Below are 115,343 nucleotides of genomic sequence, written 5' to 3'. Positions count from 1 at the left end.
TCGATATCCTGGATCACGCCGATCTCGTTGTTCACGTGCATCACGGAAACGAGGATCGTGTCGGGGCGAATCGCGCCCTTGAACGCTTCGAGGTCGATCAGACCGTCGTCCTTGACCGACAGATACGTGACTTCGTAGCCTTCGCGCTCAAGCTCGCGGCAGGTGTCGAGCACGGCCTTGTGCTCGGTCTTCACCGTGATGATGTGCTTGCCCTTGCTCTTGTAGAAGTGCGCAGCACCCTTGATCGCCAGGTTGTCCGATTCGGTTGCGCCGGAGGTCCAGATGATTTCGCGCGGGTCGGCGTTGACGAGCGCAGCGACCTGCTCGCGCGCTTCCTCGACCGCACGTTCCGCGTCCCAGCCGTAGGCGTGGCTGCGCGACGCCGGATTGCCGAACTGCTCGCGCAGGTACGGAATCATCTTGTCCACCACACGCGGATCGACCGGCGTCGTCGCGCTGTAGTCCATGTAGATGGGCAGGTGGGGAATATCGTTGTTCATCTATCGCTCCGGGGAATCTGGGTGCTGCGCGTGTACTGTGCTGTGTATTGCGTTCGTGCGGCGTTCGTGCGGTGGCGGGGTGCGGCGCGCTATGCGCTCATGAACTCGCCATGTTGAAGATCGAGTTCGGCCCGAGCGGCACCGCCCTCACCGGCTCCACCGCGGGCGACTCGGTGCGGCGGTCGCGCAGGACGGCGGGCGCTGCGCCTTCGCGGGCGCGCTGCTTGTCCACCAGATCCTTGAGCGACACCGAATCGAGGTACTCGACCATCTTCTGGTTCAGCGTCGACCAGAGTTCGTGCGTCATGCAGTGGCCGTCGTGCTGCTTGGTGCCTTCGCAGGCGCCCTTGCCGCCACACTGGGTGGCGTCGAGCGGCTCATCCACGGCAATGATGATGTCCGCAACCGTGACTTCCTCCGCGCGGCGCGCGAGGTTGTAGCCGCCGCCCGGCCCGCGGACCGATTCGACGATTTCATGACGGCGCAGCTTGCCGAACAGCTGTTCGAGGTACGACAGCGAAATGTGCTGGCGCTGGCTGATACCCGCAAGCGTCACCGGGCCCTGCTCCTGGCGCAGAGCCAGGTCGATCATCGCCGTGACGGCGAAACGGCCTTTAGTGGTGAGTCTCATGATGTAGGGGAACCGCAATTCTCGACAATTTTCGTCAAGTATAAATACATGACTAGTTTAGTCAAGTATCCGCGCCGCGATGGGGGTTATTACGCGCCTGACGAAAAGGGAAAACGACGCAAGAGAATCATCATGGTGCGCCGTCACGTTCACTTCAGACTTCACTTTGCTTCGCCCGCCTCAATCCACAAGCTGCGGGCGCAAGGCCGCCAGCAAACCGCTGCAGGCAGCTTCGCACTGATCCAGTACGGCTTCGAAACCCGCCTCGCCGCCGAAATAAGGGTCGGTAACCACGCGTTGCTGGGCATTCGGCGCGAATTCCATCAGCAGGCGGATCTTGTCGCGCGCAGACGCCGGCGCGACCTGCTGCAGTGCCGTGACGTTGGCGTCGTCCATTGCGACGATCAGATCGAACGCGTCGAAATCCCGAGCGGCGATCTGGCGCGCGCGCAGCACCGCGAGATCGTAACCACGCTTGCCGCCTGCGCGCTGGGAGCGCTCATCGGGCGCCTCGCCGACGTGCCAGTTGCCTGTGCCCGCCGAATCGACCGTCACGCGGTCCGTCAGCCCGGCGGCGTCGACAAGCTGCCGCATCACGGCCTCGGCCGTCGGCGAGCGGCAGATGTTGCCAAGACACACGAAACAGACGGAAACCTTTGTCATCACCAAAAACCTGGGATTGGGGCGAGCCTTCAAACGACCGGGCCAGGCCAGCGCGCTGGCTAGTCCGCAATTATACAAAGCGCACGATTTGCGCGCTTGGCGTGACTCGACGCCCGGGCGCGATTAAATCGCGCTCGTCTGCGGCAGCGGCGTTGCACTGCGCAACGTCTTCACCGGGGCTTTCATGTCCACGCCATCGTCAACCAGACCATATGACACGGCGCGCGCCAATTCCGCGCTCACCTGATCGGCGGCGAGGGGAAACTGCTGCTCGGCGGTATTCCACGCATGCATCCATGCGATTGCGGCCAGGGGCACGATCAGTGCCAACGGCCAATACACCACTATTTTCTTTTTCATGATGCGACTCTCTATCGACTGTGGGGCGATGAGTTTGGAACGCACTATCGCCAGTCGAAATGATATAGACAATCGCAATCAGGAAAAACCCGGGAAAGTCGAACACACTGTTGTCACAGATTAAACAGTGGCTCCATTGGGCTTGACGCCGCCACCGCAGAGGCGGCGCTTCAGGACGGCTTGCGCTTTTCCACGTTGGCATCCAGATGGGTATGCCGGGCAGCGTAAAGCTCGCGGAAGGTCCGGCCAACGGGTGCGGGCATATCGCGCCCATCGGTCCAGCCGCGCGCGAAGGGCATCTTGCGGATCAGCCGCCCCGAGCCGCCCATGCGCTCCAGCACGCGCACGCCGAGTTTGGTGAGCAGCGCATACGCCGTGGGATGCAGCACGAGCCAGCCCCACGCAGCGAGCGCCGCGCGTTCACGCCAGGGGCGCAGGCGTCGCTCCGTCTGCTTTTCACGCAGCTTGCGCAGCAGGTCGGAAAGCGGAATTCCCACCGGGCACACGCTATTGCACTCGCCGCAGAGGGTGGCCGCCTGCGGCAGGTCGAGCGCCATGTCGATGCCGACGTAGCTGGGTGTGAGCACGGAGCCCATCGGCCCGGGATAGACCCAGCCATACGCGTGACCGCCCACCTTCTGATAGACCGGGCAGTGGTTCATGCACGCGCCGCACCGTATACAGCGCAGCATCTCCTGGAACTCGCCGCCAATCAGACCGGTGCGGCCGCCATCGACGAGCACGACATACATATGCTCGGGACCGTCCTGGTCGCCTGCGCCGCGCGCGCCCGTGAGCAACGAGAAATAGTTCGACGTCGCCTGGCCGGTGGCTGAACGCGGCAGCAAGCGCATGGCTGTAGCGAGGTCTTCGAGTGTCGGCAGGACTTTTTCGATGCCGGTGACGGCCACATGCACGCGCGGCATCACCGTGCACATGCCTTCGTTGCCCTCGTTCGTGACCAGCACGACCGAGCCGGTTTCCGCAACGAGGAAGTTACCGCCCGTCACCCCCATATCGGCCGACAAAAAATGGGGCCGCAATACTTCACGCGCCTCGCGCGTCATGTCGGGAATTTCGGTCAGGCGCGGCTTGTCATGGGTGCGCGCGAAGAGATCGGCGATCTCGTCCTTATCCTTGTGGACCACCGGCGCGATGATGTGGCTGGGCGGCTCGTGGTTGTTGATCTGCAGGATGTACTCGCCCAGATCCGTTTCGATGGACTGCACGCCCATCTCCGCGAGCACGCTGTTGAGCTGCATCTCCTCCGTCACCATCGACTTGGTCTTGATGACCTTGCGGACCTCGTGCCGGCGGGCGATGTCGGCCACCAGCTTCGCCGCGTCGCGCGCCGTTTCTGCGAACAGCACGGTGACGCCGCGCCGGGTCGCCTCGGCCTCGAACTGCTCGATCCACACGTCGAGATTCTCGATCGCGCGATTGCGGCGCTCCTTGAGCGCGGCGCGCGTGGCCTCGAAGTCGATCGCCGTGATCGCCTCGGCCCGCGCGCTAACGAACTTGGTCGAGAGCTTCTTGAGATTGTGCTGAAGGCGCTGATCGGCCAGCTTCTGGCCGGCGCGCGCCTTGAACTGCATCGAGGTGACTTGCATGGCGTGTGGGAGCCCGGGTTTTCGAGTTTTCGCGAGGTTTTCGCGAGTTTTGCGAGGTCTTTGTGTCGGTCGAAGTCTTTAAATGTCGCCAGCCAGCACCTGGGCGATGTGCAGCACGCGCGTGCTGTGGTCGCCGGTGCGGCGCAAGCGCCCTTCGATGTTCAGCATGCAGCCCAGATCGCCAAGCACCACCGTGCCCGCCCCGCTCGCCTGCACGTTCATGCATTTCTCGTCGGCGATGGCCGTCGAGATCGCGCCGTACTTGACTGCGAACGTGCCGCCAAAGCCGCAGCAGTGCTCGCAGTCCTTCATCTCCTGCACCTGCACGCCGCGCTGCGCCAGAAGCTCGCGAGGCTGGGCCTTGACGCCCAGCTCTCGCAGGCCCGAACAGGAATCGTGATACGTGACCGGCCCGCGAAATTCGCCTTCAGGCAACGTTACGCGCGCGACGTTGACGAGGAAATCCGTCAGTTCGTACACGCGCCCGCGCAGCTTGCCGTAGCGCGCCATGAGTTCGGGATCGTCCCGGAACAGATCGCCGAAATGCACCCGGATCATGCCGCCGCACGACCCCGACGGCACCACCACATAGTCGAACTGTTCGAATTCGCGCAGCGTCTTTTCCGCGAGATCACGCGCCAGTGCGCGCTCGCCGGAGTTGTAGGCCGGCTGACCACAGCAGGTTTGCGCGGGCGGCACGATCACTTCGTAGCCAGCATTTTCGAGCAGCTTGAGCGTGGAAAAGCCGATTTCCGGACGCATCGTATCGATGAGACAGGTGACGAACAGACCGACTCGCATGGGAAATCCTCCTGAAAACCGTCCCCGATTATCCGATGTTTCGCCTTCTCCACCAACGCCGGACTCCCCCCGGCGGGTTCTGCCGCAATGCAGCAGCCGCTTTCCGCCAGACGCTTACTTTTTTCACAATACGAGATACAATGAATTTCTGCTTTCCGCGCCCATCCCGCGTCACACGAATCAGTATCCGGAATACGCCCCCATGACCGACACCAATCCAGATCCGAAGACCTCGATTCAGGTGATCGAGCGCATGATGCGCCTTCTCGATGCGCTCGCCGCACATACCGATCCGGTCAGCCTGAAAGAACTCGCGCAGCGCACGGAACTTCACCCGTCCACCGCGCACCGCATTCTCAACGACATGGTGAGCTGCCGCCTGGTGGATCGCTCGGACCCCGGCACCTATCGCCTGGGCATGCGGCTGCTGGAACTAGGCAACCTCGTCAAAGCGCGCCTTTCGGTGCGCGACGCGGCGCTTTCGCCCATGCGTGAACTCCACCGGCTCACGGGTCAGACAGTGAATCTTTCTGTACGCCAGGGCGATGAGATCGTTTATATCGAGCGCGCGTATTCGGAACGCTCGGGCATGCAGGTGGTGCGCGCCATTGGCGGCCGCGCGCCGCTGCATCTGACCTCCGTTGGCAAGCTCTTCCTGGCCGCCGACGAAGCGACGCGCGTGCGTGCTTACGCCACGCGTACCGGCCTGTCCGGTCATACGCGCAATAGCATTACCGATTTGAGCCGCCTTGAGCGCGAACTCGCACACGTGCGCCAGGAGTCCTGCGCGCGCGATAACGAAGAACTCGAACTGGGCGTGCGCTGTATCGCGGCGGGTATCTATGACGATACCGGCAAGCTGGTGGCAGGCCTGTCACTCTCTGCTCCCGCAGACCGCCTGCAGGATTCGTGGCTGGGGCAACTGAGCAAGACCGCGCTCACGATTTCCGAATCGCTCGGCTATCACGCCGAACCGGCCGAAGGCCACGTGCAGCCTGCCTGAAGCGTTTCGCGCCAGCCTCGCGTCACTTCGCCATCAACCTCAGGAAAGAAGTTCGGCCAACTGACGCTTGATGCGCGCATCGACCTCGCGCGCACTCAGCCACCTCAGAATATCGCCGAGATGCCAGAGCGACGGGCTACCCTCGTGCACCGGCTGCGGGAAGCCGGCACAATGAGCAAGCATCAGCTTGCGCATGTTTTGCCGCGACATGCCGGTCAGATCCGCTAAATCGGTCAAGCCGACGAAATCCGGAGCGGCTTCGACGAGGCGCGCGGACGGCAGTGCGTTACGCACCGGCAATCAGCCTGATTCGCTGGACAGGACATTCGTCCCCACGCATGACCGCTACCCTTTGCCTGGGCGTACTAACCAAGCTTTTGATTCGGCGTAGATCAGCGCGGCCTCGATCGCTTTGCTTGAATGCGAAAGCAACTGAAAACTCTGCCGATACGATCAGGCTTCAAACAGCCAGCCGAACGGCGGGACAGAGCGACATGCCGGCCCCGGAAAAACAAACGCCCCGCAGGCGCGGGGCGTTCGAAAACCAGATAAGTACAGCTCGCGTGGCCTGGCGGATCAGGTGCCCGCGCCGCCCGCGTCCGCGCTCGTAATGTGCGGTTGCTGGTCTGCGCCGCCGTTGTCGAGCCACGTGCGCACACGGGTCGCATCCGCGAAGCGCGAGTATTTGCCGCTCGAATCGAGCAGAACCATGATGACCGGACGGCCATGGATGGTCGACTGCATGACGAGGCATTCGCCTGCTTCGTTGATGAAACCGGTCTTCTGCAGGCCGATGTCCCACGACGAATTGCGCACCAGCGCATTCGTGCTGTTGTAGGCGAGCGTGCGCTTGCCGGTGTAGACGTCGTAGCTGTGATCGGTCGAGAACTGACGGATCATCGGGTACTGGTACGCCGCGTTCACCATCTTCACGAGATCGCGCGCGGTCGACACGTTATGACTCGTCAGCCCCGTCGAATTCTCGAAGTGCGTATCCGTCATGCCCAGCTGTTTGGCCTTCGCGTTCATCGCCGCGATGAAGGCCGGCCGCCCGCCCGGGTAGTAGCGCGAGAGCGCGGCGGCGGCACGGTTTTCCGATGCCATCAGCGCGATGTGCAGCATGTCTTCACGCGAAAGCACCGAGCCGACCGACAGGCGCGAGCCCGTGTTCTTCTCGTAGTCGCGATCTTCGTCGGTGACTTCGATCTGCTCGGTGAGCGGCGCCTTCGAGTCGAGCACGACCATCGCGGTCATGAGCTTCGAGATCGAGGCGATCGGCACCACGGCGCGCGAGTTTTTATCGAAGAGCGGTTCGAGCGAGTTCTGGTCGACCACGTAGGCCACGCCCGAGCGCAGCATCAGCGAATCCGGCGTCTCGTGCAGGCCGAAGGCCTGACCGACGGTCGGCTGACGCGGCTCGAACGCGACACGGCGCACGGCCGTGTGGTGGCGGCCATTCATCGTGTAGCTGACGCGGCGCTTTTTCGCCGTCGGACGCGCATCGTCGTCCTTTGCAGCAACGGTACGGGTTGCGCCCGCCTTCTTCGCGACCTTCGCGGATGCCGCGTCGGCCTTGGCAATCTTCTTGGTGGCCTTATTGGCCTTCGCCGTTTTAGCGGCGGCACTGTTCTGCGACGCAGCAAAAGCGCCCTCGGGCGCTAGCAGCGTCGCACTGATGGCCACGGAAACAGCCACCGACAGCGCGGTGCTGACAACCGATGAGGGCACCAGTTTGAACGACAGGATCTTGTCGGATTTCATTGGTGTTCTGGATGAAGCGGCGGGATCGTTCGCCAAGTGTAGTAAAACCACGAAAAATTCGCAAATTGAAGCACTTATGGCTACTCGTTAAACCGAAATCTGGTTTCTGATTGAGCAGACCAATGTACTTCACCCATTCGATGGAGTCAGACAATCGATCAGACGGCCCTACCCTGCCGCGCCTTGTGCAAACCCTTGTGCAAACAACTGGCAGACAACGTTTGCTGCCTGCGCTGCTGTCGCCTACACATTAACGGCGCGCGTCGTGGATAACTTTATGTGGGATAAATACCGAGGCCTTGCTCTGACATCCGTGCCGCCGAACTACGCGACGCGCGATTCGACTGCAATAAAGGCTTAACGTTCCATGTAGGAATCCGGTGGACGCACCTCAGTGCATTCCCTGATAGACCTGCATGGGAACCGCCCGCGCATGCAAAACGCCACATTGCGCCGTCAGACTCAATCTTGCCAGAACCAGCGCGCATATGCGCATCCTTATCAGGCAAGGGATCGCGCGAAACCACCGAAGGACGCTATGACGCAGCTCAGCGAAAAAAGCGTTCGCACCCTCATGCCGCTCGCATAAGTGTTTGTTTAACAATACTTTAATGAGATTGTGCGCCGCATCAAAAGTCCTTGACATTCGTTTCAACCGACCTAAAATCAGGATCAATGTTGCGACGCACAAAGCGTTGAGCAGATCACCAGCGTCTTGCCACTTACTCCAGGCGACCCACCCTACGAGGCCGCCAACCATCCAGGAGCGTAAACATGAGTCTGCTGACCCCTGAGCAATTCGTCGCCGCACACAAGGCCAACCTCGAAACCCTGTTCGGTCTGACCGGCAAGGCATTCGAAGGCGTGGAAAAGCTGGTCGAATTGAACCTTCAGGCCGTTCGCTCGAATCTGGCGGAATCGCAGGAACAGGCGCAGCGTGCATTGTCGGCGAAGGATGCGCAGGAATTCTTCGCGCTGCAGTCGAGCTACGCCCAGCCGCTCGCCGAAAAGGTCCTCTCGTACGGCCGCCACGTTTATGAAATCGCCTCGGCTACGCAAGCCGAATTCGCGAAGGTTGCCGAAGCGCACTACCAGGAACAGAACCTCAAGGTGCAATCGCTCGTCGACAATGTCGCCAAGAACGCACCGGCCGGTTCGGAAACCGCTGTCGCCGTGATCAAGTCGGCCATCAACGCCGCCAACACCACGTACGAAACGGTTCACAAGGCCACCAAGCAAGCCGTTGAAATTGCCGAAAGCAACTTCAACGCCGCTACGGCTGCTGCCAGCAAGGCTGCTGCCCAGGCATCGCGTTCGGCATCGGCTGCCGCTGCTGCCGCCAAGAAGCCGGCCTGAGTCACTGGCGCTGGCCTGACTTCGGTCGGGATGCCAGCCTGAAACTCGCCCGCGCCTCGCGCCGGATCTGACGCTCCGACATGCCGCCCGGCATGTCGCTTGGCCCGGTCGCCGGCGACCGGGAATCTTTTTTACGCTCCGGCGCCTCTCGCACTCTCCCGGTCCGCGCGGCAAGTCTGCACGGCCCCAAAGAAAACGGCGCACTCCTCGCGGAGTGCGCCGTTTTTACTTTCGCACGCGCCGCCGAAGCGGCGCGCAGCGAAATTACTTCTTCTTTTGCGGCGGCAGGTCGGTACACACGCCTTCGTACAGCTCGGCGGCCATGCCGACTGATTCGCCCAGCGTCGGGTGCGGGTGAATCGTCTTGCCGATGTCGGTCGCATCCGCGCCCATTTCCACGGCCAGGCACACTTCGCTGATCAGATCGCCTGCGTTCAGACCGACGATTCCTCCGCCGATCACGCGATGCGTCTCTTCGTCGAAGATCAGCTTGGTGAAGCCTTCGTCGCGGCCATTGGCGATCGCGCGGCCCGAAGCGGCCCACGGGAATACTGCCTTGCCGTACTTGATGCCTTCGGCCTTGCACTGCTCTTCGGTCTTGCCGGCCCAGGCCACTTCCGGATCGGTGTAGGCCACCGACGGGATCTGCAGCGCATCGAAGTACGCCTTCTCGCCGTGCGCCGCTTCTGCTGCCACATGGCCTTCATGCACGGCCTTGTGCGCGAGCATCGGCTGACCGACCACATCGCCGATGGCGAAGATGTGCGGCACATTGGTGCGCAACTGCTTGTCGACTTCGATGAAGCCGCGATCCGTCACCGCCACGCCGGCCTTGTCCGCGCCAATCTTCTTGCCATTGGGCGAGCGGCCCACGGCGACCAGCACGAGGTCGTAGCGCTGCGCTTCGGCCGGAGCCTTTTCGCCTTCGAACGTAACGTAGATGCCGTCTTCCTTCGCTTCGGCCTTCGTCGTCTTCGTCTTGAGCATGACGTTCGCGAAACGCTTCGCGTTGTACTTCTCCCAGACCTTGACCAGATCGCGGTCGGCGCCGGCCATCAGGCCGTCGAGCATTTCCACCACATCGATCTGTGCACCAAGCGTCGAGTACACCGTGGCCATTTCCAGACCGATAATGCCGCCGCCGATCACCAGCATCTTCTGCGGAATCTGGCGCAGTTCGAGCGCGCCGGTCGAATCGACCACGCGCGGATCTTCCGGCATGAAGGGCAGCTTCACGGCCTGCGAACCGGCCGCAATGATCGCCTGCTTGAACTTGACGATCTTCTTGCCGTTTTCGCCCACCACTTCCATGTGGTGCGGATCGATGAACGAACCGAGGCCCGTCACGACTTCGACCTTGCGCGCCTTGGCCATGCCGGCGAGACCGCCGGTGAGCTTCTTGACGACGCCCGACTTGAAGTCGCGCAGCTTGTCGAGATCGATCTGCGGCTTGCCAAACGAGATGCCGTGCGATTCGAGCGCAGCGGCTTCGTCGATCACGAGCGCCGTGTGCAGCAGCGCCTTCGACGGGATGCAGCCGACGTTCAGGCACACGCCGCCAAGCGTCGCGTAACGCTCGACCAGCACGGTCTTCATGCCGAGGTCGGCGGAGCGGAACGCCGCCGAGTAGCCGCCCGGACCCGCGCCGAGCACGAGCATGTCGCATTCGACGTCGGCGCTGCCGCTGAAGCTGCCGGCTTGCGGTGCGGGTGCAGCCGCCTTCGGTGCTTCGGCGGCCTTCGGTGCTTGCGCAGCCTTGGGCGCTTCAGCCTTCGGAGCCGGCGCAGCCGCGCCTTCCGACACTTCGACGATTGCGACCACGGTGCCTTGCGACGCCTTGTCGCCGGCCTTGATCTTCACTTCCTTCACGGTGCCCGCGACTTCGCTGGGCACTTCCATCGTGGCCTTGTCCGATTCGAGCGAGAGCAGCGACTGCTCCTTCTCGATCACGTCGCCCGGCTTGATGTTGACTTCGATGACGTCGATGTCCTTGAAGTCGCCGATATCCGGCACTTTCACTTCGACGAGACTCATGGTGTCCCCTTCAGGAACGACCGCCCGCACCCGTCGCGTCGCGCACCTGCATGAACCCAGGCAGGCGCGGCGCGGCGGTGCGAACCGGTCGAAGCGGTTTTACAGGATCACGCGGCGGAAGTCGCCGAGGATCGAGCCGAGGTACGCGTTGAAGCGCGCGGCAGCGGCGCCGTCGATCACGCGGTGGTCGTACGAGAGCGAAAGCGGCAGCGTGAGGCGCGGCACGAACTGCTTGCCGTCCCACACCGGCTTCATGGCGCTCTTCGACAGGCCGAGGATCGCGACTTCCGGCGCGTTGATGATCGGCGTGAAATGCGTGCCGCCGATGCCGCCGAGCGACGAAATCGAGAAGCAGCCGCCTTGCATCTGGTCCGGCTTGAGCTTGCCGTCGCGGGCGAGCTTCGAGAGTTCGGCCATTTCCTTGGCGATATCGACGAGACCCTTCTTGTCGGCGTCGCGGATCACCGGAACGACGAGACCGTTGGGCGTGTCGGCAGCAAAACCGATGTGGTAGTACTGCTTGAAGACGAGGTTGTCGCCGTCCAGGCTCGCGTTGAACGCCGGAAACTTCTTGAGCGCGGCGACGCAGGCCTTGATGACGAAAGCGAGCATCGTGAACTTGACGCCGGCCTTCTCGTTTTCCTTGTTCAGCTGCACGCGCAGCGCTTCGAGGTCGGTGATATCCGCTTCGTCGTTGTTCGTGACGTGCGGGATCATGACCCAGTTGCGATGCAGGTTCGCGCCGGAGATCTTCTTGATGCGCGACAGCGGTTGCGTGTCGATCGGGCCGAACTTCGTGAAGTCGACCTTCGGCCACGGCAGCAGATTCAGACCCGCGCCGCCGCCAGCGGCCGGTGCGGCCGCAGCAGCGGGAGCCGCCAGCGCGCCGGTCATCACGCCCTTCACGAACGCGGTGACGTCGTCTTGCGTGATGCGGCCCTTGGGACCCGTGCCCGTGACGCGCCCTACATCGACGCCCAGGTCGCGCGCGAACTTGCGCACCGACGGCGAAGCGTGGCTCGGACGGCGCGAACCGCCTTCGCCTGCCGGGATGATCGGTGCTTGCGCGAGTGCCGAGGGCGCCGCCGGTGCGGCCTTGGCGGGCGCGGCCTGCGGTGCGTCGGACGGCTGTTCTGCCGGTGCCTTCGCAGCCGGTGCGGGCGCGGCAGCAGCAGCGCCTTCGGCTTCCACGACGATGATTTCCGCGCCTTCCGACACGTTGTCACCGACCTTGACCTTGATTTCCTTGACGATGCCGGCGACCGGGCTCGGCACATCCATGGTGGCCTTGTCCGATTCGAGCGTGACGAGCGACTGCTCCTTCTCGACACGGTCGCCCACCTTCACACCGATTTCGATAACCGGAACGTCCTTGTAGTCGCCGATATCCGGGACCTTGACGGTCTGCACGCCACCTGCTGCAGATGCGGCAGCGGGCGCAGCAGCAGCAGCCGGTGCGGGCGCCGCCGCTTGTGCGGGCGCGGCAGCCGGAGCGGCCGACTCTTGCTTCGCGGCCGGTGCGGCAGCGGGAGCCGCAGCAGCACCGCCTTCCAGCACGAGGACCAGCACGCCTTCCGAGACGTTGTCGCCGACCTTGACCTTCACTTCCTTGACCGTACCCGCAGCCGGGCTCGGCACGTCCATCGTCGCCTTGTCCGACTCCAGCGTGATGAGCGACTGCTCTTTCTCGACGGTGTCACCCGCCTTCACCAGCACCTCGATCACAGGGATGTCCTTGTAATCGCCGATGTCCGGCACCTTGACTTCGATCGCTTGACTCATTGTTAGTGTCTCCGGGGCCGCATAAGAACGCCTCCCCGCTTCGGGGAGGCGCGCTTGCGATGCACAGGGGTGATGCGTTAGACGGTCATCGGGTTGGGTTTCGACGGATCGAGGTTGTACTTGGCGAGTGCTTCGCCGACAACCTTGCGATCGATCTTGCCTTCGTCAGCCAGCGCGTTGAGCGCTGCAACCGTCGTCCAGTAACGATCGACTTCGAAGAAGTGACGCAGCTTCTCACGCGTATCCGAACGGCCGAAACCGTCGGTGCCGAGCACCACGAACTTGCGCGGCACCAGACCGCGGATCTGGTCGACCAGCGCGCGGATGTAGTCGGTCGAAGCAATGATCGGACCTTCCGTGCCCTTGAGCAGCTTCTCGACGTGCGATTCGCGGCGCGGCTCGCTCGGGTGCAGCAGGTTCCAGCGCTCGACTTCGTGGCCTTCGCGGGCCAGTTCCGTGAAGCTCGGCACGCTCCAGAGGTCGGACTCGACGCCCCAGTCGTTCTTGAGCAGGTCGGCGGCAGCGATGACTTCATTGAAGATCGTGCCTGCGCCCAGCAGCTGAACGCGCGGGCCCTTGGCCTTGGCGTCGCCCTTACGGAACGCGTACATGCCCTTGATGATGTCGGAGGCTACAGACTCGCCCTGCGGAATCGCCGGGTGCTCGTAGTTCTCGTTCATCACGGTGATGTAATAGAACACGTCTTCCTGGTCCTGCACCATGCGGCGCAGACCGTCCTGCATGATGACGGCGAGTTCGTAACCGAACGTCGGGTCATAGCTCACGCAGTTCGGCACCGAAGCGGCCCACAGGAGCGAGTGGCCGTCTTCGTGCTGCAGGCCTTCGCCGTTGAGCGTCGTACGACCGGCCGTGCCGCCCAGCAGGAAGCCGCGCGAACGCATGTCGCCAGCGGCCCACACCAGGTCGCCGATACGCTGCATGCCGAACATCGAATAGAAGATGTAGAACGGGATCATCGTCTCGCCGTGCGTCGAGTACGACGTCGCGGCCGCGATCCAGTCCGACATGCCGCCGGCTTCGTTGATGCCTTCCTGCAGGATCTGACCGCTTTCCGATTCCTTGTAGAACATCAGCTGGTCCGAATCTTCCGGCACGTACTTCTGGCCTTGCTGATTCCAGATACCGATCTGGCGGAACAGACCTTCCATGCCGAAGGTACGCGACTCGTCCGGCACGATCGGCACGACGCGCTTGCCGATCGCCTTGTCCTTCAACAGGATGTTGAGGATACGCACGAACGCCATCGTCGTGGAGATCTCACGGCCTTCGCCCGTGCCCTTGAGCAGCGGCTCGAAGGCGTCGAGCGCCGGCACCGGCAGCGACTCGGCCTTCTGGCGGCGAGCCGGCAGGTAACCGCCGAGGTCCATGCGCTTCTGGCGCATGTATTCGAGCTCCTTCGAACCTTCCTCGAACTTGAGGTATGGCACGTCGACGATCTGCTCGTCGGTGATCGGCAGGCGGAACTGGTCGCGGAACTTCTTGAGCTGATCCACCTGCATCTTCTTCTGCTGGTGGGTGATGTTCATGGCCTGGCCGGCTTCGCCCATGCCATAGCCCTTGATCGTCTTCGCGAGGATGACGGTCGGCTGGCCCTTGGAATTCGATGCCTCGTGGAACGCCGCGTAGATCTTGTGCGGATCGTGACCGCCGCGGTTCAGGTTCCAGATGTCGTCGTCGGACCAGTCGGCGACCAGCGCCTTGAGTTCGGGCGTGTTGAAGAAGTGTTCGCGAACATACGCGCCCGACTCCGATTTGTACGTCTGGTATTCGCCGTCGACGACTTCCATCATGCGGCGCATCAGCGCGCCGGTCTTGTCGCGGGCGAACAGCGCATCCCAGCGCGAACCCCAGATGACCTTGATGACGTTCCAGCCGGCACCACGGAACTCGCTTTCGAGTTCCTGGATGATCTTGCCGTTGCCGCGCACCGGGCCGTCGAGACGCTGCAGGTTGCAGTTGATGACGAACACGAGGTTGTCCAGACGCTCGCGGCCGGCCATGCCGATCGCGCCGAGCGATTCCGGCTCATCCGTTTCGCCGTCGCCGAGGAAGGCCCAGACCTTGCGGCCCTCGGTCTTCACGATGCCGCGCGCCTGCATGTACTTCATGAAGCGGGCCTGGTAGATCGCCATGATCGGGCCGAGGCCCATCGAGACGGTCGGGAACTGCCAGAAGTCGGGCATCAGCCACGGGTGCGGGTACGACGAGATGCCCTCGCCGCCCACTTCCTGACGGAAGTTGTCGAGCTGTTTTTCGCTCAGACGGCCGAGCAGGAACGCGCGCGAGTAGACGCCCGGCGACGAGTGGCCCTGCACGAAGATCAGGTCGCCACCGTGTTCCGGCGACGGCGCGTGCCAGAAGTGGTTGTAGCCGACGTCATAGAGCGTGGCCGCCGACGCGAACGAGGCGATGTGGCCGCCCACGTTGGTGTGCTTGCCGGCGCGCAGGACCATCGCCATGGCGTTCCAGCGCGTGTACGAACGGATGCGGTGCTCGATATCCTGGTCGCCCGGGTTCTTCGCCTGGGCCGCGACCGGAATCGTGTTGATGTACGGGGTATTGGCCGAGAACGGCAGATGTTCGCCATGCACGCGGGCGAATTCGATCTGCTTCTCGATCAGGTAGTGAGCGCGGTCGGGGCCGACGGTCGAGATGACGCCATCGAGCGCCTCCAGCCATTCGGCGGTTTCCTGAGGATCTTCGTCCTTTTCAGCGGCAACGTACTTCAGGACTTCGTCGGGTACAGCGGACATGCTCGTCTCCTCGATGTAGGGGAACGCTGTTGATCGGACCATGCGGGCAGCGACGCTTGTAGACGTGACCAGGCCGACCGCAGCAGCTTTGCGGGCGATTGTAATGACGGCCTCCGCCATCGCGCAAGGAAATTTTCGAATCGCGGGATGACATTTTATAATGCGAAAAATTGTTGCAGCGCACGCTGAATCGTTCGCGCCCTTGTGCCGATGTCGGCCAGTTTGAACCCGTTTATCGGCGATTTATCGCTTTTTTCGCGGCATTTCCGTGTCTTACGCTGAGCTACAATCCTTGCCATGTTGACCGAACGGCTTTTCGCACGCTCGGCGCGGCCGCCCGGTTCGCCCGGCGACACGTCGCCGTCCCGCTGGCACCACGGACCGTGGTGGTCGAATTCCTATTTGCTGACGCCTCTCCTGTCGATCCTGGTGTTCCTGATCGTCATGAGCCTGATCTTGTGGAGCCTGAACCGCCGCGAGCAGCAACAGCAGGAAGACACGCTCTACCGCAATGTCGCGTGGGCCCAGCAACAGATCCGCCTCTCCATGACAGGCGCGCAGGAGCAATTGCAGGCGCTCTCGCGCGATCTGGCCACCGGCCATTCCGACCCGCAGTATTTCCAGACGTCCACCACGGACATCATGCAGGGTCATCCGGAAATCCTTTACCTGAACTGGTACACGAGCCAGCAGGAGCCGCGCTGGCCCAATACCGCCATGCCGGTGTTCGGCCAGCGTCTGGCCAAGCCCAACGATTCGCAGATGGACGAGGCCGTGAAAGCCGCCTTCGCCGAAGCCCGCTCGTCGCGCCGCCAGGTGTATTCGCCGCTCATTTACGACGACGTCGGCAACGGCTACATCACGCTCCAGACGCCGGTATACCGCGATCGGGAATTTCTTGGCACGATCGCGGCCGTGTTCTCGGTCGAAGGCATACTGAAGCACGACATCCCGCCCGAGCTGTCGGCCAAGTACAAGATTTCGATCCTCGACGCCAACAACCGCGAACTCGCCACCACCTCGACGCGCCCGCGCCTGCCGCGCGACGTCTACTACGACCTGCCGCTCGATCCGCCGGGCCAGGGCGTGTCGGTGCGCGTGTACTCGTATCCGCAGATGACCAACTTCACGAACAACACGCTCGTGTGGCTGGTCGCGGGGCTGTCGTGCTTCGTGTTGTGGAGCCTCTGGAGCCTGTGGAAACACACGCGCCAGCGCTTCGAGGCGCAGCAGGCGCTGTATGCGGAAGCGTTTTTCCGCCGCGCGATGGAGAACTCGGTTTTGATCGGCATGCGCGTGCTTGACATGCATGGCCGGATTACGCACGTCAACCCGGCGTTTTGCCGCATGACGGGCTGGGATGAAAGCGATCTGGTGGGCAAGAACGCGCCGTTCCCTTACTGGCCGCGCGACGCCTATCCGGAAATGCAGCGCCAGCTCGACATGACGCTGCGCGGCAAGGCGCCCTCGTCCGGGTTCGAGTTGCGCGTGCGCCGCAAGGACGGCTCGCAGTTCCATGCACGCCTGTATGTTTCGCCGCTGATCGACAGTTCGGGCCGCCAGACCGGCTGGATGTCGTCGATGACCGACATCACCGAACCCAAGCGCGCGCGCGAAGAGCTCGCCGCCGCGCACGAGCGCTTCACCACCGTGCTGGAAAGCCTCGACGCCGCCGTGTCCGTGCTGGCCGCCGACGAAGCCGAGCTGCTGTTCGCCAACCGCTACTATCGCCACCTGTTCGGCATCCGTCCGGACGGCCATCTGGAACTGGCGGGCGGAGGCGGCTTCGATTCGGCCAGCGCCTCGTCGGATTCGATCGACATGGTGGACGCCTTCGCCGGGCTGCCCGCCACCGCACTGACGGAAAGCACGGCCGACGCGCAGGAAATCTACGTCGAAAGCATCCAGAAGTGGTTCGAAGTGCGTCGTCAGTACATCCAGTGGGTGGACGGCCATCTCGCGCAGATGCAGATCGCCACCGACATCACCACGCGCAAGCAGGCCCAGGAACTGGCCCGCCAGCAGGACGAAAAGCTGCAGTTCACCAGCCGCCTGATGACGATGGGCGAAATGGCCTCGTCGCTCGCGCACGAACTGAACCAGCCGCTCGCCGCGATCAACAATTACGCTTCGGGAACGGTCGCCCTGGTGAAATCGGGCCGCGGCGCGCCTGAGAATCTGCTGCCCGCGCTCGAAAAAACCGCGCAGCAGGCCGTGCGCGCTGGCATGATCATCAAGCGCATCCGCGAATTCGTGAAGCGCTCCGAACCCAAGCGCCAGGCCGCGCGTGTGGCCGACATCGTCGCCGACGCCGTGGGTCTGGCCGAAATCGAAGCGCGCAAGCGCCGTATCCGCATCGTGACCGACATGCGCTCGCGCATGCCCGTGATCTACGTCGATCCGGTGCTGATCGAGCAGGTGCTGGTCAACCTGCTGAAAAACGGCGCCGAAGCCATGGCCGAAGCCCGCCCGAATGCGGTCGACCCGGTCATTCGCGTGATCGTGAAGCGCGAAGGCGGCAACGTCTGCATCAGCGTGGTGGACCAGGGCCCGGGCGTGGACGAAGCCACGGCCGAGCGCCTGTTCGAACCGTTCTACAGCACCAAGTCCGACGGCATGGGCATGGGGCTGAATATTTGCCGCTCGATCATCGAATCGCATCGCGGGCGTCTCTGGGTGGTCAATAACATTGAAGCTGACGGCCACATCAGCGGCGCCACGTTCCATTGCAGTCTGCCAATCGGACAATCGGATAATCCTTCGAGGGATGGAACCGATGAACCGACTCCACAAACCGTTACGGGAGAGCCATGAACAGCCCAGTCACCACCCAGGAAACTGTCTTTGTCGTCGACGACGATGAGGCCGTACGAGACTCCCTGCGCTGGCTGCTCGAAGCGAACGGCTACCGCGTTCAGTGCTTCACGAGCGCCGAGGAATTCCTCGACGCTTACCAGCCTGCGCAGCAAGCCGGCCAGATCGCCTGTCTGATTCTGGACGTGCGTATGCAGGGCATGAGCGGGCTCGAACTGCAGGAGCGCCTGATCGCCGAAAATGCCTCGCTGCCGATCATCTTCGTGACGGGCCACGGCGACGTGCCGATGGCCGTGTCCACCATGAAGAAGGGCGCGATGGACTTCATCGAGAAGCCGTTCGACGAAGCCGAACTGCGCAAGCTGGTCGAGCGCATGCTGGAAAAGGCGCGCAGCGAAAGCACCAACGTGCAGCAGCAGCGTGCCGCCGCCGAGCGTCTGGGCAAGCTCACGGCGCGCGAGCATCAGGTGCTGGAGCGCATCATCGCCGGCCGCCTGAACAAGCAGATCGCCGACGACCTGGGCATCAGCATCAAGACCGTGGAAGCGCACCGCGCCAACATCATGGAAAAGCTCAACGTGAACACGGTCGCCGACCTGCTCCGTCTGGCGCTGTCCAACAAACCGCAGCAGGCGCAACAGCCGCAGCAGCAGTGAGGTCCGCATAAGGTCCGCAGTCAGTTTCGCGACCAGGTTCGCGGCGGCTTCCGTCAGGCCGCGAACGCTTCCCCCGCATCGCGGCGCGCTCCGTTTCAACCGGGGCAGCCGCGCTAGCGCATTCCTGCATCGCTTTCCTGCCCGGTACGGCCGCCAATCGCTCCTGCCGCGACAAGTCACGCCCGTCTGACAGGTATAATATCGGCCTTCGCAGCGGCGCCCGCTGCGCGCAACGCCCGGCTCCTTGGGTCTTCGGGCCCACGACCCGCCGCCGCGTGCGCGTAACCGCCCTCCCGTCGGGCGCGCTCCCCGTGCTTTTGTCACCCGCCACACTCGATTCTCGACCGACCATGACTGCCACCCTCATCGACGGCCTCGCCCTCTCCAAGAAACTGCGCGCCGATGTCGCCACGCGCGCCGCCGCCCTCACCGCTCGCGGCCATCAGCCGGGCCTCGCGGTCGTGCTGGTCGGCGACAATCCGGCCAGCGAAGTCTACGTGCGCAACAAGATCAAGGCGTGCGAGGACAATGACCTGCATTCGTCGTACGACCGCTATCCGGCCGAGCTGTCGGAAGCCGATCTGCTCAAGCGCATCGACGAACTGAACAACGATCCGAAGATCAACGGCATCCTCGTGCAGTTGCCGCTGCCGAAGCACATCGACAGCCACAAGGTGATCGAAGCCATTGCGCCCGAGAAGGACGTGGACGGCTTCCACGTCGCCAACGCCGGTGCGCTGATGACGGGCCAGGCGCTGTTCCGCCCCTGCACGCCTTACGGCGTGATGAAGATGTTCGAGGAGTACAACATTCCCCTCGAAGGCGCGAACGCCGTGGTGATCGGCCGCTCGAACATCGTCGGCAAGCCGATGGCGCTGCTGCTGCTCGAAAAGGGCGCCACCGTCACGATCTGCCACAGCAAGACGCGCGATCTGGCGAAGCACACGCTCGACGCCGATATCGTCGTGGCGGCCGTTGGCAAGCGCAACGTCCTGACCGCCGACATGATCAAGCCGGGCGCAACCGTGATCGACGTGGGCATGAACCGCGACGACAACGGCAAGCTGTGCGGCGACGTCGATTTCGCGGGCCTGAAGGACAAGGCCGGCTTCATCACGCCGGTGCCGGGCGGCGTCGGCCCGATGACGATCACCATGCTGCTCGTCAACACGATCGAAGCGGCGGAGCGTGCGGCAGGCGTGTAAGCGCAACGCCTCGCCCTCCCCATCCGTAGTCACGAAGCGGCCCTGAACGGGCCGCTTTGCTTTTTGGGGCGCAGACCCGGAGCCCGGGTGAGCGACGATTGCGCCGCCCCACCCCGACTTCTGTTAATTTGCTCGGATGACCCGGTTGGAAAGTGCGCACCGCGCCCCAATAACCGATCTATCGGGGCGCAGCCCGGCGCAACAGTCATGGCGCCAGCCCCGGCCCCACGAGTGCGACAACCGCATGCGAATCAACCGCGACAGAAGGAACAGGACGCATCATGGCAATTACTTCCTCCGATAATCCGCTGCTCGATTTTTCCGGCCTGCCGCGCTTTGGCGAGATCCGTCCCGAACACGTGACGCCCGCGCTCGACGTGCTGCTCGCCAACGCCAGCGCCGCCGTCGAACGCGCCGCGCAACCCATGACGCCCGCGCAATGGAGCGACGTGGTCGAACCGGTCGAGCGCGTTACCGAACCGCTCTCGCGCGCCTGGGGCGTGATTGGCCACCTGAACGCCGTCGCCGATACCCCTGAACTGCGCGCCGTTTATGGCGAGAATCTGCCGCGCGTGACCGAGTTCTGGTCGAGCGTCGGCCAGAATCTCGCCTTGTACGAAAAGTACAAGGCCATTACGAATCACAACTCTTTCCAGCTGCTCACGAACGAGCGCAAGAAGATTCTCAATAACGCGCTGCGCGACTTCCGCCTCTCGGGTGCAGAACTGCCCGAAGACCAGAAGCCGCGTTTCGCCGAACTGCAGGAGCGCCAGGCCGCGCTCTCAAAGGCGTTCTCGGATCACGTGCTGGACGCCACCAACGCCTACGCGTTCTACGCGAAAGACGAAAGCGAACTGGCGGGCCTGCCCGAAGACGTGATCGCCGCCGCGCGCGAAGCCGCTGAGCGCGAGAACAAGGAAGGCTACAAGTTCACGCTGCACTTCCCGTCGTATTTCCCGGTCCTGCAGTATTCGGAAAACCGCGCGATGCGCGAGACGATGTACCGCGCCTATGTGACACGCGCATCGGAACTCGGCCCGGTCTACGGCGGCGGCAAGCCCGAATGGGACAACACCACGATCGTCGACGAGCAACTGAAGCTGCGCGCCGAAGAAGCGAAGATGCTCGGCTACAACAACTTCGCCGAAGTCTCGCTCACACCGAAGATGGCGGAGACGCCAGCGCAGGTCATGAGCTTCCTCGAAGACCTCGCCACGCGCGCGCGGCCGCATGCGGAAAAGGACTGGCAGGAACTGAAGGACTTTGCCGCCAGCGAACTGGGCCTCACCCAGCTCGAACCGTGGGACATGGCCTTCGCGGCTGAGCGTCTGCGCCAGAAGCGCTACTCGTTCTCGGAAAACGAGGTCAAGCAATACTTCCCCGAAGACTTCGTGCTCAAGGGCCTCTTCAAGGTCACCGAAACGCTTTTCGGCGTGCGGATCCGCGACGACAGCGCGCCGGTCTGGAACGACGACGTGCGCTTCTTCCGCGTCGAGAACGCAGACGGCACGCTGGTCGCCCAGTTCTATCTCGACCTCTACGCACGTGAAGGCAAGCGCGGCGGCGCCTGGATGGACGATGCGCGCTCGCGCCGCAAGCTCGACGCAAACGGCGTGCAGACGCCGGTCGCCTACCTCACCTGCAACTTCTCCGCGCCGGTGGGCGGCCGTCCGGCCTGCTTCACGCACGACGAAGTCATCACGCTGTTCCATGAGTTCGGCCATGGCCTGCATCACATGCTCACGCGTGTCGATGAACTGTCGGTGTCGGGCATCAACGGCGTGGAGTGGGACGCGGTGGAACTGCCCTCGCAGTTCATGGAGAACTTCTGCTGGGAATGGGACGTTCTCACCGAAATGACCTCGCACGTCGAAACGGCCAAACCGCTGCCGCGCGAACTGTTCGACAAGATGATCGCCGCGAAGAACTTCCAGAGCGGTCTGGGCACGCTGCGCCAGATCGTGTTCTCGATGTTCGACATGGCGCTGCACGTCGACTTCGACGCGTCGAAGGGCAAGAGCGTCAATGACCTCGCACGCGAGATCAACGAGCGCTATCACGTGATCGCGCAGGCGCCGTTCTCGCGCTGGCCGAATACGTTCAGTCATATCTTCGCGGGCGGCTACGCGGCGGGCTACTACAGCTACAAGTGGGCCGAAGTGCTGTCCGCCGACGCTTACGCGGCGTTCGAGGAAGCCGCGCAGGCCGCGCAGTCGAGCGTGCTCGACCCGGCCACCGGCACGCGTTATCGCCAGGAAATTCTGGAAGTGGGCGGCAGCCGCCCGGCGATGGAATCGTTCAAGGCGTTCCGCGGCCGCGAGCCGAATATCGACGCGCTGCTGCGTCATAACGGCATGGAGCAGCCGCCGGCGCAGTAAGCGCGCTGGGCTTTGTCGCCGTGAATGAGACCGCGCACCGCACCGTGCGCGGTTTTTTTATGGCCCGGCGCTTTAGCGATGCAGCTTGAAATCGACGTTATCGGGCCGCCCGTCGAGCGTAAGCGATGCGCGTTGCGCGGGTTGGCGGCTCACGATCTTGCCGCGGCTCACCACGGCCAGGCGCGCCGCACGCAGCCGGATCGCTTCGATCGGATCGCGCGCGTCGAGGACCACCAGGTTCGCTGCGCAGCCCGGCGCAACACCATAACCCTCCAGGCCGAGAATCCTCGCGGGATTCACGGTGACGGCATCGAAGCACGCGCGCGATGCGTCGACGCCCGTCATCTGCGCAACGTGCAGTCCCATCTGCGCAACTTCGAGCATATCGCCCGAGCCGAAGCTGTACCACGGGTCCATCACGCAATCGTGGCCAAACGCGACCGTCACGCCCGCCGCCATCAACTCGGGCACCCGCGTCATGCCGCGACGTTTCGGATAGGTATCGGCGCGCCCTTGCAGCGTGATGTTGATGAGCGGATTGGCAATCGCAGCCACGCCCGATTCGCGCATCAGCGGAATCAGCTTGCTCACGTAGTAGTTGTCCATCGAATGCATCGAGGTGAGGTGCGAGCCTGTCACGCGCCCCTGCAAACCGAGCCGATGCGTTTGAGCCGCCAGCGTTTCGATATGGCGCGAGAGCGGGTCATCGGATTCGTCGCAATGCATGTCGACGCGCAGGCCCTTTTCCGCCGCGAATTCGCAGAGCAGCCGCACGGATTCCGCGCCGTCGGCCATGGTGCGCTCGAAGTGCGGAATGCCGCCCACCACGTCCACGCCCATCGCGATCGCACGCTTGAGATTGTCGAACGCGCCCGCGCTGCGCAGCACGCCGTCCTGCGGAAACGCCACCAGCTGCAGATCGAGATACGGCGCGACACGGCGCTTCACTTCCAGCAGCGCTTCCACCGCCAGCAGACGCGGATCGCAGACATCGACGTGCGAGCGAATCGCCAGCAGCCCGCGCGCGACCGCCCAGTCGCAGTACTGGAGCGCGCGTTCGACCAGCGCTTCCTGCGTGAGATGCGGCTTGAGTTCGCCCCAAAGCGCTATGCCCTCCAGCAGCGTGCCGGAAGCATTCACGCGCGGCAGACCGTAGGACAGTGTGGCGTCCATATGGAAATGCGCATCGATAAAGGGCGCGCTCACGAGCGAACCGGCCGCGTCGATCTCCTCGCGCGCCTGCGCATCCAGACGCGCCTCGACAGCGGTGATGCACCCCGCCTCGATGCCGATATCGACCGCGGCATGGCCGGTGGGATGGCCATGCGCGAGCACGGCGCGGCGAATGATCAGGTCCATGGGGGGCTCCTTGCTGGCGCGTTGTTCTGGCGGCGTAGTTTTGACGGCGTAGTTTTGACGGCGTTCTTCCGACGTGCCGTGCTGGCACGGCGTACCGATTCTATCGGTGACAGAAATCGGCGGCCAGATCGATTGTCCGCGCAGGCGGCCTTCGCTGTATCGTGACACCCCGGCGAAACCGTACCTGTACAGTCGAAACGGCACGCCTATACTCGTGCGGACACTTCGACCATTCTCGGTGCGGACAATGAAGACAATCGGCGTGATTGGCGGGATGAGCTGGCAATCGTCCGCGGAGTATTACCGGCTGCTCAACAGCGGGATGAAGGCGCGTCTGGGCGGCCATCACAACGCGCGCAGCCTGATGGTGACAGTCGATTTCGCGCAGATCGAAGCCCTGCAGCGCAGCGGCGACTGGGACGCGCTAGGCCAACTGATGGCGCAAGCCGCGCTGCAACTGGAGCGCGGCGGCGCCGGCATCGTGCTGCTCGCGACCAACACGATGCATCGCGCGTGTGCATCGATCGAGGCGGCGATCACGATCCCCTTCCTGCATATCGCCGATCCGACGGGTGCGGCCTTGCGTACGGCGGGCGTCACGCGCGTGGGACTGCTGGGCACGCGCTATACGATGGAGCAGGATTTTTACGTGGGCCGCCTGCGCGAGGTGCACGGCATCGAAGCGATCGTGCCCACGGCGACCGAGCGTGACGACGTGCATCGCATCATCTACGACGAGCTGTGTCACGGCGTGGTGAAGGATGAATCACGCGCGGTCTATCAGCGTGTAATCGACGCGCTGGCTGCGCGCGGTGCGCAAGGCGTGATCCTCGGTTGCACGGAAATCACGTTGCTGATCGGCGCGCGGGATTGCGCGCTGCCCGTGTTCGACACGACCGCCCTGCATGCGCAAGCGGCCGTGGAGTGGGCTTTGCAGGACTGAGCGCGGCGAGTCTAGTGGTTCGACACGTCGATCGAGGCCCGCAGATTGAAACGCTTGCCGTCGAAGGCGTAGTAGTAAGTGCCGTGTTCCGCGCTCTCGTTGCGGCTGCCGCGAATCACGAGCAGGCAACTGTCGGCTTGATACTTCAGCGGCTGCGTCACATCGAGCGGCCAGTCCGACACGCTGAACGGCAACGACGTCACGCGCCCTGAGGTCGTATCGATCGCGGCAGCCATAACGCAGCCGCCGCCGCAGCCCCATTGCGCAAGGATGTAGTGGCCCGCGAAATCCACGGGCTGCTTCGACGCCTCCCGAATCGCACTACGATATTGACGCGCACGCGCATCGGAAAAGACCAGATGCGGGACGGCGTGCTTCGCCTTGACGGCGGCTGGGCAATCGGAAAATCGTGGTTTCCGAAGCGGAGTTTGTGCGCAAACGATGCCTGACATCGTGCCGGCTGCCAGCAAAGTCAAAATGCCGAATGTTCGGTTCATGATGATCAGTCACCGTACAGCACCGTACAGTTTTGGGCCGGACAAGCTGACGCGCAAAAACAAAAAAGGGTTACACGCCGATGCGTTGTAACCCTTGATTGCTTCTGACAGAACAGCTTTGGTTGCGGGGGTAGGATTTGAACCTACGACCTTCGGGTTATGAGCCCGACGAGCTGCCAGACTGCTCCACCCCGCGTCCGTCAGAAAAAAGAATTATAGGGTGAGACTGTCATAACGTCAACACCTATTTTTGATAAGTACTCTGGGTCGGCAAGACGAGTCTGGACGAGTTCACGCTGAGTTCAGACACGCCGATCCCAATTACTTCGGAATCCAGATGATTATCGCGAGTCGTCGTTCAGCAGTGCAGGCAACCCGTCGGCCCATTCGAGCCACGTCTCCTGGGTGCGAATCCCCGCCTTCAGAATTGCATACTGCAACTGCTGCCCACGCGTGAGCGATGGCGCGCCAAAGTCGCGTTGCTCGATGGCGCGATAGGTGTCGAGCCGTTCGCGCGCCTGCGCGATCATCTGCTGCAACTGATCGCCCAGGCCCAGCGGCCCGATCACCGCATCGGCGCGCAGCTTGAGCAGCAGCAGATTGCGATCATCCACGCCCAGACGCGTTTCGCGCGCCCAGCGCACCACCTCCTCGCGCCCGACCGGCAGTACGCGATAGACCTTTTTGCGCGTAGCCGCCGCGTCCTCCTCGACCACAGCGACCCAGCCCGCCTCCACCATGCGGCCGAGTTCGCGATAGATCTGCTGATGGGTGGCCTGCCAGAAGTAAGCAATCGCACGGTCGAAGCGCCGCGCGAGGTCGTAACCGGAAGACGGCTTTTCCAGCAGGGCGATGAGGATGGCGTGTGGCGTGGACATGCGCCGATTCTAAACCACCGGTTCCGCGATACCGCCCCGGTTAATCCCCGAGCGCGGATACTATGCAACCAGTTGCATGGTATCCACTGCTTTGCTATGTTTGCCGACACCAACAACACGACGGCGCCCCGCCAATCCGACCGGGCCGCCGGTTCCGTCCAGGAGATACGCATGTCCTTGCCCGCCGTTCTGCGCCGCGGTCTGTCGATTCCCGTCGTCGGCTCGCCGCTGTTCATCATCTCGAATCCCGATCTCGTGATCGCGCAGTGCAAGGCGGGCGTGGTCGGCTCGTTCCCCGCGCTCAACGCTCGCCCCGAGCACGTACTCGGCGAATGGCTCGACCGCATCACCACCGAACTCGCCGAATACAACGCGAAACATCCCGACGCCCCGGCCGCGCCGTTCGCCGTTAACCAGATCGTCCACAAGTCCAACGACCGGCTGGAGCACGATCTGGGCATCTGCGCGCAGTACAAGGTGCCCATCGTCATTACGTCGCTGGGCGCGCGCGCCGAAGTCAACGACGCGATTCACGCATGGGGCGGCATCGTGCTGCATGACGTGATCAACAATACGTTCGCGAAGAAGGCGATCGAGAAAGGCGCGGACGGCCTGATTGCCGTCGCCGCCGGGGCAGGCGGCCACGCAGGCACGCTCTCGCCGTTCGCGCTGATTCACGAGATCCGCGAGTGGTTCGACGGCCCGCTGCTGCTCTCGGGCGCGATCGGCAACGGCAATGCGATTCTCGCCGCCCAGGCAGCGGGCGCGGACCTCGCGTATATCGGCTCGGCGTTCATTGCCACGCAGGAAGCCAATGCGGTCGAGGCCTACAAGCAGATGATCGTCGAGAGCAGCGCCGCCGATATCGTCTATTCGAATCTCTTCACCGGCGTGCACGGCAACTATCTGCGTCCGAGCATCGTGGCGAGCGGCCTCGATCCGGACGCCCTGCCGGAATCGGATCCGTCGAAGATGAGCTTCGCGTCGAGCGGCGCGAAGGCGTGGAAGCACATCTGGGGTTCGGGCCAGGGCATCGGCGCGGTGAAGAGCGTGACGCCGGCCGCCGATCTGGTCGCGCGGCTCAAGCGCGAATACGATGCGGCGCGCGCGCGGCTGGGCGTGGTTGCCGATACGCAGGCTGCCGTTGCCTGATCGTCGATAGCGCGCGCGCAGCGCCGCGTTTGCGGCTTCCCGGCGGCGAAACACGCGGCGAACGCCGCCTGGCCGGGCGCTCACCAAGCGGCTATAGTGCGGTATCCGCATCTCTAGCCGCTTGGCTTGTCCAACTTATCAATTCATGAAAATCGCCACCTGGAACGTCAATTCCCTCAAGGTCCGTCTGCAGCACGTCATCGACTGGCTTGGCGAAAGCAAGGTAGACGCGCTCTGCCTGCAGGAGCTCAAGCTCACCGACGACAAATTCCCGCGCGCCGAACTCGAAGCGCAAGGCTATCGCAGCTGGTTCGCGGGCCAGAAGACCTATAACGGCGTGGCCATTCTCGTGCGCGACGACCTCGCTGTCGACGACGCGACGATCGTGCGCAACATTCCCGGCTTCGAAGATCCGCAGCAGCGCGTGATCGCAGCGACGGTGGACGGCGTGCGTCTCGTGAGCGCCTATTTCCCGAACGGTCAGGCGCCGGGCACGGAAAAGTTCGCCTACAAGCTCGCGTGGCTCGACGCGATGCACGACTGGCTCGCGCAGGAAATGCAGGCGTATCCGAAGCTCGCGCTGCTCGGCGATTACAACATCGCGCCCGAAGATCGCGACGTGCATGATCCCAAGGCGTGGGAGGGCCAGAATCTGGTTTCGCCCGAAGAACGCGCGCAGTTCGAGCGGCTGATCGCGCTGGGCTTTGTCGATTCGTATCGACAGTTCGAGCAGCCCGAGAAGATGTTCACGTGGTGGGATTACCGCATGTTCGCGTTCCGCCGCAACGCGGGCCTGCGCATCGATCACATCCTGCTCTCGCCCGCGCTTGCACCGGCGCTCGTGTCGTGCGAGATCGACAAGGTGCCGCGCAAATGGGAGCAACCGTCCGATCACACGCCGGTCGTCGCGACGCTCAATCTCGCGGGCTGAGCGCGCAAGCAAACCGGGCGGCTTGAAGCAGGCCGCCCACGCGCATCAGATTGCAATCACCACGTTCCGCCGAGCGTGGTCCACAAGAAGCGGAACACCAGCGCATCGTACTGCGCGCGTTCCAGCGCATCGCTGCCCGGCCCGTGGCCGCCATCCGTGTTCTCCAGATACCAGACGTTCGCGTGCCCCTGCGCCTGCATGCGCGCGACCATCTTGCGCGCATGCGCGGGATGCACGCGATCGTCGCTCGTCGAGGTCGTAAACAGCACATCCGGATACGCGACGCCCGCCTTCACGCGCTGATAGGGCGAGTACGCAGCCAGCGCGCGGGCTTCTTCGGGATCCTCGGGATCGCCGTATTCGTCGATCCACGATGCGCCCGCGTGCAGCAGCGCATAGCGCTGCATGTCGAGCAAAGGCACTTCGCAGAGCACCGCGCCAAATAGCTCCGGCCGCTGCACCATGCACGCGCCAACCAGCAAGCCGCCATTGCTGCCGCCACGGATGCCCAGTTGCGGCGCGCTCGTGAAGCCTTGCGTGACCAGTTCCTGCGCAACCGCGATGAAATCGTCGAACGAACGCTGCCGGTTCTCGCACTGCGCCTGCACGTGCCACGACGAACCGTACTCGCCGCCGCCGCGAATGTGCGCAATCGCGACAATGCCGCCCTGCTCCAGCCAGCCGATGCCCGAACCCACAAGGTACTGCGGCGTGAGCGAAATCGCGAAACCGCCATAACCCTCCAGCAGGCAGGGCAGCGGCTTGCGCGCTCCGCCTTCGAGCGCATCGCGCGGGCCAATCACGGTGAACGGCACCTGCGTGCCGTCGGCGGAGCGCGCGTGCGAACGGATCACGGTGAGCGACGCGGAGTCGAATTGCGTGGGCCAGCGATCGAGCAGTTCCCACGTTTGCAGATCCTCGTTCGCGAGGTCCGCGAGCCAGTATTCGGGCGGCTGCAGATAATCGTCGACATCGACGAAAACTTCGTCGTTGAGCGTGTCTTCGATAGGCGAAACATCCACCTGCGAGCTTGCGCGCCCAGGGAACAGGCGCGATTGCCAGCGCCACGCACCCTGCGCTTGAACGGGCTGCCACAGCATCGTGCGGCTTTGCACATCGTCGAGCCAAGACACGATCAAGACGTTCTTCGTATAAGTCCAGTCGCATGCCGACGTGACCGGCGTGGGCGTGAAGAGCGCCGTCACATCGCGATTGCCCGCTACGAACGCGTCTTCGCGGATGGCGAGCAGCGAGCCGCCCGCATACGTGCGCCCGTCCAGCGTCCAGTCAAGACGCGGTTCGAGCAGCAGCCAGCCATGCCACGCTCCCACGGCCACGTGCGAGGGCACGTCGTACAGCCGCCACTGTCCCTGCGCATCGAGACGATACGAATAGGAGTCGAAGAAGTCGACGCTGCGCACCACATCGTGCCGCTGCTCGATCGGATCGTAATCGCCTTCCACGCTGATATCGTCGAACTCGCCGCGGAATACCACGGTCGCGTCCGCCAGACGCTCGCCGCGGCTCCAGCGGCGCACTTCGCGCGGATAGCCCGAACGCGTGAGCGTCTTCTTGCCGTGATCCCAACCCACGTACACGGTGTCGCGGTCGATCCACGAGATCGTATGCTTGCCCTCCTTCCCGATGGCAAAACCACCGTCGACAAACACGCGCCGTTCGAGATCGAATTCACGTACGGTCACGGCATCGGCGCCGCCATCGGAAAGCTGGATGAGCGCGCGGTCGCCATCGGGATAGAGAATGTCGATGCCGGCGCACACCCACGGCACGCCCTCCTCCTCACCAAGCGCATCGAAGTCGATCAGGCTTTCCCACTGCGGACGATGTGCGCGCCAGTCGGCCCATTTCGCGCGCCGCCACAGCCCCTTGGGATTGTCTTCGTCTTCCCAGAGATCGTAGGCCCAGTCCTGCCAGCGGGTGGGGATCACGGGGCGTTCGCGCGGCAGATAGGCCTGCGCCAGACGCTTCTCCAGCGCCTCGAAGCGCGGGCCGCCCTGCCACGCAGCGCGCGTGCGCGCGTTCTGCTGCTCGACCCACGCCATCGCGGCGGGATCGTCGAGCTCTTCGAGGGACAGGAAGGGATCGGCCTCGGCGGGCCAGGGAGAAGTCACGGGCATATTCAGTTATCGACGGGAAAACAGCGTCGATTATGCCCCAGCGCGTTGGTGCGCAGCGGTCTCACGGTTTGAAGGACCGTAGGACCGTGGGACCGCTGCGACCGGCGCGCCTACTCCAGGTTGAGTTCCTGGATCTTGCGCGTGATGGTGTTGCGGCCGATGCCCAGGCGTTCGGCGGCTTCGACCTTGCGACCGCGCGTGAAATCGAGCGCTTCGCGGATCACGGCAGCTTCGAAGCGCCGCGACAGTTCGTCCATGACGTCGGCGCTATTCTCGCGCAACAGCCGCGCGACTTCGGTACGCAGCCCGCTTTCCCAGATGCTGACCGGCGCCGAAGCCACGCCGTTGACGCCCGCAAAGCCGCCAGCCAGCGCGCCGCCGGCAACGCCGCCAGCACCCGCACCAGGCAGACCCAGCCCGCTGGTCGCGCCCGTCGACAGAACGCCTGATCCACCGGCCAGCACGCCGTTGGACGACACCCCGCCGCTCACGACATCGCCCGCCATGGCATGCGCGCCATCGGTTGCCGCAACATGCGCGGGCACCAGATCTGGCGGCAGGTCCTTGATCTCGATGGTCTGCGCAGGCGCCATCACCGTGAGCCAGTTGGCCAGATTCTCCAGTTGGCGCACGTTGCCCTGAAACGGCAACGACGACATATACGCGAGCGCTTCGTCAGACACGCGCTTGGGCTCGACGCCCAGTTCGCGCGCGCTCTTCTGCAGAAAGTGGCGCGTGAGCAGCGGAATGTCTTCGCTGCGTTCGCGCAGCGCGGGCAAACGCAGGCGGATCACGTTGAGGCGGTGATACAGGTCCTCACGGAACAAGCCCTGGCGCACCCGCGTTTCCAGATTCTGGTGCGTGGCCGCGATCACGCGCACATTGGCGCGCAGCGGATTGTGGCCGCCCACGCGATAAAACTGCCCATCGGACAGCACGCGCAACAGACGCGTCTGCAGATCGAACGGCATATCGCCGATTTCGTCGAGAAACAATGTGCCGTTCTCGGCCTGCTCGAAGCGGCCCTGGCGCATCGCCTGCGCGCCCGTGAACGCACCGCGCTCATGGCCGAAAAGTTCGGATTCCAGAAGATCTTTCGGAATGGCCGCGGTGTTCAAGGCGATGAACGGGCCATTGGCGCGTGGGCTATGTCGGTGCAAGGCGCGCGCGACAAGCTCCTTTCCGGTGCCCGACTCGCCGGTGATGAGCACCGTCGCCGCCGAATGCGACAGCCGGCCGATGGCGCGGAACATGTCCTGCATTGCGGGCGCCTGGCCCAGCATCTCGGGCGCTTCGGCGGGACGGTCATCCCAGTGCTGCTCGCCGCGCATGCTCTCGTCCACGGCGCGGCGGATCAGCTCAACCGCTTTGTCGACGTCGAAGGGCTTGGCGAGATATTCGAACGCGCCGCCCTGAAATGCGGCCACCGCGCTGTCGAGGTCGGAGAACGCCGTCATGATGATGACGGGCAGTCCCGGCAGACGTTCGCGCACGGTCTGCAGCAGCTCAAGCCCCGAGCCGCCCGGCATGCGAATGTCGGAGACGAGCACCTGCGGGCTGTCGTGGTCGAGCGCGGCTGCGGCGTCGCGCACGTTCGAAAAGCTGCGGGTCGCGAAATTTTCGCGGGCGAGTGCTTTTTCAAGCACCCAGCGAATCGATTGGTCGTCGTCAACTATCCAGATCGGCTTCATAAGGTCGGTCAGAAGTCCTGGTGGCGTGCGGTAGCGGTGAATCGGGAGACAGGTACATCTAATGTTCTAACGGGTCATGCTGCTTCAGGCATCGAGTCAGGCATCGAGCGGCAGCAAAATCTGAAACTCGGTATGCCCCGGCCGGCTTTCCACTTCGATCAGGCCGTCGTGCTGCTGCACGAACGTCTGCGCGAGTGTGAGGCCGAGACCGCTGCCATCCTCTCGCCCCGAAACAAGCGGATAGAAGATGCGATCGCGAATGTCCTCGGGAATGCCGGGGCCGTTGTCGATGATATGCAAGTCCAATGCCAGCTTGCACAGGCGTTTTGAAACCGTGATCTTGCGTGCGACGCGTGTGCGCAATTCGATGCGCGCATCGCCCTGCGAAATACGTTCGCGCAGCGCCTGCGCCGCATTGCGCACGATGTTCAGCAGCGCCTGGATGAGTTGCTCCTTGTCGCCGCGCAGATCGGGCACGCTTACGTCGTAGTCGCGCTCGATCGTGAGGCCGCGCGGGAATTCCGCGAGGATCAAGGCGCGAACGCGCTCGCAGACTTCGTGAATATTCACGTCCCCCACGATATGCGGATGACGATGCGGCTCCAGCAGCCGGTCCACCAGCGTCTGCAGGCGGTCCGACTCCTTGATCACCACCTGGGTGTACTCGCGCAACTCGCCGCGTTCGAGCGTGCCCAGCTCGAATTCGAGCAACTGGGCAGCACCGCGAATGCCGCCGAGCGGATTCTTGATCTCATGCGCGAGGTTGCGGATCAGGTGTTTGTTGACGGTCGCGAGGTCGTGAATACGCTCCTCGCGATCGCTCTTGAGGTGCCGCTCGTTCTCGAAGAGTTCGAGCAGCACGTAATCGGGTGCGCTCTCCAGGAAGCCAACGATCGCGTGCACATGCAACGATTCGCGGCCCGGGCGCTCAAGCGTCGCGTCGAGGCGCGTGGCGTGAAACCGATGCGCGGCGATCGAGGCGATCGTCTCCAGCAACTCGTCGGCGTTGGAGAACAGATCGGACCAGGCCATCTGCGCGAGCTGACGACGCGACAGATCGAGCATCGCTTCGGCCGAGGGATTCGCGAAGGCCACGCGCAAGGTGCGCTTGTCGAGCACGAGCACGACCGTGGGCAACGCCTCGAAGCCGGGCAAGAGGCCCGAGTCGACCAGTGGCGCATCGTCCGAGAGCGGGTCTGCGTGACCCTTTCTTGCCTTGATCAGATTCTTGAGCACCATGTTTCGGCGCCTGCGGCCCGAAGGCACGCCGGCTGGCAGTCCATGTCGATGATGGTTGAACCGATGTTTTTACAGCCACTACGCAACGAAAATTCGCAACGCAAATTCGCGACGCAAATCCACATCACAAATTCGCGACGTCATTGGCGCTCATGAAGCCAACAAAAAAGGGACGGCGCCGCCGTCCCTCCGTGACCAGTCGCCGACGTCGGACAGACGCTTCGTCGCGCGCAGGCGAGCGAAGCGCCATCGTCGATTACAGCGTGCTTTACAGCGAGTAGTACAGTTCGAACTCGACCGGGTGCGTCGTCATGCGCACGCGTTGCAGTTCGCTTTCCTTCAGCGCCAGGTATGCATCGATCATGCCGTCGGTGAACACGCCACCGCGCGTCAGGAATTCGCGATCCTTGTCGAGTGCTTCCAGTGCCTGGTCGAGGCCGGCGCACACGGTCGGGATCTTTGCATCCTCTTCCGGCGGCAGGTCGTACAGGTTCTTGTCGGCGGCTTCGCCCGGATGGATCTTGTTCTGCACGCCGTCCAGACCTGCCATCATCAGTGCCGAGAAGCACAGGTACGGGTTAGCGAGCGGATCCGGGAAGCGCGTTTCGATACGACGGCCCTTCGGGTTCGAGACGTGCGGAATACGGATCGATGCCGAACGGTTGCGTGCCGAGTAAGCCAGCTTGACTGGTGCTTCGAAGTGCGGAACCAGACGCTTGTACGAGTTCGTGCCCGGGTTCGTGATGGCGTTCAGCGCGCGAGCGTGCTTGATGATGCCGCCGATGTAGAACAGCGCGAATTCCGACAGGCCAGCATAGCCGTTGCCTGCGAACAGGTTCTGGCCGTCCTTCCAGATCGACTGGTGAACGTGCATGCCCGAACCGTTGTCGCCAACGACCGGCTTCGGCATGAACGTTGCCGTCTTGCCGTACGTGTGCGCCACGTTGTGGACGATGTACTTCAGTTGCTGCGTCCAGTCGGCGCGTTGAACCAGCGTCGAGAATTTCGTGCCGATTTCGTTCTGGCCTTGGCCCGCGACTTCGTGGTGATGCACTTCGACCGGGATGCCGATCTGTTCGAGCAGCAGGCACATTTCCGAACGGATGTCCTGGAACGTGTCGACCGGCGCGACCGGGAAGTAACCGCCCTTCGTACCCGGACGGTGGCCCGTGTTGCCGCCTTCGATTTCGCGACCCGACGACCACGGAGCTTCATCCGAACCGATCTTCACGAAGCAGCCCGACTGGTCCGTGTTCCACTGGATCGAATCGAAAATGAAGAATTCGGGTTCCGGACCAAAGAAGGCCGTGTCGCCCAGGCCAGTGCTCTTCAGATACGCTTCAGCGCGCTTCGCGAGCGAGCGCGGATCGCGTTCATAGCCCTTGCCGTCGGCCGGTTCGACCACGTCGCAGGTCAGCACGAGGGTCGGCTCTTCGTAGAACGGGTCGATGAACGCCGTGTTCGCGTCCGGGACGAGCAGCATGTCCGAGGCTTCGATGCCCTTCCAGCCGGCGATCGACGAACCGTCAAATGCATGACCCGACTCGAACTTGTCTTCGTCGAATGCCGACAGCGGAACCGAAACGTGCTGCTCTTTGCCGCGCGTATCGGTGAAACGGAAGTCGACAAACTTGACGTCTTCGTCCTTGACGAGTTGCATGACGTCGGCCACGGATTTACTCATAACCTATTCTCCTGATTAACGATTTCGGCGAACGCTGCCGCCTTCCCAATCTTCTGATCTCACCGGTTGCCGCTGTGGCTTGCCCGCTGTCATCCCTCGGATAACATCCGGCAGGCCGGTTGCGAAACGATCGCGACATATAAAGCAGCTTCCGTGCCATGTTTGCGCCAGGCTGGCGCAAATTGCTTCCGGATGCGGCCCCGAGGGGCCAAGGTGGGGCAACCGCGAGCCAACCAGGGCCAACTTCGGGGAACGCGCGGATAAATCCCGCCCCTCGCCCGAGCGTTTTCCCGGATCCCGGGCCGCTTCCGGGCACCAACTCCGTGCAATCCCGGATTTGGCGCGCGAAAAGAACTCCATTATGGTGCATAAAACCTTCTGCGCACCAATGCAGCGCAAATTTGCCGCGGGAGCGCTCTGCGCGCACTCTGAGAGCACGCTAACCGCGCCGATACCGCCCTTGGCGGTGCCCGCTCCGGCTATTTGCTGCACCTTGGGAGCCGGCGCTCGCACCCATGCAGCGCGCTAGAATAAACCTTTCGCCAGCCACGGTGCGTCAAGGCGCGCCGTGGACGCTTCACGCCCCAGACAACACCAGGAGATCCGCCGTCATGAGTACGCTCGAACAGTTGTACGCCCAGGCCGACACGCGCCGCGCCGCGAACCAGCTCCCCTACGCGGGGGCGTTCTCGCCAGCCGAGGCCTTCGAGCTTCTGCAACTCGATACGCGTGTGAGGCTCGTCGATGTGCGCACGCGCGCCGAGCTGGACTGGGTCGGCCGCCCTGTCGTCGGCGATGGCCAATACGCGCATGTCGAATGGACCCGTTACCCGGGCGGCGTGCCCAATGCCGAGTTCCTCACGCAACTCAAGAGCGTGGCCGACGCCGACACCCCCATCCTGTTCCTGTGCCGCAGCGCCGCGCGCTCCAAGCTCGCGGCCGTCGAAGCCGCCAAGGCCGGCTTCACGCACGCCTACGATCTGCTCGAAGGATTCGAAGGCGACAAGAACAGTGAAGGCCACCGCAAGACCGTCACCGGCTGGTGCTTTCGCGGCCTGCCGTGGCTGGGCGCCTGAGCGTAAAAAAGGCCCGCCAGCGCAATCCTGACGGGCCACTTTGAGCGCCGCATATGACAAGCCGATGATGCGGCTTGAGCGCCGGCGCGCGACTTAGGCCGCCTGCGGCGGCTCGACTACATCGCCGCCCAGCAGGTGCACGCCTTCGCGCAGCTTCACGAAGGCCGCGGCCACCGCCTCCGGCTCGCCCTTCACGCCCAGATCGATGTGCCGGCGCGCGTAAATGCCGCCGCGCTCGCTATCGCCCACGCTCGGCAGGCTGAACACGCGCACGCCCGGAAAGTCGCGCTCGATGCTTTCCATCAGCGGCGTGAGCGTCGATTCGGGCAGCTCGAACACCAGCAGCGACTTCTCCGCATGCGGCGTCTGATGGTGCAGATGCGCGTACTTCGTATCGAGCACCCATTCGATCATCGGCCACGCCATGACCGGAAAGCCGGGCACGAAATAGTGGTTGTGAATCGAGAAGCCCGGGATCTTGTTATAGCCGTTCGGAATGATCTCGCAGCCCTGCGGGAAGGAGCCCATCTGGAACCGATGCTGGTTTTCCGGCGATTCGAAATCGACCGGAGCATCGCCCGTGTGCATATCGCGAATGCGCTCGCTGATCGCCGCTTTCGCATCGGGATGCAGCACGAGCGGCAGGCCCAGCGCCGCGGCCGCGCACTGGCGCGTGTGGTCGTCCGGCGTCGCGCCGATGCCGCCCGTCGAGAACACGATGTCGCCTGAGGCAAACGAGCGCTTGAGCGTCGCGGTGATGCGCGCGGGATCGTCGCCGACGTATTCGGCCCAGTCGAGCGCGAGGCCGCGTGCGCCGAGCAGTTCGATGACCTTCGGCAGATGTTTGTCGGTGCGGCGGCCCGAGAGGATTTCGTCGCCGATGATGATGACGCCAAATGCCATGTGTTGCCTCGTCGTATGAATGTTCTTTGAAAAGGGGCTGGAGACGCAGCAGCGCAGCTCAGTGAACGATCGTCACTTCATGTCCGAGCCGGTGCGCGTCTTGCGTGCGCAGGCGCTGCAGCGCGCGCAGGCAGTAATGGCCGAACCAGAGCGCGGTGAACACCAGAATAAAAGCGTAAATCCAGATCGTCAGCGCGGCGATCACCGGGAAGAACAGCAGCATCCATGCGGACGCCACCCAGATCGCCGTCGGCAGCGAACCGAGCAGGCCGCTTGCCACGCCGATCGCCAGCAAGGGCAGGCGGTTGCGGCGCACCAGTTCGCGGCGCTCCTCGCTGCTTGCGTGCAACGCGAGCGCGTCGTAGGTCATCACGCGGTAGGTCAGCCAGCCCCACAACAGCGGCGGCACCAGCACGCAGAACGGCGGAATGAACCACAGCGGCAAAGTCACGATCAGCAGCACGAGGCACAGCAGCGTGGTCCACAGCGAATGCAACACGCTGCCGTACCAGCTGCCACCGCGTCGCGTTTCGAGCGAGGCGTACTGGCGCGACGTCAGATGACGGATCACGCGCGGCATCGCAATCGCCACGATCAATAGCAGCACGGTGATGACGATGAGCGGAATCGTCAGAATGATGACGACAAACGGCCCGATCATGCTGCGCAGCGAGCCGAAACCGACCCAGTCGAACGCATGGTAGAGGTAGGCCGTAGCCGGCCAGGCGTCGAGCGTGCCGCGCACGCCGTCGATCAGCGGTTGCCAGAAGGCATAGAGCAGACCGCCCCACACGCCCGCCGCCACGAGAAATGGCACAAAGGTGAGCAACAGCATCGAGGGATGAAAGGCGCTGGCGAGCGCGCGGCCAAACGAGCGCAACAGATCGTTCATGCGAGCGGAAAAGCGGAGCAAAGACGGAAGAGGTTCACGAAACCGGAATACCCTGTGTGGATTCAGTGCAGCAAAACCACAGCATAAACCACGGCGCGCCTGCCCGGCATGAGAGGGAGTGAGCGCAAAAAGCCGGGAGAGCCTTTGAGAACCTGGGAGAACCTGGGGGGGAGCGCGATCAGACGGCGCTGCCGCCGTCGCGCGAAGCCGCCCTGCCCCGGCGGCGCGCCGCCAGCCGCCGCGCGATCCGGGAGAACGCCAGCGCCTGCTGCTCCCAGAAGCCCTCGCCGTAACGCGCGCCTTCGAGTTGGTCGCGGATGCCGGTCGGCTCGCTGCGCTGGTTGAATGACGCGCTGCCGAATAACATGTCCCACCACGGAAACAGCACGCCGAAGTTGCAGCCATAGGTCGTGCCTTCGTGACCGTAGCCGATAGCGTGATGACGTCGATGAAAGCGCGGGCTCACCAGCAGCCGCTCGCCAAGCCAGCCGAAATGCAGACGGATATTGGCGTGCTGTACGTTCTGCAAGAAGTTCGTGAGCGCCACCAGCACCACGTACTGCGCAGGCGGCACGCCGATAACCAGCGCGACACCCGCGAACATGCACGACTGCATCAGCACATCGAGCAGATGGTTGCGGTTATCGCACCAGAACGACATCTTGCGCTGGCTGTGATGCACCGCATGCAATTCCCACCACAGGCTATAGCGGTGCGAGAGGCGGTGATACCAGTAGCCGAAGAAGTCGAGCACGACCAGATAGATGGCGAAGGCGACCAGCGGAACGGTGGTGACGCCTGGCCAGAGGTTGTCGATATCGACGCTCATGACGCCATGCAGGCGCAGCCAGCTTTGCGCGCGGTCGAACGCGGGCTGCATGGCGAAGAAGAACAGCAGATTGAGGAGGCCCAGACGCGTGATCCAGGTGTAGACGGCATCCACGCCCACGCCTTTGCGGTCGGTCCATTTTTCGACCGGGATGAGCGCTTCGAGCGGGCGCAGCAGCGCGTACATCAGCACCATTTCCAGCACGCCCACGATCACCCAGTAGAGCGCGTCGAAGGTGTCTTCGTCCACGTCCATGAAACCGGCGTCAAAAAGCGCCGGTTGCAGGACGTTGACGTAGAGGAGCGTCTGCAGCCAGGAAACCAAATCGTCCGCGCCGGAGGCCACCCAATGTGCGCAGGCACCGAGCAAGGCGAACATGGATGGCGACACTCCAGCGGTTTATGCGCCGTTAGGCGACATGACCGGCGCGCGGTCGTAGAAGTAGATGCCGTGCGGCGAGCGGCCCACCGGAATCGTCTTCACGAGCTTCTTCGTCTGCATGTCGATCAGGCCGATATGCTTTGCGAAGCGGAACGTGACCCACAGCCAGCGCTTGTCGGCGGAGAGTTCCATGTCGTCCGGTCCCGGCAGCAGGCCATTGATCTCGCCCACTTTCTCCAGCGTTTCCTCGTCGATGATGCTGATGACGTTCGATACGCGGCTCGACACCAGCACATGGCGGCCGTCCACCATCGAGCGGAAGTTATGCGCGGCTTTGCCCACCTGGATGGTCTTGACGATCTTCTGGTTGCGCCAGTCGACCACGGCGACGTAATCCGCGCCCGTCATGCCGACCAGTAGATATTTTTCGCCAGGCGTCATCCACAGACCCGCGGGCGCAGGACCGACCTTCATTTTCCAGAGCACTTTCTGCGTGGGCAGATCGACCGCCGCGATCTCGCCCGATACCTGCAGCGAGACGAACACCGTGTTGCTGTCCTTCGTGAACGCAAGGTGGCTGGGCATGGCCGAAAGCGGCAGGCGCCTCGCAACCGTGAAATTGCCCGCGCCGCCGTAGTGGTAAATATCCAGGCGGTCCAGACGCAGACCCGTGGTTACGAACCACTTGTTATCCGGCGAAAAACCCAGCTGATAAGGATCTTCGATATTTTCGATCCAGCGCTGCGGCTTGCCCGTTTTCGGGTCGACGAACAGCAGATTGTTCGACACCGAATTCGCGACGATCAGCGAGGAATTATCCGGCGTGGGAAACAGGTGATGCGGCTCCTTGCCCGTGGGCACGGTGCCGACCAGTTCATGCGTCTTGTCGTCGATGAGGCTGAGCGTGGCCTCGCCCGAATTGAGCACGATGATGTTGTTCGCGTGTGCGATGCTCGGCATCACCGTGGTGAGCGCTGCGCCGACCAGTGCGGAGCAGGCAAACATCGCGGCCTTTTTCGCAAAGCGTGCGGCGGTACGGCGGAATTCGTGTGTACGCATGAAGAGTTGTCCTGGGCAGATCCGTGATTGTAGAACGCCTGCCGGTCCGCAAGGTTGACGTAGGGCCACTGAAATGTGAAAGGGGCGCAACGCGCGCCCCTTTTTCGAACCAATGTTATGGCCCGCAATGCGCCGCCGGCCTCATCGCTGCATCGACTCCCAGACCTTGTAGAGGCGCTTGACGGACACCGGCATCGGCGTGCGCAGTTCCTGCGCGAACAGCGAGATGCGCAGCTCTTCGAGCAGCCAGCGGAATTCGCTCAGCCGCGCATCGAACACGCCGCCGCGTTGCGAGAGCGCGCGCTGATACTGCTGCGCGAGCGGCTGGAATTCGGCCGCCTGGCGTGCGTCGCGGGCGGGATCGGCGCGCAGCTTGTCGATGCGCAGCGCCACGCCCTTGAGGTAGCGCGGGAAATGCACCAGCTGCGCATACGGCGTCTCCAGGATGAAACGCTTGCTGATGAGCGCATCGACCTGGGCCTGCATATCCGCAGCAGGCGCGCCGAAGGCTTTGGCCTGCACCAGCTTCTTCGCCAGTGACGCATATTCGGCCAGAATCTGGCCGATCAGCCGCGCGATTTCCTGCGCCAGCAGCGAAAGCCGCCCGCGCCCTTCGTCCTTGCGCGCGTGGAAGCTCGCGTCGTCGTCGGGCAACGGATCTTGCAGGCAGGCGCGATCGAGCGCGAGTTCCACCAGTTGATCGCGCAATTCTTCCTGCGTGGCGCGCGCCATGAACTGCATCGCCATTTCGCGCAGACCCGGCAGATTCTTCTCCAGGTAGCGGATCGGCTCGCGCAACTGCAGGGCGAACAGACGCCGCAAGCCCGCGCGATGGATGCGCGCGGCCTCTTCCGGCGAATCGAACACCTCGACATCGCAATGCGAGCCGCGATCGACCAGCGCCGGATAGCCGAACAGCGTCTGTCCGCCGCGACGGATTTCCAGCAGCTCGGGCAGCTTGCCGAAGTTCCAGGTCGTGAGGTTTTCGTAGAGCGCGGTGGCGCCGCTCGCCTCGGTGTTAGCGGGCGTGTGCGGCGCGTTGGGTTTCTTCGCGGCGCTCTGCGTTGACGGCGCGTTGTCCGCCGTGGCGCCCTCTCCCTGCGCCCGCGTTTCGAGCGCCGCCAGCGCGGTCGCGCTCGCCAGCTTCTGGAACTGCTGCTGCGCCTGCGCGCCGAGTTCCGCGCGCAACTGGGCCAGATTGCGGCCCATCGCAAGCTGGCGCCCGTGCTCGTCGATCACCTTGAAGTTCATGAACAGGTGCGCGGGCAGCGTCTCCAGCTTGAAGTCCGAACTCTTCAACTGAAGCTGTTTCTGCTCGCGCACATCGGCGATCAGCGCCTCGACCAGACCGCCCGCGCCGAAGCGCTCGCCGCCCACGCGCCCGGCGAAACCGGCCGCGTATTCGGGCAGCGGCACGCAATGACGGCGCAGCTTCTGCGGCAGCGACTTCAGCAGCAGATGCGCCTTCTCCTTGATCATGCCCGGCACGAGCCATTCGCAGCGCCGCGCATCGACCTGATTGAGCGCGTAGAGCGGCACCGCGAGCGTCACGCCGTCACGCGGCGAGCCTGGCTCGAAGTGATACGTGAGCGCCATCGCCACGCCCGCCATCGTCATGCGCTTGGGGAACAGTTCGGTCGTCACGCCCGCCGCTTCGTGGCGCATCAAATCATCGCGAGAGAGGTAGAGCAGGCGCAGCTTGTCCTCGGACTCGCCGCTTTGCTTCACCTCGTCGCGATACCAGCGCTCGAACGACGCGCCCGAATAGATGCCATCGGGAATCGCCTGATCGTAGAAAGCGAAGATCAGTTCGTCGTCGACCAGCACGTCCTGGCGGCGCGACTTGTGTTCCAGTTGTTCGATCTCGGCGAGCAACTTGCGGTTGTGCGCGAAGAACGGCAGCTTCGTGTCGAATTCGCCTTCCACCAGCGCGCCGCGAATAAAGAGTTCGCGCGCCCGCGCCGGGTCCTGCTTGCCGAACGCTACGCGGCGGCGCTGATACACCGGCAGGCCGTAGAGCACGCCGCGTTCGAACGCGCTGACCTGCGCCGCGCGCTTCTCCCAATGCGGCTCCGAAAGCGACTTCTTCAGCAGATGCGCGCCCACCTTCTCAAGCCATTCGGGTTCGATCTTCGCGATACAGCGCGCGTAGAGGCGGCTCGTTTCGACCAGTTCCGCCGCCACGACCCAGCGCCCCGCTTTCTTGACCAGCGCCGAGCCCGGCCACAGATGGAACTTGATGCTGCGCGCACCGAGGAAATGAGGTTCGTCCTCGGCTTTCAGGCCGATATTGCCAAGCAGACCCGTGAGCAGCGCGTGATGGATCTGCTCATAGGTGGCGTCCGATTCGTTGATGCGCCAGCCGTGCTCGCGCACCACCGTCAACAATTGCGAATGCACGTCGCGCCATTCGCGCAGACGCAGATGGGAAAGAAAATTCGCGCGGCAAGCATCGACCAGTTGCTTGTTCGACTTTTTATGCGCGACGGCCTCCTCGAACCAGCTCCAGATCTTGAGCCACTGAAGGAATTCCGAGCGCTCGTCGGCAAAGCGGCGATGCGCCTGGTCGGCCTGCTCCTGCGCCTCGATGGGCCGGTCGCGCGGGTCCTGCACCGACAACGCGCTGGCGATGATGAGCACTTCACGCAGCGACTGCTCGTCGCGCGCGGCCAGAATCATGCGGCCCACACGCGGATCGAGCGGCAGGCGCGAGAGTTCGCGGCCGAGCGTGGTCAGCGCATTGTCGTCGTCCACCGCGCCCAGTTCGTTGAGCAGCTGATAGCCGTCCGCGATGGCGCGGCCCGGCGGCGGCTCGATGAACGGGAAGGTTTCGATCGCCGTGAGATGCAGCGACTTCATGCGCAGAATCACGGCCGCCAGCGATGAACGCAGGATTTCCGGATCGGAAAAGCGCGGCCGTGCGATGTAGTCGGACTCTTCGTAGAGGCGGATGCACACGCCATCGGCAACCCGGCCGCAACGGCCCGCGCGCTGGTTCGCGGCGGCCTGCGAGATCGATTCGATCTGCAGTTGCTCGACCTTGTTGCGGTACGAATAGCGCTTCACGCGCGCCAGGCCCGTGTCCACCACGTAGCGGATGCCCGGCACCGTGAGCGAGGTTTCCGCCACATTGGTCGCCAGCACGATACGGCGCGCGTTCGACGCCTTGAACACGCGCTCCTGCTCCTGCGCGGAAAGTCGCGCAAACAGCGGCAGGATTTCCGTGTGCGGCGGATGGTGCTTGCGCAGCGCCTCGGCGGCGTCGCGGATCTCGCGCTCGCCGGGCAGGAACACCAGCACGTCGCCGGAACCGACGCGGCACAGTTCGTCGACGGCATCGACGATGGCGTCCATCAAGTCGCGGTCTGTATCGCGTTGCGATTTTTTCGTCGGTGCGGACCCTTGCGCGTTCTTCACCGCCGGGCTGTCCTCCTGCACCGGCCGATAACGCACTTCCACCGGATACAGGCGCCCGCTCACCTCGATCACCGGCGCGGGCTTATCGTCGCTGCCGAAATGGCGCGCGAAGCGGTCGGCGTCGATGGTCGCGGACGTGACGATCAGCTTCAGATCGGGCCGGCGCGGCAAGATCTCCTTCAGATAACCGAGCAGGAAGTCGATGTTCAGACTGCGCTCGTGCGCCTCGTCGATGATGATCGTGTCGTAGGCCTTGAGCAGCGGATCGGTCTGCGTTTCGGCCAACAGGATGCCGTCCGTCATCAGCTTGACCGACGCGCCGGGCGAGAGGTTGTCGGTGAACCGCACCTTGTAGCCGACCACTTCGCCGAACGGCGTGCCGAGTTCTTCCGCGATACGCCGCCCGGTTGCGGACGCCGCGATCCGGCGCGGCTGCGTATGGCCGATCAGGCCGCTGCCGCCCGCACCCAGACCGCGCCCGAGCGAGAGCGCGATCTTCGGCAACTGCGTGGTCTTGCCCGAGCCGGTTTCGCCGCTGACGATCACCACCTGATTGTTGGCGATCGCGCGCGCGATTTCCTCGCGGCGGCCGGAAACCGGCAGCGCTTCGGGGAATGTGATCGGCGGGATCGGATTCGGCGTGACCGGCGCGCGGGGGGCACGCGGGGTACGCGGGGCCAGCGGTTCGCGTTCCTGGCGCGCTGCGCGAGGCGACTGGTCGCCGGTGGTTGGAGCCGCGGCGGCTTCCGCGCGCGGTGCGCGTTCGGCCTGCGGCTTCGCGGGGCGCGGCGGGTTGGGTCGCGCCGGCTTCTGCTGCTGTTGCTGCGAAGGCTGGCGTGGCGGCTGCGGATTGCGCTCCTGCGGATTGCGCGCGGCTTGCTGCTGAGCGCCTGTTTCGCGCGGCGTCCGGCTTTGTTGAGGCGCTTTTTGTGCTTCGTGTGCTTCGCGCGGCGCGGCGTTTTGCGGCGCCACGGCTCGGGCCGGCGCGCGCTCCGCGCGTGCTTCGCTACGACGCTGCGTTTGCGGTACCGGCTTCGCGGGTTTCGCCTGCTTGCGCGGCTCGACACGCGTCGCGGCTTGCGCCGCGTGCGCCGGCTTCTGCGCCGGCTTGTGCACCGGTTCCTGCGCTTGCGCCGGCGTCGTCTGGGCAGACGTCGCCGCCCGCTTGTCCTGCACGCGCGCGCCACCGAGCGCGCCGCCCTTCATCAACGCGGCCAGCCGGTCCGTCGACGCGACATTCTGGCCGTCGCCATACTTTTGCGAGGCGCGCTTTTCCTTCGCGCCGCCGTGCGCCGCGTCATTCCCGGCGGAGGTGTTGCTGCCCTGCGCCGAGGCAGGTCTTTTGGGTACATTCGACATGGGGGCGCATTATAATCCCGGGCATGAATTCCCAAACCGACCTCGTCCCCGCCACCGCGAATGCGCCGGCTAGCGCCGCCGCTGCGGAATCTGCTTCTGAGCAAGCTACCCAGCAGGCCGCGCAGCACGCGCAATTCGTCGACTGGATGCGATCGGTCGCACCCTACATCCACGCATTTCAGGGCAAGACCTTCGTCGTCGGATTCGGCGGCGAAGTGGTGCACCAGAATCTGCTCAACGCGCTCGTCGCCGACATCGCGCTGTTGCAGGCCATGGGCATCCAGATCGTGCTGGTGCACGGTTCGCGCCCGCAGGTCGAAGAACAGATGAGCCTGCATGGCGTGGAATCCGAGTTCTCGCACGGCATGCGCATCACCAATGCCCGCGCGCTCGAATCCGCCAAGGAAGCCGCCGGCGAAGTGCGTCTGGATATCGAAGCCGCCATCAGTCAGGGTCTGCCGAACACGCCGATGGCGCACGCGCACATCAGCGTCGTCTCGGGCAACTTCGTAACGGCGCGCCCGGTCGGCATTCTCGACGGCGTGGATTTCCAGCACACGGGCGTGGTGCGCAAGATCGACGCCGATTCGATCCGCCATTCGCTCGCGAGCCGCAAGCTCGTGCTGCTCTCGCCGCTCGGTTTTTCGCCCACGGGCGAAGCGTTCAATCTGTCGATGGAAGACGTGGCGTCGGCGGCGGCCATTGCGCTGCGCGCCGACAAGATCGTGTTCCTCACGGAGACGAAGGGTCTGATCGACGAGGAAGGCGAGCTGATCCGCGAAATGTCGCTCGACGACGCCTACAAGCTGCAGGAAAGCGGCACCGTGCTGGGCGACGCCGGTTTCTATCTGAAGCATTCGATTCGCGCCTGCCGTGGCGGCGTGGGCCGCGCGCACATCATCCCTTACGTGCTCGACGGCGGGCTGCTGCTCGAACTGTTCCTGCACGATGGCGTGGGCACCATGATCTCGTACGAGAACCTGGAAAGCCTGCGCGAAGCCACGCCGGATGACGTCGGCGGCATTCTGACGCTGATCGAGCCGCTCGAAACCGACGGGACGCTGGTGCGGCGCGGCCGCCACCAGATCGAGCGCGACATCGACCATTTCTCGGTGATCGAGCACGATGGCGTGCTGTTCGGCTGCGCGGCGCTCTACGCGTACTCGCAGGAACGCATCGGCGAAATGGCATGCCTCACCGTCTCGCCCGAAGCGCAAGGTTCCGGAGACGGCGAACGCCTGTTGCGCCGTATCGAGCAGCGCGCCCGTGCGCGCGGCCTCACGCGTATCTTCGTGCTCACCACCCGCACCGAACACTGGTTCCTCAAGCGCGGCTTCGTCAAGGTCACGGTCGACGACCTGCCCGAAGACCGCCGCCGCCTCTATAACTGGCAGCGCAAATCGCTCGTGCTGATGAAACAGCTCTGAGCGGCGCGAGCCACCCCACACATACGACTTAGGAGAAGCACAGCATGGCCCGTATGATCCAATGCGCAAAGCTCGGCAAGGAAGCCGAAGGTCTTGATTTCCCGCCGCTGCCGGGCGAACTCGGCAAGCGCATCTATGAAAGCGTCTCGAAGGAAGCCTGGCAAGGCTGGCTCAAGCAGCAGACCATGCTGATCAACGAGAATCGCCTGAATATGGCCGACCCGCGCGCACGCCAGTACCTGATGAAGCAGACCGAAAAATACTTCTTCGGCGACGGCGCCGATCAGGCATCGGGCTACGTGCCGCCGACGCAAGCCTGAGGCTTCATAACGACCGCAAAAACCGCGCCTTCGAGCGCGGTTTTTTATGCGCTCGCTGTGGAACCGTATCCATCAACGACCGGAATCGCACGACCGTCCGATTCGGCGCAATCCCTTGCCCCACAAGGGCTGATGGCCGCCCACACGCCCCCCGCCGACAGCCCGGTTTGCACGATCTTACGTCATCGTGCTATCATGTCGCTTCGTTCAACAGGCAACCGCCATCAATTACATTCAGGCCGGCACCCAAAACCGCCTTCCGCCTGAGTGTTTTCATACAAGAAGAACGTTCCGCCACGCGGACATTCTTTTTCGTTTCAGCGGCGCTTCACCGGGCACCCTCGTGCCGGTCCAGCGTCACATGCGCCCTGCCCCCCAACAAGGCCACGCAGGCGCAACGCATACGCACAATTTGATCGAGTGTCGTTTCGCGACATTCAGCATGCTCCTCGCGCACCGCCTGCACGCCAACGCCGCAGCCGGACCGGACGTTCCTTTTTGCGGCGTTCACGCGCGACCCGCAGCCTTTTTTGGCCGCTATTGCGAAACGGCACTCTCCGGCAACCATGGCGAACTCCATCGAGCGTTCGTCGCAGTCATTGGAGATGCAGACCTTGACCGCTTCCACTTCCGGCTCGTCGGCCCAGTCCGACCTGACACTCGCCGACATTACGATCGTCGACAACAGCCTCCTCAAACGCGCCGTCGGCGCCATGGCGCTCGGTAACGCCATGGAATGGTTCGACTTCGGCGTGTACAGCTACATCGCCGTCACGCTCGGCCAGGTGTTCTTCCCGTCGAGCAGCCCGTCCGCGCAGCTGATCGCCACTTTCGGCACTTTCGCGGCGGCCTTCCTCGTGCGCCCGATCGGCGGCATGGTGTTCGGCCCGCTGGGCGACCGCATCGGCCGCCAGCGCGTGCTGGCGATGACGATGATCATGATGGCCTGCGGCACCTTTGCCATCGGCCTGATCCCGTCGTACCACTCGATCGGCATCGCCGCGCCCGTGCTGCTGCTGGTTGCGCGTCTGGTGCAAGGTTTCTCGACCGGCGGCGAGTACGGCGGCGCAGCGACCTTCATCGCCGAATTCGCCACCGACAAGCGTCGCGGCTTCATGGGCAGCTTCCTCGAATGCGGCACGCTGGTGGGCTACGTGTTCGGCGCGGGTACGGTCGCGGTGCTGACCGCCCTGCTTTCGCACCAGCAATTGCTGGACTGGGGCTGGCGCGTGCCGTTCATGATTGCGGGGCCGCTGGGGATCGTGGGTCTGTACATCCGCACGAAGCTGGAAGAAACGCCGGCCTTCAAGCGTGAAGCCGAGCTGCGCGAAGCCGAAGAAGTGGCGCGTCCGAAGCTCACGCTGCGCTCGCTGCTGACCCAGCATCTGCGTCCCTTTCTGCTGTGCGTGGGCCTCGTGCTGATCTTCAACGTGACCGACTACATGGCGCTGTCGTATCTGCCCAGCTATCTGTCGGCGACGCTGCACTTCAACGAAACGCACGGCCTGTTCCTCGTGCTCGCCGTGATGGTGCTGATGGTGCCGATGACGATCGGCTTCGGTCGCCTGTCCGACGCGATCGGCCGCAAGCCGGTGATGCTCGCGGGCTGCGTGGGTCTGATCGTGCTGGCGATTCCGTCGCTCACGCTGATCCAGACAGGCGCGCTGGTGCCGGTGTTCCTCGGCCTGCTGATTCTTGGCGCGCTGCTGTCGTGCTTCACGGGTGTGATGCCGTCGGCACTGCCCGCGCTGTTCCCGACCGCGATCCGCTACGGCGCGCTGGCCATCGGCTTCAACGTGTCGGTTTCGCTGTTCGGCGGCACCACGCCGCTGGTCGCCGCCTGGCTCGTCGAGCATACGCAGAACCTCATGATGCCCGCGTACTACCTGATGGGCGCGGCGGTGGTCGGTATCGTCTCGGTGCTGGCGCTGCATGAAACGGCGCGCCGTCCGCTGCCGGGCTCGGGCCCGAGCGTGAGCACCAAGGCCGAAGCGCATGCGGTGCTGCGCGGCGTGCGTCTTGCCCGCGAAATGGACGACGACTATGCAGCCATGCCGGCGCGCGGGTAAGCGAACATAGAAGCGCAAAAGTTTCCGATCGGAACGATGTGAAAAAGGCCAGCCGCGTGCTGGCTTTTTTTGCGTCTGCGCGCGGACTTCACTCGATCAATCGCGTGTGTTCGACCTGCAATGCCCCACCGTTTCCAATCGTCAACATCGCGGCGGTGACCGGCAATTTGAAGCGGCGCGGGCCTGCGCTGCCCGGATTCACGTAGAGCACGCCATTGCGCGCTTCCTGCACGGGCTTGTGCGAATGGCCGCTCACGACCACGCCGACGCCCTGCGAAGCGGGATCGCCGCGCAGATCGGGCAACTCATGGACCACCACGATCGCCACGCCGCCGATGTCCACCACCGTTTGTACCGGCAGCGCGTCGGCCCATGCGCCGCGATCGTTGTTGCCGCTCACCGCGCTCAGCGGCGCGACGCGTCCAAGCTGATCGAGCACGTCCGGGTCGCAGATGTCGCCCGCGTGAATGATCGCGTCGCAGCCTTGCACGAAGGCGAGGAGTTCGGGACGCACGAGATTGTGGGTATCGGAAACGAGTGCGACGCGCAGTGGAGTGTGGGGCATGAGAGCGCCTGGTGTGTCAGGGCAAGACGCATGACGCGCCTTGGCCGCCGAAGTATACGGCGAGCCAGACCGTCGGCGCCTGCGGGTCGGTCCAGGCCACCCGATGACGGCGATGCGCGCGGATCTGCACATGATCGCCAGGCTTCATGCGCACGCGATGGGTCTCGAATTCCAGCTCCGCCGCGCCCGCGAGCAACACCACCCACTCGTCGCGCGGGTCGTCGTACCAGAAGCCATCCGGGCTCGCTTGCCCGGTCGAAACGATACGCTCAATCAGCACGCCTTGTTGCGCGACAAGTTGCTCGAACCTTTCCTCCTGCGCTGTCGCATCGATATCGCTGAACAGATTCGTGAGCGCGCTCATGCAAGCGGCCTCAAACCGTCGAGCAAGGTCGGCACCAGTTCGCTCACGGTCGGATGCACGTGCATGGCAAACTGAAGCGTGGTGTACGGCGCATCGGCCGTCATCGTATCGATGAAGGTATGGATCGCCTCGTCGCCTTCGATGCCGAATATCATCGCGCCCAGAATGCGCTTCGTCTGCGCATCGACCAGCGCCTTCATGAAGCCATCGGTTTCGCCGCGCTCGCGCGCGCGTCCGACACGCGACATCGGCATGGTCGCGATCAGCGCGGGTTTGCCGCTTTCGCGCACCTCGCGCTCGCTGGCGCCCACGCGCGCGAGCGGCGGATCGACGAAGACGGCGTAACAGCCAATGCGCGTGTCGGCGCTGCGATTGGCGCCGTCGAGCAGATTGGCAGCAACGATCTGGTAGTCGTCGTAGGACGTGTGCGTGAACGCGCCGCGCCCATTCACGTCGCCGAGCGCCCAGATGCCCGCCACGCGCGTGCGCAACTGGCCATCGACGGGAATCAGACCGTGCTTGTCGCGCTCAATGCCGGTGGCCTCCAGACCGAGATCGTCAGTGTTCGGGATACGGCCGGTCGCGAACAGCAGGTGCGACACGTCGAGTGTTTCACCACCCAGCGCGATGCGAATGCCATGCCCCGGCGTCACGCCCAGCGGCTCCACGCTCTGCGGCGAGTTTCCGAAGCGAAACTCCACGCCTTCGCGCGCCAGCACGTCCTGCACGCTTTTCGCGACATCGTCGTCCTCGCGCGTGAGGATACGCGAACCGCGCACCAGCACGGTCACCCGGCTGCCGAAGCGCCGGAACATCTGCGCAAATTCGAGGGCGATATAGCTGCCCCCGCAGATGGCAAGATGCTCGGGCAATTCGGTAAGCGAAAGAATCGTCGAATTCGTTTCGTACCAGATCCGCCCAAGCCCGGGCACTGGCGGCACCGCCGCGCGCGTACCGGTATTGATGAAGATTTCGTCCGCTTCGAGTACTTCCGTCTGGCCGCCTTCGGACATCACACTGACCGTTTTCGGCCCCGTAAAGCGGCCATGCCCTTGCAGCACCGTGACGTTCTTCGCGAGACGCAGCCAGCGCTCGACGCCGTCGCGCGATGCGCCGATGATGTCGTCCTTGCGGGCTTTCACGGCGGCAAGATCGACGCTCACATCGGCCAAGCCCGCGCCGTTTCCGATTCGCACGCCGTAGTCGGCTGCGTGCCGCGCGACGTGCGCGGCGCGCGCGCAGGCCACATAGGCCTTGGTTGGCGTGCAGCCCACGTTCACGCAAGTGCCGCCGAACGCGGCGCGCTCGATAATCGCCGTCTTGCGTCCGCTCGCGCCCAGTCGCACCGCCAGCGGCGGACCGCTCTGCCCCGTGCCGATCACGATTGCATCGAATCGCTGTGCCATGCCGTTCTCCCTGCCGAGAAAGACGCAACGCGCGCGACGCATGCCGCTCGCGTGGTGTGAGGTGTACATGGTGACGCTACGTTCGCGCCATGTTACGCCCGCGGCCGCACGCGCCGCGCGAGCGCGGCCAGACAACTTTCCGGTCGCGAAGGGAGGAGAAATGCAAGAGAAGCGGAAGAGAAGCGAGCGAACAAGCGCAAAAAAAGGCCACCCCGGAACATGGGGTGGCCTACAGGGTGACAGCACAACAGCAAACGGGCGATGCCGCTGCGCGTCGGGGGGAAACGTGCTTTCCGTGGGTTCGTGTGAGCGCGTTCTGTCGAGATACCGATGAGCGTCGATCAGTGCACGCTTTCGCCCGGCACAGCGCAGCCGTGGCTCGCGCACCAGAGAACGCGCGAACGCTGGAAGGCGGCGCGCGCACCGCGCGTTGCCACCAGCAGACCGATCTGGCCCATGTTGAAGTCGAGCGACACCATCAGCTGCATGAGGTCCACCATCGGCAGGACCAGCGCTGGCTGATAAAGTTGTCGTTCGATAAAGTCTTTCATGACGGCTCCCGCTGCGGCCGTCGCGTCGTCCTGACGCAGCGGCATTAACATGGGAGCCATTCTAGGAATGTAGCGTCCGCCGATAAATGGGCTACATGCGAAGTCACTTGTCGCGAAACTCGAACAATCGTTGCCCGGGCCTCGCGACAAGGGTTTGCGGACCGTGCAGCGGCCTCTATTACTCCAGCGGCGTCGCGATAAATTCGGGTAATGCCTCGGCGCGCAAGGACAGCGCGGCGATCGCAGGATATCGGGCCGGATCAACTGCGCCCGGCAGGACGAATTGCGCAAAGCGCCACGCCACTGCCGCCGTGATATCGGCCTGCGTGATGCGCCCGGCGCAAAGCCAGCCCCCCCGCCCCTCGATGAGTTTGTCGAGCACGCTCCACGCCGCATGCATCTGCGCGTTGACGCGCGCGAACCAGGGCTCGTGCTGGCGCTCCTCGGGGCGCAACTGGCGCTCGTAGACCTGCTGCACCGTCTTTTCCATCGCCGCGAGCGCGAAACCGTTCACACGCAGCGCGAAGGTGCGCTCCTGCCGCTCCTCGGGCAGCAGGCGCTGCACCGCCGGTACCTTGTGGTCGAGATAATCGAGAATCAGCGTGGAATCGATCAGCACCGTACCGTCGTCGTCGACCAGCGTGGGGGCTTTCACGACCGGGTTGATCTGCGCGAATTCGTCGTACTGACCGAATACCGACACGCTGCGATGCTCGAACGGCATGCCGAGCACATGAAGCGCAACCGCAACGCGACGCACGTAGGGAGAATCCATCATGCCAATCAACTGCATTGCTTACCTCGCCTGAGAAAAGAGGACCGGACCGTCGATGGTGCAGCATCGGACGGCACATTTCAAGATTCGTCATACGCCGCCGGCGAATCTCGCTATTGCCGGAAATTAACGCCCCACAAGCATGCGAAACTGAGCGAAATCAATGAATCTGATCGCCGGAGCAAGGTCCACCGTGCGCCGTGTCGATCTGCCACGCACGATTATTTTTGTCCGCAATTACATTGGTTAGCGGACAAACCGCGTGACGCGACGCGCCATTGCTGCAACGCAATGCCTGGTTCGACGGAGGGTCCCGCGAGCCACAAGCTTGCTGCATAAGGCAGAGCGGAACGGCCCTCATAACAGCAGGAGGCCGAAGCATCTTTACGCTGAAAATCAAGGTCGATTTATGCGCCGCATGTGCTGCACCGCATCGCCGGGAAACTCCTGGATTCATCGCTTAAAAGGCTGAGTTAGTCTGAACTCACTAGGAGACGAAATCATGAGACAGGCATTCAACATTGGCATCGTCATCATCCTTGCACTCCTCGTCGGGAATCGAGTCCTGACCCGGGTACAGGCCCACGAGCACGGCACGGTTTCCTGTGCCAAGGGCTCCGAACTGGTCCGGCTCGAAGCACTGGCGCGCGGCTTCAGTTCGATCGGTGCACGTAGCCAGGGCGAAAACTTCATGTCTTCGTGCCTCGTTTCCGGCCAGGCACAAAGCGGCTCCGTCGTCGCCCACGACTGATTTCCGCTTTCGCAGCAACTCAGGCGCGCGCGTCGCCTTCGTCAAAGGCGAGTGGGTGCGCGCGATCTGAGCGGCACGTGAGGTATCGGTTAAAGACTAACCACACGCGCAGCGACCTACTCCCTTCACGTCCGTGCGCCCCTGCAGCGCACGCTTAACCCCTTGTGCCCCTAACGTCTGCTAACCTTTCTTTCGGGTTGCCAATGCCGATGGTTGGCGGCGACAATGGTGCGCAATCAAGGGGAATCTATGAAAGGCAGCATCCTGTTGCTCGGGCTCGGCATGTTGACGGCTTGCACATCGGTGACCGGAATCAATTCGAGACAGGATGGACACCTTTCTGTGACAAGTCGCGCGCGGTGGGACATCGTTTCATGGAATCGCGTACGCACCGCCGGCATCAAGGAAGCGCAAGCCTATTGCCACAAGCGCAAACTGGAGATGCATGCCGTCGAAATTCACAGCGAAGGACTGCGCGGCGTGACAGCGCAAACAGTAGAGGTGGTATTCGACTGCATTTAAACGCTTTCCCTCGTTTCACGTAGATCCCCGCCCAGCAAGCCCTCCAGCCTGACTCCCCTGCTTCATCCGATATCAAACTTGCAATCGCGCAACAGTTTGTTGTCGTTCTCCCTGATACTCAATTTGCATCGCCGAGATACACTGAAGACACACTTTGTTACGGTTTGTCTCATCTCGTATCATGCTGACCGCCTTCTACATCGCTTCGCCGCTGGCCATTGCCGCATTGTTCGGATTTGCGCGACTGGTGAACCCGCGTACCGGCCAGATCGGCCGCTGATTGCGCCAGCGCGTCAGCGCGCCGGCAGCAGTTTGATCGCGCTCTGCGCGGCCCAATTCCGATCCCGCTTCCGCTTCCGGAACCGGTTTGTCATTGCTCGCTGGTACGGCGCGAGGCACGCCCTCTCCTGCCACCGGGTTGCCAGAACCGACGAACGCCAGGGCGCCGCTTGCCCCATTCATTTTGCGGCCATTCCCGGCCACTCGCTCCCGCCAGTTACTGCTAACGTTTGCGCTTCCCCTTCCATCCCCCCCGATTGGCGGATACGCGATAGCTCTTGTCGGTCGATCGACGCTCGAATCCCATAGCATCGAGTCGTCGACTGCGCGAGACACGCCATGTACAAATCGCTCCAGGCATGCCGGGCAGGTGCCGCTTTGCTCGTCACACTCTTTCATCTGAGCGCCCAATATGCGCTGCCGAAATATTTTGGCTACGGCCTGCCCGGCAAAATCTGGGGATTCGGCGGCGCGGGCGTCGAATTCTTCTTTGTCCTGAGCGGTTTCATCATCGTGACGGCGCACCGCAACGATCTCTTCAAACCGGATCGCTTTGCGGCCTACGCGCGCAAGCGCATCATCCGCATCTACCCAACCTACTGGATCGTCTTCGGTATCGTCAGCGTGTCGCTCGCGGCCTCGCCGGCGTTGCGCGCGACGCTGCCGGATGCCGCCACGCTGGCCCGATCGCTGCTGTTGCTGCCGCAAGACCAGAGCGTGGTCGGCGGCACGGGCGCGCCTGTCGTGATCGTCGCGTGGAGCCTGCAGTGGGAGATCGCGTTTTATGCGTTGATGGGCTGCTTCATTCTCGGGCGCATCTACGCTGCCGCGGCCGTGCTGCTGCTGGCCCTGGCCTGGGGAACGTGCCTGAATCAGACCTGTACGTTTCCCGCAGCGTTTTTCGCGCAGCACTATGGTGTGCTGTTCGCGCTCGGTGCACTGACAGCGGTGGTGAACCGCGCGCTAAGCGGACTGCGGTTTCCAATGGGCGTTGCGGTGCTGGGCATGATTGCGTTCGTGTCGATTGGCGCTGCGACGGATGCCGGCATCCTCGCACGCTCGTCGGGCAGTTCCGTGGCTTACGGACTCGCCAGTTGCGCGATCATCCTGGGCCTCGTCAAGGCAGAGGACCGAGGCGCGATCTTCGGGTCGAACCGCGGCGTGCAAGTGCTTGGCGATGCCTCGTATGCGCTCTACCTGCTCCATTTTCCGATGATCAGTGTGCTGAGCAAACTAGCTGTGAAAGCCGGCCTGACGGGCGTCGTGGGCGCGACGGCAGCGTATTTTGCGATTCTGGCCGCCTGCATCGCAAGCGCCGTGCTGTTCCATCTGAAAATCGAGAAACCGCTGCTGCGCGTCCTGTCGAAGCGGCCACGCCTCGCGGTGGAGGTCGCGCTTACGCAGCGGTAGCCGCGCAACAAAAAACCCGCGAGGCGTCACGCCATCGCGGGTTTCAGGGCTTCTTGCGAAGCGTGTCCAGGTGGCCCTGGTGCCAGCGACCGGACTTGAACCGGTAAGCCGTGAGGCGGCGGATTTTCGTCACACTACGTCTTTCGACGCCGCGCTTATAAGCCGAAGATTCGATCTCAAAGCTGCGTTCGTGCGCTGGACTATGCCTTCACCCTAGCCCTTTGCCATCGCGCAATACAGCCGCGCTGGGCAATCGGGCCTTAGGCGCCCCCCGTCTAGTCTCTACACCTTCCGTGCCGACGCTTGCGCGTCAGCCGGCTTGGCTCGGCGTCGCCTCGGCACCGTGACGCTTTCGCGTCGCCTGGTTCCAGGGGGTTCACCGAATTTGAGGGGTTCTGCACCGGCCGTTTCCGGCCGGGCACTCAATCTGTGCTTAAGTCCGCTATGTTTACCAATTTCATCACGCTGGCAGGGCGGACGGCATTCTACCATTGCCGCCCACGCCGTCCCAAGCATCTCAAGGGCGGCGCGTCATCGCCCGGTCACATGCGCTTTCCATAATCGGCCGCATCGAAAACGTTTACAACGCTCGGGCCGCCCGCATGACGCCAACCATCAAGGATGTCGCCGCACACGCCGGTTTTTCGATTGCCACGGTTTCGCGGGCAATCAATGCACCGCATACGGTCAATCCCGTCACGCTCGCCAAGGTGCGCGAAGCGATCGATGCGCTCAAATTCCGCCCCAGCCCGATTGGCCGCCAGTTGCGCGGCGAGCGCACGCGCCTGATCGGCGTGGTGTTGCCCACGCTCGCCAATCCGGTGTTCGCGGAATGCCTGCAAGGGATCGACGAGCTTGCCTCGGCGCAGGGCTTTCGCCTGATGCTGATGACGACCCAGTACGACGCGCAGCGCGAGCGCCACGCCATCGAAACGTTGCGTGCGCAACGGGTCGAAGGGCTGATCCTGACCGTCGCCGACGCGGACACGCACCCGCTGCTCGACGAGCTCGACGCCGACGGCCCGCTCTACGTGCTGATGCACAACGACACCACGCGCCGCCCGTCGGTCTCCGTCGACAACCACCAGGCCGCCTGCGATGGCGTACGCATGCTGATCGCGCACGGCCACCGCCGCATCCTGATGCTTGCGGGCACGCTCGCGGCCTCCGACCGCGCGCGCCAGCGCTACGCCGGTTACGCCCACGCGATGGAGCAAGCCGGCCTCACGCCCGCGCCCGCGCTCGAAATCGACTTCAACGCCGAAGCCCTCGCGCCCAGCGTGCTCGCGCATCTGAGCAACGGCCCCGCGCGTCCGACCGCGCTCTTCTGCAGCAACGATCTGCTCGCGATGGTGGTGATGCGCGGCCTGCGCCGTGCACGCCTGCGTGTGCCGCAGGACATGTCGATTCTGGGCTTCGACGGGCTCGCGATGAGCGAGCTGCTCGCGCCGCCGCTGGCGAGCATCGGCACGCCCAACGGCGAGATCGGCCGCGCCGCGTGGCAGCGCCTGATGGCGTGCATCAGCGGCACCTACGTGGGCCCAACGCTCGATCTCACCTTGCCGCACACGCTGCGCGAAGGCGGCACGATCTCGGCCATCGCCACGGGCAGCGCCACGGCGCGCGCGTCGGAGCGTGGCGTGAGCGTCGGCGACACGCTCGTCTGATCATCACAGCCGTCCCGCCAGACTTTGCCGATCCGGCCGCGGGTGCTTATGCCCGCGGCACGTTACGCCAATAACCCTCACCCCGCACCGCATCCGAACAGGAGTCCCGACGTGATACGCCGCTTCGCCCTCGCCGCCAGCACGGCGCTCAGCCTCGTATGCGCTCTGGCGGCCGGTTTCGCCGCCCCGACGCCCGCCCTCGCCGACCAAACCGCCATCTGCTACAACTGCCCGCCCGAATGGGCCGACTGGGCCAGCCAGATCCAGGCGATCCAGCGTCAGACCGGCATCCGCGTGCCGTTCGACAACAAGAACTCGGGCCAGTCGATCGCGCAGTTGATGGCCGAACAGCAAAGCCCGGTTGCCGATGTCGTCTATCTGGGCATTTCCTCGGCGTTCCAGGCAAAGGACAAGGGCGTGATCGCGCCGTACAAGCCCGCGCACTGGGACGACATTCCCGCCAACCTCAAGGATCCGCAAGGCTACTGGTTTGCGATTCACTCGGGCACGCTGGGCTTTTTCGTCAACAAGGACGCGCTCGACGGCAAGCCCGTGCCGCGCTCGTGGGCGGATCTGCTCAAGCCCGAATACAAAGGCATGATCGGCTATCTCGATCCGTCGAGCGCCTTCGTGGGCTATGCGGGCGCGGTGGCCGTGAATCTCGCGCTAGGCGGCACGCTCGACAACTTCCAGCCAGGCCTCACGTGGTTCAGCAAGCTCAAGGCCAACCAGCCGATCGTGCCGAAACAGACCGCCTACGCGCGCGTGCTCTCGGGTGAGATTCCGATCCTGCTCGACTACGACTTCGACGCCTATCGCGCGAAATACAAGGACCACGCCAACGTGGAATTTGTGATTCCCGCCGAAGGGACGATTTCCGTGCCCTACGTGATGAGCCTCGTGAAGAACGCGCCGCACGCGCAGAACGGCAAGAAAGTGCTGGATTTCGTGCTCTCGGATCAAGGCCAGAAGCTGTGGGCCAACGCGTATCTGCGCCCGGTGCGCTCCAGCGCGCTGTCGCCCGACGCCGCCGCGAAGTTCCTGCCCGCGAGCGACTATGCGCGCGCGAGACCCGTCGATTTCGCGAAGATGGCGGGCCAGCAGCAGCGCTTTGGCGAGCGCTATCTGCAAGTGATGCATTAATTTTCGCTTTTCGTTTTCCCTCGCCCATGCACGACCTCACTTTCCCGCTGCGCTGGCGCGTGGCGCTCGTTGCGCCCGCGCTCGCGGTGTTTCTCGCTTTCTGGCTGCTGCCGATGGTGGCGCTGGTCCAGGTCAGCGCCGATGGCCATCTGATCGCCACTTATCGTGCACTCCTGACGAATAGTCGCTACATGACAAGTCTGCTCGAAACCGTGCTGCTTTCGGCCGCGGTGACGCTGGCGACGCTGGTGCTCTCCACGATCTGCGGCCTCCTGCTGGCGCGCCGCGAATTCCCCGCGCGCCGCCTGCTGGTTGCACTGCTCACGTTTCCACTGGCGTTTCCTGGCGTGGTGGTGGGCTTCATGGTCATCATGCTCGCGGGGCGTCAGGGTTTGATCGGCGCGCTGGCGCTGCGTCTGGCAGGCGAGCGCTGGGTGTTCGCCTATTCGATGGCGGGCCTGTTCGTGGGCTATCTGTACTTCTCGATTCCGCGCGTGATCGTCACGGTGATGGCGAGCGCCAGCCAGCTCGACGCTTCGCTCGAAGAAGCGGCGCGCTCGCTTGGCGCGTCGCCTTGGCGTGTCACGCGCGACGTGATCCTGCCCGCGCTCACGCCGGGCCTGATCGCTGCCGGCGCCGTTTGCTTCGCAACCGCGATGGGCGCGTTCGGCACCGCCTTCACGCTGGCGACCGATATCGACGTGTTGCCGATGACGATCTACACCGAGTTCACGCTCAACGCCAATATGGTGACGGCGGCGGGACTGTCGATCGTGCTCGGCTTGGTGACGTGGGTCGTGCTGACGCTTGCGCGCAGCCTCACGGGCGCGTCCGTCGCGGCGACGACATGAACACGCTGCTCACCAGCAAAGCGCGAGGCGCTGCCCACACGCGACGTCGCCTCGCGTTGCCCTCCACCCGCGCGTGGCTCGCCGCCGCGCAGTGGTGCGTGACGCTCGCCACCTGCGCGTTTCTCGTCGTGCCCGTGGTGATGTCGATCGTCGCGGGCCTCACTGTGAACTACTTTCGCGGCGTGGCAAGCGGCCTCACGCTGCGCTGGCTCGACGAGGTGTGGACGCAGTATCACGACTCGGTGTTTCTCTCGCTCGAAGTGGCGGCCGCCACGCTCGCGATCACGCTGATGGTCGGCGTGCCGGCGGCCTATGCGCTCGCGCGCAGCCGCACGCGGCTCTCGCGTCTGATCGAAGAACTGCTCGTGATGCCGGTCGCGCTGCCGGGTCTTGCCTCCGCGCTTGCGCTGCTGGTGGTGTACGGCGGCTTCAGCGCGTTGCGCATGAGCGCGGCCTTCATCGTGGTCGGCCATGTGATTTTCACGCTGCCGTTCATGGTGCGGCCGGTTTGCGCCGTGTGCGCGGCGGCGGATCTGCGCACGCTGGAGGAAGGCGCGGCAAGTCTTGGCGCGAGTTTCGTACAGCGCTTTTTCACCGTCGTGCTGCCCAACGCGCGGCCCGGCATTCTGGCGGGCGCGCTCGCGGTGCTCACGCTCTCGATCGGCGAATTCAACCTGACCTGGATGCTGCATACGCCCGACACGAAAACCCTGCCCGTCGGTCTTGCCGATACCTACGCCTCGATGCGTATCGAGATCGGCAGCGCCTACACGATCCTCTTTTTCGTGATGACCATGCCGCTGCTGCTGGCGATGCAATGGCTCGGCGTGCAGACGCCGGGCACGGGCGCACGAAAGGCGCAAAAGACGCAAAAGACGCACAAGGCACAACAGGCACAACAGGCACGAACTCATCAGGATGCCCAATGAAACTCGATTCGATGCCGATCACGCTCACGCAATGCGGCAAGACCTTTCGCGGCACGCGCGTGCTGGAGCCGCTCGATCTCACCATCGGCGCCGGTGAAACCGTCGTGCTGCTCGGCCCCTCGGGCTGCGGCAAGACCACCACGCTGCGTCTGATCGCCGGTCTGGAAGCGCCCGACGCGGGCGGCCAGGTGCGTTTCGGCGACGACAATGTCACTGCCCTGCCGATCGAGCGCCGCAAGGTCGGCATGGTGTTCCAGAACTACGCCTTGTTCCCGAACCTCAACGTGCGCGGCAACATCGGTTACGGTCTGAAGATTGCGCGCGTGAGCGCCACGGCCGCGCGCGAGCGCGTGGACGAATTGCTCGCCATGATGCGGCTGCAAGCGCATGCCGATAAACCCATCAGCCAGCTCTCGGGCGGCCAGCGCCAGCGGGTCGCGCTCGCCCGTGCACTCGCGCCGCGTCCGCGCGTGCTGCTGCTCGACGAGCCGCTGACCGCCCTCGATGCGCGTCTGCGCGACGCGCTGCGCGGCGAGATGAACACGCTGCTGCGCGAACTGGGCGTCACGACCGTCTACGTCACGCACGATCAGGCCGAAGCCATGGAACTGGGCGACCGCGTGGTCGTCATGAGCGCGGGGCGCATCGAGCAGATCGGCACGCCGCGCGAGATCTACTATCGGCCCGCGAGCCGAGCGGTCGCGCAGTTCGTCGGCACGCTCAACCGCATCGCAGGACAATGGCGCGACGGCGCGCTCGTCACCACGGGCGGCACGCTGGACCTCCAGGCTCAAGCCCCTACCCCGTCTTCGCCGGGTCCCGCCGAACGCTTCTTCCGCCCCGAAGACGCCAGCCTCGCCGATCCCGCACACGCCCCGCTGCGCGGCGTGGTCGAACAATCGACCTTTCTCGGCGAGCGTACGCGTCTGACCATCGGCGGCGCGGCGCCCGATGCGCTTTTCATCGACGTCGCGGGCCGCATCGAACTCGCGCGCGGCACCGCCGTGGGCATTGCCATCGCGCCGCATGCGCTCATCGCACTCGCGTAATTTTTACAATCGACCCGCTACCATCACTACCATCGAGCGGGCTAAACCATCGAGGCCACCCATGCTGCTCGCGCAAATCAGCGATCTGCACATCAAGGAACCGGGCGCGCTCGCCTATCGGCGCGTCGACACGGCAGCGCGCCTTGCGCGCACCGTCGAGCGCCTGAATGCGCTCACGCCGCGACCCGACGCCGTGCTCGTGACCGGCGACCTGGTCGATCGCGGCCACGCCGACGAATATCGTCATCTCAAGGCCCTGCTCGCGCCGCTGGCAATCCCGTACTGGCTGGTGATCGGCAATCACGACGGCCGCGAGGGGCTGCGCGAGGTGTTCCCCGAGCGCGCCGAACTCCACGCGGGTGGCGAGTTCGTCCAGTACAGCGCCGATCTCGGGCCGCTGCGCGTGATCGCGCTCGATTCGATGTCGCCGGGCCAAAGCGGCGGCACGCTATGCGATGCGCGTCTGGCCTGGCTTGAGCGACAGCTCGACGCGGCGCGCGGGCTGCCTGTGATCGTCGCGCTTCATCATCCGCCCTTCGATTGCGGCATCGGTCATATGGACGCGATCCGGCTGGACGAGCGCGCCGCGCGCGCGCTCGAAGCGCTCGTCGCTCAGCATCCGAATGTCGAGCGCGTCCTCTGCGGCCACGTGCACCGGCCGATCTTCGTGCGCTTCGGCGGCACCATCGCGAGCGCGGTGCCGGCCCCGGCGCATCAGGTGACGCTCGATCTTTCGCCCGGCGCCCCCTCCACCTTTACGCTGGAGCCGCCCGCGTTCGCGCTGCATCGCTACGATCCGGCGCGCGGCATCGTGACCCATCACGCCTATGTCGATGACGCCGACGGCCCATACCCGTTCCACGAGCCGTCGGGCGAATTGATCGCCTGAGCATGACGGCCGCGCACGATGCGCGGCCGCCGTCAGCACGATCTCGCCCGCTCCGGTATGATCGGCACGCCCGGTCCGGCGTTGTGCCCGGCCCGGGCCGTTTCCCTTCCCGGCGGGCCTCGCCCGCACCCGTGCCCTCGTGCCCATGTCCACCACACCCGAATCCGCATCTGCTGGCCAGAGCCAGTCGCTGCGCGGCCTGCTGCTTCTGCTCGCGACCATCGCGGGCATCTCGGTCGCGAACATCTACTACAACCAGCCGCTGCTCGACGATTTCCGCAAGACCTTTCCGTCTGGCGCGGCGTGGATCGGCGCGGTGCCCGCCGCGACCCAGCTCGGCTACGCCGCGGGCATGCTGCTGCTCGCGCCGCTGGGCGACCGCTTCGACCGCCGCCGCATCATCCTCATGCAGATCGGCCTGCTGTGCATCGCGCTGCTCGCCGCCACCTTCGCGCCCTCGCTGCCCGTGCTGATCGGCGCGAGTCTGGCCATCGGCATTCTGTCGACCATCGCCCAACAAGCCGTGCCGTTCTCGGCGGAACTCGCGCCGCCCGAGGGCCGCGGCCATGCGGTCGGCACGGTGATGAGCGGGCTGCTGCTCGGCATCCTGCTCGCGCGCACGGCGGCGGGTTTCGTCGGCCAGTACTTTGGCTGGCGCGCGGTGTTCGGCGCGTCGATCGTCGCGCTGCTGGCGCTTGCCTTCGTGATCGTCAAGAAGTTGCCGAAAAGCCAGCCGACTTCGAAGCTGGGCTACGGCAAGCTGATCGGCTCGATGTGGCATCTGGTGGTGGAATTGCGCGGCCTGCGCGAAGCGTCGGCCACGGGTGCGTGCCTGTTCGCGGCGTTCAGCCTGTTCTGGCCGGTGCTAACGCTGCTGCTCGCGGGCGAACCGTTCCATCTCGGACCGCAGGTCGCCGGGCTGTTCGGCATCGTCGGTGCAGCGGGCGCGCTCGCGGCGCCGTGGGCAGGACGCTCCGCCGACAAACGGGGGCCGCGCGCGGTCATCACCTTGTCGATCGCGCTGATCGCGATCGCGTTCGTGATCTTCGCGTTTTCGGGCAAAAGCCTGATCGGTCTGGTGATCGGCGTGGTGGTGCTCGATGTGGGCGTGCAGGCCGCACAGATTTCGAACCAGTCGCGCATCTATGCGCTGCGCCCGGAAGCGCGCAGCCGCGTGAATACGGTCTTCATGGTGTGCTACTTCATCGGCGGCGCAACCGGATCGGCCGTGGGCGCGGCTACGTGGCACGCGTTCGGCTGGATCGGCGTATGTGTGGCGGGACTGTGCTTCAGCGCGCTCGCGGCGTGGATTCATTTCGCCACGCGCGAGCGGCTGGATGCGAGCGCGCAGGCACTTTAAGCTGCGCTACCCGCTGGACTACCCTTCCGGAATTAATGTAATGGCCTGAATTTAACGGCCTGAATCGAGCAGGTCGGTCATATCGTCGGCGTGCTCTTCCTCCACGGCGAGGATCTCTTCGAAGATGCGTCGCGTAGTCGTATCGGTATCGCCGAGATACTGGATGATCGCGCGATAACTCTCGATCGCGATGCGTTCCGCGATCAGGTTTTCGCGGATCATGTCTTGCAGATCCTTGCCCTCCTTGTACTCCGAATGCGAGCGTTCGCTCAGGTGTTCGGGCGCGAAATCCGGCTCGCCACCCAGTTGCACGATGCGCGCGGCGAGCATGTCCGCGTGCTGTTGTTCCTCGTTGGCGTGCGCAAGAAATTCGGCGGCCACGGCCTCTGACTCGATTCCCTTCGCCATGAAATAGTGCCGCTTGTAGCGCAGCACGCACACCAGCTCGGTGGCGAGCGAATCGTTGAGCAGCTTGAGCACGGTCTCGCGGTCGGCGTTGTAGCTCGGCGTAACGGAACCCTGATCCAGATGGCGGCGCGCTTCCTCGCGCACGCGCTTCAGGTCGAACTCAAACGCAGCGTGTGACTTGGACATCTGACTCTCCTTCTGACTGTGGGGATGAGAATGGCAGAACGCACGCGCGGCTATCCACGCAGCACGCCTAGCAGCAAGGTGACGACGAACACCACGAGGAAGAGATAGAACAGGATCTTCGCGATTTCCGCCGCCCCTGCGGCGATCCCGGTAAAGCCGAATACAGCGGCAATGAGGGCGATCACGAAAAATACGATTGCGTAATGAAGCATGGCGTAATCCTCCTTGTGGGCGGTGCGCGGACGACGTGTTGACGCGTGCCCGCGCTTTCTTTCGTATGCGCCATGCCTTGAGCAAGGAGTGATCCCGCGACGCTTTGCGATGTTTTGCGGCGGGTCGCCCGCGCTCAGGCACGCCGCGTGCTCATGCAGGATTTCCCTCTTATACCGTGGAGAACTCTATATGAAACGCCTGATTGCCTTGCTTCTCGTTGCCGCGTCGGCGGCGGGTCTGGCTGCTTGCAACACCGTTGCGGGCGCCGGTCAGGATTTGTCCGCAGGCGGTCACGCCATCACGAACTCGGCTGAGCAAGCGAAATAAGCTGTCTGGCCGACGTGGTTTTGCGCATCCGGCGTCGGCCGCCCTGGTTGGGCGGGCGGCGGCGGAGTGCGTTATATACAGTGTGAAATTGCTTTTTCGCGGCGTAAATGAACACCGGGTAGATTAGCGATCCGAATTATCCGCATCTCTCACGATGCGCGTCTTCTATCATCGAAAACAAAAGACAGGCCGACACTGCCGAGTATCAGGACAGTCGCGATGACCGTCGCCAACGTGATCGGTTCGCCCAACGTGAGTGCACCCAGCGCCACCGCCACCACCGGATTGACATACATGCAGCTACTCGCCACCAGCGGGCTGGTGTGGCGAATCAGGTAGCCATAGGCGACATAGGCGGCCATCGTACCGATCAGCATCAGATACGCGAACGCCACGAACGGCAAAAAGTGCATCGTGCCCATGCGTTCGCCGGTAATCCACGCCACCATCGTCGATATCGCTCCACCCAGACCGATCTGCAGCGCCGTCGCGATAAACAGATCCGCCGGCAATTCGAGCCGCCCGGCCAGATGCGCGCCGATCGCCCAGAACAGCGCCCCGCCGAGGATCGCGAGACAGCCGCCCGCGGTGCCGCTCGCCCCGCCGCCATGGCTCAGAATCGCAATGCCGATCAAGCCCAGCCCGACGGCCGCCCACTCGCCCTTCGCGATGCGCCGTCCGGCCGCCGCCGCGATCAGCGTGGCGAACAGCGGTACGGTCGCCACCATCACCGCTGCCGTGCCGGTGCCAACCGTGCGCATGCCGTAGGCGAGCATGCCGCTCGACAACCCGACGAGCATCGTGCCAACCACGCCGGCGTTGCGTACCTGCGTGAGCGTCGGCATCACGGGACGCCGCCGCATCGCGAATACGAACAGACCGATGCCCGCGAGCAGGTTGCGCAGCCCCGAGAGCAGCAGCGGCGGAAACGACTCCAGCGCCACGTGGACGGCGAGATAGGTCGATCCCCACACGAAATAAACGACCGCCAGCGACAGTGCGACGCGACCGCTACGCGACTGCGGCAGTCGCACGCCGCGCACCAGGCGCCACGCTTGCGAGCCGAATGCGCCAAGCGAGCGCAGCAGGCCAGACATATAGGGGCTGAGCGAGGAACCGGAAGGCAAACGCGGCGGGTTCGTCATTGCGCCACCTGACGGTTGCAACGGACGGGGGAGCACGCAAAGGCGAACCGCGGACGCCCCGCCAGACAAGGGGAGGGACGGATGAAGCGCGACGGCATGATGGAGGCGGTCAGAGAAGGAAACGCAGGAGTAAGCGCACCCGAGCAACACACGAGACGCCAGTGCATGAATTTGCAAGCGGTTCGCAAGCTACCCGAAATACCCGAAGCGGGCGCCACGCATTATGCAACAAGGCGATTCTTTACGGACGCCGCGAGCGTGCTTTATGAGCGGGCGCGCTGCGTGCGCGCAACGGTGGGCAAACCCGGGGCGCGGGCGTGTCGCCTGAAGACAAAAACGTGACGCATCGGCCCATGCCGATCCGGCTTGAAGAGCGCCTATTGAGCCTATTGAGACCGTGTTAGGATGGCACATTCTTTCTATTTCATTACGACATCGTGCTTGCGCCACTCACGTCCGCCGCCTCGCTTGCCCCGCGCTTCGCGCACGGGGCGACGGCGCGCGCGTGCCCGCTGCGATGCCTCGCCGGCCAGCCTGACCCACTCGCCTTAGCCCGGCGTCCGCACTGAATCGCCCTCCTGCTCCGGAGCCGTTCAGTCGGGCTCCGGGCCGATCCCCGCCCTTTCTGGGCCTTTGCAGGCCTTTCTTATCTGGATCGCAAGGAGAATCCCATGTCGAAAAAAATCCGTTACCTGACCGAGCTCGACCTCGCCCGCCTCGAAAAATGCGCCGCCGAACCGGGCGCTGCACCCGCGCGCCAGTTGATGCTCGACGACCTGCTCGAACGCGCTGAAATCGTCGATGCGCGCAAAGTCGGCGCCAACGTCGTGACCATGAACTCGCAGGTCACGCTCATCAGCGAGCGCACCGGCGAAGCCGTGACCTGGACGGTCGTCTACCCAGCCAATGCGAGCGTCGATGCCGGCCGCCTGAACGTTTTTTCGCCCGCGGGCCTGGCGCTACTCGGCGCGAAACGCGGCGACAAAGTGCGCTTTACGCCGCCCAGCGGCGAGATCGAAACGCTCAAGATCGATCGCATCCTGTTCCAGCCCGAAGCCGCCGACGACTTCGCGCTCTGAAGCCCGCCGGGGCGAATCACGCCTCGCACCCACGCCTCTTGCGCAGCGCCTTCGCAACGCTTCCCCAACAATTTCCCGACATTTTTTCGACACAAAAGCGCGCCGACTCCTATATGGGTCGCGCGCGCGAACCGTGCCTGTGCCTGCCACATCCGGCGCGCAAAGACACTTGCCAGAGTGTCGCAGCGCGGTGTATTGTTTGGCCTGCTTACGCGGGGGTCCTGCGTCATGCGCCGCTCTGAACGCTTCACACGAGTGTTCAGGCAGCGTATTTCGCGGGTGAGAAATACCCTTTGAACCTGATCTGGATAATGCCAGCGCAGGGAAGCGTCCGGATTTCGCTGCATTGCCCAGCATCAAGCGCAGCACTCCTCATTGCGAGGTCCGTCCACGTTCCGTCTCGTCTCCTGCGAAGCCGTTGTTCCCACTTTGCATTGCCTGGAGACAGACGCATGAACGCCAATCCCAAGTTCATTTCCGCCAACGCGCACGTCGACGAAGCCGCGATCGCGCCGCTGCCCAATTCCCGCAAGATCTACGTCACCGGCTCGCAGCCCGACATCCGCGTGCCGATGCGCGAGATCACGCAAGCGGACACGCCCACGGGCTTTGGCGGCGAGAAGAATCCGCCGATCTACGTCTACGACACCTCGGGTCCGTACACCGATCCTGAAGCGAAAATCGACATCCGCGCCGGCCTGCCCGCCGTACGCCAGGCGTGGATCGAAAAACGCGGCGACACCGAAGCGTTGCCGGGCCTCTCCTCCGAATACGGCCGCGAGCGCGCCGCCGATCCGGCCACGGCCGAGTTGCGTTTCCCCGGCCTGCACCGCACGCCGCGCCGCGCCAAAAGCGGCAGGAACGTCACGCAGATGCACTACGCGCGTCAGGGCATCATAACGCCCGAGATGGAATACGTCGCGATTCGCGAGAACCAGCGCCGCGCCGAATACCTCGAAAGCCTGAAGAACAGCGGCCCGAACGGCGCCAAGCTCGCCGCCATGATGGGCCGCCAGCATCCGGGCCAGGCGTTCGGCGCCGCCGCGTTTGGCAAGGACGCCCTCAAGGAAATCACGCCTGAATTCGTGCGCGAGGAAATCGCACGCGGCCGCGCGATCATCCCCGCGAACATCAATCACCCGGAAAGCGAGCCGATGATCATCGGCCGCAACTTCCTCGTGAAAATCAACGCGAACATCGGCAATTCGGCGGTGACCTCGTCGATCGGCGAGGAAGTCGACAAGATGACGTGGGCGATCCGCTGGGGCGGCGACACGGTGATGGATCTGTCGACCGGCAAACACATTCACGAAACGCGCGAATGGATCATCCGCAATTCGCCGGTACCGATCGGCACGGTGCCGATCTATCAGGCGCTGGAGAAGGTCAACGGCAAGGCTGAAGACCTTACCTGGGAAATCTTCCGCGACACGCTGATCGAGCAGGCCGAGCAAGGCGTCGATTACTTCACGATCCACGCGGGCGTGCGCCTGCAATACGTGCCGCTCACCGCGAACCGCATGACGGGCATCGTCTCGCGCGGCGGTTCTATCATGGCCAAGTGGTGTCTCGCCCATCACAAGGAATCCTTCATTTACGAGCATTTCGAAGATATCTGCGAAATCATGAAGGAGTACGACGTAAGCTTTTCGCTGGGCGACGGCCTGCGTCCTGGCTCGATTTACGACGCCAACGACGAAGCGCAGCTCGGCGAACTGAAGACGCTGGGCGAGCTCACGCAGATCGCGTGGAAGCACGACGTGCAGGTGATGATCGAAGGCCCCGGCCACGTGCCGATGCAGCTCATCAAGGAAAATATGGACCTGCAGCTGCAATGGTGCGACGAAGCGCCGTTCTACACGCTCGGGCCGCTCACGACCGATATCGCGCCGGGCTACGATCACATCACCTCGGGCATCGGCGCGGCGATGATCGGCTGGTTCGGCACGGCAATGCTCTGCTACGTCACGCCGAAGGAACACCTGGGCTTGCCGAACAAGGATGACGTGAAGGAAGGCATCATCACGTACAAGCTCGCGGCGCACGCGGCCGACCTCGCCAAGGGTCATCCGGGCGCGCAGGTGCGCGATAACGCCTTGTCGAAGGCGCGTTTCGAGTTCCGCTGGGAAGATCAGTTCAACATCGGCCTCGATCCGGACAAGGCGCGCGAATTCCACGACGAAACGCTGCCCAAGGATTCGGCCAAGGTCGCGCACTTCTGCTCGATGTGCGGCCCGCACTTCTGCTCGATGAAGATCACGCAGGATGTGCGCGAATTCGCCGCGAAACAAGGCGTGAGCGACGACGAGGCCTTGAAGAAAGGCATGGAAGTGAAGGCCGTCGAGTTCATCAAGCAAGGCGCGGAGATTTATCAGCGTCAGTAAGCGGCGTTGAGTGTTTCGTTGAGTGTTTCGTTGAGTGTTTCGTTGAGTGTTTCGTTGAGTGTTTCGTTGAGTGTTTCGCTGCGCCGCACGATGCCATCGCATCCGTGCGGCGCAGCGAGCGTTGCGAAAGCCGGCAAAGATTCGTCGAAACAATTTCTAACGACTCCCACAACTCCCTGACAAGCGCACACACCCGGATACGGAACGCGTGGCTAGCATGGGTGTACTGGAGGTGCGGATCGGGCCTGATTTTTGCGTCTTGTTCCGCACTGCATACCTTACTCGTTGGAGTCGAAAATGAAATCGCTCGCTCATGCCCGTACCCTGCTCACCGTGACTACGCTGGTTGCCGTGCTCGGCAGCCTGTCGGCTTGCGACAACATGTCCCGGCGCGACCGCGACACCGCCATCGGCGCGGGTGTGGGCGGCGCGGCCGGCGCCGTGATCGGCGGCAGCGCGCTCTCGACCGTCGGTGGCGCAGCCGTTGGCGGCATCATCGGTAATCAGGTTGGCAAGTAAAAACGTTCGCGGCTTCGCGTAACGTTTTGCAACGCGGCTGCCACGGCGGCGCACGCAACCGATTCCACATTCGTAGCGACAAAGCCCCTGACAAGAAGAGCCGCAAGGCTCACGAAACAGCAGGCAAATCGGCGCTAGCGCCGGCTTCAGGGCGGACACGCGGCGCATGCTTTTGCAAGAGCATGCGCCGCGTTTTCACGCTGGCGTCCCCTGGCGAAACCGGCGCGGCGTGATAGCCTGAATGGTCCGCCTGGAGTCGCCATGAAATCCCCGTTCCACGTCAATGCACTGCGCCGTCCTTTTCACTGGGCGGCTTCGGCAGGTGCAGCCGGCGCGTTGCTAGCGCTCGGTGGCTGCTATTACTACACGCCTTACGGTTATTCGCCCTACCCGGCGTACTACTACGCGACTGTGCCTGCCAGCAGCACACAGCAGCAAAGCGCGGTAGCCGTTGCAGGTTCAAACACTGGGGCGTACGCGAACCCGCCGAGCTCGCGTCCCAATCCCGCCCCCGCCGCCGTTGCCGATGCGCAATACCCCGGGCCGCTTTACCCGTCGCCGCCCGTTGCTGTCGCGGTGCCAGCGTGGCCGGCCTACCCCGCTTACTACAGCTGGCCGGCTTACTACGCCTATCCAGCAAGCTATCCCGGGTATTACGGCTACTCAGGCTGGGGATGGGGTGCGCCAGCCGTCTCGCTGAGCGTCGGTTTCTGGGGCGGCGGGTATTGGGGACGTGGAGGCTACTGGGGTCACGGCGGTTACTGGGGTCGTGGCTACGGCGGCTACGGAGGCCACTGGCATCGCTAGTGCTTCGTTGCGCCATCGCGGCGCACGACCGTACTTTCCCTGCTTGACGCTTGCGCACCATTTTCTATGCTGCAAGTGGGCATCGGGGATTGAAACACTGCCTTACTGAATAAGCCCTCCTCCGCGTGCTGTGTCCTGTGCCTTGTGCCGACCAGCGCTCTGCCTGCCGTTCGCTTCCTCGTTCGCCTGGTCGTTCGCTTCGTCGTTCACTGCACCATCGCATCACTGCCTGCATCGCCGAGCCCTGCCCGGCACGCCGCGCGCCTGTGCGCCTTGCGCCCGCGCACCGGAGCGCGCCGATACGAACCAGCAGAAAGGAGACGTCATGTTTCATCAGCTGTTGACTCCCATCGGCAATTCGCTGCTCCTGTCTTTTCTCGTCGCCGTCCTGCCGATCGTGGTGGTGCTGCTCATGCTCGGCTGGGCGCGCCGGCCCGCTTGGCAGGCATCGTTCGCGGGGCTGGTCGTGGGCCTGATCGTCGCGATCGCGGGCTGGCAATTCCCCGTCAATCTGGCGGTCAGCGCCGTGCTCAACGGCGTGGTCTTCGCGCTCTGGCCGGTGATGTGGATCGTCGTCACGGCCATCCTGCTCTACAACATCGCGCTGCGTTCGGGCCGTTTCGCGGCGTTCCGCATGTGGCTGCTCGACAATCTGCCCAACGACCGGCGCATCGTGCTGGTGGTCGTGGGCTTTTCATTCGGCGCCCTGTTCGAAGGTATTTCCGGCTTCGGCACGCCGATCGCCATCACGAGTTCGCTGCTCATCATGTTGGGCTTCCCGACCCTCGAAGCGCTCACCTTCACGCTGATCTTCAACACCGCGCCGGTGGCATTCGGCGCGCTGGGCGTGCCGATCACGGTGCTCGGCGCGGTCACCCACCTGCCCGCCGACGTCCTCGGCCAGATGGTCGGCCGCCAGTTGCCGTTCTTCGCCCTGCTGCTGCCGTTCTATGTGATCGCGATTTACGCGGGCGTGGGCGGCATGCTGCGCATCTGGCCGGTGCTGCTGGTCTCGGGCGGCAGCTTCGCGCTCACGCAGTTCGTCACCGCGAACTTCGTCAACTACAGCCTCACCGACGTGCTTTCCTCGCTCGTCTCACTGATCCTCACGATCCTGTTCCTGCGCGTCTGGAAGCCCGCGCCCGACGCCCGCTTCGAGATCCACGTCGATCGCGCGAAGGAAGTGCGCGGCAGCGTGACGGGCGCGCAGGGCTGGTATCCGTGGATCATCGTCGCGGCGGTCGTGATCATCTGGACCGTCGCCAAAGTATTTGCGATCGGCGACGTCAAGGTGCCGTGGCCGGGCCTGAACAAGGCCGTATTCATCACGCTCTACAAGACGCCCTATGGCGCGGTGTGGGACTTCCAGCCGCTCGCCACCGGCACGGCGATTCTGGTGGCGGCCATCATCACGGCCTTCGTCGTGCGCCTGAAGCCGGCCGATTTCGGTGGCGCGGTGGTCGATACCTGGGTGCAGACGCGCATCGCCATCCTGACCGTGGCGACCATCGTCGGACTCGCGTTCCTGATGAACTATTCGGGGCTGACCTACACGCTCGGTCTGGGCGTCGCCTCGGTGGGCTCGTTGTTCCCGCTGGTGTCGGCGTTCCTCGGCTGGGTGGCGGTGTTCCTCTCGGGCAGCGATACCTCGGGCAACGCGCTGTTCGGCAATCTGCAGGTCGTGGCCGCGCAGCAACTCAACCTGAACCCCGTGCTGATGGCGGCCACCAACTCGTCGGGCGGCGTGATGGGCAAGATGATCTCGCCGCAGAACATCGCGACGGGCGTGGCGACCACCGAACTCAAAGGCCAGGAAGGCCACGTCTTCGCGCGCACCTTCAAGCATTCGATCCTGATGACGGTGCTGCTCGGCATTCTGGTGTGGCTGCAGCAAAACGTGCTGACGTGGATGATCCCCCCGCACTGAGCACTGAGCGCACGCCGCGCGAACTCAGCCCGGCTTCGTAACGAAAAAACCCGCCTGCAAGCGCAAGGCGGGTTTTTTCCTGGGGTATCGCTCAGAACCTAGTGCAGTTCTTCGACCACGAGGCCCATGATTTCGCGTGCCGGACGCGAGGAATCGATCTGGCCGCTGTCGTCCACCACCGCAACGCGGGTCTGGTTTTCGGTGACGGCGCGCACGTTGACCTTGTACTGCTTCGCGACCTTTTCCTTGCGGCCGTGGAAGATCTGGTTCCAGAAACCCTGTTCAGCCGAGGTCATGTCCTGCGGATCGACGTAGCGCACATAGTAGATGCCCTTCGAGCGATCGCGGTCGTCCACCGTGAAGTTCGCGCGGTCGAGCGCGAGGCCCACGCGCAGCCATGCGCGGTCATACGGCTCACCCAGCGTCAGTTCGGTCGAGGTGTACTGACCCGATGCGCCGCCTGCTGCCGCACCCTTGGACGAACCCGTCGCCGCGGCGCTCTGGCCCACGGCTGCGGCGTTCTGTGCTGCGATTGCCGCCGCTGCCGCATCCGGCTTCGAGGACGCGCCGCTGGCGCCCTTCGCGCTGGCGTCGGCCTTGGCGTCGGCTTGCGCCGCCACCTGTGCGTCAGGCACGCCCGGCTTGGCGCGCGCGAGCGTCACCATCAGGCGCTTGAGGTACTCCTGTTCGAGCGCCGGATCGTTGGGCTTGGGCACCCACTTGCTGGTTTCGTTGTTGGTGCCCGAAAGCTGTTCGCTCAAGCCCTTCTGGCTGATGAACACGTAAGTGCCGCCGCCAGGCGAAGTATCCAGACGCGTGCGGTACTTGTTGCGCTCCGCCGTGACGTAGGAATTGCCCGTGGCCCACGACAGCGTATTGCGGATCAGACCATCGTTGATCTTCGGATGGGTTTCGTTCCAGTCGGTTTCCATCAGGCCCTTGTCGCGCTGATCGACCACCAGCAGGAAGCCTTGCTCCTGCCAGAAACGGCGAACCTGCGCCCAGACGTCGGCGGGCGGGCGGTTGTCGATGACGAGCCAGCTTTCCGTGCCGTCACGCTGGATATGCATGCCCGGCACCTGGGGCAGCACTTCGCTGTTTTCGTCGGTGGCCGGCGCGGCGGCCTGCACCTGCTTGAGCGCCGACAGCGAGGTTTCGCCGCCCTGCGGCGGCAGCGAGCGCTGGTCGGCGGTTTCGTCGAGCATGTTCGGCGGAACAGCCAGCGACGATTGTTTCGCCTTTGCGTCGCTACGGTAATCGATCTTGCCTGGCGTCGGCGAGCTGCAGCCGGCGACCAGCCCGCCCGCCATCAGGAGCGCAATCGCGCGTGCGGCAAGACGTTGATGAAAATCACTCATGTTCGGGTAATCCCTTCGGCTACGGCCACGGCCAGTGTGTGCGTGGATCAACCAGCCATTTTACCGGCGAGAGGGCGCTATGTGCAAAAACCGGGGTGAGACGAAGCGTTTCCATCTGTTGCCGAGGTAAGAAGCGCGGCGCGCGCGGCGCGCTCGCGAAGCCACACGAGCCGTGGATCAAGGTCGCCGCGTAACGTTCATCAACATTCTAAAAACGCGTGCCAATCGACTTTCATCTGGAAAATCTTATTTCATATCAATGAGTTGTAGAAATACCCGCGTCGAGCACAAGTTTGTTCGAAGCGGCATTTCTGTCTCGCATGACTTGCCACGGCGACCCGGTGCTAATTTTTCCCAAAAATTCGAAATAACAATTCGAAAAACGTCGCACGGAGAGCGTCATGACAACTTGCAGCCTCAAACAGGCGGGCCGCGCCGCGGCTCTCGCCTGCCTCGCTTCGGCCCTTGCCGCGGCGGCCATGCCCGCCTGGGCGGCGCTAGGCGATATCGCCCCCTCCCGCACGCCGGTGAGTACGGGCGGCAACGCAGGCGCCACGCACTATCTGATCGGCAGCACGGTGCGGGTTACGCAAGCCGTCGATGCGGGCGGCACGCTCGTGCGCGAGTATGTCGCCACGGCGAGCGGCGAGGTTTTCGCCTACACCTGGCAGGGTCCGTCGGCGCCGGATCTCTACACTTTGCTCGGCCACTATGCCGACGATTACCAGCGCGGCGCGCTCGCGCTTCACATCGCCGGGCGAGACGGCCTGCACGCCGCGCGCGTCGATACACCGGGCGTCATCGTCGAATCCGGCGGCCTGATGCGCAGCTACGTCGGCCGTGCGTGGCTGCCGGGCGCGCTGCCGGCTGGCGTGACCGAAGGAGACCTGCGATGAACGCGCGCGTTACGCTGCTCGCGGGCGTGCTGGCTTTGGCGCTGGCCGCCTGCGGAGGCGGCAGCGGCGGCTCGTCGGCCGCAAGCGTAACGACGGCCGCCAGCGCGCCCGCCGCTTCCAGTCCAGGCGGTACGGGCGGTACAAGCGGCAGTTCCAGCAACATCGCGCCGTCCCCGACCACCGGCACCGTGGCCCCGTCCACCACGCCGAACGTACTGCCGATCACGGTCGCCTCGACGCCCACCTCGACCCGCAATATGTTGATGGCGAGCGTCACGGTCTGCGTGCCCGGCACGAGCACCTGCGCGAGCGTGGACGATGTGCAGGTCGATACCGGCTCGCAGGGCTTGCGCCTGCTGGCCTCGGCATTGCCCGCGGGCTTCGCGCTGCCGGCCGTGGCAGCGGGCAGCGGCAGCGCCCCGGCCGGCTCGTGCGCCGCCTTCGGCTCCGGCTATACATGGGGCGCAGTGCGCAGCGCTGACGTCAAACTGGCGGGCGAAGTCGCCGCCGCGCTGCCGATCCAGCTGATCGCCGACCCGTCGGTGCCGACCACGCCGAGCGCCTGCAAGAGCTTTGGCCTCGCCATGATGAACAGCACGGCATTGCGCTCGAACGGCATTCTCGGCGTCGGGCCGTTCAGCGCCGATTGCGGCGCGGCCTGCGTAAACGGCCCCAACAGTTCGTGGTACTACGCATGCCCCTCGGGCAACTGCACGCCCAGTGCACAGCCGCTCGCGCAGCAGATCAGCAACCCGGTGGCGGCGTTCGCGAGCGACAACAACGGCGTGGTAGTCGACCTTCCCGCCATCGCCGGCACGGGCGAGAGCAAGGTGAGCGGCTCGCTGATCTTCGGCATCGGCTCGCAGGCCAACAATGCGCTGGGCAGCGCGACCGTGCTGCGCGGCAATTCGGTGACGGGCTTCGTTTCGACCACGACCTCGGACGGCACCGTTTATTCGCAGAGCTATATCGATAGCGGCTCGAACGGCTTTTTCTTCGCCAATACGACGCTCACGCGCTGCGGCGTGTGGTTCTGCCCGGGCTCGCCGCAAAGTCTCGGGGCGACGCTCAAGGGCGTGGACGGGGTCTCGGCGAGCACGTCCTTGTCAGTGGCGAACGCAACGTCACTGTTTGCCACCGGCAACTGGGCGTTCAACAATCTCGCGGGATATAACGGCAGCGCATTCGGCTGGGGGCTGCCGTTCTTCTTCGGGCGTCGCGTGTACACCGCGATCCAGGCGCAGACGACACCCGCGGGCGCGGGGCCGTACTACGCATTCTGAGCGGACTATTCGGCTTGCGCGTCCGAGGCCGGCGTGGTTTTCGCCAAGGCTGCCGGCGCGAGCCAGTGGAACGACGTCAGCGCGCCGGTGCGATCGTAGGTGCATTCGGCTGCGGTCTGCGGCGGCGGCGCCTTGTGCAGGCCGAGCCTGGCGGCGATGATCGCGATCGGCGTAGTGGGCTCGGGTTCCTTCGCTTGCGGCGCGGAAGCCGTCGCCGGCACGCTTGCTGCCGAAGCGCCCGCCGCGAAGGTGGCGTGCTGTTTTGCAACCGCACCGGATGCTGCCGTCGCTGCCGATGCCGAAGAAGCCCCAACCGCACCGGAAGCCGGCGCACTCTCGAGCGGCAGCATGCCGCGTTCGAGTTGCCCTTCGATCACGACGCGCTGACCGCGATACGCCACCGCCCTATGCGTCACCGAAAGATCGCCCAGCGAAGCATGGGCGAGCCGGGCGCGCATCTCCTGTTCGCAGGCGCTGGGGTTCTGGTACTGCGCAACGCAGCCCGCGAGCAGGGTGGCGCCGGCCGCGAGGCCGACAAGACAGACATTCCGTTTCTTCATCGCTCTTGTCGCTGTATCTGCTGTAGTCGCGCGTGGCGCGCGCTGGGGTTTTCAGGCTGCGGCAATTGTAGCTTACGGGCCGGTTCGCGCCGGTCTGGGCAGGACAGCCAGACAGCCCGGCGCGCGAGCCTGCTATCATCGCGGCTGTATATCCGTACAGTGCCGCGCGTGCTCCCCGACTTCCCCAATCCGTTCTATTACCTCGCGAACTTCGAGCGTGCGCTCGGCTGGCTCGACGCGCGCTGCGCCGATCTGTTCGACGCCGCCGAGCAACGCTTCGTGCGAGGTTTCGGCACGCTGCCGCGTGCCTCCCGGGCGTTGTTCGTGCGGATGCTGATGCGCAAGGGCCCGCAGTTTCGCGCCAGCAAGCTCGACTATGCCGAAATCGGCTGCCCGCGCGCAGCGGCCTTGCCACTGATCGAGGCGGGCTGGCTCGAAGGCGCGCCGGTACTCGAACTCGGCGAACTCGCCGCGCTTGTCACACGGCCCGAATTGCAGACGCTCGCCGCACGGCTCGTAGCCGAAGCGCACGAAAAAACGCCGCCTTGGGATGCGCTGCATGCGCTCAACCTGCGCACCGCCACCCGCGCGGCGATGCTCGACGCGCTCTGCACAGCCGCCCCATGCGCACGCGAATGGAGCGCGTGGTTTCCGCACGCGGCGGACACCGTCTTCGACTTTTCCGCCGCCGCGCCCTTGTGCGAACGGTTGCGCCTGATGTTCTTCGGCAACCTGCGGCAGGACTGGAGCGAATTCGTGCTGGCCGATCTGGGCGTCTACCGCTACGAGCCGGTTGCGTTCGACGACGCTTCGCGTGCGTTCCAGCAGCGCGCCGATATCGACGCTTATCTGGCCTTGCGCGATTGCCGCGAAGCCTTTGAACTCGCGCCCGAGGACCAGCATGCCGAGATCCTCGCCGCCGCGCTCGATGTGCTCGACGCCCTCGCCCCGCACACCCGGCCCAACGCCTGGCTGCGCACGCGCCATGACCGCGTGCGCCACGCGGCTGGCCAGGCGGCCGAACGGCTGGGCCACGCCGCGCTCGCGATGCGCGCCTATCTGGACAGCGGCCACCCCGAATCGCGCTATCGCCGCGTACGCGTGCTGGAGCAACTGGGTCGCCGTGACGACGCCTGCGCCCTCGCCCAGACAATCGCCGCCGCGCCCATCAACGAAGAAGAAGCCCAGCGCGCCGCGCGCACGCTCGGCCGCCTGATGCGCAAACGGGCGACGGTGCAATCGACCCACGCCACGCCAGGCCACGCGCTGATCGAACTCACATTGCCCGCCGCGCACCTCCACCTGCGTGTGGAAGAAGCGTCGCGCCTGGCGCTCGCCAGCGCCGAAGCGCCGGTGTTCTACGTCGAAAACACGCTGATTACCGGCCTGTTCGGGCTGCTGTGCTGGCCAGCGCTGTTCGCCCCGCTGCCGGGCGCGTTCTTCCACCCGTTCCAGCGCGGCCCCGCCGATCTGCACGCGGCCGATTTCGTCACGCGTCGCGACGCGCTATTCGCCGCCTGTCTCGCCGAACTCGAAAGCGGGACCTATCGCGCAACCATCGAACAGCGTTTCGCCGATAAATACGGCACGCAGTCGCCGTTTATCGCGTGGGGCGCGCTCGACGAAGCCTTGCTTGCGCTGGCGCTCGACTGCTTTCCCGCCGCGCATCTGCGCCTGTGGTTCGAGCGCCTGCTGCGCGAACCGGCCGCGAACCGCTCGGGCCTACCCGACCTCGTGCGCTTCTGGCCACGCGAGCGCCGCTACGAACTGATCGAAGTGAAAGGCCCAGGCGACCGGCTGCAGGACAACCAGCGCCGCTGGCTCGCCTACTGCGCCGCGCATGGCATGCCGGTGACGGTGTTGCAGGCGCGCTGGGAGGCGCCCGAATTGATGCCAGCGCGATGACCTACACCGTCGCTGTTCGCACGCTCTGCGAGTTCACCGCCAAACGCGGCGACCTCGATCTGCGCTTCACGCCCTCGCCCGATGCAAGCGAAGGCCGCGCGGGCCATGCGGCCATCGCCGCGCGTCGTCCCGCCGGCTACGAAACGGAGATCGCCTTGAGCGGCACGTACGGCGCACTCACCGTACGCGGGCGTGCCGACGGCTATGACCCGGCCCGTCGACGCCTGGAGGAATTCAAGACCTATCGCGGCGATCTCGACGCCATGCGCGAAAACCAGCGCGCGCTGCACTGGGCGCAACTGCGCGTCTATGGCGCACTGATGTGCGAGAAACTCGGCCTCGACGCGCTCGAACTCGCGCTGGTGTACTACGAGATCGGCACGGGCCGCGAGACCGCGCTCGTCGAACCAGCCAGCGCCCAGCAACTGCGCGCGGAGTTCGAGGCGCAGTGCGCACGCTTTGTCGCCTGGGCCGAACAGGAAAGCGCCCATCGCGCGGCGCGCGATACCGCGCTCGGTGCGTTGCGCCTGCCGCACGCGAGGTTTCGCCAGGGTCAGCGCGATCTCGCCGAAGCGGTCTGGCGCGCCGCCACCCAGGGCCGCTGCCTGCTGGCGCAAGCCCCCACCGGCATCGGCAAAACCATCGGCACCTTGTTCCCGCAGTTAAAGGCCTGCGCGCGCGGCAACATCGACAAGGTGCTGTTTCTCAGCGCGAAAAGCCCGGGGCGGCAACTCGCGCTCGATGCGCTCGACACGCTCGCCGAAGCGCATGCAAAGGACAACGCGCGGCTTCCGTTGCGCGTGCTCGAACTGGTGGCGCGCGACAAAGCCTGTGAGCATCCGGAACTCGCCTGCCACGGCCAGTCGTGCCCGCTTGCGCGCGGCTTCTACGACCGGCTGCCCGCCGCACGCGCAGCGGCGCTGGCGCGCGTGAATCTCAAGCGCGAAACGCTGCGCGAAGTTGCTGGCGAACACGCCGTCTGCCCGTACTACCTCGGCCAGGAACTGGCGCGCTGGAGCGACGTGATCGTCGGCGACTACAACTATTATTTCGACGTGAGCGCCATGCTGTTCATGCTCGGCGCGCACAACCAGTGGCGCATGAGCCTGCTCGTGGACGAGGCGCACAATCTGCCCGAGCGCGCCCGGGCGATGTATTCCGCCGAACTGGTGCAGACCCGCGTGGACGTCGTGCGCCGCGCCGCGAGTGCGCCGGTCAAACGCGCCCTCACGCGGCTCGCGCGCCACTGGAATGCCCAGAACGCGCTGTCGCCCGAGGCATGGCGCGCGAGCGACGCCCTGCCCGACGGATTGGTGCCCGCGCTTGGCGATGTGATTGCCGCCATTGGCGATCAGCTGGCCGAACCCGCACTCGTGCGCGACGCCGAACTCGAACGGTTCTATTTCGACGCGCTGCATTTCGTGCGGCTTGCGGAACGCTTCGACGAGCAGTCGATATTCGACGTCACGCCTCTTCAGCCAGGCAAAGCGGGCGGCAACGCACAGCGCACACGCTCGACCTTGTGCATCCGCAACCTCGTGCCCGCCAACGCACTGCGCCCACGTCTGGCCGCCGCGCATAGCGTCACGCTCTTTTCCGCCACACTCGCGCCCGCCCACTATTACGCCGATATGCTGGGACTGCCCGCCAACACCGTGCAGGTGGAAATCGGTACGCCATTTCGCGCCGAGCAACTCGACGTGCAGATCGCGCGCGATATTTCGACGCGCTACAAGGATCGCGCGCGCTCGCTGGAAACACTCGTCGAACGCGTTGCGCGCCAGTACACGGCGCGGCCCGGCAACTATCTGTGCTTCTTCAGCAGCTACGATTATCTCCAGCAGGCCGCCGATGTATTCGTCGCGCGCCATCCGCAGATCGACACCTGGAGGCAGTCGCGCACGATGGACGAAGCGCAGCAACAAGGCTTCGTGGCGCGTTTCGTGGAAGGCGGCAGCGGCATCGGCTTTGCGGTGCTTGGCGGCGCGTTTGGCGAAGGTATCGATCTGCCGGGCACGCGCCTGATCGGCACGTTTATCGCAACGCTGGGCATGCCGCAGGTCAATCCGGTCAACGAGGCCATGCGCGAGCGCATGGAAACGCTCTATGGCGCGGGGTTCGACTACACCTATCTGATTCCCGGCCTGCGCAAGGTCGTGCAGGCCGCGGGCCGCGTAATACGCAGCGAGGCGGACAGCGGCGTGGTGCATCTGCTGGACGACCGTTTTGCGCGGCCCGATGTGCGCGCCCTGCTGCCCGCGTGGTGGGATGTAGCGTGACGCGCGATTGATACGGATTCCATATCAATATCGATGAATGGAAACGCAGCGCCAGAATGGCGCTGCGTTCACCTCAAGCACCCGTCACGCCCACTTCGACTTACCGCCGCCCTTGCCGTTCTTCTTCGATGAAGACGGCGGTGGCGGCGGATCGCCTTCGAGATCGTCGGCGGCGATCTCCGGCGCGATCTCCTTCACGTCGGGCTTCACGCCTTTGCCCTTTTTCGCATTCTTTGCCTCCTGAATATCGGCAGGCACGGCGGTCTTGTCGATGGTGACTTCCTCGTTGGCCTTGTCGTAGCCGATCTCGACCGTGTCGCCCGTTTGCAGCGCATCGCCCAGAATCTCCTTGGCGAGCCGCGTTTCCACTTCCTGACGAATCTGCCGCTTCAACTCACGCGCGCCGAATTCCGGTTGGTAACCGGCTTCGACCAGATGATCGACCAGCGCGTCGCTATTATTGATCGTGATGCCTTGCGCCGCCGCCGTGCGCGTCACGCGGTCGAGCTGGATCTGCACGATATTGCGGATGTTGTCCTTCGACAGCGCATGGAACACGATGATCTCGTCGATGCGATTGAGGAACTCGGGCCGGAAATGCCCCTTGAGCACCTTCATCAGTTCGGCGCGCACTTCCTTGTCGCTCTTGCGCTTGTCCTCGGGCTGCTCCAGGTTCTCCATGATGATCGACGCGCCCAGATTGCTGGTGGCGATGATGATCGTGTTACTGAAGTCGACTACACGGCCCTTGCCATCCGTGAGCCGTCCATCGTCGAATACCTGCAGCAGCACGTTATAGACGTCCGGGTGCGCCTTTTCGATTTCGTCGAGCAGAATCACGCTATACGGGCGACGCCGCACGCGCTCGGTCAACTGGCCGCCTTCGTCGTAACCTACGTATCCCGGCGGCGCGCCAATCAGCCGCGCGACTGCATGGCGTTCCATATACTCGCTCATATCGATGCGGATAATGGCCTGCTCGTCGCCGAACACGGTTTCCGCGAGCGCCTTCGCAAGTTCCGTCTTGCCCACGCCGGTCGGCCCAAGAAACAGGAAGGTCGCAATCGGCCGGTGTTCCTGGCCAAGGCCAGCACGCGAAAGCCGCACGGCATCGCTGACCGCTTCCACCGCGTCGCTCTGCCCCACCACGCGCTCGCGCAGCTTGTCTTCCATCTTGAGCAGCTTCTGGCGCTCCTCCTGGGTGAGGTCGGCGACCGGAATGCCGGTGAGCCGCGAGACCACTTCGGCAATCGAGGCGACCGTCACTTCCAGCGTCTCCGAACCCGTCTTTCGCTGCCAGGCTTCGGTCAGTTCTTCGAGCTTCGCCTGCTTCTCCTTGATGCGCTCTTCGAAACCCTTGGCTTCGTCATAACGCTTGCGCGAAGAGGCGTAATCCTGCTCACGCTTGAGTTGCGCGATTTCCGCCTCGAGCTCCTGAATTTCCGCCGGACGCGAGGTCGCGCCGATACGCACGCGCGCGGCCGCCTGGTCGATCAGATCGATGGCCTTGTCGGGCAGGAAGCGCGAAGTGATGTAGCGATCGGAAAGCTCGGCGGCCGCCACGAAGGCATCGTCGGCGAAAGTGACCTGATGGTGCGCTTCGAGCTTGTCGCGCAAGCCGCGCAGGATCACGATGGTTTGCTCGACGGTCGGCTCGGGCACCAGCACGGGCTGGAAGCGCCGTTCGAGTGCCGCGTCTTTCTCGATGTACTTCTGATATTCGTTGAGCGTGGTCGCGCCAATCAGGCTCAGTTCGCCGCGCGCAAGCGCAGGCTTGAGCACATTGGCGATATCGAGACCGCCCTCGCCGCCGCCCTGCCCCGCGCCCACGATCGTGTGCAACTCGTCGATAAAGAGAATCAGCTCGTCGTGCTTGGCCGTCACTTCGTCGATCAACTGCTTGGCGCGTTCTTCGAATTCGCCGCGATACTTCGCGCCCGCCACCATCGAGTTGATATTCACTTCCACGAGGCGCTTGCCGCGCAGCACTTCCGGCACGTCGCCATTGACGATGCGCTGCGCGAGGCCTTCGACGATGGCCGTCTTGCCCACGCCCGGCTCGCCGATCAGCACCGGATTGTTCTTCTTGCGGCGCGCCAGCACTTCAATCGTGCTTTCGATTTCCTGCGCGCGGCCCAGCACCGGATCGAGCTTGCCCTGACGCGCCATGGCCGTGAGGTCGCGGCCAAACTTGTCGAGCGTGGGTGTGCCGGTAGGTGCATCCACGCGTCCATCCTCCGCGCCTTTGCCCACCACCTTCACGACTTTCTGGCGCAATGCCTCGGGCGACACGCCGTACTTCTTGAGCAGCGTGCCCGCGATGCTGTCCGGCACCGAAGCGAGGCCAATCAACAAATGTTCGGGGCCGACGTACGAGTGCCCCAGATCGCGCGACGCCTGAAAAGCGAACTGGAAGGCCTTTTTCAGACGCGGCGATATCGTCATCTTGTCAATGGCCGCGTCGGGTCCGGCTTTGCCCTTCTGCGCATGCTGATCGATATAGGCCTTGATGTCCTGCGGCGACAGCTTCAATTCCTTGAGCAGCGCCGCACAAACGTCCGTGTCGGCCAGCACGTAAAGCAGATGTTCCGTATCGAGTTCGGTGCGCTGCAGTTCGTGCGCCTTTTCAGCGGCGCGCTGCAGGATCTCCAGCGTCTGCTCGCTGAACGCATCGGTGGCATCGACCGATTCGCGCGGCACTTCAGCGGCGAAGCTCGTGTCGTCCTCGCCGTCATCGTGTCCTCGCTCCTGGTCGCCGCCGAAGAAGCGCGACAACCCGCTGCCGCCAAGCAGCGAATCGAACGGATTCAACATGCTCTGGTGGCGCATCAATTGCCGATAGTCGTAGTCGCAGATCGACATCGATTTGCGCTGGCCGTTTTGCACCACGGTCACGCGCGCGACAGCGGGCCGCGTATTGCAGATCTCGCAAAGAGTAGGCATGGTCGACTCGTCTCCAGTTCGGCGCCGTTTCGCGGCGTGCGAGACGGCACGGCGCATCCCGGGATGCGTCGAAAATGTGGGGAGCGGCAGCGCGTCGCACAGATGGAAGCCGGTACGGGCTCATCGACACTGATCGAAACGACTACGCGGATTGCGCGAAACGTGCGACGCCGCGGCGGGCGGTAGCGGCTTCGACGTCAGGCTCTCAAGACATGCGTCGAGCGCACACTACAAATCGATTGTGGCAGGAATCCGAACCTCGCGTACCGAGCGTGCAAACCGTCGCCGGAAAGAAAACGAGCGGGATTGGCATCCCGCCCGCAGAGCGCGCACCCATGCGCGCGAGGAGAACAACTCGAATGACGAATTCGTCTACATCAGAGGAATGCGGCGAGGTTTGCTATCTTCAGCGGCGGTTCGAACCCGACACCACATCGATCCACACGGCCAGCACCAGGATGCCGCCCTTCACGATCATCTGCCAGTAGGAATCGACATCGAGCATCGACATGCCGTTGTCGAGGCTCGCCATCACGAGCGCGCCGATCAACGCGCCATACACGGTGCCCGAGCCGCCGCGCATCGACGTGCCCCCGATAAAGCAGGCGGCGATGGCATCGAGTTCGCCCATCGTCCCTGCAGAAGGCGAACCCGCCGCAAGACGCGCGGTGTTGACCATGCCCGCGAACGCGCACATCAGGCCCATCAGCGCGAAGATGGCGAGCTTCACGCGGTTCGTGTTGACGCCCGAAAGACGCGTGGCTTCGAGGTTCGAACCGACCGCATAAATGCGTCGGCCAAACACGGTTTGCGTAGCGATCCACGTAAAGACGCCGAGCAGCGCAAGCAGTAAAAGCACCGGCACGGGAATACCGCCGTAGCTGTCGAGCATCAGCACGAAGGCCAGCACGATCGCGCCCGCGCCGACGATCTTCGCGCCATCCTGCCAGAGCGGCACCACGCTCAACTGATAGCGGCGGCGATTCGCACGCTGACGCACCGTGAGCACGGCGAGCAGCACGAAAAGCGCAAAGGCCAGCACGTCGCCCGCGATGCGCGGCAGATAGCCTTGCCCGATGAATACGAAGGAATCCGAAACAGGTGAGATGGTCGAGCCGCCCGTGATGCCGAGTAGCACGCCGCGAAACGCCAGCATCCCGCCCAGCCCGACGATGAACGACGGCACGCGCCGGTAGGTCGACCACCAGCCGTTGAAGAGCCCCACCAGCACGCCGAGCGCGAGCACCACGGGCACCGTCACGCCAATCGGCCAGTGGCGGTTGACGTCGAGAATCGCCGCCACGCCGCCGAGCAGACCCAACAGCGAACCCACCGAAAGATCGATCTCGCCCGCGATGATGACGAACACCATCCCGCACGCCAGCATGCCGGTAATCGACATCTGCCGCAGCAGGTTCGAGACATTGCGTGGCGTAACAAAGGCGCCATGCGTGAGCACCGAGAAGAACACCCAGATTGCGGCCACGGCCAGCAGCAGGGCAAGAATCTTGTAGCGCGCAAACAGTTGCTGGAACCGCATGCCGAAGCCGTTTCCAGCGTTCAGCTGGTCTTCGCGCGCGCCTTGAGTCGTGACGTCGGGGGTCATGCTGCACTCGCTGAAAGAGTTGGGGCGCGCGCGCTCTGGATCGCGGCGCCAAGAATGTGTTCCTGCGTCAGGCCATCGTTGACGAAATCGCCGCGCACCTCGCCCTCGCCAATCACCAGCACGCGGTCGCTGATGCCCAGCACTTCGGGCAATTCGGACGACACCATCACGATCGCCACGCCGCGCTTAGCGAGCTGGAACACGAGCTTGTAGATTTCGTATTTCGCCCCGACATCGACGCCGCGCGTGGGTTCGTCGAGTATCAGCACCTTCGGCTCGGTCAGCAGCATTTTCGTCAGCACGGCTTTCTGCTGATTGCCGCCGGAAAGGCTCGCGATGGACAGCATGGGGTTGGCGGCACGCACCGAAAGACGCTGCATTTCCGTGCGGATCGTGTCGAGTTCCGCGGCGGCGTCGATACGGCCATGCTTCGCGAAGCGCTCCAGCACGGACAGCGTGATGTTGTGGCCCACGCCCAACTGCGGCACGATGCCGTGGCGCTTGCGGTCCTCGGGCACCATCGCGATACCGGCGCGGATCGCATCGAGGGGCGCGCGAATCTTGAGCGGCCGGCCCTCGAGCAGCACGGTTGCCGCGCAGTTGCCTTCGTAAGCGCCGAAGATCGCCTGCATCGTTTCCGTGCGCCCCGCGCCCACCAGCCCTGCCACGCCGAGAATCTCGCCGCGCCGCACCGCGAACGACACGTCGCTCACGCGCTTGCGGCGCGGATTCGTCACGTCGTAGCAGGTCACGTTGCGCGCCTCGAACACTACTTCGCCGATCTCGTGCGGCTCGCGCGGAAAGAGGTTCTTGATCTCACGGCCCACCATCATGGCGATGATGCGATCGGTACTGAGCGAGGCCATCGGCTCGGTCGCCACATGACGGCCATCGCGAATCACGCTGACCGTATCGCACACGGCTTCAACCTCGTCGAGCTTGTGCGAGATATAGACGCACGCCACGCCGCGCCGCTTCAGATCGCGCACGATGTCGAGCAGGATCTTCGTTTCCGCCGCGGTGAGCGACGAAGACGGTTCATCGAGGATCAGCAGCTTCGCGCGCTTGTTGAGCGCCTTGGCGATCTCGATGAGTTGCTGGTGACCGCCGCCATAGTTCATCACCGGCTGCGCGACATTGATCGCGTCGATGTTCAATTCGCGCAGCAATTCGTCGGCGCGCTGGTACATCGCCGCGTAATTCATGCGCCCGCCCGGCAGGGTGATTTCGTTGCCGAGAAAAATGTTCTCGGCTACCGAAAGCTGCGGCACCAGCATCAGTTCCTGATGGATGATGACGATGCCCGCGCGCTCCGTATCGCGCACGCTATGCGCTTCGAGCGGCGCGCCTTCCCAGCGGATCTCGCCGCTCCAGGTGCCGTGCGGATAGACGCCCGAAAGCACTTTCATCAGCGTGGATTTACCCGCGCCGTTCTCGCCGCACAGCCCCACGCATTCGCCGGGTCGCACCGTGAGATCGATGCCGTCGAGCGCTTTCACGCCCGCGAAGGATTTGACGATGCCGCGCATCGTCAGCAAGGGTTCGGTCATACGCCTGTTTGCCCGCGTTGAGGGCCCACGCACGAGACGGTGTGTTCGCGCGCGGGCCGCCTGATTGCTGGACCCGCCAAGCCTGGATTACTGGCTGGCGAGTTGCGCCTGCGTATAGAAACCGTCCTTGATGACGATATCGGCGTTGCTCTTCGTGAGCAGCGTCGGCTGCAGCAGCACCGTGTCGACCTTCTTCTTGCCGTTGTCGTATTGCGCGTTATACGAAGGCTTCTGGCCCTTCGCGAGATCGACGGCAAGTTTGGCCGCTTCGCCGGCAATCAGCTTGAGCGGCTTGTAGACGGTCATGGTCTGCGTGCCTGCAATCACGCGCTTGACCGCCGCAAGATCGGCGTCCTGGCCCGAGACCGGCACCTTGCCCGCGAGATGCTGCGCGGCCAGCGCCTGGATCGCGCCGCCTGCCGTGCCGTCGTTCGAGGCCACCACGGCGTCGATCTTGTTGTTGTTCGCGGTAAGCGCGTCTTCCATGATGCGCAGCGCCGTCGAGGCGCTCCACTCCGGCACCCACTGCTGACCGACCACCTTGATGTCGCCGCGATCGATGGCGGGCTTCAGAATCTTCAGTTGTCCTTCGCGCAGCATCTTGGCGTTGTTGTCGGTCGGCGCACCGCCCAGCAGGAAGTAATTGCCCTTGGGCTGCGCGTTGAACACGCCCTGCGCCTGGAGCTCGCCCACCTTTTCGTTGTCGAAGGAAATATAGGCATCGACATCCGCATCCAGAATCAGGCGGTCGTAGGACACCACCTTGATGCCGGCCTTCTTCGCTTCGGCCACCACGTTGCCCAGCGTCTTCGAATTAAACGGCACGATCACGATCACGTCGACGCCGCGCGAAATAAGATTTTCTATCTGCGAAATCTGGCGTTCCTCGCTGGCGTCAGCCGATTGCACCGAAACCTTCGCGCCCATTTTCTCCGCGGCGGCCACAAAGTAATCGCGATCGCGCGACCAGCGCTCCACACGCAGATCGTCGATGCAAAAGCCGATTTCCGGATGGTCCTTGCTCGCGTGTGCGAGCGGCGCAGCCAGCGACAGACTCGCGAGCACAGCGCCGCAGACCAGCGAACCCAGAACCGAACGACGTTTGGCGAACTTCATGTCTCCACTCCTCGTGTTATCGCGCGCTGGCCGGGCAAAGCGCGGCAGCTGCGCGTCGTTGCGTTATTGAATGGCGTTGCGAATTTCGGGTAATGCGGCAATACAGTAATGCGGCGCGCACGTTGCCACGCGCGCCAGCAAAGTGCCTGGCGGCGCGCTGTCGTACGCGATGTTGCCTGGGACTGCGGTCTTGCGGTCTTGCGGTCTTGCGGTCTTGCGATAAGACGACTGCTCAGGCGCCGCCGGCAAACACTGGGGCGAGCGCCCGATAAAGCGCGGCAAACGTCGGGCGACGCGCATCGCGATACCACGCATGGCGCGCGGCATCGGGTTCGCGCACCGCCAGCACGGGGGGTTGCGGGCACACCGTTGCGAGCGTCGCGCCCGGCTCAACCGCCAGATGCGCGAGACGCGCCGCGCCCAGCGCCGGACCGACTTCGCCGCCGGCTCGCAGCGTGAGCGCACGCCCGCTGATATCGGCGAGCATCTGCGTCCAGTAGGCGCTGCGCGAGCCGCCGCCGATCACCGTGATCGTCTCTGGCACGAGCCCCGCCGCGTGCAGCGCGTCCATACCGTCGAGCAGCGCGAAACCCACGCCTTCGAGCGTGGCATTGGCGAAATCGGCGCGCGAGCTTTGCGGCGTCATGCCGTAGAACACGCCCTTGGCGTTGACGTTGTTGTGCGGCGTGCGCTCTCCGCTGAGGTAAGGCAGGAACCAGGGGCGACGCGCATCGAGATCGGCATTCGTATGGGCCTGTGCATCGGCAAGCAAGGCCGCCACGTCTGCGTAGCCCGCCAATTGCGCGGTGAAATCAAGGCAACTGGCCGCGTTGAGCATGACCGACATGAGATGCCAGGTGTGCGGCAGCGCATGGCAGAAGCTATGCACTGCGGAATCGGGATTTGCGAGGAAGCCGTCCGACACCGCGAAATACACGCCCGAGGTGCCCAGCGACAACATCGCATCGCCCGGTTTGACGATGCCCACGCCCACCGCGCCTGCCGCGTTGTCGCCCCCTCCCGCCACGACAGGAATTTCGCGCAGGCCGAATTCGCGCGCGATCGCGGCGCTGAGCTTGCCCGTGATCTGGTTGCCTTCGAAGACTTCGGGCATCTGCGCACGCGTGAGTGAGCAGGCGTTGAGCAGCGCCTCGCTGTAGTCGCGCCTGGCCACGTCGAGCCAGAGCGTGCCCGCTGCGTCCGAAGGATCGGTCGCGAATACGCCCGTGAGCCGCCAACGCAGATAGTCCTTCGGCAACAAGACCTGCGCGATGCGGGAAAACACCTCTGGCTCGTGCTTTTTCACCCACAGCAGTTTCGGCGCGGTAAAGCCTGGCATCGCCAGATTGCCCGCCAGCGCATGCAACTCGGGCGCGAGGCGCTCCAGCTCGATACATTCGGCATCCGAACGACCGTCGTTCCAGAGAATCGCGGGACGCAGCACTTCGCCGCGCGCGTCCAGCAGCGTCGCGCCGTGCATCTGCCCGGTGAGGCCGAGCGCCTCGATGCCGTTCGTGTCGATGCCGTTGCGGCGTACCGTCTCCAGCAGTTCGTGCAGCGCGCGCTGCGTGACGCGCCACCAGTCATGCGGGTTCTGCTCGGACCAGCGCGGCTGCGGACGGCTCGCCGTGAGCGGCGCGCTCGCACTGCCGAGCACGTCGCCCGCCCGGTCGAGCAGTACCGCCTTCACGCCCGACGTGCCGAGGTCGATACCGATGAACATGTCTCCATCCTCTTTTTTTCTTGCTGCTGCGCTGCTGTCCCGATGCTCGCGGCCGCGCTCAACGCTGGCCGTAAATCGCCTGATTGATGACGTTTTCCAGGCGTTCCTGCTGGCCGCTCGCATGCTGCGGATTCATGCCGCGCGCGGCGGCGTCGCTCGCGAGCGACGACAAGGAATAGCCGCCGGACAGAATCTTGCGGCCGAATTCCGTATCCCAGCCCGCATAGCGCTGGCGCTTGAACTGTTCGAGCCGGTCGTTTTCGACCAGTACGGCCGCGCGCTCAAGTGCGATCGCGAGCACGTCGATCGCGCCCACATGGCCATAGAACAGGTCCTGAGGATCGCTGCTCTGGCGACGCACCTTGGCGTCGAAATTCATGCCGCCCGTGCTAAAGCCGCCGTGACGCAGGATTTCGTAGAACGCGAGGGTGAGTTCCTCGACGCTATTCGGGAACTGGTCGGTGTCCCAGCCGTTTTGCGGATCGCCGCGATTCGCATCGACGCTGCCGAAGATGTTGAGCGCATAAGCCATGGCGATTTCGTGGTGGAACGAATGGCCCGCCAGCGTGGCGTGATTGGCCTCGATATTCACGCGGATTTCGTTCTGCAGTCCGTATTGCGTGAGGAAGCCGTGCACCGTGGCGACGTCGTAGTCGTATTGATGCTTGGTCGGTTCCTGCGGCTTGGGCTCGATCAGCAGCGCGCCCTTGAAACCGATACGCTCCTTGTGCTCCACCACCATGGAGAGAAAACGCGCGAACTGTTCGCGCTCGTGCACGAGATCGGTATTGAGCAGTGTGTCGTAACCTTCGCGGCCACCCCACAGCACATAGTTTTCGCCACCCAGCTTATGGGTCGCTTCGAGCGCGTTGCAAACCTGCGTCGCCGCGTAAGCGAATACTTCGGGGTTCGGGCTGGTGGCGGCACCGCCCGCATAGCGCGGATGCGAGAACAGATTCGCGGTGCCCCACAGGAGCTTCATGCCGCTCGCCTGCTGCTTCTCGCCCAGATAACCCACCATGCGCGCGAAGTTCTCTTTGTAGTCCTTGAGATCCTTGCCTTCAGGGGCGACGTCGGTGTCGTGGAAGGTATAGTACGGCACGCCCAGTTTCGTGAAGAACTCGAAGGCCGCATCGGCTTTCTGATGGGCGCGCTCCAAAGCGTCGCCGGGCTGCTGCCACGGACGATGAAACGTGCCCTGCCCGAAGATATCAACGCCTGGCCATACGAACGAATGCCAGTAGCACACGGCAATGCGCAAATGCTCTTCCAGGGTCTTGCCAAGCACTTTCTTCGTGCGGTCGTAATGATGGTACGCAAGCGGATTGTCCGATTGCGGGCCTTCGTAGCGAATCGCGGGAATGGCTTCGAAATACGACATGGCGTCTCCGTTTAATGTTGCGGCGCATCAGCGCGGCGTCCTTCAAGGTGACGCCATACTGCCCGTCTGGCCGGTGCAGCGGCAATTGCGAAATTGCGCGAGCCGGGTAATGTTTCCTGCCAGGCGGGGGGAATATTTGCGCGCAGCTTATGGACCCGGCCTAAAATAACCGGACGCTTAAAAGGAGCCGCCGCGCGCGTCATTGCGCAGGCCGCATTCAATCGGAGACAAACGCAGGGAACCCAAAGCGGGAATACTCGCCTGCGAAGACCCTTGCGCGCTACGCCATGAACCGTGCCCCCGCAGCCCCTACACAGCATCACGCCCAGCCCGTTCACCGCATCGCGTTGCTGTTCAACGCGAACAAGGTCTACGACCGCGAAATCATCGCCGGCATCGGCCACTATCTGCGCTCGACGCGCGTGGCCTGGGATCTGTTTCTCGAAGAGGATTTTCGTTGCCGGCTCGACGGCATCGAGCGCTTCGATGGCGATGGCATCATCGCCGACTTCGACGATCCCGCCGTTGCCGCCGCACTGCAAAATTCGCCGCTGCCCGTCGTAGCCGTGGGCTCGTCGTTCGAAAATGACGCGCACTATCCGGCCGGACTGCCTTATATCGCCACTGACAACCGCAAGCTGGTTTCGCTCGCGTGGACGCATCTGATTGGCGCGGGCCTGCCGCATCTGGCCATGTACAGCCTGCCCGCCGCGCAGGAGAACCGCTGGGCGCAGCAACGCGAACTCGCATTCGAGGCACTGGCGCGCGAGGAAGGCATGGAAGCGCCGGTGTTTCGCGGGCTCGCGACCAGCGCGCCGTCGTGGAATCAGGCCAGCGAGCAGTTGGGCGAATGGCTGCACGCGCTGCCCAAACCCGTTGGTGTGATTGCCGTGACCGATGCGCGGGCGCGTCATCTGTTGCAGGCCTGCCTGATGCATGGCATCGCGGTGCCCGAGCAGGTCGCGATCATCGGTATCGACAATGATCCGCTCACCCGCACGCTCACGCGCATCCCGATTTCGTCGGTGATTCAGGGCACCGAGGAAATGGGCAAGACGGCCGCGCATCTGCTGCATCAGATGCTGCGCGGCGCGCGTTTTCCGGGGCGGCGCATTCTGGTGCCGCCGGTCGGCATCAACGTGCTGGCGTCGACGAAACACGAACCGCTGTCGAGCCCGCACGTGATGCGTGCGCGGCACTTCATCCGCCAGTATGCGTGCCAGGGCATCAAGACCGAGCAGGTCGCCGATTACGTGGGCGTGTCGCGCTCCTCGCTCGAAGAATATTTTCGGCGCGAGTTACAGTGCACCGTGCATCAGGAAATCCTGCGGCACAAGCTCGATGCGGCAAAAGCAATGCTGGCGAGCCGCGACGCCGCCAGCGCCGAAGTGGCGATCCGCTGTGGCTTTACCTCGTTGCAGTACATGTACGCGGTGTTCCGGCGCGAACTGGGCTGCACGCCGCGCGAGTATCAGGACAGCGTGGCGGCACCCTCGCCGGCTCCCTCGCGTGTTGCCCCGGACTGACGCCGACCGGCACGGACAATCGCGCTGATCGTTGCGCTGATCATTGCGCTGAACAGTGCGCAGCCCTTGCGCTGACAACCCGACCTTTACCCTCAGAAGCCACATGAACAACCCACTGCACACGAGTCGCATCAGCGCCGAACCCTGGGGCACGCTGCCAGGCGGCGATGCCTGCCGGCTCTACACGCTGCGCAACGCGCAGGACATGAAGCTTGCGATCAGCGATCTCGGCGCGACGCTGGTGTCCTGGCATGCACCCGACCGAGCGGGACGGCTCGCCGATATCCTGCTCGGCCACGACACGCCCGCCGGCTACATGAGCGCCACGACTTATATGGGCGGCCTGATCGGGCGCTGGGCCAACCGCATCGCCGGTGCGCGCTTTACGCTCGACGGCATCGAACACGTGCTCGACCGCAACGAGAACGGCAATCTGCTCCATGGCGGCGCGAACGGCTTTCATCGCGCGCTCTGGCAAGTCGAAGAAGAGCGCGGCGCGCTGCTGATGCGGCTCGACTCGCCCGAAGGCGACGGCGGCTTTCCGGGCAATGTGAGTGTGCAGGTGCGCTATGCGCTCGACGACGACGGCACGCTCACGATCGCCTACGAAGGTGTGACGGACGCGCCCACCGCGCTCAACCTCACGAGCCACGGCTATTTCAACCTGAGCGGCGAGCCGGGCGCGGACATTCGCGGCCACATCCTGACGATCGATGCGGACGCGTTCCTTGAAGTCGACGAACGGATGATTCCCACCGGCATGGCCGACGTTTCGGGCAGCGCCTTCGACTTCCGGCACGGCGCGCCGCTGGGGGCGCGCCTCGACTGGCCGCATGCGCAACTCGCGCGGGCGCGCGGCATCGATCATTGCTACGTGCTGCGCGGCGGCGAACAGGCGGGCGGCCCGCGCGTACTGCGTCAGGTGGCAAGCGTGTACGAGCCGGGCAGCGGTCGCGAACTCACGGTCGCGACCGATCAGCGCGGGCTGCAGTGCTATACGGGGAATTATCTGGAGGGCCAGCCGGGACGCCACGGCGCGCCGTGCGTGAAGCACGCGGGCTTGTGCCTCGAAGCGGGCGGCTTCCCGAACCAGATCAATATGGCGTCGCCGGATTGCGACGACGCCGTGTTGCGGCCCGGCGGCACTTACCGCCAGGTTACGCAGTACAAGCTGGGCGTGCGGGCCTGAGTTGGGCCTGAGTTGGGCCGGAGGTTGGCCTGACGCGGGCTCGAATTACGACGCCTTGTCGTACTGATAGACGCCGCGGCCCGTCTTGCGGCCCAGTTGCCCCGCCGAGACCATCTCGCGCAGCAACGGACAGGCGCGATATTTCGAATCGCCGAAGTCTTTCAGGAACACGTCCATCACCGAAAGACACACGTCGAGGCCAATCAGATCTGCGAGCGCTAGTGGCCCGATCGGGTGATTCGCGCCCAGCTTCATGCCGGCGTCGATTTCCTCGGCGCTTGCCACGCCTTCGGCCAGCACGAAGAAGGCCTCGTTGATCATCGGCACGAGAATGCGGTTGACGACGAAACCCGGCGCGTTCTTCACGCCGATCGGCGTCTTGTCCAGACGCTGGGCGAGTTCGCGCACGGCATCGGCAACATCGGCGCGCGTCTGCAGGCCGCGGATCACCTCGACGAGCGGCATCATCGGCACCGGGTTGAAGAAATGCATGCCGATGAAGCGCGACGGATCGGCGAGCGTGGTGGCCAGCGCCGTGATCGAAATCGACGAAGTGTTGGACGCGATGATGGCGTCCGCGCGCGCGGCGGCCTCGATCTGCTTGAGGATGCGCGTCTTGAGCTCGACGTTCTCGGTGGCCGCCTCGATCACGAGATCGGCGCTGGCCAGACGCGCGTAGTCCGTCGAGGTTTCGATGCGCGCGAGCGCCGCGTCGCGCACGGCGGCGTCGAGCTTGCCCTTCGAGACCAGCCGTTCGAGGCTGCGCGTGAGCGTTGCGACGCCCCGCTCCAGCGCGGCGTCCGTGACGTCGATCATCACCGCCTTCAGACCCGCCACCGCCACCGCCTGCGCGATGCCGTTGCCCATGGTGCCCGCACCCACGATCCCAACCGTTTCAATTGCCATGCCTTGCTCCTCACTCCTTTATCTGCGACGCCGGTACATCGTCTATGGAAATCCGGTGATGCGGTGCGCGTGGTGCACTGCATCATAAGCAGAGAGTGTAGCGGGTTGCGGGGCGGCAGGGGTATCGGTGCGGCGGGGGGCGCTGGTGTTGCGCCCCCAATGCAACGCCTAGAAGTTGTACTGGATGTAGATCTGGCTGAAGTTGAGACCGGGATTCGGCGTCTTGATGTCGGCGTTGGAGATGTGCTGGAAGCGAAAGCCCGCCTGGTAGTTCTGATGCTCGCCGAACTGCGCGCCCACGCCCACCATGTCCGCGAACTGGAACGCCGTGGACAAGGTGCGATCAGGCGTGAGCTCGACGTGCGTAAGCAGGCGGACGCCCACACCCGCCTCGATGAATGGCCGTATCCAGCCCGAGTCCTTAATGAAGCGAAATACCGGCGTCACGCCGAACTCCCAGATATTCGGCTGCGAGGCGGCCAGTTCGTCCAGCTTCCAGTAAGCGGCGTGGAACTCCCCTACGACCGTGAAATGGAAGCCCCCGATGTGCCACCACTGCAGGCCGGGGTCCCAGACGAGGCCGAAATCGAGCTTCTTCACATCGTGATCCGCAACGCCCGCACCAAGCTGGATGCCGAACTGATCAGCGTGCGCCGCTACGGCGCCGAAGGCGAGCGCCGCAGCGCAAGCACAACGGCTCAACCGGGCCTGCCAGGCCCATTGTCTTTGTGTCATGAACATCCCCGAAAAGGAACGGCACTTCACGACGCGGCCGTTTGACGGCCTGCTCTCCCTTGCTGCGGGCTTTCACTACGCCACTGCGCGCATGAGTGGTCGCAACAAAATCCGTCGCCATGTAAAACGGTTTCTAACGGTTTCTATAAGCGCATCGAGTGACAGGCCGAGGTCCCGGCTGACCGGATCCCTGACAGCGGTTTGCAAATAAATAACCCGATGTGTCGCCAAGTGTAGACGCGATTTAACAAGCGCGCTTGTTCGCCCGCATACACACAGGGCCGCCCAGCAAGGCTGAAGCTGACTTAAAGCTTTCAGTGGATGACGAGTCAATGGCGCGAGGAATCGCTCGCGATCCATCGGCGGAGTGAATCCGGATTGTTTGCGGCGAATCCCAGCTTATCGATATGCGTGGAACCGGCGCGATGGATGCTCGCATGGATGACGCCAGCACCTGTGAAGCAAGATGCCAGGTTGAGAAATATCGTTGCGCACACATCGATGTGTGCGCAACGATTAATGAAGCGCGGTTTGCCCCGACTTTACTGTTTGGCGCCGGCGCGATCCGCGCGCGGACCGAAGCCGGGCAGACGCTTGATAAAGCCGGTAGCAAGCGCCGTCCCGACGAGAATCGTGAAGCAGGCCTCAACCATGCCGATCGATACGCGTTCACCCAGGAACAGCGCGCCCCACAGAATGCCGAAGATGGGAATGACGAAGGTCACGGTGATGGTGCGCGCCGGGCCAATCGCCGCGATCAAACGGAAAAACATCAGATACGCGATGCCGGTACAGACGACGCCGAGTGCGATCGCCGAGCCCCACGCGTGCAGCGACACCGCGGCGTGCGGCCATGTGACGACCGCGAACGGCGCGAGCACGATGGCCGCGGCGGTCATGGTGCCCGCCGCGACCGTGAGCGGATCGACGCCGGTCAGATGACGCTTGGTGAGGCTGGCCGCCACGCCATAGAGCGCTGCCGCCACCAGCGCGGCAAGCGCCGCCAGCAAGGTCGCCGACGTGCTCGCGCCGTCACCGGCGCGCGTGGCGATCTGATCCCAGACCAAAGCCAGCACGCCCAGAAAACCGATCACCAGGCCGGCCACTCGCAGGCCGCTCAGACGGTCCTTGAGCCAGAAATAGGCCACCACCGCGCCGAACAACGGGGTGGTCGCGTTGATCACGGAGGTCACACCCGCGGAGAGCGTAAGTTCAGCCCACGCGAACAGACAGAACGGCGCAGCCGAGTTGAGGATGCCCACCACCAGCAGCGGCCCGGCGCGCTCACGCAGCGTGGCCAGCGCCTCGCGCGGCGGCCGGCGCGAGAACAGCACCAGCAGCAGGAACAGCGCGCCGATGCCGATGCGCAGCGCCATCAGTGGCGCCACGCCCAGATCGCCGACGCCTACGCGAATGAAAAGAAACGAGCTGCCCCACAGGGAAGCGAGAAAAACGAGCTGTGCGAGTTGAATCGGATTCATGGGGATAGCGCTGGGGAGCGCTCGGTTATGCCTGGATATGCCTGGTGATGCCTTGTTCTTTTCGCGCCCGATGCCGTCTGGCCGAGGCGTCCCGGCATGCCCGCATCTGCCGCAGGACAGAATGCGCAAGACCCGCATGGCGCAGCCATAACGGCGGCATGCGGAACGTGACAGAAACACCGGCGGAATTGCGCTAATCGTAAGGTGCGCGGCGTATCTCTCCTAGCGAATGATTCTCATCGATATGTGAGAAAAACTAACAGCCGAATCTTGCGCTCTCATGCTCACCGGATGCGGCACTGACTCTTTGAATTCGAGGCGTTAGCAACGGTCGCGCTGGCCCGGTGCAGTGTGCGCCAGCCCACATAACGGGCTGAACCGCTAGCGTAGATTGAGGCCTCGGCGCCCTTGCCGGCTTGCCGCTAACCGATTGCCGGTTGACTTCTCGCCCCGTCCGGCGTGTCTGCCCCGGACGGATTCGCCGGCGCCGAGTCCAAGGAGAATCGAGATGAAGACCCGGCTTGCCACCCTGCTCCTGCTGCCCGCAGCGATTGCGTTTGCTCAAGGCAGCGGATTCCCCGCCGATGCCACCACGCCCAGCGCCGCCGATATCCAGCAGCATCTGAGCGGCAAGGCGTTCGACATCAAACTCGCCGATGGCAGCATGTGGCATGTGCAGTACGACGGCAGCGGCAACTACGACTTCAAATCGAGCAAGGGATTCGCCGATCACGGCGACTGGCAGGCCCAGGACGGCAAGGTCTGCAGCAAGGGCAGCAAGATCGCTTATTCGTGCAATGACGTGCGCATGAAGGGCAGCAATATGTTCCTCAAGCGCGATAGTGGCGAGGTGGTGGAGTTTGTTGAAGCGCGGTGAAAGGGTGCGACGCGTCCCGATTGCTGTGCTTTTTCGCGCTGCAAATGAAAAAACCCGCACGGTTTTGACACCGTGCGGGTTCTGACTTCTGGTCGGGGCGAGAGGATTTGAACCTCCGACCACCTGCACCCCATGCAGGTACGCTACCAGGCTGCGCTACGCCCCGAGAGCTAGAAAGTATAACAGACCCTTTTGCCGATTTGAATGGCTGAAATGCATTTCGTCGGAAAGAATCTTTGCATCGCCTAAAGAAGGCACTCGCAATGCCTAGCGCCCAAGCAAATCGAGCACGTGCAGCAGTTCCTTGCGCAACTGGTCGACATCGACGCTCGCCATATTGCCTTCGCTCACCGGCACGTCTTCCATGTCGCCTGCTGCAGGCTCTCCCACCGCCGCGCCGTGCGAGTCGAGCCGGTTGCGTGCGCCGTTGATCGTGAAGCCTTGTTCGTAGAGCAATTCACGAATGCGCCGGATCAACAGAACTTCGTGATGCTGGTAATAGCGCCGGTTGCCGCGGCGCTTGACCGGCTTCAACTGCGTGAACTCCTGCTCCCAATATCGCAGCACATGGGGCTTCACTCCGCACAACTCGCTCACTTCGCCGATCGTGAAGTAGCGCTTGGCGGGTATCGGAGGCAAGACGACCTTTTCGATTGTCGATGTCATCGCCGGGTTGCCGTCGTGGTGGTTGCGCAAAATGGCGTCGCCGCCAGAGTCCGTTGTTGCCAGTCACACCCGCTGCATTCACCCGTGCGGGCGCGCGCGGATCATCGCGCGCATTGATGCCTTGATCGATCGCTTCCGTTGATCAGCGCGGGAAGCTTGCCTCGGCGCCGCTTTCCACCAGGGCCTTGAGCTTCTGGCTCGCGTGGAACGTCACCACGCGGCGTGCGGCGATAGGAATCGCTTCGCCGGTCTTCGGGTTGCGGCCCGGGCGTTGCGGCTTGTCGCGCAACTGAAAATTGCCGAAGCCCGAGAGCTTCACGCTGTCACCGCTTTCAAGCGCGTCGCGAATCACTTCGAAGAACGCTTCGACCATGTCCTTGGCTTCGCGCTTGTTCAGTCCGACGTTGTCGAACAGCAGTTCCGCGAGTTCGGCTTTGGTCAGCGTGGGCGTATCGTTCGCGGCACTTGCCGACGGGGCAGGAATATCGCGAATCATGGCGCTACGCTGTGCCGCGAGAAGGGCTTCGAAATCACTCGAGTTCATTTCGTTCATCTATCTTTGCTATGGCGCGCTTCCGGTTGCCAAGGTGTGAATGCAACCTCTGCAACCTCGCAAACCGGAAGCCATGTCGGTACGTGATGAGCCGGGAGGCTTATCCGCGCAACCGGGCGCCAAACACTCGAGCCAGGCGATCCACCAGGGACTTGATGGCCGCATCGACCGTTTCGTCCTGAAGGGTCCCGCCAGTATCTTGCAGGGTCACCCGGAAGGCAAGGCTTTTCTCGTCCGCGCCAAGTCCGGAAGTATTTGATTTTGCACGAAATTCATCGAACAACGCAACCCTCTGCACAATCCGCGCGGGCTCGTCCTGCATGCCCTTGTGGAGCTCGTCGAGCAGCGCCTGGACCTCGATCTTCTGATCGACGACCACTGCGATATCGCGTCGCACCGGCGGGAATTTCGATACCTCGGTGGGCGTCGGCAGATCGCGCGCCATCAGTGCGTCCGCTTCCACTTCGAAGACGATCGGTGCGTGCGGCAGGTCATACTTCTGCATCCAGCGCGGATGCAGCTCGCCAATCCAGCCCACGGCGCGGCCATCGACTTCCACGCGCGCACTGCGTCCCGGATGCAGCGCGGGATGCTCGGCCTTCACGAAACGCGGCGTCTTCGCGGCGCCCAGGTTCGCGAACAGCGCTTCGAGATCGCCCTTCACATCGAAGAAGTCCACGCCGCGCGTTTGCGCGCCCCACTGCTCGTCGAGCGCGGGACCGTAAGCGAGCGCGCCGATCATCTTCGGTTGCGCGAAACCTTCCACCGTCATCTCGCTCGCCTTGATCGACGGATCGTGCAGGAACACGCGGCCCGCTTCGAACACGCGCACGCGATCCGCGCGGCGGTTGAGGTTGTGGCGCAGCACGTTGATGAGGCTGCCGATGAGCGTCGTGCGCATCACCGAGAGCTGGCTCGCGATCGGGTTCAGCAGCTTGACCGGATTCGTGTTGCCCGCGAAGTCCAGCTCCCACTCGGCGTCGACGAAGCTGAAGTTGATGGTTTCGGCGTAATCGCGTGCAGCAATCGCGTGACGGATCGCGTGGATCGAGCGGCGCGTTTCGTTGGTCGCGCGCATTTCGCTGCGTGCGACCGGCGGCAGCGCCGGAATGTTTTCGACGCCGTAGATACGCGCGACTTCTTCGATCAGGTCTTCTTCGATCTCGATGTCGAAGCGATACGGCGGCGGCGTGACGCTGAACGAGGCATCGCCATCGCGTTCGAACGTGAGACCCAGACGCGTGAAGATCTGAGCGATCTCGTCCGCGCCAATCTTCACGCCGATAATGCGGTTCGCACGCGCCACGCGCATCTTCACCGGCGCGCGTTGCGGAACGTTCACGGTCTGGCCGTCGATCGGGCCGGCTTCGCCGCCGCAGATGTCGAGGATCAGTTGCGTGATGCGCTCGATGTGTTCGACGGTCGTCGACCAGTCCACGCCGCGCTCGAAACGATGACCTGCATCGGTCGAGAAGTTGTAGCGGCGCGAGCGGCCACGAATCGCATCCGGCCACCAGAATGCGGCTTCCAGATAGATGTTTTTCGTGTCGAGCGTGACGGCGGTGCTGTCGCCGCCCATGATGCCCGCGAGGCTTTCGATCTCGCGTTCGTCGGCGATCACGCCCACGGTTTCATCGACTTCGACGGTGTTGCCATTGAGCAGCTTGAGCTGTTCGCCCTTCTTGCCCCAGCGCACGTCCATCGAGCCGTGGATCTTGTCGAGATCGAACACGTGCGACGGACGGCCGAGTTCGAGCATCACATAGTTCGAGATGTCGACGAGCGCCGAGATGCTGCGCTGGCCGGCACGTTCGAGGCGCTGAACCATCCACGCCGGCGTCTTCGCGTGCGCGTTCACGCTGCGGATCACGCGGCCCGAGAAACGGCCGCACAGGTCCGGCGCCGAAATCTTCACGGGCAACGTTTCGTTGAGCTTGACTTCCACCTTCGGGAACACCGGCGCCTGCAGCGGCGCGCCGGTTATCGCGGCGGTTTCGCGCGCGACGCCATACACCGAAAGGCAATCGGCCTTGTTCGGCGTGAGCTTGATTTCGAAGATGGTGTCGTCGAGGTTCAACGCTTCGCGGATGTCCTGGCCGATCGGCTGATCTTCCGGCAGGATCATCAGGCCGCTGTGATCTTCCGAGAGCTTGAGTTCGCGCGCCGAGCACAGCATGCCCTGGCTTTCCACGCCACGCAGCTTCGAGAGCTTGATCGCGAACGGCTTGCCGCCCTCTTCCGCGGGCGGAAGCTCCGCGCCCACGAGTGCGACGGGCACCTTGATGCCGGGCGCGACGTTGGGCGCGCCGCAGACGATCTGCAGCGTCGCGCCGGTACCGGCGTCGACCTGACAGACGTTGAGCTTGTCCGCGTCCGGGTGCTTCACGACTTCCAGCACCTGGCCCACGACGATCTTCGTGGTGGGCGGCGCGGCCGGGCGCAGGCCTTCGACTTCGAGGCCGGCCATGGTGAGGGCGTGGGCCAGCTCATCGGTCGTGAGCTTCGGATCGACAAAGCTTCTCAGCCAGGATTCGGGGAATAGCATGTGGTTTTACGTTCCAGACAGATTGTGACCGTCGCGAAGCGGGTTCTCGCGCACCATGTCGAGGTGCTGCGTCCGCCTCGCGCCCTGCAAGCGAAGTCGTCGCTGCGGCGCCGCTTCGACTTAAGCGAACTGGCGCAGGAAGCGCAGATCGCCTTCGAAGAACAGGCGCAGATCCTGCACGCCATAACGCAGCATCGTCAGGCGCTCGAGCCCGCTGCCAAACGCAAAGCCGATGTAGCGCTCCGGGTCGAGACCCATGTTGCGGATCACGGTCGGATGCACCTGGCCCGAGCCCGAGATTTCGAGCCATTTGCCGGCGTTCTTGCCCTGCTCGAACATCATGTCGATTTCCGCCGACGGTTCCGTGAACGGGAAGTACGACGGACGGAAGCGCACCTTGATGTCGTCGCGCTCGAAGAACTTCTTCAGGAAGTCCGTGTAGACGCCCTTCAGATCCGCGAAGCTGATGTTTTCTTCAATCCACAGGCCTTCGACCTGGTTGAACATCGGCGAGTGGGTGGCGTCGCTGTCCACGCGATACGTGCGGCCCGGAACGATCACCTTGATCGGCGGCGTGTGGGTGCGCGCGTAACGCACCTGCATCGGGCTGGTGTGCGTGCGCAACAGCAGCTGACGGCCATCGGCGTCCTTGCCGTCCACGTAGAACGTGTCCTGCATCGAACGCGCCGGATGGTTTTCCGGGCTGTTGAGCGCGGTGAAATTGAACCAGTCGGTTTCGATTTCGGGACCGTCGGCCACGTCGAAGCCAATCGAGCCGAAGATCTGCTCGACACGTTCCCACGTCTGCATCACCGGATGCAGGCTGCCCGTGCCCAAGCCGCGGCCCGGCAGCGTGACGTCGATCGCCTCGGAGGCGAGACGCTGGTTCAGCAGCGCGTCGGCAAGCGCCTGGCGGCGCGCGTTCAGCGCGGCTTCCACCTGCTGCTTGACGGCGTTGATGCGCGCACCTTCGGTCTTGCGCGTTTCCGGGTCGAGCTTGCCAAGACCCTTGAGCAGTTCGGTCAGCGCGCCTGACTTACCCAGAAAACGAGCCTTCTCGTTTTCGAGCGTGTTGACGTCGGGTGCGGAAGCGAAGGCGGTTTGCGCGTCGGCGACAATCTGGTCCAGATCCATTGATCCCATCTTTTCAGCGTCAGTGTTTGAGACTTGAGCGGTGCCCGGCACGCCGCGGTGTGCGAGTGTGACGCACGATCGCGACGACATGAAGGCACGGCATGAAGCGGCTAGGCGACCAAGCGGGCCGCGTGAGGCGGCGCATAAAACGAGAAGCACGCAGGAAGCGCTTCACCAACAAAAACGGGGCTCGGTGAGGAGCCCCGTTTTTGTTGCAGCATCACCGAAACAACCGGAATGTCTGCTGCAACGAACCTGCGCAGTACCTGAACTTAGGCAGCGACGGCGGCCTTCACCTGCTTGACGATCGCAGCAAATGCAGCCTTGTCGAACACAGCCATGTCAGCCAGAACCTTGCGGTCGAGTTCGATCGAAGCCTTCTTCAGGCCAGCGATGAACACGCTGTAGGTCATGTCGTGCTGACGCACCGCTGCATTGATACGCGTGATCCACAGTGCGCGGAACACACGCTTCTTGTTGCGGCGATCGCGATAGGCGTATTGGCCTGCGCGCATGACCGCCTGCTTGGCGATGCGATAGACGTTATTGCGACGGCCGCGGTAACCCTTGGCCAGGTTGATGATCTTCTTGTGGCGGGCCCGTGCGGTAACCCCACGTTTGACTCGAGGCATGAGTAGCTCCTTTGAGTTGTCGGTTGAGGATTACGCGAACGGCAGCATTGCGCGCACGGACTTCAGATCGGAATCATGAACGGCCGTTGCACCACGCAGATGACGCTTGTTCTTGGTGGTCTTCTTGGTCAGGATGTGACGCTTGAAGGCTTGACCGCGCTTGACGGTACCACCCGGACGAACCACGAAGCGCTTTGCGGCGCTCTTCTTGGTCTTCATCTTGGGCATGACAAAAACTCCATTTATTTGATGGACATGGGTGTGCGGCTGGCTTGTGCGAACACATTGCCCTTGACCGCCCTTCGAAACCCACTCCACTTGTTTTGGCGACCGGCTGCTCTATAAAAGACAAGCTTGCCGCCGCTTTCAGGAAAAGCGCCTGCCTGCCGCACTTTCGTGCGACGCGCGGGCGCCATTTCCGGAACCTGCTGCATGTCTGCGCCGGCCAAAGGGCCAGCGAGACATCGAGAACAACCTGGACGTCGCGCAGTGTACACAAGTGCAGAGCACTTCACACTGCGCGCCGGTTCACTTCTTCTTCTTCGGCGAGAGCACCATGATCATCTGGCGCCCTTCCATCTTCGGCATCTGCTCGACCTGACCGACTTCTTCGAGGTCGGTGCGCAGGCGCTCAAGCATACGCATGCCGATTTCCTGGTGAGCCATTTCGCGGCCGCGGAAACGCAACGTGATCTTCGTCTTGTCGCCCTCATCGAGGAATCGGATGAGGTTGCGCAGCTTGACGTTGTAATCGCCGTCGTCGGTACCCGGGCGGAATTTGACTTCCTTGACCTGGATGACCTTTTGCTTGAGCTTGGCTTCGTGCTGCTTCTTCGATTCCTGGTATTTGAACTTGCCGTAATCCATCAGGCGGCACACGGGCGGCACAGCCTGCGGGGCAATTTCAACCAGATCGACGTCTTGCTGTTCCGACATGCGGAACGCATCAGCCAGCTTTACAATACCGAGCGGCTCGTTCTCGATTCCGACGAGACGCACCTCGGGTGCAGTGATTTCACCGTTGATGCGATGCGACTTATCCGTAGCGATGTTACGTTTCCTCTAAAAATTAAAAAAACGAGCCGCGCTGCCAGGTGGCTTACTTGAACGTCCTGACGTCCTGCGCCAGACGCTCAGCAAAGGCATCGACGGGCATCACACCCAGATCGACACCGCCACGGGCACGCACGGCTACCGTTTGTGCTTCACGCTCTTTGTCGCCGACAACCAGCAGGTACGGGACCTTCTCAAGCGTGTGCTCGCGTATTTTATAGCTAATTTTCTCGTTGCGCAAATCGGCCTGCACTCTAACCCCTTGTTTTTGCAACGATTGGGCCAGATTAGCGGCATATTCGGCCTGACTTTCCGCAATATTCATCACAACGGCCTGCACCGGAGCCAGCCAGGACGGCATTGCACCAGCGTGGTGCTCGATCAGAATGCCGAGGAAACGCTCCATCGAACCGAGGATTGCACGGTGCAGCATGATCGGGCGGCGGCGGCTGTTGTCTTCCGCCACGTACTCGGCGCCAAGGCGCTCCGGAAGCACCATGTCGAGTTGGAGCGTGCCGCACTGCCACGAACGGCCGAGCGCATCCTTGATGTGGTACTCGACCTTCGGACCGTAGAACGCGCCCTCGCCCGGCAGTTCTTCCCACTGCAGTCCGCAGGCCGTCAGCGCTTCGCGCAGGCCCTGTTCGGCGCGATCCCACGTTTCATCCGTGCCGGCGCGCGAATCCGGGCGCAGCGACAGCTTGATGTCGATGTGATCGAAGCCGAAGTCCTTATAGACGCTCATCGCCAGCGTATTGAAGGCGATCGATTCGGCGATGATCTGATCTTCCGTACAGAAGATGTGGGCGTCGTCCTGGACGAAGCCGCGCACGCGCATCAGGCCGTGCAGCGCGCCCGATGCCTCGTTGCGATGGCACGAGCCGAATTCCGCGTAACGCAGCGGCAGGTCGCGGTACGAACGCAATCCGTGATTGAACACCTGGACGTGGCCCGGGCAGTTCATCGGCTTGACGGCGTAGTCGCGCTTTTCCGACTCCGTCGTGAACATGTTTTCACGATAGTTCTGCCAATGACCCGACGCTTCCCACAGCGAGCGGTCCATGATCATCGGCGTCTTGATTTCATCGTAGCCGGCCACGCGCAGGCGGCCGCGCATGTACTGCTCGACCTGCTGCCAGAGCGTCCAGCCCTTCGGGTGCCAGAACACCATGCCCGGCGACTCGTCCTGCATGTGGAACAGGTCGAGTTGCTTGCCCAGCTTGCGGTGGTCGCGCTTTTCCGCCTCTTCGAGGTTGTGAAGATAGAGTTCCTGATCTTCCTTCTTCGTCCAGGCCGTGCCGTAGATGCGCTGCAGTTGCTCGTTCTTCGCATCGCCGCGCCAGTACGCGCCCGCGACCTTCATCAGCTTGAAGACCTTGAGCTTGCCCGTCGACGGCACGTGCGGGCCGCGGCACAGGTCCGTGAAATTGCCGTGCGAGTACAGCTTGATGTCCTGATCGCCGGGAATCGACTCGATGATCTCGGCCTTGTACTTCTCGCCGATGCTCTTGAAGTAGTCGACCGCCTCGCCGCGCGTGACGACACGGCGCGACACCGGCTCGTCCTTCTTCGCGAGTTCCTGCATGCGCTTTTCGATCTTTTCCAGATCTTCGGGCGTGAAGGGACGGCTATAGGCGAAGTCGTAGTAAAAACCGTTGTCGATGACCGGGCCGATCGTGACCTGCGCTTCCGGGAACAACTCCTTGACCGCGTAGGCCAGCAAGTGAGCCGTGGAGTGACGGATGATGTCGAGACCGTCGACATCCTTGTCCGTGACGATAGCCAGCGATGCGTCGTGATCGATCAGCGTCGACGTATCGACCAGCTCGCCATCGAGCTTGCCGCCGAGCGCCGCCTTGGCGAGGCCGGCACCAATCGAAGCCGCCACTTCGGCAACCGTGACGGGGTGATCGTACTGTCGAACCGAACCATCGGGCAGACGTATCGCAACCATGTTTTTCTCCAGAAGCGCCGCACGCGGCACATCGTATTGTGTTCGGGGGAGATCGCCATCAAGGCGACTCGCGAAAATTCGCGGCGAAAAAAAATGCGGCCCCGCTTTCGAGGGGCCGCATTCACTTTTCAAACCAGATTGCAGGGCGAAAGAGGTCCTCGACTAGCGTCGCTCCGAAGTAGTTTCGGTCAACGTTCGCGGTGTCATAACCGTATTCGCCTTGAGCGCAGAGCGCTTTTGCTGCATTGAAGCCCCGATGCTAACACACACATCGCAACTTCCATTTCGTTGGTAGGCTCGATTGGACTCGAACCAACGACCCCCACCATGTCAAGGTGGTGCTCTAACCAGCTGAGCTACGAGCCTGAAGAAGGAAGACTATATGACACTTTCACGAACCTGGCAAGCATTTTTTGCGCTGCGGAAGACCCGCGCGGCTTTGGAAACTGCGCGGCGGCTAGCCCCTAGCCCTTGCGGAACGCCCGCTGCACCCCGCCCACCTCGCCCAGCAGCACACAGGCACGCTGGATCTGCGCCGAACTCGTCACCTCGACCGTAAACTGCATAAAGGCCGCGTTGCGGCGCGTTTGCGTCTTCACGCCGATCACGTTCATCTTCTCGCGCGCGAACACTTCGGAGATATCGCGCAGCAGCCCCTGGCGGTCGGTGGCCTCGATCGAGATGTCGACCGGATAAACCGACTGCCCGCGCCCGCCCATCACATCGGCGGACCATGTGGTCTGGAGCACGCGCTCGGGCGAGCGACGCGCCATGCGCTGGAAGGTCGCGCAATCGCTGCGGTGAATCGACATGCCCTTGCCGCGCGTGACGAAACCGCTGATGCCATCGGGCGGCGCCGGGCGACAGCAGCGCGCGAGTTGCGTCAGCAACGCGTCGACGCCCACCACCAGCACCCCGGACGAGCCGCCGTGAGCGACATTCGAACCGCTCGCCCGCTTGGTCAGCTGCTCGGGCGTTTCCTCCTCGGGCTCCGGCGCGGGAGCATCGCTCAAGGCCTGCTCGACGTAGCGCAGGCTGAACTCTTCCTTGCCGACCACGCTGAAGAATTCGTCGGTCGACTTGAAGCCGAGCCTGGACGCGAGCTGATCGAGATTGACCGACGTGCGCCCCTCGCGCTGCAAGGTCTTTTCGACCATCGCACGACCGTTGGCGATGTTTTCCTGCGCCTCGATGGCGTTGAACCAGGCGCGCACCTTTTGACGCGCGCGATGGCTCTGCAGATAGCCGAGCTGTGGGTTGAGCCAGTCGCGCGACGGCCCGCCCTCTTTCACCGAAATAATCTCGACGGTCTGGCCGTTTTGCAGATGCGTATTGAGCGGCACCATTGCGCCGTCGACGCGCGCGCCCCGGCAACGGTGCCCAAGCTCGCTATGCAGGTGATAGGCGAAATCGAGCGGCGTCGCCCCCTGCGGCAGCGCGATCACACGCGCCTGGGGCGTGAGCACGTAGATATGATCGTCATCGAGCGTCGCCTGGCGCAGTTGCTCCCAGGGCTGACGGCCATCGGCGACATCATCCTTCCACGCCAGCAACTGGCGCAGCCATGCGATCTTTTCGTCGTAGCTGCTGCTCGCGCTGAACTGGCCGCCGTAGCCCTTCGAACCGGCTTCCTTATAACGCCAGTGTGCGGCCACGCCGTATTCCGCGAACTGGTGCATCTCCTGCGTGCGAATCTGCACTTCGAACGCGCGACCGTCGTCGCCCATCACCACCGTATGCAGCGAGCGATAGCCGTTCGGCTTGGGTCGCGAAATGTAGTCGTCGAATTCGCGCGGCACCGGCTGCCACAGATTGTGCACGATACCCAGCACGCTGTAGCAGTCCTTGATGTCGCGCACGATCACGCGGAAGGCGCGCACGTCGTAGAGCTCGGCAAAGTCGATATCCTTGCCGCGCATCTTCTTCCAGATGCTGTAGATGTGCTTGGGACGCCCGCTCACCTCGGCGTCGATATGCGCGGCGGCGAGTTCGTTTTGCAGCCGGGCAATGGCCTGCGCCACATAGCTCTCACGTTCGACGCGTTTTTCGTCGAGCAGTTTGGCGATGCGCTTATAGGTGACCGGTTCCTCGAAGCGAAACGCCAGATCTTCGAGCTCCCACTTCAGTTGCCAGATGCCCAGGCGATTCGCGAGCGGCGCATAGATGTCCAGCGTTTCGCGCGCGATCTCAGGCGCGGGCGTGATCCTGGCCGCTGCGTAATAGCGCAGCGACTGCACACGCGACGCAAGACGAATCAGCACCACGCGAATGTCCTGCGCGAATGCGAGCAGCATCTTGCGCAGCGACTCGACCTGAGCGCGGCGCGCGGCCTGCGCATCGCGGCTTTCGCGCCCGCTTTCGGGCGCCGCGTTCTGCGCGGCGGCACGCAGGCTCACCGTGCCCAGACGCAGCAGTTTGCGCACATCGAAGACGAGCCTCGTGACTTCGGCGCCGAAACGCGCTTCGAGTGTCGCTTCCGGATTGTCGAGATGCTGGGCGATGTTGAAGAGCGCCGCCGCCAGCACTGCGGGCGGATCGACGTTGAGACGGCTCATGATCGACGCCGTGCCCTGCGCGTGTTCGACAAGCGGTTCGCCCGTGGACAGGCGCGCGTCACCGGCGTGCTCGCGCACGAACGCCAGCGTGTCTTCTAGCGACGGCAACGCGGCGGAGCCGGAAACTTCTGCGGGGACGGGAGGTAAGGTGTCGCTGCTCATGAGACATCGCCCGCCGACGTACCGGACAGGCTGCTAACCACGGTAAAACAATCCAACGATAGTCCAATCGGGCGATCTGGCCGCACGCATTTGCGCGGTCTTCAGACCCGATCAGTTCGTTGCAGATTCAAGCCGCACTCAATCGCGCTGCGCGGCCACCACGACGATTTCGATCAGGCATTCGGGATTCGCTAGCCTGGCTTCGACAGTCGCACGCGGCGGCGTGGCGCCCTGTGCGACCCACTTGTCCCACTCGGCGTTCATGCCCGGGAAATCCTTCATGTCTGCAATGTAGATCTGCACGGACAGCAGCAGTGACTTGTCGCTGTTGGCCTCGCCCAGCAAACGGTCGATGTGGCCGAGACATTCACGCGTCTGGCCAACAATGTCCTGCTTCGTGTCCTCCGCGATCTGACCGGCCAGATAGACGGTGCCATTGTGGATGGCGGTTTCCGAGAGGCGCGGGCCGACGTGGTGACGAATGACTGCCATGAATTTTCCTGTTGATTTCAGAGTCTGGGGGCGTTGCAGCGCGTTGCGGGACGTTGCGGGGCGCTCCTTTCAGAGCGCCGACACGCCGGACAATCCAGCATTATGACGCGCCGCAAGCCTATACGGCGAAGAAACGGCGCGCGATCTCGATCTGGTCGGCGGCGAGAAAGACCGGCGCATGCCCCACGCCGGCGATCTCGACGGAGGTCAACTGCTGGGCGCTCGCCTCCATTTTCTTCACGGTTTCGCGCGAAAGCAGATCGGAAAGTTCGCCGCGCACGGCCAGCACCGGCCCCTTGAACGCCGCGAGCGAGCGCCACAGGAACTGCTCGCCCTGTTCGTTCTGCTCGGGCGTCACGCCCTTGAAGCCTTCGGAAATGCGCGGGTCGTAACGGTAACGCCAGACGCCATCCACTTGATGCAGCAAGGGCGTATTGATCTCGCGCCACTCGTCGGCCGTGAGAGGGCCAAACGAGGCCGCCAGCAGCGCGGCGTTGTCGATGCCTTCCTGCAGCGAGCCGAAGCTGACGTCGCGGCCCACGTATTCGCCGATCCGTTCAAGCGAAGCCGGTTCGATGTGCGGGCCGATGTCATTGAGCAGCATGCGCCCGATGGGCGTCTGCGGCAGACCGGCCAGCGCCATGCCGATCAAGCCGCCCATCGAGGTGCCGAACCAGTCCACTTTCTCGACGCCGATGCGAGCAATCAGGGTGACCATATCCGCAACGTACTGGGCGACGCCATAGCCGCGCGGATCGACGAGCCACGACGAGAGCCCGCGGCCGACCACATCGGGACACACCACGCGGTACGTATCGGCCAGCGCCAGCGCGAGGCGATCGAAGTCGCGCCCGGAGCGCGTCAGGCCATGCACGCAGACGAGCACGCGCGGATTCGCGGGGTCGCCCCATTCGGTATAGGCCACGCGGTGCAGCCCCGAAGGACTGAGGCACTGGACAGCGTGTTGGCGCGGCGGGCGAGATTGAAGCGGCACGGCAGACGAAACGGTCATTGCGCGATCCTCGCTGAAAGCGTTCATAGGCGTGCGGCCATTGTAGACGGCTTTGCGGGGCCGCAACGGCGCGCGCGGCGCGCGCTCACCGGCGAGGCAAACAGCCGGCCCGCGCCTGGCAAGGCCGCGGCGCGCGTCCCGTCGGCCATACGGTCTATGCCGTCTGGCCGAGGTTTCAGGCGCACTCGCAGGCGCCAGAATGCTCCCATCGAAAACAAAACGGGCGCAACCGAAATTGCGCCCGCCTGGGTCATGCAACCTGCTGCGACTGTTGAAACAATCGCGTCAACGCGTTCAGCTCACCGCGCTCACATCGAGCGGTGCGCCCGTCTTCGCCTTGATCTCGTCAGCGCTCACGCCCGGCGCCAGTTCGGTCACTTTCAGGCCCGCGTCGCTCACTTCGATCACGCCCAGATCGGTGATGATCAGATCGACCACGCCCACGCCCGTCAGCGGCAGCGTGCAGGCTTCGAGAATCTTGTGCTGGTCGCCCTTGGCCACATGCTCCATGAGCACGACCACGCGGCCGACGCCCGCCACCAGATCCATCGCGCCGCCCATGCCCTTGATCATCTTGCCGGGGATCATCCAGTTGGCCAGGTCGCCCTTCTCGCTCACCTGCATCGCACCCAGGATTGCCAGGTTGATGTGGCCGCCGCGGATCATCGCGAACGAGTCTGCCGACGAGAAAATCGACGAGCCCGGCAGCGTGGTCACGGTCTGCTTGCCGGCGTTGATCATGTCGGCATCCACCTCGTCTTCGGTGGGAAATGGGCCGATGCCCAGCAGGCCGTTTTCCGATTGCAGCCACACTTCCACGCCTTGCGGCACATGGTTCGCCACGAGCGTCGGCAGGCCGATACCCAGGTTCACGTAGAAGCCGTCCTGCAGCTCCTTCGCCGCGCGTGCGGCCATTTCATCACGATTCCATGCCATGATCGGTCTCCCTTCTTAGGCGCTCGCGGCGCGCACGGTGCGTTGTTCGATGCGTTTTTCCGGTTGCGCATTGAGGACAATGCGCTGCACGAAGATGCCCGGCGTGTGGATCGCGTCCGGATCGAGCGCGCCGTTCTCGACGATCTCCTCGACTTCCACGACCGTGATCTTGCCCGCCATCGCACACATCGGATTGAAGTTGCGCGCCGTGCGGCGATAAACCAGGTTGCCCGACTTGTCGGCCTTCCACGCCTTCACGAGCGCCACATCCGCGGTGAGCGAATGTTCCAGCACGTAGTGCTTGTCGCCGAACTGGCGCGTTTCCTTGCCCTCGGCGATCAACGTGCCGAAGCCCGTATTCGTGAAGAAGGCCGGAATACCCGCGCCGCCCGCGCGCAGCTTTTCAGCCAGCGTGCCCTGCGGCGTGAATTCGAGTTCGAGTTCGCCCGACAGGTACTGGCGCTCGAATTCCTTGTTCTCGCCCACGTAGGACGAGATCATCTTCCTGATCTGGCGCGTTTCCAGCAGCAGACCGAGGCCGAAGCCGTCCACGCCCGCATTGTTGCTGATACAGGTAATGCCCTTCACGCCCGAATCGCGCAGTGCGCCGATCAGCGCCTCCGGAATCCCGCACAGCCCGAAACCGCCGACCGCAAAGGTCTGGCCGTCCTTGACGATGCCTTCGAGCGCGGCGGCCGCGCTTCCATAGACTTTGTTCATCAGTGTGTCCCTTCCTCGAATGGAAATACGTCGATGCGTCGTTCGATCAATCTATTTGTTCAGCATGGCTCGCAGGCGCGGCACACGCCCGGATGCCCCATTCTAGTCATGCCCCGGCGGCGCTGCCGTGAATCCGGCGCGCCGTACGCGCGGCCCTCTGATGGTTCGCAAGCGTACGCTGGGCGGGCGATGCGGCACAATACGCAAAACTACATAAAGCCATACCCGTATGAACCACCATGCCTGAATCCGCCCTGGCCGCCGCCCCTGCTCCCGCGCTCGATTACAAGACCGCTTTCCACCTCGCGCCTATCGGCCTTGTGATCGCGCGCGAGCGCATCATCGAGGACTGCAACGAAGCGGTCTGCGCGATCTTTCGTTGCCCGCGCGAAGCGCTGCTCGGCCAGTCGTTTCAGGTGCTTTACCCTTCGGCGGACGAATTCGAACGCATCGGCGAGCGTATTCCGCCCATCATGACGGCGCAAGGCAGTTACGCCGACGACCGCATCATGAAGCGCGCCAATGGCGAACTATTCTGGTGTCACGTGACGGGCCGCTCGCCCGATCGCGAAGCGCCCCATGCGGCGGGTGTGTGGACTTTCGAGGATTTGAGCGCGACGCGGCGCGTGGCGGTCGAACTCACGCCGCGCGAGCGCGAAATCGCGGCGCAACTGGTGACGGGCAAGACCAGCAAGCAGATCGGGCGGATTCTGGACATCAGCTCGCGCACGGTGGACGTCTATCGCGCGCGGCTGATGCGCAAGTACGACACTGGCAACGCCACGGAACTGTTGCAGCGTTTGCTCGGGCAGTAGGCGCGCGAAGCGTCCGGGAGGGCGCGGCGCAGGGGCACGCCGCAAGAGGACCCGCCGGGGGAGAAATTCGCGCGCAGTCAGCTCGCCTTGACGAGCGGCGCGCTTTCGATGGTCGCGCGCAGGTGATCGGGAATCGGCACCGACTTGCCCGCTTCGTAGTCGATCCAGACGCAGCGCGCATTGCCGCGCGCATAGACGGTATCGGGCTCGTCCACGCGGCGCAGTTCGAAACCGGTGTCGAAACTGCTGCGCCCGGGTTGCCCCACGGTCATCGTGCAGACGATGTCGCCCGGGTAATGCAGTTGCTTAAGAAACTCCATCGAAGCATTGACGATCACGGGGCCCTGCCCGTTGCCGCTTTCGCGGCTTTCGCCGGCCACGCCGAGCTGCTCGAACCAGGAGATCCGCACCTGCTCCATGTAGCGGAAGTAGACCGTGTTGTTCACATGGCCGAACGCATCCATGTCGCCCCAACGGATCGGCATGGTCATTTCAAAAACGGGATGGTAATCACTCATTGCACTTCAACTTCGGGTTACGTGGGTTGCGTTTGAAAACCAGGCGGCTCAGGTCAGGCCAAAGCCGTCGTCGGCGGTAATGATCGAGCCGTTCATGAACGCCGATTCGTCGGCCGCCAGCAACAGCAGCAGACCGTCGAGATCGGCGGGCGTGCCCACCCGGTGGCGCGGCAACATCGAAATCAGCTTCTGGCCTTGCTCGGTGGCCCAGTGATGATGATTGATTTCGGTGTCGATATAACCGGGACAGATCGCGTTGACGTTGATGCCATGGCGGCCCCATTCGAGCGCCATCGCCTTGGTCATATGCACCACCGCCGCCTTGCTGATCGAATACAGGCCAATCTGCGGCAGCACGTTCAGCCCCGCCACCGAGGCGATGTTGATGATGCGATAGGCGGGCTTCGAGCCGCCGCCGTTGCCGCGCATGATCATGCGCCTGGCGACTTCCTGCGCGACGAAAAAAGCCCCGCGTGTGTTGGTGTCGAAGACGTATTCGAAATCGGCCGGCGTGACGTCGGCCAGCTTCTGGGTGGTGGAAACGCCCGAATTGTTGACGAGGATGTCGATGGTGCCGGCCTCGGTTTCAGCGTGCGCGACCGCCGAACGGATGCTCTGGTAGTCCGTCACGTCGAGCGAAACCACATGCGCGGCACCGCCATCGGCCTCGATCTCGGCGCGCAGTTCCTTGAGCCGTTCGACCCGCCGGCTCGCCAGCACGACCTTCGCGCCCGCCTGCGAGAGCACCTGGGCGAAGCGCTTGCCCAGACCGCTCGACGCGCCGGTGATCATCGCTACCTTCCCTTCGAGATTGATCGAACGGCCCATTTTCGCTTCCTCTTCAAGGGATGACGGGAAGCCGGAATGCGCCACCGGCTGCGTGCCGGGCATTCTGGCATAGAATAGAACGATCGTGCTAATACGGGTTTGTCGGGTTGCGGCAAGGTGAGCGTTACCCGACAATACGAACCCGAAAAAAGCATTCTAATGGCAAGAGGAGCTTTAATGACCCCCACAAGTCTCTTGGAGCAATACGGCCCACGCGAGTCGATGGAATACGACGTCGTGATCGTCGGTGGCGGCCCGGCCGGGCTGTCGGCGGCGATCCGCCTGAAACAGTTGGCTGCCGAAAAAGGCGCCGACCTTGGCGTGTGCGTGCTGGAAAAAGGCTCTGAAATCGGGGCGCATATCCTCTCGGGCGCCGTCATGGACCCGCGCGCGCTCAACGAACTCTTTCCCGACTGGAAAGAGCAAGGCGCGCCGCTGAACGTCCCCGTGACGGAAGACAAGTTCCTGTTCCTCTCGGAAACGGGCGCGAAGTCCGTGCCCAACTGGGCACTGCCCGATAACTTCAAGAACCACGGCAACTACGTCATCAGCCTGGCCAATGTCACGCGCTGGCTGGGCCAGCAGGCGGAGGCGCTGGGCGTCGAGATCTTCCCCGGCTTTCCGGCGGCTGAAGTGCTCTACAACGACGATGGCTCGGTCAAGGGCGTCGCGACGGGCAACATGGGCGTGGGCAAGGATGGCGAGCCGACCGAAAACTTCCAGCTCGGCATGGAACTGCACGCGAAGTACACGCTGTTCTGCGAAGGCGCGCGCGGGCATCTGGGCCGTCAACTGAACGAAAAGTTCAAGCTCGGCAAGGACGCCGATCCGCAGGTCTACGGTATCGGCATCAAGGAACTCTGGGAAATCGATCCCGCGAAGCACAAGCCGGGTCTGGTGATCCACACCGCGGGCTGGCCGCTGGAGAACGATACCTACGGCGGCTCGTTCCTTTATCACATCGACAACAACCAGGTGATGGTCGGTTTTGTCGTGGGCCTTGCGTATACGAATCCGTACCTGTCGCCGTTCGAGGAATTCCAGCGCTACAAGACGCATCCGGAAATCCGCAAGTATCTGGAAGGCGGCAAGCGCGTGTCGTACGGCGCGCGTGCCATCACGGCGGGCGGCCTGATGTCGCTGCCCAAGCTCGTTTTCCCGGGCGGCGCGCTGGTCGGCGACGATGCGGGCTTCCTGAACGCCTCGCGCATCAAGGGCAGCCACGCGGCGATCAAGACCGGCATGCTGGCGGCCGAAGCGGCGTTCGAAGCCGTTCAGGCAGGCCGTCAGAGCGACGAACTCGCGGCCTATCCGGAAGGCTTCAAGCAGTCCTGGCTGCACGAAGAACTGTACAAGGCGCGCAACTTCAAGCAGTG

At 63.8% G+C, this 115,343-nt stretch carries 98 protein-coding genes, 3 tRNA genes, 1 pseudogene and 1 riboswitch (1 of these 103 running past the window's edge); of the genes and pseudogenes, 38 read left to right on the top strand and 64 right to left on the bottom strand.

Annotated elements, in window-relative coordinates; all coding sequences use genetic code 11:
* The 6 genes from F4827_RS06235 to F4827_RS06210 all read right to left on the bottom strand — a co-directional run.
* Positions 1-500: the start of an IscS subfamily cysteine desulfurase gene (locus tag F4827_RS06235; protein WP_183722899.1), read on the bottom strand. The gene continues 724 nt to the left of window position 1, outside the view; the window shows 500 of its 1,224 coding nt (coding positions 1-500); it begins with the start codon at positions 498-500; its stop codon lies beyond the left edge, outside the window.
* A gap of 97 nt (positions 501-597) precedes the next feature.
* A complete protein-coding gene (iscR, locus tag F4827_RS06230; RefSeq protein ID WP_183722897.1) occupies positions 598-1,131 on the bottom strand; it encodes a Fe-S cluster assembly transcriptional regulator IscR in 534 nt (177 codons plus the stop codon).
* Positions 1,132-1,311: 180 nt separating this feature from the next.
* A complete protein-coding gene (locus F4827_RS06225; RefSeq protein ID WP_183722895.1) occupies positions 1,312-1,794 on the bottom strand; it encodes a low molecular weight protein-tyrosine-phosphatase in 483 nt (160 codons plus the stop codon).
* Between the two features lie 123 nt (positions 1,795-1,917).
* Positions 1,918-2,154 (bottom strand): hypothetical protein, encoded by a 237-nt coding sequence (locus F4827_RS06220; RefSeq protein WP_183722893.1) that lies wholly within the window; start codon positions 2,152-2,154, stop codon positions 1,918-1,920.
* Positions 2,155-2,324: 170 nt separating this feature from the next.
* Entirely contained in the window at positions 2,325-3,764 is a 1,440-nt protein-coding gene (locus F4827_RS06215) for a lactate utilization protein B (protein ID WP_183722891.1), read from the bottom strand.
* Between the two features lie 78 nt (positions 3,765-3,842).
* Positions 3,843-4,565: a (Fe-S)-binding protein gene (locus tag F4827_RS06210; protein ID WP_183722889.1), complete on the bottom strand. Its 723-nt coding sequence runs from the start codon at positions 4,563-4,565 to the stop codon at positions 3,843-3,845.
* A 202-nt stretch (positions 4,566-4,767) separates the two neighbouring features.
* Here F4827_RS06210 and F4827_RS06205 point away from each other — a divergent pair, with 202 nt between their 5' ends.
* Positions 4,768-5,568, top strand: a complete 801-nt coding sequence (locus F4827_RS06205; RefSeq protein ID WP_027814948.1) for an IclR family transcriptional regulator — start codon at positions 4,768-4,770, stop codon at positions 5,566-5,568.
* 87 nt (positions 5,569-5,655) lie between these two features.
* On the opposite strand, the pseudogene F4827_RS06200 reads toward F4827_RS06205, so the two are convergent.
* Positions 5,656-5,862, bottom strand: a pseudogene (locus F4827_RS06200) (helix-turn-helix transcriptional regulator); the annotation flags it as partial.
* Between the two features lie 282 nt (positions 5,863-6,144).
* Complete coding sequence (pbpG, locus tag F4827_RS06195; protein WP_183722887.1) at positions 6,145-7,329, bottom strand: D-alanyl-D-alanine endopeptidase; 1,185 nt, start codon at positions 7,327-7,329, stop codon at positions 6,145-6,147.
* A gap of 774 nt (positions 7,330-8,103) precedes the next feature.
* Here pbpG and F4827_RS06190 point away from each other — a divergent pair.
* On the top strand, positions 8,104-8,685 hold the full coding sequence (locus F4827_RS06190) for a phasin family protein (protein WP_183722885.1): 582 nt from the start codon (positions 8,104-8,106) through the stop codon (positions 8,683-8,685).
* A gap of 264 nt (positions 8,686-8,949) precedes the next feature.
* On the opposite strand, the gene lpdA is transcribed toward F4827_RS06190, so the two are convergent.
* The 3 genes from lpdA to aceE form a co-directional block, all read right to left on the bottom strand.
* Positions 8,950-10,719 (bottom strand): dihydrolipoyl dehydrogenase, encoded by a 1,770-nt coding sequence (gene lpdA / locus F4827_RS06185; protein WP_183722883.1) that lies wholly within the window; start codon positions 10,717-10,719, stop codon positions 8,950-8,952.
* 99 nt (positions 10,720-10,818) lie between these two features.
* The gene (gene aceF, locus F4827_RS06180; protein ID WP_183722881.1) at positions 10,819-12,501 is read right to left on the bottom strand and encodes a dihydrolipoyllysine-residue acetyltransferase; all 1,683 of its coding nucleotides are present in this window, start codon (positions 12,499-12,501) and stop codon (positions 10,819-10,821) included.
* Between the two features lie 77 nt (positions 12,502-12,578).
* Positions 12,579-15,275, bottom strand: a complete 2,697-nt coding sequence (gene aceE, locus F4827_RS06175; RefSeq protein WP_183722879.1) for a pyruvate dehydrogenase (acetyl-transferring), homodimeric type — start codon at positions 15,273-15,275, stop codon at positions 12,579-12,581.
* 297 nt (positions 15,276-15,572) lie between these two features.
* Here aceE and fixL point away from each other — a divergent pair, with 297 nt between their 5' ends.
* The 4 genes from fixL to F4827_RS06155 all read left to right on the top strand — a co-directional run bounded on the left by fixL (position 15,573) and on the right by F4827_RS06155 (position 22,328).
* Positions 15,573-18,089, top strand: coding sequence for an oxygen sensor histidine kinase FixL (gene fixL / locus F4827_RS06170; RefSeq protein ID WP_167056204.1), 2,517 nt, complete (start codon positions 15,573-15,575; stop codon positions 18,087-18,089).
* Positions 18,086-18,745, top strand: coding sequence for an oxygen response regulator transcription factor FixJ (fixJ, locus tag F4827_RS06165; RefSeq protein WP_167056207.1), 660 nt, complete (start codon positions 18,086-18,088; stop codon positions 18,743-18,745). Before fixL ends, fixJ begins: the two co-directional genes overlap by 4 nt.
* A gap of 350 nt (positions 18,746-19,095) precedes the next feature.
* A complete protein-coding gene (gene folD, locus F4827_RS06160) occupies positions 19,096-19,950 on the top strand; it encodes a bifunctional methylenetetrahydrofolate dehydrogenase/methenyltetrahydrofolate cyclohydrolase FolD (RefSeq protein ID WP_183722877.1) in 855 nt (284 codons plus the stop codon).
* Between the two features lie 281 nt (positions 19,951-20,231).
* Positions 20,232-22,328 carry a M3 family metallopeptidase gene (locus F4827_RS06155; protein ID WP_183722875.1) on the top strand — a complete coding sequence of 699 codons (2,097 nt, stop codon included), beginning with the start codon at positions 20,232-20,234 and terminating at the stop codon, positions 22,326-22,328.
* A 72-nt stretch (positions 22,329-22,400) separates the two neighbouring features.
* Here F4827_RS06155 and F4827_RS06150 read toward each other — a convergent pair whose 3' ends face one another.
* Positions 22,401-23,687, bottom strand: coding sequence for an amidohydrolase family protein (locus tag F4827_RS06150; RefSeq protein WP_183722873.1), 1,287 nt, complete (start codon positions 23,685-23,687; stop codon positions 22,401-22,403).
* A gap of 247 nt (positions 23,688-23,934) precedes the next feature.
* Here F4827_RS06150 and F4827_RS06145 point away from each other — a divergent pair, with 247 nt between their 5' ends.
* The gene (locus F4827_RS06145; RefSeq protein WP_183722871.1) at positions 23,935-24,630 is read left to right on the top strand and encodes an aspartate/glutamate racemase family protein; all 696 of its coding nucleotides are present in this window, start codon (positions 23,935-23,937) and stop codon (positions 24,628-24,630) included.
* An 11-nt stretch (positions 24,631-24,641) separates the two neighbouring features.
* Here the strand turns inward: F4827_RS06145 and F4827_RS06140 are convergent, their stop codons facing one another.
* The 3 genes from F4827_RS06140 to F4827_RS06130 form a co-directional block, all read right to left on the bottom strand.
* Positions 24,642-25,127 (bottom strand): hypothetical protein, encoded by a 486-nt coding sequence (locus tag F4827_RS06140; protein ID WP_183722869.1) that lies wholly within the window; start codon positions 25,125-25,127, stop codon positions 24,642-24,644.
* Positions 25,128-25,246: 119 nt separating this feature from the next.
* Positions 25,247-25,323: transfer RNA gene (locus F4827_RS06135), tRNA-Met, on the bottom strand.
* A 145-nt stretch (positions 25,324-25,468) separates the two neighbouring features.
* A complete protein-coding gene (locus F4827_RS06130) occupies positions 25,469-26,005 on the bottom strand; it encodes a PadR family transcriptional regulator (protein ID WP_183722867.1) in 537 nt (178 codons plus the stop codon).
* Positions 26,006-26,176: 171 nt separating this feature from the next.
* Here F4827_RS06130 and F4827_RS06125 point away from each other — a divergent pair, with 171 nt between their 5' ends.
* Both F4827_RS06125 and xth read left to right on the top strand, forming a co-directional pair.
* Complete coding sequence (locus F4827_RS06125; protein ID WP_183722865.1) at positions 26,177-27,157, top strand: nitronate monooxygenase family protein; 981 nt, start codon at positions 26,177-26,179, stop codon at positions 27,155-27,157.
* Between the two features lie 145 nt (positions 27,158-27,302).
* Positions 27,303-28,088, top strand: coding sequence for an exodeoxyribonuclease III (gene xth / locus F4827_RS06120; protein WP_183722863.1), 786 nt, complete (start codon positions 27,303-27,305; stop codon positions 28,086-28,088).
* A 56-nt stretch (positions 28,089-28,144) separates the two neighbouring features.
* Here the strand turns inward: xth and F4827_RS06115 are convergent, their stop codons facing one another.
* From F4827_RS06115 to glnA, 4 genes are all read right to left on the bottom strand, one after another.
* The gene (locus tag F4827_RS06115; protein WP_183722861.1) at positions 28,145-30,226 is read right to left on the bottom strand and encodes a prolyl oligopeptidase family protein; all 2,082 of its coding nucleotides are present in this window, start codon (positions 30,224-30,226) and stop codon (positions 28,145-28,147) included.
* Between the two features lie 110 nt (positions 30,227-30,336).
* A complete protein-coding gene (ntrC, locus tag F4827_RS06110) occupies positions 30,337-31,917 on the bottom strand; it encodes a nitrogen regulation protein NR(I) (RefSeq protein ID WP_183722859.1) in 1,581 nt (526 codons plus the stop codon).
* A 96-nt stretch (positions 31,918-32,013) separates the two neighbouring features.
* A complete protein-coding gene (glnL, locus tag F4827_RS06105) occupies positions 32,014-33,156 on the bottom strand; it encodes a nitrogen regulation protein NR(II) (RefSeq protein WP_183722857.1) in 1,143 nt (380 codons plus the stop codon).
* A gap of 268 nt (positions 33,157-33,424) precedes the next feature.
* The gene (gene glnA, locus F4827_RS06100) at positions 33,425-34,840 is read right to left on the bottom strand and encodes a type I glutamate--ammonia ligase (protein ID WP_167056238.1); all 1,416 of its coding nucleotides are present in this window, start codon (positions 34,838-34,840) and stop codon (positions 33,425-33,427) included.
* Positions 34,841-35,451: 611 nt separating this feature from the next.
* Between glnA and F4827_RS06095 the strand changes: the two genes are divergently transcribed.
* The gene (locus F4827_RS06095; RefSeq protein WP_183722855.1) at positions 35,452-35,916 is read left to right on the top strand and encodes a rhodanese-like domain-containing protein; all 465 of its coding nucleotides are present in this window, start codon (positions 35,452-35,454) and stop codon (positions 35,914-35,916) included.
* Positions 35,917-36,009: 93 nt separating this feature from the next.
* Here F4827_RS06095 and F4827_RS06090 read toward each other — a convergent pair whose 3' ends face one another.
* The 5 genes from F4827_RS06090 to hrpA form a co-directional block, all read right to left on the bottom strand.
* Positions 36,010-36,819 (bottom strand): molybdopterin-binding protein, encoded by an 810-nt coding sequence (locus F4827_RS06090; protein ID WP_183722853.1) that lies wholly within the window; start codon positions 36,817-36,819, stop codon positions 36,010-36,012.
* 58 nt (positions 36,820-36,877) lie between these two features.
* A complete protein-coding gene (locus tag F4827_RS06085) occupies positions 36,878-37,711 on the bottom strand; it encodes an EI24 domain-containing protein (RefSeq protein ID WP_183722851.1) in 834 nt (277 codons plus the stop codon).
* A 178-nt stretch (positions 37,712-37,889) separates the two neighbouring features.
* Entirely contained in the window at positions 37,890-38,918 is a 1,029-nt protein-coding gene (locus F4827_RS06080) for a sterol desaturase family protein (RefSeq protein WP_183722849.1), read from the bottom strand.
* 21 nt (positions 38,919-38,939) lie between these two features.
* Positions 38,940-39,980: a beta-propeller fold lactonase family protein gene (locus F4827_RS06075; RefSeq protein WP_409258768.1), complete on the bottom strand. Its 1,041-nt coding sequence runs from the start codon at positions 39,978-39,980 to the stop codon at positions 38,940-38,942.
* 141 nt (positions 39,981-40,121) lie between these two features.
* Positions 40,122-44,756 carry an ATP-dependent RNA helicase HrpA gene (gene hrpA, locus F4827_RS06070; RefSeq protein WP_260174995.1) on the bottom strand — a complete coding sequence of 1,545 codons (4,635 nt, stop codon included), beginning with the start codon at positions 44,754-44,756 and terminating at the stop codon, positions 40,122-40,124.
* A 23-nt stretch (positions 44,757-44,779) separates the two neighbouring features.
* Here hrpA and argA point away from each other — a divergent pair, with 23 nt between their 5' ends.
* Together argA and F4827_RS06060 are read left to right on the top strand one after the other, a co-directional pair.
* Positions 44,780-46,183: an amino-acid N-acetyltransferase gene (gene argA, locus F4827_RS06065; protein WP_183722847.1), complete on the top strand. Its 1,404-nt coding sequence runs from the start codon at positions 44,780-44,782 to the stop codon at positions 46,181-46,183.
* A 44-nt stretch (positions 46,184-46,227) separates the two neighbouring features.
* The gene (locus tag F4827_RS06060; RefSeq protein WP_183722845.1) at positions 46,228-46,503 is read left to right on the top strand and encodes an oxidative damage protection protein; all 276 of its coding nucleotides are present in this window, start codon (positions 46,228-46,230) and stop codon (positions 46,501-46,503) included.
* 328 nt (positions 46,504-46,831) lie between these two features.
* Here F4827_RS06060 and F4827_RS06055 read toward each other — a convergent pair whose 3' ends face one another.
* Positions 46,832-47,131: a hypothetical protein gene (locus F4827_RS06055; RefSeq protein ID WP_183722843.1), complete on the bottom strand. Its 300-nt coding sequence runs from the start codon at positions 47,129-47,131 to the stop codon at positions 46,832-46,834.
* On the opposite strand from F4827_RS06055, the gene proP reads away from it, so the two are divergent.
* Positions 47,118-48,572 (top strand): glycine betaine/L-proline transporter ProP, encoded by a 1,455-nt coding sequence (gene proP / locus F4827_RS06050; protein WP_409258767.1) that lies wholly within the window; start codon positions 47,118-47,120, stop codon positions 48,570-48,572. The two genes, F4827_RS06055 and proP, sit on opposite strands and share 14 nt — an antisense overlap.
* A gap of 88 nt (positions 48,573-48,660) precedes the next feature.
* Here proP and F4827_RS06045 read toward each other — a convergent pair whose 3' ends face one another.
* The 5 genes from F4827_RS06045 to F4827_RS06025 form a co-directional block, all read right to left on the bottom strand.
* Positions 48,661-49,137 carry a metallophosphoesterase family protein gene (locus tag F4827_RS06045; protein ID WP_183722839.1) on the bottom strand — a complete coding sequence of 159 codons (477 nt, stop codon included), beginning with the start codon at positions 49,135-49,137 and terminating at the stop codon, positions 48,661-48,663.
* Positions 49,138-49,153: 16 nt separating this feature from the next.
* Positions 49,154-49,501 (bottom strand): cupin domain-containing protein, encoded by a 348-nt coding sequence (locus tag F4827_RS06040; protein WP_183722837.1) that lies wholly within the window; start codon positions 49,499-49,501, stop codon positions 49,154-49,156.
* Positions 49,498-50,907 (bottom strand): FAD-containing oxidoreductase, encoded by a 1,410-nt coding sequence (locus F4827_RS06035; RefSeq protein ID WP_183722835.1) that lies wholly within the window; start codon positions 50,905-50,907, stop codon positions 49,498-49,500. Before F4827_RS06035 ends, F4827_RS06040 begins: the two co-directional genes overlap by 4 nt.
* A 341-nt stretch (positions 50,908-51,248) precedes the next feature.
* Positions 51,249-51,458: a hypothetical protein gene (locus F4827_RS06030; RefSeq protein WP_183722833.1), complete on the bottom strand. Its 210-nt coding sequence runs from the start codon at positions 51,456-51,458 to the stop codon at positions 51,249-51,251.
* 178 nt (positions 51,459-51,636) lie between these two features.
* A complete protein-coding gene (locus F4827_RS06025; RefSeq protein ID WP_183722831.1) occupies positions 51,637-52,251 on the bottom strand; it encodes a glutathione S-transferase family protein in 615 nt (204 codons plus the stop codon).
* Between the two features lie 484 nt (positions 52,252-52,735).
* Here F4827_RS06025 and F4827_RS06020 point away from each other — a divergent pair, with 484 nt between their 5' ends.
* Complete coding sequence (locus F4827_RS06020; RefSeq protein WP_167056273.1) at positions 52,736-52,984, top strand: hypothetical protein; 249 nt, start codon at positions 52,736-52,738, stop codon at positions 52,982-52,984.
* A 249-nt stretch (positions 52,985-53,233) separates the two neighbouring features.
* On the top strand, positions 53,234-53,506 hold the full coding sequence (locus F4827_RS06015; protein WP_167056276.1) for a hypothetical protein: 273 nt from the start codon (positions 53,234-53,236) through the stop codon (positions 53,504-53,506).
* A gap of 195 nt (positions 53,507-53,701) precedes the next feature.
* On the opposite strand, the gene F4827_RS34910 is transcribed toward F4827_RS06015, so the two are convergent.
* Complete coding sequence (locus F4827_RS34910; protein ID WP_221303608.1) at positions 53,702-53,968, bottom strand: hypothetical protein; 267 nt, start codon at positions 53,966-53,968, stop codon at positions 53,702-53,704.
* Between the two features lie 156 nt (positions 53,969-54,124).
* On the opposite strand from F4827_RS34910, the gene F4827_RS06010 reads away from it, so the two are divergent.
* The 8 genes from F4827_RS06010 to F4827_RS05975 all read left to right on the top strand — a co-directional run bounded on the left by F4827_RS06010 (position 54,125) and on the right by F4827_RS05975 (position 63,083).
* Positions 54,125-55,195: an acyltransferase gene (locus F4827_RS06010; protein WP_183722829.1), complete on the top strand. Its 1,071-nt coding sequence runs from the start codon at positions 54,125-54,127 to the stop codon at positions 55,193-55,195.
* Between the two features lie 602 nt (positions 55,196-55,797).
* Entirely contained in the window at positions 55,798-56,862 is a 1,065-nt protein-coding gene (locus F4827_RS06005; protein WP_183722827.1) for a substrate-binding domain-containing protein, read from the top strand.
* A 48-nt stretch (positions 56,863-56,910) separates the two neighbouring features.
* A complete protein-coding gene (locus F4827_RS06000; RefSeq protein WP_221303607.1) occupies positions 56,911-58,005 on the top strand; it encodes an ABC transporter substrate-binding protein in 1,095 nt (364 codons plus the stop codon).
* Positions 58,006-58,031: 26 nt separating this feature from the next.
* Positions 58,032-58,856, top strand: coding sequence for an ABC transporter permease (locus tag F4827_RS05995; protein WP_183722825.1), 825 nt, complete (start codon positions 58,032-58,034; stop codon positions 58,854-58,856).
* Entirely contained in the window at positions 58,853-59,785 is a 933-nt protein-coding gene (locus F4827_RS05990) for an ABC transporter permease (protein ID WP_183722823.1), read from the top strand. The genes F4827_RS05995 and F4827_RS05990 overlap by 4 nt, the downstream gene beginning before the upstream one ends.
* Positions 59,782-60,834 carry an ABC transporter ATP-binding protein gene (locus F4827_RS05985; RefSeq protein WP_183722821.1) on the top strand — a complete coding sequence of 351 codons (1,053 nt, stop codon included), beginning with the start codon at positions 59,782-59,784 and terminating at the stop codon, positions 60,832-60,834. Before F4827_RS05990 ends, F4827_RS05985 begins: the two co-directional genes overlap by 4 nt.
* A 61-nt stretch (positions 60,835-60,895) precedes the next feature.
* Positions 60,896-61,723: a phosphodiesterase gene (locus F4827_RS05980; protein WP_183722819.1), complete on the top strand. Its 828-nt coding sequence runs from the start codon at positions 60,896-60,898 to the stop codon at positions 61,721-61,723.
* 145 nt (positions 61,724-61,868) lie between these two features.
* Positions 61,869-63,083: an MFS transporter gene (locus F4827_RS05975; protein WP_183722817.1), complete on the top strand. Its 1,215-nt coding sequence runs from the start codon at positions 61,869-61,871 to the stop codon at positions 63,081-63,083.
* Between the two features lie 51 nt (positions 63,084-63,134).
* Here the strand turns inward: F4827_RS05975 and F4827_RS05970 are convergent, their stop codons facing one another.
* Positions 63,135-63,677 carry a bacterioferritin gene (locus tag F4827_RS05970; protein ID WP_183722814.1) on the bottom strand — a complete coding sequence of 181 codons (543 nt, stop codon included), beginning with the start codon at positions 63,675-63,677 and terminating at the stop codon, positions 63,135-63,137.
* Between the two features lie 50 nt (positions 63,678-63,727).
* Positions 63,728-63,889, bottom strand: coding sequence for a DUF1328 family protein (locus tag F4827_RS05965; protein WP_103704055.1), 162 nt, complete (start codon positions 63,887-63,889; stop codon positions 63,728-63,730).
* A 190-nt stretch (positions 63,890-64,079) separates the two neighbouring features.
* Between F4827_RS05965 and F4827_RS05960 the strand changes: the two genes are divergently transcribed.
* Positions 64,080-64,217 (top strand): entericidin A/B family lipoprotein, encoded by a 138-nt coding sequence (locus F4827_RS05960; protein WP_183722812.1) that lies wholly within the window; start codon positions 64,080-64,082, stop codon positions 64,215-64,217.
* 149 nt (positions 64,218-64,366) lie between these two features.
* On the opposite strand, the gene F4827_RS05955 is transcribed toward F4827_RS05960, so the two are convergent.
* Entirely contained in the window at positions 64,367-65,314 is a 948-nt protein-coding gene (locus F4827_RS05955) for an EamA family transporter (RefSeq protein ID WP_183723400.1), read from the bottom strand.
* Between the two features lie 719 nt (positions 65,315-66,033).
* On the opposite strand from F4827_RS05955, the gene F4827_RS05950 reads away from it, so the two are divergent.
* Complete coding sequence (locus F4827_RS05950) at positions 66,034-66,441, top strand: GreA/GreB family elongation factor (protein WP_183722810.1); 408 nt, start codon at positions 66,034-66,036, stop codon at positions 66,439-66,441.
* Between the two features lie 204 nt (positions 66,442-66,645).
* A riboswitch (TPP riboswitch) is annotated at positions 66,646-66,785 on the top strand.
* Between the two features lie 108 nt (positions 66,786-66,893).
* A complete protein-coding gene (thiC, locus tag F4827_RS05945) occupies positions 66,894-68,825 on the top strand; it encodes a phosphomethylpyrimidine synthase ThiC (RefSeq protein WP_183722808.1) in 1,932 nt (643 codons plus the stop codon).
* Here the strand turns inward: thiC and F4827_RS05940 are convergent.
* Positions 68,819-68,962 (bottom strand): hypothetical protein, encoded by a 144-nt coding sequence (locus F4827_RS05940; RefSeq protein ID WP_183722806.1) that lies wholly within the window; start codon positions 68,960-68,962, stop codon positions 68,819-68,821. The two genes, thiC and F4827_RS05940, sit on opposite strands and share 7 nt — an antisense overlap.
* Before the next feature lie 160 nt (positions 68,963-69,122).
* Here F4827_RS05940 and F4827_RS05935 point away from each other — a divergent pair, with 160 nt between their 5' ends.
* The 3 genes from F4827_RS05935 to F4827_RS05925 all read left to right on the top strand — a co-directional run bounded on the left by F4827_RS05935 (position 69,123) and on the right by F4827_RS05925 (position 72,078).
* Positions 69,123-69,344 (top strand): glycine zipper 2TM domain-containing protein, encoded by a 222-nt coding sequence (locus F4827_RS05935; RefSeq protein ID WP_183722803.1) that lies wholly within the window; start codon positions 69,123-69,125, stop codon positions 69,342-69,344.
* Between the two features lie 261 nt (positions 69,345-69,605).
* Positions 69,606-70,151, top strand: a complete 546-nt coding sequence (locus tag F4827_RS05930) for a hypothetical protein (protein ID WP_260174993.1) — start codon at positions 69,606-69,608, stop codon at positions 70,149-70,151.
* A gap of 325 nt (positions 70,152-70,476) precedes the next feature.
* Entirely contained in the window at positions 70,477-72,078 is a 1,602-nt protein-coding gene (locus F4827_RS05925) for an L-lactate permease (protein ID WP_183722801.1), read from the top strand.
* Positions 72,079-72,176: 98 nt separating this feature from the next.
* On the opposite strand, the gene bamC is transcribed toward F4827_RS05925, so the two are convergent.
* A complete protein-coding gene (gene bamC, locus F4827_RS05920) occupies positions 72,177-73,436 on the bottom strand; it encodes an outer membrane protein assembly factor BamC (RefSeq protein WP_183722799.1) in 1,260 nt (419 codons plus the stop codon).
* A gap of 401 nt (positions 73,437-73,837) precedes the next feature.
* On the opposite strand from bamC, the gene F4827_RS05915 reads away from it, so the two are divergent.
* Positions 73,838-74,332 carry a DUF2844 domain-containing protein gene (locus F4827_RS05915; RefSeq protein ID WP_260174992.1) on the top strand — a complete coding sequence of 165 codons (495 nt, stop codon included), beginning with the start codon at positions 73,838-73,840 and terminating at the stop codon, positions 74,330-74,332.
* Positions 74,329-75,615, top strand: a complete 1,287-nt coding sequence (locus tag F4827_RS05910; protein ID WP_183722797.1) for a DUF3443 domain-containing protein — start codon at positions 74,329-74,331, stop codon at positions 75,613-75,615. Before F4827_RS05915 ends, F4827_RS05910 begins: the two co-directional genes overlap by 4 nt.
* Before the next feature lie 5 nt (positions 75,616-75,620).
* On the opposite strand, the gene F4827_RS05905 is transcribed toward F4827_RS05910, so the two are convergent.
* Positions 75,621-76,175: a hypothetical protein gene (locus tag F4827_RS05905; protein WP_183722795.1), complete on the bottom strand. Its 555-nt coding sequence runs from the start codon at positions 76,173-76,175 to the stop codon at positions 75,621-75,623.
* A 168-nt stretch (positions 76,176-76,343) separates the two neighbouring features.
* Between F4827_RS05905 and F4827_RS05900 the strand changes: the two genes are divergently transcribed.
* Entirely contained in the window at positions 76,344-78,080 is a 1,737-nt protein-coding gene (locus F4827_RS05900) for a VRR-NUC domain-containing protein (RefSeq protein WP_183722793.1), read from the top strand.
* Positions 78,077-80,359, top strand: a complete 2,283-nt coding sequence (locus F4827_RS05895; protein ID WP_183722791.1) for an ATP-dependent DNA helicase — start codon at positions 78,077-78,079, stop codon at positions 80,357-80,359. The genes F4827_RS05900 and F4827_RS05895 overlap by 4 nt, the downstream gene beginning before the upstream one ends.
* Before the next feature lie 84 nt (positions 80,360-80,443).
* On the opposite strand, the gene F4827_RS05890 is transcribed toward F4827_RS05895, so the two are convergent.
* The 6 genes from F4827_RS05890 to xylA all read right to left on the bottom strand — a co-directional run bounded on the left by F4827_RS05890 (position 80,444) and on the right by xylA (position 90,678).
* Positions 80,444-83,302, bottom strand: coding sequence for an ATP-dependent Clp protease ATP-binding subunit (locus tag F4827_RS05890; protein WP_183722789.1), 2,859 nt, complete (start codon positions 83,300-83,302; stop codon positions 80,444-80,446).
* Positions 83,303-83,708: 406 nt separating this feature from the next.
* On the bottom strand, positions 83,709-84,908 hold the full coding sequence (locus tag F4827_RS05885) for a sugar ABC transporter permease (protein WP_183722787.1): 1,200 nt from the start codon (positions 84,906-84,908) through the stop codon (positions 83,709-83,711).
* Positions 84,905-86,458 carry a D-xylose ABC transporter ATP-binding protein gene (gene xylG, locus F4827_RS05880; protein ID WP_183722785.1) on the bottom strand — a complete coding sequence of 518 codons (1,554 nt, stop codon included), beginning with the start codon at positions 86,456-86,458 and terminating at the stop codon, positions 84,905-84,907. The genes F4827_RS05885 and xylG overlap by 4 nt, the downstream gene beginning before the upstream one ends.
* Positions 86,459-86,545: 87 nt before the next feature.
* Entirely contained in the window at positions 86,546-87,574 is a 1,029-nt protein-coding gene (gene xylF / locus F4827_RS05875; RefSeq protein WP_183722783.1) for a D-xylose ABC transporter substrate-binding protein, read from the bottom strand.
* 232 nt (positions 87,575-87,806) lie between these two features.
* Positions 87,807-89,297, bottom strand: coding sequence for a xylulokinase (gene xylB / locus F4827_RS05870; RefSeq protein WP_183722781.1), 1,491 nt, complete (start codon positions 89,295-89,297; stop codon positions 87,807-87,809).
* A 58-nt stretch (positions 89,298-89,355) separates the two neighbouring features.
* Positions 89,356-90,678, bottom strand: a complete 1,323-nt coding sequence (gene xylA, locus F4827_RS05865) for a xylose isomerase (RefSeq protein ID WP_183722779.1) — start codon at positions 90,676-90,678, stop codon at positions 89,356-89,358.
* Between the two features lie 287 nt (positions 90,679-90,965).
* Here xylA and F4827_RS05860 point away from each other — a divergent pair, with 287 nt between their 5' ends.
* Both F4827_RS05860 and F4827_RS05855 read left to right on the top strand, forming a co-directional pair.
* Entirely contained in the window at positions 90,966-92,204 is a 1,239-nt protein-coding gene (locus F4827_RS05860) for a DNA-binding transcriptional regulator (protein ID WP_183722777.1), read from the top strand.
* Between the two features lie 103 nt (positions 92,205-92,307).
* A complete protein-coding gene (locus F4827_RS05855; RefSeq protein ID WP_183722775.1) occupies positions 92,308-93,393 on the top strand; it encodes an aldose epimerase family protein in 1,086 nt (361 codons plus the stop codon).
* A 45-nt stretch (positions 93,394-93,438) separates the two neighbouring features.
* Here the strand turns inward: F4827_RS05855 and F4827_RS05850 are convergent, their stop codons facing one another.
* From F4827_RS05850 to F4827_RS05840, 3 genes are all read right to left on the bottom strand, one after another.
* Positions 93,439-94,299, bottom strand: coding sequence for a 3-hydroxybutyryl-CoA dehydrogenase (locus F4827_RS05850; RefSeq protein ID WP_183722773.1), 861 nt, complete (start codon positions 94,297-94,299; stop codon positions 93,439-93,441).
* 168 nt (positions 94,300-94,467) lie between these two features.
* A complete protein-coding gene (locus F4827_RS05845) occupies positions 94,468-95,034 on the bottom strand; it encodes an acyloxyacyl hydrolase (protein WP_183722771.1) in 567 nt (188 codons plus the stop codon).
* A gap of 542 nt (positions 95,035-95,576) precedes the next feature.
* Positions 95,577-96,515, bottom strand: a complete 939-nt coding sequence (locus F4827_RS05840) for a DMT family transporter (protein ID WP_183722769.1) — start codon at positions 96,513-96,515, stop codon at positions 95,577-95,579.
* Positions 96,516-97,023: 508 nt separating this feature from the next.
* Between F4827_RS05840 and F4827_RS05835 the strand changes: the two genes are divergently transcribed.
* Positions 97,024-97,392 (top strand): hypothetical protein, encoded by a 369-nt coding sequence (locus tag F4827_RS05835; RefSeq protein ID WP_183722767.1) that lies wholly within the window; start codon positions 97,024-97,026, stop codon positions 97,390-97,392.
* An 89-nt stretch (positions 97,393-97,481) separates the two neighbouring features.
* Here F4827_RS05835 and F4827_RS05830 read toward each other — a convergent pair.
* The 16 genes from F4827_RS05830 to F4827_RS05760 all read right to left on the bottom strand — a co-directional run bounded on the left by F4827_RS05830 (position 97,482) and on the right by F4827_RS05760 (position 111,806).
* Positions 97,482-97,558 (bottom strand) — tRNA-Pro (locus F4827_RS05830).
* A 101-nt stretch (positions 97,559-97,659) separates the two neighbouring features.
* Positions 97,660-98,058 carry a MerR family transcriptional regulator gene (locus F4827_RS05825; RefSeq protein ID WP_183722765.1) on the bottom strand — a complete coding sequence of 133 codons (399 nt, stop codon included), beginning with the start codon at positions 98,056-98,058 and terminating at the stop codon, positions 97,660-97,662.
* A 142-nt stretch (positions 98,059-98,200) separates the two neighbouring features.
* Positions 98,201-98,611, bottom strand: coding sequence for an integration host factor subunit alpha (locus tag F4827_RS05820; protein WP_167056393.1), 411 nt, complete (start codon positions 98,609-98,611; stop codon positions 98,201-98,203).
* A gap of 100 nt (positions 98,612-98,711) precedes the next feature.
* Positions 98,712-101,156, bottom strand: coding sequence for a phenylalanine--tRNA ligase subunit beta (pheT, locus tag F4827_RS05815; protein WP_183722763.1), 2,445 nt, complete (start codon positions 101,154-101,156; stop codon positions 98,712-98,714).
* Between the two features lie 120 nt (positions 101,157-101,276).
* The gene (gene pheS / locus F4827_RS05810) at positions 101,277-102,290 is read right to left on the bottom strand and encodes a phenylalanine--tRNA ligase subunit alpha (protein WP_183722761.1); all 1,014 of its coding nucleotides are present in this window, start codon (positions 102,288-102,290) and stop codon (positions 101,277-101,279) included.
* A 272-nt stretch (positions 102,291-102,562) separates the two neighbouring features.
* Positions 102,563-102,922, bottom strand: coding sequence for a 50S ribosomal protein L20 (gene rplT, locus F4827_RS05805; RefSeq protein WP_167056402.1), 360 nt, complete (start codon positions 102,920-102,922; stop codon positions 102,563-102,565).
* A gap of 30 nt (positions 102,923-102,952) precedes the next feature.
* Positions 102,953-103,150: a 50S ribosomal protein L35 gene (gene rpmI / locus F4827_RS05800; protein WP_027793434.1), complete on the bottom strand. Its 198-nt coding sequence runs from the start codon at positions 103,148-103,150 to the stop codon at positions 102,953-102,955.
* 14 nt (positions 103,151-103,164) lie between these two features.
* The gene (locus F4827_RS34905) at positions 103,165-103,356 is read right to left on the bottom strand and encodes a hypothetical protein (protein ID WP_183722759.1); all 192 of its coding nucleotides are present in this window, start codon (positions 103,354-103,356) and stop codon (positions 103,165-103,167) included.
* A gap of 94 nt (positions 103,357-103,450) precedes the next feature.
* Complete coding sequence (gene infC, locus F4827_RS05795; RefSeq protein WP_084068824.1) at positions 103,451-103,972, bottom strand: translation initiation factor IF-3; 522 nt, start codon at positions 103,970-103,972, stop codon at positions 103,451-103,453.
* A gap of 49 nt (positions 103,973-104,021) precedes the next feature.
* Positions 104,022-105,929: a threonine--tRNA ligase gene (thrS, locus tag F4827_RS05790; RefSeq protein WP_183722757.1), complete on the bottom strand. Its 1,908-nt coding sequence runs from the start codon at positions 105,927-105,929 to the stop codon at positions 104,022-104,024.
* Positions 105,930-106,218: 289 nt separating this feature from the next.
* Positions 106,219-106,295, bottom strand: a tRNA-Val gene (locus tag F4827_RS05785).
* Between the two features lie 98 nt (positions 106,296-106,393).
* Entirely contained in the window at positions 106,394-108,646 is a 2,253-nt protein-coding gene (locus F4827_RS05780; protein WP_183722755.1) for a bifunctional (p)ppGpp synthetase/guanosine-3',5'-bis(diphosphate) 3'-pyrophosphohydrolase, read from the bottom strand.
* A 138-nt stretch (positions 108,647-108,784) separates the two neighbouring features.
* The gene (locus tag F4827_RS05775; RefSeq protein WP_183722753.1) at positions 108,785-109,138 is read right to left on the bottom strand and encodes a RidA family protein; all 354 of its coding nucleotides are present in this window, start codon (positions 109,136-109,138) and stop codon (positions 108,785-108,787) included.
* A gap of 118 nt (positions 109,139-109,256) precedes the next feature.
* Positions 109,257-110,150, bottom strand: coding sequence for an alpha/beta fold hydrolase (locus F4827_RS05770; protein ID WP_183722751.1), 894 nt, complete (start codon positions 110,148-110,150; stop codon positions 109,257-109,259).
* A gap of 294 nt (positions 110,151-110,444) precedes the next feature.
* A complete protein-coding gene (locus tag F4827_RS05765) occupies positions 110,445-111,086 on the bottom strand; it encodes a CoA transferase subunit B (protein WP_183722749.1) in 642 nt (213 codons plus the stop codon).
* A gap of 15 nt (positions 111,087-111,101) precedes the next feature.
* A complete protein-coding gene (locus F4827_RS05760) occupies positions 111,102-111,806 on the bottom strand; it encodes a CoA transferase subunit A (RefSeq protein ID WP_183722747.1) in 705 nt (234 codons plus the stop codon).
* Positions 111,807-112,045: 239 nt separating this feature from the next.
* Here F4827_RS05760 and F4827_RS05755 point away from each other — a divergent pair, with 239 nt between their 5' ends.
* Entirely contained in the window at positions 112,046-112,621 is a 576-nt protein-coding gene (locus F4827_RS05755) for a PAS and helix-turn-helix domain-containing protein (RefSeq protein ID WP_183722744.1), read from the top strand.
* Between the two features lie 77 nt (positions 112,622-112,698).
* Here the strand turns inward: F4827_RS05755 and F4827_RS05750 are convergent, their stop codons facing one another.
* A complete protein-coding gene (locus tag F4827_RS05750; RefSeq protein ID WP_183722742.1) occupies positions 112,699-113,139 on the bottom strand; it encodes a thioesterase family protein in 441 nt (146 codons plus the stop codon).
* Between the two features lie 48 nt (positions 113,140-113,187).
* On the bottom strand, positions 113,188-113,967 hold the full coding sequence (locus F4827_RS05745) for an SDR family oxidoreductase (protein WP_183722740.1): 780 nt from the start codon (positions 113,965-113,967) through the stop codon (positions 113,188-113,190).
* Between the two features lie 177 nt (positions 113,968-114,144).
* Here F4827_RS05745 and F4827_RS05740 point away from each other — a divergent pair.
* Positions 114,145-115,343: NAD(P)/FAD-dependent oxidoreductase (locus F4827_RS05740; RefSeq protein WP_183722738.1), on the top strand; the 1,199-nt coding region annotated here is incomplete at its 3' end.

Origin of the sequence: Paraburkholderia bannensis (genome assembly GCF_014200455.1) — a bacterium.
Lineage (GTDB): Bacteria > Pseudomonadota > Gammaproteobacteria > Burkholderiales > Burkholderiaceae > Paraburkholderia > Paraburkholderia bannensis_A.
The sequence above is the reverse complement of the archived record's forward strand: the minus strand, read 5'-3'. Positions and strand labels throughout refer to the sequence as shown.

Coding starts and splice junctions, on each gene's coding strand:
- iscR (WP_183722897.1), bottom strand. CDS start 1,131: ATGAGACTCACCACTAAAGGCCGTTTCGCCGTCACGGCGATGATCGAC.
- F4827_RS06225 (WP_183722895.1), bottom strand. CDS start 1,794: ATGACAAAGGTTTCCGTCTGTTTCGTGTGTCTTGGCAACATCTGCCGC.
- F4827_RS06220 (WP_183722893.1), bottom strand. CDS start 2,154: ATGAAAAAGAAAATAGTGGTGTATTGGCCGTTGGCACTGATCGTGCCC.
- F4827_RS06215 (WP_183722891.1), bottom strand. CDS start 3,764: ATGCAAGTCACCTCGATGCAGTTCAAGGCGCGCGCCGGCCAGAAGCTG.
- F4827_RS06210 (WP_183722889.1), bottom strand. CDS start 4,565: ATGCGAGTCGGTCTGTTCGTCACCTGTCTCATCGATACGATGCGTCCG.
- F4827_RS06205 (WP_027814948.1), top strand. CDS start 4,768: ATGACCGACACCAATCCAGATCCGAAGACCTCGATTCAGGTGATCGAG.
- pbpG (WP_183722887.1), bottom strand. CDS start 7,329: ATGAAATCCGACAAGATCCTGTCGTTCAAACTGGTGCCCTCATCGGTT.
- F4827_RS06190 (WP_183722885.1), top strand. CDS start 8,104: ATGAGTCTGCTGACCCCTGAGCAATTCGTCGCCGCACACAAGGCCAAC.
- lpdA (WP_183722883.1), bottom strand. CDS start 10,719: ATGAGTCTCGTCGAAGTGAAAGTGCCGGATATCGGCGACTTCAAGGAC.
- aceF (WP_183722881.1), bottom strand. CDS start 12,501: ATGAGTCAAGCGATCGAAGTCAAGGTGCCGGACATCGGCGATTACAAG.
- aceE (WP_183722879.1), bottom strand. CDS start 15,275: ATGTCCGCTGTACCCGACGAAGTCCTGAAGTACGTTGCCGCTGAAAAG.
- fixL (WP_167056204.1), top strand. CDS start 15,573: ATGTTGACCGAACGGCTTTTCGCACGCTCGGCGCGGCCGCCCGGTTCG.
- fixJ (WP_167056207.1), top strand. CDS start 18,086: ATGAACAGCCCAGTCACCACCCAGGAAACTGTCTTTGTCGTCGACGAC.
- folD (WP_183722877.1), top strand. CDS start 19,096: ATGACTGCCACCCTCATCGACGGCCTCGCCCTCTCCAAGAAACTGCGC.
- F4827_RS06155 (WP_183722875.1), top strand. CDS start 20,232: ATGGCAATTACTTCCTCCGATAATCCGCTGCTCGATTTTTCCGGCCTG.
- F4827_RS06150 (WP_183722873.1), bottom strand. CDS start 23,687: ATGGACCTGATCATTCGCCGCGCCGTGCTCGCGCATGGCCATCCCACC.
- F4827_RS06145 (WP_183722871.1), top strand. CDS start 23,935: ATGAAGACAATCGGCGTGATTGGCGGGATGAGCTGGCAATCGTCCGCG.
- F4827_RS06140 (WP_183722869.1), bottom strand. CDS start 25,127: ATGAACCGAACATTCGGCATTTTGACTTTGCTGGCAGCCGGCACGATG.
- F4827_RS06130 (WP_183722867.1), bottom strand. CDS start 26,005: ATGTCCACGCCACACGCCATCCTCATCGCCCTGCTGGAAAAGCCGTCT.
- F4827_RS06125 (WP_183722865.1), top strand. CDS start 26,177: ATGTCCTTGCCCGCCGTTCTGCGCCGCGGTCTGTCGATTCCCGTCGTC.
- xth (WP_183722863.1), top strand. CDS start 27,303: ATGAAAATCGCCACCTGGAACGTCAATTCCCTCAAGGTCCGTCTGCAG.
- F4827_RS06115 (WP_183722861.1), bottom strand. CDS start 30,226: ATGCCCGTGACTTCTCCCTGGCCCGCCGAGGCCGATCCCTTCCTGTCC.
- ntrC (WP_183722859.1), bottom strand. CDS start 31,917: ATGAAGCCGATCTGGATAGTTGACGACGACCAATCGATTCGCTGGGTG.
- glnL (WP_183722857.1), bottom strand. CDS start 33,156: ATGGTGCTCAAGAATCTGATCAAGGCAAGAAAGGGTCACGCAGACCCG.
- glnA (WP_167056238.1), bottom strand. CDS start 34,840: ATGAGTAAATCCGTGGCCGACGTCATGCAACTCGTCAAGGACGAAGAC.
- F4827_RS06095 (WP_183722855.1), top strand. CDS start 35,452: ATGAGTACGCTCGAACAGTTGTACGCCCAGGCCGACACGCGCCGCGCC.
- F4827_RS06090 (WP_183722853.1), bottom strand. CDS start 36,819: ATGGCATTTGGCGTCATCATCATCGGCGACGAAATCCTCTCGGGCCGC.
- F4827_RS06085 (WP_183722851.1), bottom strand. CDS start 37,711: ATGAACGATCTGTTGCGCTCGTTTGGCCGCGCGCTCGCCAGCGCCTTT.
- F4827_RS06080 (WP_183722849.1), bottom strand. CDS start 38,918: ATGTTCGCCTTGCTCGGTGCCTGCGCACATTGGGTGGCCTCCGGCGCG.
- F4827_RS06075 (WP_409258768.1), bottom strand. CDS start 39,980: ATGCGTACACACGAATTCCGCCGTACCGCCGCACGCTTTGCGAAAAAG.
- hrpA (WP_260174995.1), bottom strand. CDS start 44,756: ATGTCGAATGTACCCAAAAGACCTGCCTCGGCGCAGGGCAGCAACACC.
- argA (WP_183722847.1), top strand. CDS start 44,780: ATGAATTCCCAAACCGACCTCGTCCCCGCCACCGCGAATGCGCCGGCT.
- F4827_RS06060 (WP_183722845.1), top strand. CDS start 46,228: ATGGCCCGTATGATCCAATGCGCAAAGCTCGGCAAGGAAGCCGAAGGT.
- F4827_RS06045 (WP_183722839.1), bottom strand. CDS start 49,137: ATGCCCCACACTCCACTGCGCGTCGCACTCGTTTCCGATACCCACAAT.
- F4827_RS06040 (WP_183722837.1), bottom strand. CDS start 49,501: ATGAGCGCGCTCACGAATCTGTTCAGCGATATCGATGCGACAGCGCAG.
- F4827_RS06035 (WP_183722835.1), bottom strand. CDS start 50,907: ATGGCACAGCGATTCGATGCAATCGTGATCGGCACGGGGCAGAGCGGT.
- F4827_RS06030 (WP_183722833.1), bottom strand. CDS start 51,458: ATGAAAGACTTTATCGAACGACAACTTTATCAGCCAGCGCTGGTCCTG.
- F4827_RS06025 (WP_183722831.1), bottom strand. CDS start 52,251: ATGCAGTTGATTGGCATGATGGATTCTCCCTACGTGCGTCGCGTTGCG.
- F4827_RS06020 (WP_167056273.1), top strand. CDS start 52,736: ATGAGACAGGCATTCAACATTGGCATCGTCATCATCCTTGCACTCCTC.
- F4827_RS06015 (WP_167056276.1), top strand. CDS start 53,234: ATGAAAGGCAGCATCCTGTTGCTCGGGCTCGGCATGTTGACGGCTTGC.
- F4827_RS34910 (WP_221303608.1), bottom strand. CDS start 53,968: ATGAATGGGGCAAGCGGCGCCCTGGCGTTCGTCGGTTCTGGCAACCCG.
- F4827_RS06010 (WP_183722829.1), top strand. CDS start 54,125: ATGTACAAATCGCTCCAGGCATGCCGGGCAGGTGCCGCTTTGCTCGTC.
- F4827_RS06005 (WP_183722827.1), top strand. CDS start 55,798: ATGACGCCAACCATCAAGGATGTCGCCGCACACGCCGGTTTTTCGATT.
- F4827_RS06000 (WP_221303607.1), top strand. CDS start 56,911: ATGCCCGCGGCACGTTACGCCAATAACCCTCACCCCGCACCGCATCCG.
- F4827_RS05995 (WP_183722825.1), top strand. CDS start 58,032: ATGCACGACCTCACTTTCCCGCTGCGCTGGCGCGTGGCGCTCGTTGCG.
- F4827_RS05990 (WP_183722823.1), top strand. CDS start 58,853: ATGAACACGCTGCTCACCAGCAAAGCGCGAGGCGCTGCCCACACGCGA.
- F4827_RS05985 (WP_183722821.1), top strand. CDS start 59,782: ATGAAACTCGATTCGATGCCGATCACGCTCACGCAATGCGGCAAGACC.
- F4827_RS05980 (WP_183722819.1), top strand. CDS start 60,896: ATGCTGCTCGCGCAAATCAGCGATCTGCACATCAAGGAACCGGGCGCG.
- F4827_RS05975 (WP_183722817.1), top strand. CDS start 61,869: ATGTCCACCACACCCGAATCCGCATCTGCTGGCCAGAGCCAGTCGCTG.
- F4827_RS05970 (WP_183722814.1), bottom strand. CDS start 63,677: ATGTCCAAGTCACACGCTGCGTTTGAGTTCGACCTGAAGCGCGTGCGC.
- F4827_RS05965 (WP_103704055.1), bottom strand. CDS start 63,889: ATGCTTCATTACGCAATCGTATTTTTCGTGATCGCCCTCATTGCCGCT.
- F4827_RS05960 (WP_183722812.1), top strand. CDS start 64,080: ATGAAACGCCTGATTGCCTTGCTTCTCGTTGCCGCGTCGGCGGCGGGT.
- F4827_RS05955 (WP_183723400.1), bottom strand. CDS start 65,314: ATGTCTGGCCTGCTGCGCTCGCTTGGCGCATTCGGCTCGCAAGCGTGG.
- F4827_RS05950 (WP_183722810.1), top strand. CDS start 66,034: ATGTCGAAAAAAATCCGTTACCTGACCGAGCTCGACCTCGCCCGCCTC.
- thiC (WP_183722808.1), top strand. CDS start 66,894: ATGAACGCCAATCCCAAGTTCATTTCCGCCAACGCGCACGTCGACGAA.
- F4827_RS05935 (WP_183722803.1), top strand. CDS start 69,123: ATGAAATCGCTCGCTCATGCCCGTACCCTGCTCACCGTGACTACGCTG.
- F4827_RS05930 (WP_260174993.1), top strand. CDS start 69,606: ATGAAATCCCCGTTCCACGTCAATGCACTGCGCCGTCCTTTTCACTGG.
- F4827_RS05925 (WP_183722801.1), top strand. CDS start 70,477: ATGTTTCATCAGCTGTTGACTCCCATCGGCAATTCGCTGCTCCTGTCT.
- bamC (WP_183722799.1), bottom strand. CDS start 73,436: ATGAGTGATTTTCATCAACGTCTTGCCGCACGCGCGATTGCGCTCCTG.
- F4827_RS05915 (WP_260174992.1), top strand. CDS start 73,838: ATGACAACTTGCAGCCTCAAACAGGCGGGCCGCGCCGCGGCTCTCGCC.
- F4827_RS05910 (WP_183722797.1), top strand. CDS start 74,329: ATGAACGCGCGCGTTACGCTGCTCGCGGGCGTGCTGGCTTTGGCGCTG.
- F4827_RS05905 (WP_183722795.1), bottom strand. CDS start 76,175: ATGAAGAAACGGAATGTCTGTCTTGTCGGCCTCGCGGCCGGCGCCACC.
- F4827_RS05895 (WP_183722791.1), top strand. CDS start 78,077: ATGACCTACACCGTCGCTGTTCGCACGCTCTGCGAGTTCACCGCCAAA.
- F4827_RS05890 (WP_183722789.1), bottom strand. CDS start 83,302: ATGCCTACTCTTTGCGAGATCTGCAATACGCGGCCCGCTGTCGCGCGC.
- F4827_RS05885 (WP_183722787.1), bottom strand. CDS start 84,908: ATGACCCCCGACGTCACGACTCAAGGCGCGCGCGAAGACCAGCTGAAC.
- xylG (WP_183722785.1), bottom strand. CDS start 86,458: ATGACCGAACCCTTGCTGACGATGCGCGGCATCGTCAAATCCTTCGCG.
- xylF (WP_183722783.1), bottom strand. CDS start 87,574: ATGAAGTTCGCCAAACGTCGTTCGGTTCTGGGTTCGCTGGTCTGCGGC.
- xylB (WP_183722781.1), bottom strand. CDS start 89,297: ATGTTCATCGGTATCGACCTCGGCACGTCGGGCGTGAAGGCGGTACTG.
- xylA (WP_183722779.1), bottom strand. CDS start 90,678: ATGTCGTATTTCGAAGCCATTCCCGCGATTCGCTACGAAGGCCCGCAA.
- F4827_RS05860 (WP_183722777.1), top strand. CDS start 90,966: ATGAACCGTGCCCCCGCAGCCCCTACACAGCATCACGCCCAGCCCGTT.
- F4827_RS05855 (WP_183722775.1), top strand. CDS start 92,308: ATGAACAACCCACTGCACACGAGTCGCATCAGCGCCGAACCCTGGGGC.
- F4827_RS05850 (WP_183722773.1), bottom strand. CDS start 94,299: ATGGCAATTGAAACGGTTGGGATCGTGGGTGCGGGCACCATGGGCAAC.
- F4827_RS05845 (WP_183722771.1), bottom strand. CDS start 95,034: ATGACACAAAGACAATGGGCCTGGCAGGCCCGGTTGAGCCGTTGTGCT.
- F4827_RS05840 (WP_183722769.1), bottom strand. CDS start 96,515: ATGAATCCGATTCAACTCGCACAGCTCGTTTTTCTCGCTTCCCTGTGG.
- F4827_RS05835 (WP_183722767.1), top strand. CDS start 97,024: ATGAAGACCCGGCTTGCCACCCTGCTCCTGCTGCCCGCAGCGATTGCG.
- F4827_RS05825 (WP_183722765.1), bottom strand. CDS start 98,058: ATGACATCGACAATCGAAAAGGTCGTCTTGCCTCCGATACCCGCCAAG.
- F4827_RS05820 (WP_167056393.1), bottom strand. CDS start 98,611: ATGAACGAAATGAACTCGAGTGATTTCGAAGCCCTTCTCGCGGCACAG.
- pheT (WP_183722763.1), bottom strand. CDS start 101,156: ATGCTATTCCCCGAATCCTGGCTGAGAAGCTTTGTCGATCCGAAGCTC.
- pheS (WP_183722761.1), bottom strand. CDS start 102,290: ATGGATCTGGACCAGATTGTCGCCGACGCGCAAACCGCCTTCGCTTCC.
- rplT (WP_167056402.1), bottom strand. CDS start 102,922: ATGCCTCGAGTCAAACGTGGGGTTACCGCACGGGCCCGCCACAAGAAG.
- rpmI (WP_027793434.1), bottom strand. CDS start 103,150: ATGCCCAAGATGAAGACCAAGAAGAGCGCCGCAAAGCGCTTCGTGGTT.
- F4827_RS34905 (WP_183722759.1), bottom strand. CDS start 103,356: ATGCAGCAGGTTCCGGAAATGGCGCCCGCGCGTCGCACGAAAGTGCGG.
- thrS (WP_183722757.1), bottom strand. CDS start 105,929: ATGGTTGCGATACGTCTGCCCGATGGTTCGGTTCGACAGTACGATCAC.
- F4827_RS05780 (WP_183722755.1), bottom strand. CDS start 108,646: ATGAGCAGCGACACCTTACCTCCCGTCCCCGCAGAAGTTTCCGGCTCC.
- F4827_RS05775 (WP_183722753.1), bottom strand. CDS start 109,138: ATGGCAGTCATTCGTCACCACGTCGGCCCGCGCCTCTCGGAAACCGCC.
- F4827_RS05770 (WP_183722751.1), bottom strand. CDS start 110,150: ATGACCGTTTCGTCTGCCGTGCCGCTTCAATCTCGCCCGCCGCGCCAA.
- F4827_RS05765 (WP_183722749.1), bottom strand. CDS start 111,086: ATGGCATGGAATCGTGATGAAATGGCCGCACGCGCGGCGAAGGAGCTG.
- F4827_RS05760 (WP_183722747.1), bottom strand. CDS start 111,806: ATGAACAAAGTCTATGGAAGCGCGGCCGCCGCGCTCGAAGGCATCGTC.
- F4827_RS05755 (WP_183722744.1), top strand. CDS start 112,046: ATGCCTGAATCCGCCCTGGCCGCCGCCCCTGCTCCCGCGCTCGATTAC.
- F4827_RS05750 (WP_183722742.1), bottom strand. CDS start 113,139: ATGAGTGATTACCATCCCGTTTTTGAAATGACCATGCCGATCCGTTGG.
- F4827_RS05745 (WP_183722740.1), bottom strand. CDS start 113,967: ATGGGCCGTTCGATCAATCTCGAAGGGAAGGTAGCGATGATCACCGGC.